Origin of the sequence: Priestia sp. YIM B13491 (assembly GCF_042787605.1) — a bacterium.
Classification (GTDB): Bacteria; Bacillota; Bacilli; order Bacillales; family Bacillaceae_H; genus Priestia; species Priestia megaterium_E.
On sequence record NZ_JBHZOR010000005.1, the window covers coordinates 1 to 113590 of the forward strand.

General features: G+C 38.5%; 127 protein-coding genes, 1 other RNA gene and 2 riboswitches (1 of these 130 cut by a window edge). Of the genes, 44 read left to right on the forward strand and 84 right to left on the reverse strand.

What is annotated here, in order from left to right; all coding sequences use genetic code 11:
• Nucleotides 1-411 precede the first annotated feature (411 nt).
• The 3 genes from ACFX4E_RS18475 (at nucleotide 412) to ACFX4E_RS18485 (ending at nucleotide 3235) form a co-directional block, all read left to right on the forward strand.
• Nucleotides 412-606: a hypothetical protein gene (locus ACFX4E_RS18475; protein ID WP_028409574.1), complete on the forward strand. Its 195-nt coding sequence runs from the start codon at nucleotides 412-414 to the stop codon at nucleotides 604-606.
• Nucleotides 607-851: 245 nt separating this feature from the next.
• A complete protein-coding gene (locus tag ACFX4E_RS18480; RefSeq protein ID WP_028409575.1) occupies nucleotides 852-2438 on the forward strand; it encodes an AMP-binding protein in 1587 nt (528 codons plus the stop codon).
• Between the two features lie 119 nt (nucleotides 2439-2557).
• Nucleotides 2558-3235 carry an MgtC/SapB family protein gene (locus ACFX4E_RS18485; protein WP_013059577.1) on the forward strand — a complete coding sequence of 226 codons (678 nt, stop codon included), beginning with the start codon at nucleotides 2558-2560 and terminating at the stop codon, nucleotides 3233-3235.
• A gap of 26 nt (nucleotides 3236-3261) precedes the next feature.
• Here the strand turns inward: ACFX4E_RS18485 and ACFX4E_RS18490 are convergent, their stop codons facing one another.
• From ACFX4E_RS18490 to ACFX4E_RS18520, 7 genes are all read right to left on the reverse strand, one after another.
• Entirely contained in the window at nucleotides 3262-3870 is a 609-nt protein-coding gene (locus tag ACFX4E_RS18490) for an NAD(P)-binding protein (protein WP_028409576.1), read from the reverse strand.
• Nucleotides 3851-4618, reverse strand: coding sequence for a sirohydrochlorin chelatase (locus ACFX4E_RS18495; protein ID WP_377259170.1), 768 nt, complete (start codon nucleotides 4616-4618; stop codon nucleotides 3851-3853). Before ACFX4E_RS18495 ends, ACFX4E_RS18490 begins: the two co-directional genes overlap by 20 nt.
• Before the next feature lie 13 nt (nucleotides 4619-4631).
• Entirely contained in the window at nucleotides 4632-5411 is a 780-nt protein-coding gene (cobA, locus tag ACFX4E_RS18500; RefSeq protein ID WP_028409578.1) for a uroporphyrinogen-III C-methyltransferase, read from the reverse strand.
• Between the two features lie 91 nt (nucleotides 5412-5502).
• On the reverse strand, nucleotides 5503-6102 hold the full coding sequence (gene cysC, locus ACFX4E_RS18505; RefSeq protein ID WP_014457932.1) for an adenylyl-sulfate kinase: 600 nt from the start codon (nucleotides 6100-6102) through the stop codon (nucleotides 5503-5505).
• Between the two features lie 12 nt (nucleotides 6103-6114).
• Nucleotides 6115-7266, reverse strand: a complete 1152-nt coding sequence (gene sat, locus ACFX4E_RS18510) for a sulfate adenylyltransferase (RefSeq protein ID WP_025752727.1) — start codon at nucleotides 7264-7266, stop codon at nucleotides 6115-6117.
• Nucleotides 7267-7318: 52 nt separating this feature from the next.
• Complete coding sequence (locus tag ACFX4E_RS18515) at nucleotides 7319-8398, reverse strand: sulfate permease (protein WP_028409579.1); 1080 nt, start codon at nucleotides 8396-8398, stop codon at nucleotides 7319-7321.
• 19 nt (nucleotides 8399-8417) lie between these two features.
• Nucleotides 8418-9131 carry a phosphoadenylyl-sulfate reductase gene (locus ACFX4E_RS18520; protein WP_028409580.1) on the reverse strand — a complete coding sequence of 238 codons (714 nt, stop codon included), beginning with the start codon at nucleotides 9129-9131 and terminating at the stop codon, nucleotides 8418-8420.
• Nucleotides 9132-9385: 254 nt separating this feature from the next.
• Nucleotides 9386-9488: riboswitch (SAM riboswitch) on the reverse strand.
• Between the two features lie 312 nt (nucleotides 9489-9800).
• On the opposite strand from ACFX4E_RS18520, the gene cdaS reads away from it, so the two are divergent.
• From cdaS to ACFX4E_RS18535, 3 genes are all read left to right on the forward strand, one after another.
• Entirely contained in the window at nucleotides 9801-10427 is a 627-nt protein-coding gene (cdaS, locus tag ACFX4E_RS18525; RefSeq protein WP_034276407.1) for a sporulation-specific diadenylate cyclase CdaS, read from the forward strand.
• 97 nt (nucleotides 10428-10524) lie between these two features.
• Nucleotides 10525-10908 carry a VOC family protein gene (locus ACFX4E_RS18530; protein WP_013085297.1) on the forward strand — a complete coding sequence of 128 codons (384 nt, stop codon included), beginning with the start codon at nucleotides 10525-10527 and terminating at the stop codon, nucleotides 10906-10908.
• 67 nt (nucleotides 10909-10975) lie between these two features.
• Nucleotides 10976-11764, forward strand: a complete 789-nt coding sequence (locus ACFX4E_RS18535) for a potassium channel family protein (protein WP_028409582.1) — start codon at nucleotides 10976-10978, stop codon at nucleotides 11762-11764.
• A gap of 9 nt (nucleotides 11765-11773) precedes the next feature.
• Here the strand turns inward: ACFX4E_RS18535 and ACFX4E_RS18540 are convergent, their stop codons facing one another.
• Nucleotides 11774-12178, reverse strand: a complete 405-nt coding sequence (locus ACFX4E_RS18540) for a YugN-like family protein (protein ID WP_016765797.1) — start codon at nucleotides 12176-12178, stop codon at nucleotides 11774-11776.
• Nucleotides 12179-12532: 354 nt separating this feature from the next.
• Nucleotides 12533-13882 carry a glucose-6-phosphate isomerase gene (locus ACFX4E_RS18545; protein ID WP_098249463.1) on the reverse strand — a complete coding sequence of 450 codons (1350 nt, stop codon included), beginning with the start codon at nucleotides 13880-13882 and terminating at the stop codon, nucleotides 12533-12535.
• 708 nt (nucleotides 13883-14590) lie between these two features.
• Here ACFX4E_RS18545 and ACFX4E_RS18550 point away from each other — a divergent pair.
• Genes ACFX4E_RS18550 through mnhG form a run of 7 tightly spaced genes read left to right on the forward strand, consistent with a single transcriptional unit; the run spans nucleotide 14591 to nucleotide 20344 of the window.
• Complete coding sequence (locus tag ACFX4E_RS18550) at nucleotides 14591-16996, forward strand: Na+/H+ antiporter subunit A (protein ID WP_098967070.1); 2406 nt, start codon at nucleotides 14591-14593, stop codon at nucleotides 16994-16996.
• The gene (locus ACFX4E_RS18555; protein ID WP_013085301.1) at nucleotides 16993-17415 is read left to right on the forward strand and encodes a Na(+)/H(+) antiporter subunit B; all 423 of its coding nucleotides are present in this window, start codon (nucleotides 16993-16995) and stop codon (nucleotides 17413-17415) included. The genes ACFX4E_RS18550 and ACFX4E_RS18555 overlap by 4 nt, the downstream gene beginning before the upstream one ends.
• On the forward strand, nucleotides 17415-17756 hold the full coding sequence (locus tag ACFX4E_RS18560) for a Na(+)/H(+) antiporter subunit C (RefSeq protein ID WP_013059592.1): 342 nt from the start codon (nucleotides 17415-17417) through the stop codon (nucleotides 17754-17756). Before ACFX4E_RS18555 ends, ACFX4E_RS18560 begins: the two co-directional genes overlap by 1 nt.
• Nucleotides 17746-19230 carry a Na+/H+ antiporter subunit D gene (locus ACFX4E_RS18565; RefSeq protein ID WP_377238065.1) on the forward strand — a complete coding sequence of 495 codons (1485 nt, stop codon included), beginning with the start codon at nucleotides 17746-17748 and terminating at the stop codon, nucleotides 19228-19230. The genes ACFX4E_RS18560 and ACFX4E_RS18565 overlap by 11 nt, the downstream gene beginning before the upstream one ends.
• A 6-nt stretch (nucleotides 19231-19236) precedes the next feature.
• Nucleotides 19237-19713, forward strand: coding sequence for a Na+/H+ antiporter subunit E (locus tag ACFX4E_RS18570; RefSeq protein WP_013059594.1), 477 nt, complete (start codon nucleotides 19237-19239; stop codon nucleotides 19711-19713).
• Entirely contained in the window at nucleotides 19714-19998 is a 285-nt protein-coding gene (locus ACFX4E_RS18575; protein ID WP_013059595.1) for a Na(+)/H(+) antiporter subunit F1, read from the forward strand.
• Nucleotides 19982-20344, forward strand: coding sequence for a monovalent cation/H(+) antiporter subunit G (gene mnhG, locus ACFX4E_RS18580; protein ID WP_013085304.1), 363 nt, complete (start codon nucleotides 19982-19984; stop codon nucleotides 20342-20344). The genes ACFX4E_RS18575 and mnhG overlap by 17 nt, the downstream gene beginning before the upstream one ends.
• A 44-nt stretch (nucleotides 20345-20388) precedes the next feature.
• Here the strand turns inward: mnhG and ACFX4E_RS18585 are convergent, their stop codons facing one another.
• Entirely contained in the window at nucleotides 20389-21552 is a 1164-nt protein-coding gene (locus tag ACFX4E_RS18585) for an iron-containing alcohol dehydrogenase (protein WP_013085305.1), read from the reverse strand.
• Nucleotides 21553-21772: 220 nt separating this feature from the next.
• Here ACFX4E_RS18585 and ACFX4E_RS18590 point away from each other — a divergent pair, with 220 nt between their 5' ends.
• A complete protein-coding gene (locus tag ACFX4E_RS18590) occupies nucleotides 21773-22003 on the forward strand; it encodes a DUF378 domain-containing protein (RefSeq protein ID WP_013059598.1) in 231 nt (76 codons plus the stop codon).
• Between the two features lie 35 nt (nucleotides 22004-22038).
• Here ACFX4E_RS18590 and yugI read toward each other — a convergent pair whose 3' ends face one another.
• The 3 genes from yugI to ACFX4E_RS18605 all read right to left on the reverse strand — a co-directional run bounded on the left by yugI (nucleotide 22039) and on the right by ACFX4E_RS18605 (nucleotide 24308).
• Nucleotides 22039-22440, reverse strand: coding sequence for a S1 domain-containing post-transcriptional regulator GSP13 (yugI, locus tag ACFX4E_RS18595; protein WP_013059599.1), 402 nt, complete (start codon nucleotides 22438-22440; stop codon nucleotides 22039-22041).
• 207 nt (nucleotides 22441-22647) lie between these two features.
• Nucleotides 22648-23808 carry an aminotransferase gene (locus tag ACFX4E_RS18600; protein WP_013059600.1) on the reverse strand — a complete coding sequence of 387 codons (1161 nt, stop codon included), beginning with the start codon at nucleotides 23806-23808 and terminating at the stop codon, nucleotides 22648-22650.
• On the reverse strand, nucleotides 23808-24308 hold the full coding sequence (locus tag ACFX4E_RS18605) for an Lrp/AsnC family transcriptional regulator (protein ID WP_013059601.1): 501 nt from the start codon (nucleotides 24306-24308) through the stop codon (nucleotides 23808-23810). Before ACFX4E_RS18605 ends, ACFX4E_RS18600 begins: the two co-directional genes overlap by 1 nt.
• 158 nt (nucleotides 24309-24466) lie before the next feature.
• Here ACFX4E_RS18605 and ACFX4E_RS18610 point away from each other — a divergent pair, with 158 nt between their 5' ends.
• A complete protein-coding gene (locus tag ACFX4E_RS18610; RefSeq protein WP_013059602.1) occupies nucleotides 24467-25315 on the forward strand; it encodes an alpha/beta fold hydrolase in 849 nt (282 codons plus the stop codon).
• Between the two features lie 166 nt (nucleotides 25316-25481).
• Entirely contained in the window at nucleotides 25482-26654 is a 1173-nt protein-coding gene (locus tag ACFX4E_RS18615) for a MalY/PatB family protein (protein WP_028409586.1), read from the forward strand.
• A gap of 35 nt (nucleotides 26655-26689) precedes the next feature.
• Here the strand turns inward: ACFX4E_RS18615 and ACFX4E_RS18620 are convergent, their stop codons facing one another.
• Both ACFX4E_RS18620 and ACFX4E_RS18625 read right to left on the reverse strand, forming a co-directional pair.
• Nucleotides 26690-27214: a superoxide dismutase family protein gene (locus ACFX4E_RS18620; RefSeq protein ID WP_013059604.1), complete on the reverse strand. Its 525-nt coding sequence runs from the start codon at nucleotides 27212-27214 to the stop codon at nucleotides 26690-26692.
• Nucleotides 27215-27317: 103 nt separating this feature from the next.
• Entirely contained in the window at nucleotides 27318-27515 is a 198-nt protein-coding gene (locus tag ACFX4E_RS18625) for a hypothetical protein (RefSeq protein WP_028409587.1), read from the reverse strand.
• An 85-nt stretch (nucleotides 27516-27600) separates the two neighbouring features.
• Here ACFX4E_RS18625 and kapB point away from each other — a divergent pair, with 85 nt between their 5' ends.
• A complete protein-coding gene (gene kapB, locus ACFX4E_RS18630; protein WP_013059606.1) occupies nucleotides 27601-27981 on the forward strand; it encodes a kinase-associated lipoprotein KapB in 381 nt (126 codons plus the stop codon).
• Between the two features lie 36 nt (nucleotides 27982-28017).
• Here the strand turns inward: kapB and kapD are convergent, their stop codons facing one another.
• Entirely contained in the window at nucleotides 28018-28632 is a 615-nt protein-coding gene (gene kapD / locus ACFX4E_RS18635; protein WP_013059607.1) for a 3'-5' exonuclease KapD, read from the reverse strand.
• Nucleotides 28633-28976: 344 nt separating this feature from the next.
• Nucleotides 28977-29360, reverse strand: a complete 384-nt coding sequence (locus tag ACFX4E_RS18640; protein WP_028409588.1) for a hotdog fold thioesterase — start codon at nucleotides 29358-29360, stop codon at nucleotides 28977-28979.
• A gap of 106 nt (nucleotides 29361-29466) precedes the next feature.
• Between ACFX4E_RS18640 and ACFX4E_RS18645 the strand changes: the two genes are divergently transcribed.
• The 3 genes from ACFX4E_RS18645 to ACFX4E_RS18655 all read left to right on the forward strand — a co-directional run bounded on the left by ACFX4E_RS18645 (nucleotide 29467) and on the right by ACFX4E_RS18655 (nucleotide 30856).
• Nucleotides 29467-29835 carry a YuzC family spore coat inner layer protein gene (locus tag ACFX4E_RS18645; protein WP_060745804.1) on the forward strand — a complete coding sequence of 123 codons (369 nt, stop codon included), beginning with the start codon at nucleotides 29467-29469 and terminating at the stop codon, nucleotides 29833-29835.
• Between the two features lie 176 nt (nucleotides 29836-30011).
• Entirely contained in the window at nucleotides 30012-30548 is a 537-nt protein-coding gene (locus ACFX4E_RS18650; RefSeq protein WP_028409590.1) for an HD domain-containing protein, read from the forward strand.
• 116 nt (nucleotides 30549-30664) lie between these two features.
• Nucleotides 30665-30856: a hypothetical protein gene (locus ACFX4E_RS18655; protein ID WP_013059611.1), complete on the forward strand. Its 192-nt coding sequence runs from the start codon at nucleotides 30665-30667 to the stop codon at nucleotides 30854-30856.
• 51 nt (nucleotides 30857-30907) lie between these two features.
• Here ACFX4E_RS18655 and ACFX4E_RS18660 read toward each other — a convergent pair whose 3' ends face one another.
• Nucleotides 30908-32227 carry a Na+/H+ antiporter family protein gene (locus ACFX4E_RS18660; protein WP_028409591.1) on the reverse strand — a complete coding sequence of 440 codons (1320 nt, stop codon included), beginning with the start codon at nucleotides 32225-32227 and terminating at the stop codon, nucleotides 30908-30910.
• Nucleotides 32228-32493: 266 nt separating this feature from the next.
• Nucleotides 32494-33987: a leucyl aminopeptidase gene (locus ACFX4E_RS18665; RefSeq protein WP_098791938.1), complete on the reverse strand. Its 1494-nt coding sequence runs from the start codon at nucleotides 33985-33987 to the stop codon at nucleotides 32494-32496.
• 244 nt (nucleotides 33988-34231) lie between these two features.
• Between ACFX4E_RS18665 and ACFX4E_RS18670 the strand changes: the two genes are divergently transcribed.
• The gene (locus ACFX4E_RS18670; RefSeq protein WP_013085319.1) at nucleotides 34232-34708 is read left to right on the forward strand and encodes a divergent PAP2 family protein; all 477 of its coding nucleotides are present in this window, start codon (nucleotides 34232-34234) and stop codon (nucleotides 34706-34708) included.
• 42 nt (nucleotides 34709-34750) lie between these two features.
• Here ACFX4E_RS18670 and ACFX4E_RS18675 read toward each other — a convergent pair whose 3' ends face one another.
• The 3 genes from ACFX4E_RS18675 to ACFX4E_RS18685 form a co-directional block, all read right to left on the reverse strand.
• Nucleotides 34751-35398, reverse strand: a complete 648-nt coding sequence (locus tag ACFX4E_RS18675) for a 3D domain-containing protein (RefSeq protein WP_028409593.1) — start codon at nucleotides 35396-35398, stop codon at nucleotides 34751-34753.
• 81 nt (nucleotides 35399-35479) lie between these two features.
• Nucleotides 35480-35803 carry a YuiB family protein gene (locus ACFX4E_RS18680; RefSeq protein ID WP_028409594.1) on the reverse strand — a complete coding sequence of 108 codons (324 nt, stop codon included), beginning with the start codon at nucleotides 35801-35803 and terminating at the stop codon, nucleotides 35480-35482.
• Between the two features lie 123 nt (nucleotides 35804-35926).
• Nucleotides 35927-37141, reverse strand: coding sequence for an NAD(P)/FAD-dependent oxidoreductase (locus ACFX4E_RS18685; protein ID WP_025752690.1), 1215 nt, complete (start codon nucleotides 37139-37141; stop codon nucleotides 35927-35929).
• 492 nt (nucleotides 37142-37633) lie between these two features.
• Between ACFX4E_RS18685 and ACFX4E_RS18690 the strand changes: the two genes are divergently transcribed.
• Nucleotides 37634-38626 (forward strand): NAD(P)/FAD-dependent oxidoreductase, encoded by a 993-nt coding sequence (locus ACFX4E_RS18690; protein WP_377238066.1) that lies wholly within the window; start codon nucleotides 37634-37636, stop codon nucleotides 38624-38626.
• Between the two features lie 27 nt (nucleotides 38627-38653).
• On the opposite strand, the gene ACFX4E_RS18695 is transcribed toward ACFX4E_RS18690, so the two are convergent.
• From ACFX4E_RS18695 to ACFX4E_RS18710, 4 genes are all read right to left on the reverse strand, one after another.
• Nucleotides 38654-39172: a hypothetical protein gene (locus ACFX4E_RS18695; RefSeq protein WP_028412618.1), complete on the reverse strand. Its 519-nt coding sequence runs from the start codon at nucleotides 39170-39172 to the stop codon at nucleotides 38654-38656.
• Between the two features lie 149 nt (nucleotides 39173-39321).
• Nucleotides 39322-39687, reverse strand: coding sequence for a HesB/IscA family protein (locus ACFX4E_RS18700; protein ID WP_013059620.1), 366 nt, complete (start codon nucleotides 39685-39687; stop codon nucleotides 39322-39324).
• Between the two features lie 75 nt (nucleotides 39688-39762).
• Nucleotides 39763-40617, reverse strand: coding sequence for a diaminopimelate epimerase (gene dapF / locus ACFX4E_RS18705; protein WP_028409596.1), 855 nt, complete (start codon nucleotides 40615-40617; stop codon nucleotides 39763-39765).
• A gap of 301 nt (nucleotides 40618-40918) precedes the next feature.
• Complete coding sequence (locus ACFX4E_RS18710) at nucleotides 40919-41158, reverse strand: YuzB family protein (protein ID WP_013059622.1); 240 nt, start codon at nucleotides 41156-41158, stop codon at nucleotides 40919-40921.
• 382 nt (nucleotides 41159-41540) lie between these two features.
• Between ACFX4E_RS18710 and ACFX4E_RS18715 the strand changes: the two genes are divergently transcribed.
• Nucleotides 41541-42605, forward strand: a complete 1065-nt coding sequence (locus ACFX4E_RS18715) for an NAD(P)/FAD-dependent oxidoreductase (protein WP_028409598.1) — start codon at nucleotides 41541-41543, stop codon at nucleotides 42603-42605.
• 43 nt (nucleotides 42606-42648) lie between these two features.
• Here the strand turns inward: ACFX4E_RS18715 and ACFX4E_RS18720 are convergent, their stop codons facing one another.
• A complete protein-coding gene (locus tag ACFX4E_RS18720; RefSeq protein ID WP_013059624.1) occupies nucleotides 42649-42975 on the reverse strand; it encodes a YuzD family protein in 327 nt (108 codons plus the stop codon).
• 193 nt (nucleotides 42976-43168) lie between these two features.
• On the opposite strand from ACFX4E_RS18720, the gene ACFX4E_RS18725 reads away from it, so the two are divergent.
• On the forward strand, nucleotides 43169-43399 hold the full coding sequence (locus ACFX4E_RS18725) for a NifU family protein (protein ID WP_013059625.1): 231 nt from the start codon (nucleotides 43169-43171) through the stop codon (nucleotides 43397-43399).
• Between the two features lie 89 nt (nucleotides 43400-43488).
• Here ACFX4E_RS18725 and thrB read toward each other — a convergent pair whose 3' ends face one another.
• The 5 genes from thrB to yutH form a co-directional block, all read right to left on the reverse strand.
• The gene (gene thrB, locus ACFX4E_RS18730) at nucleotides 43489-44403 is read right to left on the reverse strand and encodes a homoserine kinase (RefSeq protein WP_114324543.1); all 915 of its coding nucleotides are present in this window, start codon (nucleotides 44401-44403) and stop codon (nucleotides 43489-43491) included.
• Complete coding sequence (gene thrC, locus ACFX4E_RS18735) at nucleotides 44397-45458, reverse strand: threonine synthase (RefSeq protein ID WP_028409600.1); 1062 nt, start codon at nucleotides 45456-45458, stop codon at nucleotides 44397-44399. Before thrC ends, thrB begins: the two co-directional genes overlap by 7 nt.
• On the reverse strand, nucleotides 45458-46759 hold the full coding sequence (locus ACFX4E_RS18740) for a homoserine dehydrogenase (protein WP_013059628.1): 1302 nt from the start codon (nucleotides 46757-46759) through the stop codon (nucleotides 45458-45460). The genes thrC and ACFX4E_RS18740 overlap by 1 nt, the downstream gene beginning before the upstream one ends.
• A 241-nt stretch (nucleotides 46760-47000) precedes the next feature.
• The gene (locus ACFX4E_RS18745) at nucleotides 47001-47990 is read right to left on the reverse strand and encodes a 2-hydroxyacid dehydrogenase (RefSeq protein ID WP_060745809.1); all 990 of its coding nucleotides are present in this window, start codon (nucleotides 47988-47990) and stop codon (nucleotides 47001-47003) included.
• A 117-nt stretch (nucleotides 47991-48107) separates the two neighbouring features.
• On the reverse strand, nucleotides 48108-49109 hold the full coding sequence (gene yutH, locus ACFX4E_RS18750) for a spore coat putative kinase YutH (RefSeq protein WP_013059630.1): 1002 nt from the start codon (nucleotides 49107-49109) through the stop codon (nucleotides 48108-48110).
• Nucleotides 49110-49285: 176 nt separating this feature from the next.
• On the opposite strand from yutH, the gene ACFX4E_RS18755 reads away from it, so the two are divergent.
• Entirely contained in the window at nucleotides 49286-49786 is a 501-nt protein-coding gene (locus tag ACFX4E_RS18755) for a phosphatidylglycerophosphatase A family protein (protein ID WP_013059631.1), read from the forward strand.
• A 36-nt stretch (nucleotides 49787-49822) separates the two neighbouring features.
• Here ACFX4E_RS18755 and ACFX4E_RS18760 read toward each other — a convergent pair whose 3' ends face one another.
• Entirely contained in the window at nucleotides 49823-50593 is a 771-nt protein-coding gene (locus ACFX4E_RS18760; protein ID WP_263033682.1) for a TIGR01457 family HAD-type hydrolase, read from the reverse strand.
• A gap of 74 nt (nucleotides 50594-50667) precedes the next feature.
• Entirely contained in the window at nucleotides 50668-51105 is a 438-nt protein-coding gene (locus ACFX4E_RS18765) for a DUF86 domain-containing protein (RefSeq protein ID WP_013085332.1), read from the reverse strand.
• Between the two features lie 162 nt (nucleotides 51106-51267).
• Between ACFX4E_RS18765 and ACFX4E_RS18770 the strand changes: the two genes are divergently transcribed.
• On the forward strand, nucleotides 51268-51534 hold the full coding sequence (locus ACFX4E_RS18770) for a DUF3055 domain-containing protein (protein ID WP_013059634.1): 267 nt from the start codon (nucleotides 51268-51270) through the stop codon (nucleotides 51532-51534).
• A gap of 48 nt (nucleotides 51535-51582) precedes the next feature.
• Here ACFX4E_RS18770 and ACFX4E_RS18775 read toward each other — a convergent pair whose 3' ends face one another.
• Nucleotides 51583-51858, reverse strand: coding sequence for a YutD family protein (locus ACFX4E_RS18775; RefSeq protein ID WP_028409603.1), 276 nt, complete (start codon nucleotides 51856-51858; stop codon nucleotides 51583-51585).
• Nucleotides 51859-52054: 196 nt separating this feature from the next.
• Between ACFX4E_RS18775 and ACFX4E_RS18780 the strand changes: the two genes are divergently transcribed.
• Nucleotides 52055-52696, forward strand: a complete 642-nt coding sequence (locus ACFX4E_RS18780) for a YhcN/YlaJ family sporulation lipoprotein (protein WP_377238068.1) — start codon at nucleotides 52055-52057, stop codon at nucleotides 52694-52696.
• Nucleotides 52697-52734: 38 nt separating this feature from the next.
• Here the strand turns inward: ACFX4E_RS18780 and lipA are convergent, their stop codons facing one another.
• Entirely contained in the window at nucleotides 52735-53634 is a 900-nt protein-coding gene (gene lipA, locus ACFX4E_RS18785) for a lipoyl synthase (RefSeq protein WP_028409605.1), read from the reverse strand.
• A gap of 316 nt (nucleotides 53635-53950) precedes the next feature.
• On the opposite strand from lipA, the gene ACFX4E_RS18790 reads away from it, so the two are divergent.
• A complete protein-coding gene (locus ACFX4E_RS18790) occupies nucleotides 53951-54952 on the forward strand; it encodes a M23 family metallopeptidase (RefSeq protein WP_050688958.1) in 1002 nt (333 codons plus the stop codon).
• Nucleotides 54953-54982: 30 nt separating this feature from the next.
• Here the strand turns inward: ACFX4E_RS18790 and ACFX4E_RS18795 are convergent, their stop codons facing one another.
• The 22 genes from ACFX4E_RS18795 to ACFX4E_RS18900 all read right to left on the reverse strand — a co-directional run bounded on the left by ACFX4E_RS18795 (nucleotide 54983) and on the right by ACFX4E_RS18900 (nucleotide 75522).
• Nucleotides 54983-55099, reverse strand: coding sequence for a methionine/alanine import family NSS transporter small subunit (locus ACFX4E_RS18795; protein ID WP_107918137.1), 117 nt, complete (start codon nucleotides 55097-55099; stop codon nucleotides 54983-54985).
• Nucleotides 55099-56613, reverse strand: a complete 1515-nt coding sequence (locus ACFX4E_RS18800; RefSeq protein ID WP_060745812.1) for a sodium-dependent transporter — start codon at nucleotides 56611-56613, stop codon at nucleotides 55099-55101. Before ACFX4E_RS18800 ends, ACFX4E_RS18795 begins: the two co-directional genes overlap by 1 nt.
• A gap of 248 nt (nucleotides 56614-56861) precedes the next feature.
• Nucleotides 56862-57614 carry a sporulation protein YunB gene (yunB, locus tag ACFX4E_RS18805; RefSeq protein WP_013059640.1) on the reverse strand — a complete coding sequence of 251 codons (753 nt, stop codon included), beginning with the start codon at nucleotides 57612-57614 and terminating at the stop codon, nucleotides 56862-56864.
• Between the two features lie 89 nt (nucleotides 57615-57703).
• A complete protein-coding gene (locus ACFX4E_RS18810) occupies nucleotides 57704-58006 on the reverse strand; it encodes a YunC family protein (protein ID WP_028409608.1) in 303 nt (100 codons plus the stop codon).
• A gap of 132 nt (nucleotides 58007-58138) precedes the next feature.
• Entirely contained in the window at nucleotides 58139-58993 is an 855-nt protein-coding gene (locus ACFX4E_RS18815; protein WP_377238069.1) for a DUF72 domain-containing protein, read from the reverse strand.
• A 101-nt stretch (nucleotides 58994-59094) separates the two neighbouring features.
• Nucleotides 59095-60492: a Fe-S cluster assembly protein SufB gene (gene sufB, locus ACFX4E_RS18820; RefSeq protein ID WP_016765826.1), complete on the reverse strand. Its 1398-nt coding sequence runs from the start codon at nucleotides 60490-60492 to the stop codon at nucleotides 59095-59097.
• 45 nt (nucleotides 60493-60537) lie between these two features.
• Nucleotides 60538-60972, reverse strand: a complete 435-nt coding sequence (sufU, locus tag ACFX4E_RS18825) for a Fe-S cluster assembly sulfur transfer protein SufU (protein ID WP_013085338.1) — start codon at nucleotides 60970-60972, stop codon at nucleotides 60538-60540.
• Complete coding sequence (locus ACFX4E_RS18830; RefSeq protein ID WP_013059645.1) at nucleotides 60962-62182, reverse strand: cysteine desulfurase; 1221 nt, start codon at nucleotides 62180-62182, stop codon at nucleotides 60962-60964. The genes sufU and ACFX4E_RS18830 overlap by 11 nt, the downstream gene beginning before the upstream one ends.
• Nucleotides 62182-63489 carry a Fe-S cluster assembly protein SufD gene (gene sufD, locus ACFX4E_RS18835; RefSeq protein ID WP_014457887.1) on the reverse strand — a complete coding sequence of 436 codons (1308 nt, stop codon included), beginning with the start codon at nucleotides 63487-63489 and terminating at the stop codon, nucleotides 62182-62184. The genes ACFX4E_RS18830 and sufD overlap by 1 nt, the downstream gene beginning before the upstream one ends.
• Before the next feature lie 17 nt (nucleotides 63490-63506).
• Nucleotides 63507-64292, reverse strand: coding sequence for a Fe-S cluster assembly ATPase SufC (gene sufC / locus ACFX4E_RS18840; RefSeq protein WP_013059647.1), 786 nt, complete (start codon nucleotides 64290-64292; stop codon nucleotides 63507-63509).
• A 239-nt stretch (nucleotides 64293-64531) separates the two neighbouring features.
• Nucleotides 64532-64897, reverse strand: coding sequence for a carboxymuconolactone decarboxylase family protein (locus tag ACFX4E_RS18845; RefSeq protein WP_013059648.1), 366 nt, complete (start codon nucleotides 64895-64897; stop codon nucleotides 64532-64534).
• A 121-nt stretch (nucleotides 64898-65018) separates the two neighbouring features.
• On the reverse strand, nucleotides 65019-65855 hold the full coding sequence (locus ACFX4E_RS18850; RefSeq protein WP_014457885.1) for a MetQ/NlpA family ABC transporter substrate-binding protein: 837 nt from the start codon (nucleotides 65853-65855) through the stop codon (nucleotides 65019-65021).
• A gap of 17 nt (nucleotides 65856-65872) precedes the next feature.
• The gene (locus ACFX4E_RS18855) at nucleotides 65873-66541 is read right to left on the reverse strand and encodes a methionine ABC transporter permease (RefSeq protein ID WP_013085342.1); all 669 of its coding nucleotides are present in this window, start codon (nucleotides 66539-66541) and stop codon (nucleotides 65873-65875) included.
• Nucleotides 66534-67559, reverse strand: coding sequence for a methionine ABC transporter ATP-binding protein (locus ACFX4E_RS18860; RefSeq protein ID WP_377238070.1), 1026 nt, complete (start codon nucleotides 67557-67559; stop codon nucleotides 66534-66536). The genes ACFX4E_RS18855 and ACFX4E_RS18860 overlap by 8 nt, the downstream gene beginning before the upstream one ends.
• A 131-nt stretch (nucleotides 67560-67690) precedes the next feature.
• A riboswitch (SAM riboswitch) is annotated at nucleotides 67691-67798 on the reverse strand.
• 180 nt (nucleotides 67799-67978) lie between these two features.
• A complete protein-coding gene (locus ACFX4E_RS18865; protein ID WP_013059652.1) occupies nucleotides 67979-68278 on the reverse strand; it encodes a thioredoxin family protein in 300 nt (99 codons plus the stop codon).
• 14 nt (nucleotides 68279-68292) lie between these two features.
• Nucleotides 68293-68643, reverse strand: a complete 351-nt coding sequence (locus tag ACFX4E_RS18870) for a toprim domain-containing protein (RefSeq protein ID WP_013059653.1) — start codon at nucleotides 68641-68643, stop codon at nucleotides 68293-68295.
• Between the two features lie 181 nt (nucleotides 68644-68824).
• The gene (locus ACFX4E_RS18875) at nucleotides 68825-69070 is read right to left on the reverse strand and encodes a YusG family protein (protein WP_013059654.1); all 246 of its coding nucleotides are present in this window, start codon (nucleotides 69068-69070) and stop codon (nucleotides 68825-68827) included.
• A gap of 79 nt (nucleotides 69071-69149) precedes the next feature.
• The gene (gene gcvH, locus ACFX4E_RS18880) at nucleotides 69150-69533 is read right to left on the reverse strand and encodes a glycine cleavage system protein GcvH (RefSeq protein WP_013059655.1); all 384 of its coding nucleotides are present in this window, start codon (nucleotides 69531-69533) and stop codon (nucleotides 69150-69152) included.
• A gap of 135 nt (nucleotides 69534-69668) precedes the next feature.
• A complete protein-coding gene (locus ACFX4E_RS18885; RefSeq protein ID WP_028409609.1) occupies nucleotides 69669-70025 on the reverse strand; it encodes an arsenate reductase family protein in 357 nt (118 codons plus the stop codon).
• Nucleotides 70026-70141: 116 nt separating this feature from the next.
• Nucleotides 70142-71926: an acyl-CoA dehydrogenase family protein gene (locus ACFX4E_RS18890; protein WP_377238071.1), complete on the reverse strand. Its 1785-nt coding sequence runs from the start codon at nucleotides 71924-71926 to the stop codon at nucleotides 70142-70144.
• A gap of 23 nt (nucleotides 71927-71949) precedes the next feature.
• Entirely contained in the window at nucleotides 71950-73128 is a 1179-nt protein-coding gene (locus ACFX4E_RS18895; RefSeq protein WP_028409611.1) for an acetyl-CoA C-acetyltransferase, read from the reverse strand.
• 12 nt (nucleotides 73129-73140) lie between these two features.
• Entirely contained in the window at nucleotides 73141-75522 is a 2382-nt protein-coding gene (locus tag ACFX4E_RS18900) for a 3-hydroxyacyl-CoA dehydrogenase/enoyl-CoA hydratase family protein (protein ID WP_176524082.1), read from the reverse strand.
• A 184-nt stretch (nucleotides 75523-75706) separates the two neighbouring features.
• Here ACFX4E_RS18900 and ACFX4E_RS18905 point away from each other — a divergent pair, with 184 nt between their 5' ends.
• A complete protein-coding gene (locus ACFX4E_RS18905; protein WP_013059660.1) occupies nucleotides 75707-75856 on the forward strand; it encodes a YuzL family protein in 150 nt (49 codons plus the stop codon).
• Nucleotides 75857-75935: 79 nt separating this feature from the next.
• Here the strand turns inward: ACFX4E_RS18905 and ACFX4E_RS18910 are convergent, their stop codons facing one another.
• From ACFX4E_RS18910 to ACFX4E_RS18935, 6 genes are all read right to left on the reverse strand, one after another.
• A complete protein-coding gene (locus ACFX4E_RS18910) occupies nucleotides 75936-76853 on the reverse strand; it encodes a proline dehydrogenase family protein (protein ID WP_028409613.1) in 918 nt (305 codons plus the stop codon).
• A 173-nt stretch (nucleotides 76854-77026) separates the two neighbouring features.
• Entirely contained in the window at nucleotides 77027-77284 is a 258-nt protein-coding gene (locus ACFX4E_RS18915; protein WP_028409614.1) for a YusU family protein, read from the reverse strand.
• A complete protein-coding gene (locus ACFX4E_RS18920) occupies nucleotides 77277-78047 on the reverse strand; it encodes an IucA/IucC family C-terminal-domain containing protein (protein WP_028409615.1) in 771 nt (256 codons plus the stop codon). The genes ACFX4E_RS18915 and ACFX4E_RS18920 overlap by 8 nt, the downstream gene beginning before the upstream one ends.
• The gene (locus ACFX4E_RS18925; RefSeq protein ID WP_013059664.1) at nucleotides 78037-78864 is read right to left on the reverse strand and encodes an ABC transporter ATP-binding protein; all 828 of its coding nucleotides are present in this window, start codon (nucleotides 78862-78864) and stop codon (nucleotides 78037-78039) included. The genes ACFX4E_RS18920 and ACFX4E_RS18925 overlap by 11 nt, the downstream gene beginning before the upstream one ends.
• 26 nt (nucleotides 78865-78890) lie before the next feature.
• The gene (locus tag ACFX4E_RS18930) at nucleotides 78891-79940 is read right to left on the reverse strand and encodes a FecCD family ABC transporter permease (RefSeq protein ID WP_050688951.1); all 1050 of its coding nucleotides are present in this window, start codon (nucleotides 79938-79940) and stop codon (nucleotides 78891-78893) included.
• Nucleotides 79937-80941 carry a FecCD family ABC transporter permease gene (locus ACFX4E_RS18935; protein WP_028409617.1) on the reverse strand — a complete coding sequence of 335 codons (1005 nt, stop codon included), beginning with the start codon at nucleotides 80939-80941 and terminating at the stop codon, nucleotides 79937-79939. The genes ACFX4E_RS18930 and ACFX4E_RS18935 overlap by 4 nt, the downstream gene beginning before the upstream one ends.
• Before the next feature lie 179 nt (nucleotides 80942-81120).
• On the opposite strand from ACFX4E_RS18935, the gene ACFX4E_RS18940 reads away from it, so the two are divergent.
• Both ACFX4E_RS18940 and ACFX4E_RS18945 read left to right on the forward strand, forming a co-directional pair.
• On the forward strand, nucleotides 81121-82107 hold the full coding sequence (locus ACFX4E_RS18940; RefSeq protein ID WP_028409618.1) for an ABC transporter substrate-binding protein: 987 nt from the start codon (nucleotides 81121-81123) through the stop codon (nucleotides 82105-82107).
• 111 nt (nucleotides 82108-82218) lie between these two features.
• Nucleotides 82219-82392, forward strand: coding sequence for a YozQ family protein (locus ACFX4E_RS18945; RefSeq protein ID WP_081085242.1), 174 nt, complete (start codon nucleotides 82219-82221; stop codon nucleotides 82390-82392).
• A 33-nt stretch (nucleotides 82393-82425) separates the two neighbouring features.
• Here the strand turns inward: ACFX4E_RS18945 and ACFX4E_RS18950 are convergent, their stop codons facing one another.
• Nucleotides 82426-82563 carry a hypothetical protein gene (locus tag ACFX4E_RS18950; protein WP_014457868.1) on the reverse strand — a complete coding sequence of 46 codons (138 nt, stop codon included), beginning with the start codon at nucleotides 82561-82563 and terminating at the stop codon, nucleotides 82426-82428.
• Between the two features lie 36 nt (nucleotides 82564-82599).
• Nucleotides 82600-85710, reverse strand: a complete 3111-nt coding sequence (locus ACFX4E_RS18955) for an efflux RND transporter permease subunit (protein ID WP_377259167.1) — start codon at nucleotides 85708-85710, stop codon at nucleotides 82600-82602.
• 268 nt (nucleotides 85711-85978) lie between these two features.
• Between ACFX4E_RS18955 and ACFX4E_RS18960 the strand changes: the two genes are divergently transcribed.
• Complete coding sequence (locus tag ACFX4E_RS18960) at nucleotides 85979-86851, forward strand: TetR/AcrR family transcriptional regulator (protein WP_028409620.1); 873 nt, start codon at nucleotides 85979-85981, stop codon at nucleotides 86849-86851.
• A 24-nt stretch (nucleotides 86852-86875) separates the two neighbouring features.
• On the opposite strand, the gene ACFX4E_RS18965 is transcribed toward ACFX4E_RS18960, so the two are convergent.
• Nucleotides 86876-87460 (reverse strand): DUF502 domain-containing protein, encoded by a 585-nt coding sequence (locus tag ACFX4E_RS18965; protein WP_377238074.1) that lies wholly within the window; start codon nucleotides 87458-87460, stop codon nucleotides 86876-86878.
• 170 nt (nucleotides 87461-87630) lie between these two features.
• Between ACFX4E_RS18965 and ACFX4E_RS18970 the strand changes: the two genes are divergently transcribed.
• Nucleotides 87631-88425 carry an SDR family oxidoreductase gene (locus ACFX4E_RS18970; protein ID WP_028409622.1) on the forward strand — a complete coding sequence of 265 codons (795 nt, stop codon included), beginning with the start codon at nucleotides 87631-87633 and terminating at the stop codon, nucleotides 88423-88425.
• A 129-nt stretch (nucleotides 88426-88554) separates the two neighbouring features.
• On the forward strand, nucleotides 88555-89757 hold the full coding sequence (locus ACFX4E_RS18975; RefSeq protein WP_060745821.1) for an MFS transporter: 1203 nt from the start codon (nucleotides 88555-88557) through the stop codon (nucleotides 89755-89757).
• A 37-nt stretch (nucleotides 89758-89794) separates the two neighbouring features.
• On the opposite strand, the gene ACFX4E_RS18980 is transcribed toward ACFX4E_RS18975, so the two are convergent.
• The 3 genes from ACFX4E_RS18980 to ACFX4E_RS18990 all read right to left on the reverse strand — a co-directional run bounded on the left by ACFX4E_RS18980 (nucleotide 89795) and on the right by ACFX4E_RS18990 (nucleotide 92227).
• A complete protein-coding gene (locus tag ACFX4E_RS18980) occupies nucleotides 89795-90226 on the reverse strand; it encodes a carboxymuconolactone decarboxylase family protein (protein ID WP_028409624.1) in 432 nt (143 codons plus the stop codon).
• A 136-nt stretch (nucleotides 90227-90362) separates the two neighbouring features.
• The gene (locus ACFX4E_RS18985) at nucleotides 90363-91256 is read right to left on the reverse strand and encodes a LysR family transcriptional regulator (RefSeq protein ID WP_028409625.1); all 894 of its coding nucleotides are present in this window, start codon (nucleotides 91254-91256) and stop codon (nucleotides 90363-90365) included.
• Between the two features lie 335 nt (nucleotides 91257-91591).
• On the reverse strand, nucleotides 91592-92227 hold the full coding sequence (locus ACFX4E_RS18990) for an FMN-dependent NADH-azoreductase (RefSeq protein ID WP_377579837.1): 636 nt from the start codon (nucleotides 92225-92227) through the stop codon (nucleotides 91592-91594).
• Between the two features lie 216 nt (nucleotides 92228-92443).
• Here ACFX4E_RS18990 and ACFX4E_RS18995 point away from each other — a divergent pair, with 216 nt between their 5' ends.
• Nucleotides 92444-93157, forward strand: a complete 714-nt coding sequence (locus tag ACFX4E_RS18995) for an FTR1 family iron permease (protein WP_028409627.1) — start codon at nucleotides 92444-92446, stop codon at nucleotides 93155-93157.
• A gap of 30 nt (nucleotides 93158-93187) precedes the next feature.
• On the opposite strand, the gene ACFX4E_RS19000 is transcribed toward ACFX4E_RS18995, so the two are convergent.
• The 3 genes from ACFX4E_RS19000 to ACFX4E_RS19010 all read right to left on the reverse strand — a co-directional run bounded on the left by ACFX4E_RS19000 (nucleotide 93188) and on the right by ACFX4E_RS19010 (nucleotide 96532).
• Nucleotides 93188-94543, reverse strand: a complete 1356-nt coding sequence (locus ACFX4E_RS19000) for a sensor histidine kinase (RefSeq protein WP_028409628.1) — start codon at nucleotides 94541-94543, stop codon at nucleotides 93188-93190.
• Nucleotides 94521-95246 (reverse strand): response regulator transcription factor, encoded by a 726-nt coding sequence (locus ACFX4E_RS19005; protein WP_025752630.1) that lies wholly within the window; start codon nucleotides 95244-95246, stop codon nucleotides 94521-94523. Before ACFX4E_RS19005 ends, ACFX4E_RS19000 begins: the two co-directional genes overlap by 23 nt.
• Before the next feature lie 158 nt (nucleotides 95247-95404).
• Complete coding sequence (locus ACFX4E_RS19010) at nucleotides 95405-96532, reverse strand: MGDG synthase family glycosyltransferase (protein ID WP_028409629.1); 1128 nt, start codon at nucleotides 96530-96532, stop codon at nucleotides 95405-95407.
• Between the two features lie 162 nt (nucleotides 96533-96694).
• On the opposite strand from ACFX4E_RS19010, the gene ACFX4E_RS19015 reads away from it, so the two are divergent.
• The 4 genes from ACFX4E_RS19015 (at nucleotide 96695) to ACFX4E_RS19030 (ending at nucleotide 98898) form a co-directional block, all read left to right on the forward strand.
• Nucleotides 96695-97321: an undecaprenyl-diphosphatase gene (locus ACFX4E_RS19015; protein ID WP_028409630.1), complete on the forward strand. Its 627-nt coding sequence runs from the start codon at nucleotides 96695-96697 to the stop codon at nucleotides 97319-97321.
• 129 nt (nucleotides 97322-97450) lie between these two features.
• The gene (locus ACFX4E_RS19020; protein ID WP_176524076.1) at nucleotides 97451-97594 is read left to right on the forward strand and encodes a hypothetical protein; all 144 of its coding nucleotides are present in this window, start codon (nucleotides 97451-97453) and stop codon (nucleotides 97592-97594) included.
• Between the two features lie 197 nt (nucleotides 97595-97791).
• Entirely contained in the window at nucleotides 97792-98229 is a 438-nt protein-coding gene (locus ACFX4E_RS19025; RefSeq protein WP_013085370.1) for a MarR family winged helix-turn-helix transcriptional regulator, read from the forward strand.
• Between the two features lie 27 nt (nucleotides 98230-98256).
• On the forward strand, nucleotides 98257-98898 hold the full coding sequence (locus ACFX4E_RS19030; RefSeq protein ID WP_013059680.1) for a nitroreductase family protein: 642 nt from the start codon (nucleotides 98257-98259) through the stop codon (nucleotides 98896-98898).
• A 33-nt stretch (nucleotides 98899-98931) separates the two neighbouring features.
• Here the strand turns inward: ACFX4E_RS19030 and moaD are convergent, their stop codons facing one another.
• The 5 genes from moaD to ACFX4E_RS19055 are packed head-to-tail and all read right to left on the reverse strand — an operon-like array spanning nucleotide 98932 to nucleotide 102443.
• Nucleotides 98932-99165 (reverse strand): molybdopterin converting factor subunit 1, encoded by a 234-nt coding sequence (moaD, locus tag ACFX4E_RS19035; RefSeq protein WP_028409631.1) that lies wholly within the window; start codon nucleotides 99163-99165, stop codon nucleotides 98932-98934.
• 2 nt (nucleotides 99166-99167) lie between these two features.
• Entirely contained in the window at nucleotides 99168-99632 is a 465-nt protein-coding gene (locus ACFX4E_RS19040) for a molybdenum cofactor biosynthesis protein MoaE (protein ID WP_377238075.1), read from the reverse strand.
• Nucleotides 99629-100156 carry a molybdopterin-guanine dinucleotide biosynthesis protein B gene (gene mobB / locus ACFX4E_RS19045; protein WP_028409632.1) on the reverse strand — a complete coding sequence of 176 codons (528 nt, stop codon included), beginning with the start codon at nucleotides 100154-100156 and terminating at the stop codon, nucleotides 99629-99631. Before mobB ends, ACFX4E_RS19040 begins: the two co-directional genes overlap by 4 nt.
• Nucleotides 100144-101409, reverse strand: coding sequence for a molybdopterin molybdotransferase MoeA (locus ACFX4E_RS19050; protein ID WP_098249450.1), 1266 nt, complete (start codon nucleotides 101407-101409; stop codon nucleotides 100144-100146). Before ACFX4E_RS19050 ends, mobB begins: the two co-directional genes overlap by 13 nt.
• A 17-nt stretch (nucleotides 101410-101426) precedes the next feature.
• Nucleotides 101427-102443: a molybdopterin-synthase adenylyltransferase MoeB gene (locus tag ACFX4E_RS19055; protein ID WP_098249449.1), complete on the reverse strand. Its 1017-nt coding sequence runs from the start codon at nucleotides 102441-102443 to the stop codon at nucleotides 101427-101429.
• 161 nt (nucleotides 102444-102604) lie between these two features.
• Here ACFX4E_RS19055 and mobA point away from each other — a divergent pair, with 161 nt between their 5' ends.
• Nucleotides 102605-103174 carry a molybdenum cofactor guanylyltransferase gene (mobA, locus tag ACFX4E_RS19060; RefSeq protein ID WP_098526058.1) on the forward strand — a complete coding sequence of 190 codons (570 nt, stop codon included), beginning with the start codon at nucleotides 102605-102607 and terminating at the stop codon, nucleotides 103172-103174.
• A 12-nt stretch (nucleotides 103175-103186) separates the two neighbouring features.
• Here the strand turns inward: mobA and moaA are convergent, their stop codons facing one another.
• From moaA to ACFX4E_RS19075, 3 genes are all read right to left on the reverse strand, one after another.
• Complete coding sequence (moaA, locus tag ACFX4E_RS19065; RefSeq protein WP_377238076.1) at nucleotides 103187-104203, reverse strand: GTP 3',8-cyclase MoaA; 1017 nt, start codon at nucleotides 104201-104203, stop codon at nucleotides 103187-103189.
• A 46-nt stretch (nucleotides 104204-104249) separates the two neighbouring features.
• A complete protein-coding gene (gene fdhD / locus ACFX4E_RS19070; RefSeq protein ID WP_371400140.1) occupies nucleotides 104250-104996 on the reverse strand; it encodes a formate dehydrogenase accessory sulfurtransferase FdhD in 747 nt (248 codons plus the stop codon).
• 66 nt (nucleotides 104997-105062) lie between these two features.
• Nucleotides 105063-105407 (reverse strand): Na-translocating system protein MpsC family protein, encoded by a 345-nt coding sequence (locus ACFX4E_RS19075; protein ID WP_013059689.1) that lies wholly within the window; start codon nucleotides 105405-105407, stop codon nucleotides 105063-105065.
• A gap of 366 nt (nucleotides 105408-105773) precedes the next feature.
• Between ACFX4E_RS19075 and fdhF the strand changes: the two genes are divergently transcribed.
• The 4 genes from fdhF to modB all read left to right on the forward strand — a co-directional run bounded on the left by fdhF (nucleotide 105774) and on the right by modB (nucleotide 110790).
• Complete coding sequence (gene fdhF / locus ACFX4E_RS19080) at nucleotides 105774-108713, forward strand: formate dehydrogenase subunit alpha (protein ID WP_377238077.1); 2940 nt, start codon at nucleotides 105774-105776, stop codon at nucleotides 108711-108713.
• Nucleotides 108714-108724: 11 nt separating this feature from the next.
• Complete coding sequence (locus ACFX4E_RS19085) at nucleotides 108725-109204, forward strand: helical membrane plugin domain-containing protein (protein WP_013085382.1); 480 nt, start codon at nucleotides 108725-108727, stop codon at nucleotides 109202-109204.
• 124 nt (nucleotides 109205-109328) lie between these two features.
• Nucleotides 109329-110126 (forward strand): molybdate ABC transporter substrate-binding protein, encoded by a 798-nt coding sequence (gene modA / locus ACFX4E_RS19090; RefSeq protein WP_028409639.1) that lies wholly within the window; start codon nucleotides 109329-109331, stop codon nucleotides 110124-110126.
• Between the two features lie 7 nt (nucleotides 110127-110133).
• Complete coding sequence (gene modB / locus ACFX4E_RS19095; RefSeq protein ID WP_028409640.1) at nucleotides 110134-110790, forward strand: molybdate ABC transporter permease subunit; 657 nt, start codon at nucleotides 110134-110136, stop codon at nucleotides 110788-110790.
• Between the two features lie 130 nt (nucleotides 110791-110920).
• On the opposite strand, the gene ssrA is transcribed toward modB, so the two are convergent.
• From ssrA to rnr, 3 genes are all read right to left on the reverse strand, one after another.
• Nucleotides 110921-111282: a transfer-messenger RNA gene (gene ssrA / locus ACFX4E_RS19100) on the reverse strand.
• Between the two features lie 137 nt (nucleotides 111283-111419).
• Nucleotides 111420-111887: an SsrA-binding protein SmpB gene (smpB, locus tag ACFX4E_RS19105; RefSeq protein ID WP_013059694.1), complete on the reverse strand. Its 468-nt coding sequence runs from the start codon at nucleotides 111885-111887 to the stop codon at nucleotides 111420-111422.
• 151 nt (nucleotides 111888-112038) lie between these two features.
• Nucleotides 112039-113590 carry the 3' portion of a ribonuclease R gene (gene rnr, locus ACFX4E_RS19110; RefSeq protein WP_098578858.1) on the reverse strand. It continues 791 nt past the right edge of the window, so the window shows 1552 of its 2343 coding nt (coding positions 792-2343); its start codon lies off the right edge, out of view; the stop codon is at nucleotides 112039-112041.

Sequence of the window (113590 nt, forward strand, 5' to 3'; positions counted from 1 at the left end):
CATGTATTAGGCACGCCGCCAGCGTTCATCCTGAGCCAGGATCAAACTCTCCGAAGAAATGTTTGACTTGCTCAATTTAAAAAATAAAAATTAACGTTGACGTTTGTCGCTTTGTTCAGTTTTCAAAGTTCAACCGCCGCTCTTAAGCGACTTTACCATCATAACAAGTTGCAAGCTAGTTGTCAACAAGTTTTTTTATTTGTTTATCACTTCGATGTTTGCTTTAGCAGTTCATCTTAGCGACATTTAATAATATACCACGCCTTCTTTTATTGCGCAATAGTTTTTCGATATATTTTTAAAAACTATTTTCTTGTAAGTGAAACGCTAGCCAATTAATAGATACTAGCATATCTAGAGCCACACTAGCATAATGTCTATTAAATCATTATCCGCCAAGGAGGCGTTCACTTGGATACCTTAATTGCAGCTGCACTCTATTTGTCCTTTTGTATGTCTATTCTCTTAATTTCACTTGCTTATTGGGAATCAATTCAAATCTCTAATAAAGAAGGAAAAGTCAACGGCCTTTCATTTATTTCACTTTCAACATTCAGCATGATTTTTTGTTTGTTTACTTCATATTTTTATACCATTCTTTATTAATATGATGTTACGTTGTCTTCTTAATAAAAAGGAGACATTTCTTTATTTTATTACAATATTCGCATTCGGTATACTCACTTATTGAAATCAATACGATAAATTCAGTTACTCCCCTTCTTCATACGTACAGTGGACAATGAAGGAATTTGTCGAATGATTTTTTGGAACACTTTCTTTAAATTTGATAAACTACTTTTAGAAAACGCTTTCATATACACTTTAACATTATTCAAGGAGGAAACCAAATGAAACCATTGCTTGAATTAACGGTTGGAGAACTTTTAAAAGAAAGTACAAAAAAGTTTGGGCATCAAGAAGCGGTTATTTACTCTGAACAAAATATTCGCTATACGTACGCGGAATTTTATCAAGAAACCTCTCGAGTTGCAAAGGCCCTTCTAGCCACCGGTCTCAAAAAAGGCGACCATATCGCTATCTGGGCTACCAATGTGCCGGAATGGTTACTTCTTCAATTCGCAGCAGCTAGAATAGGCGCTGTTTTGGTTACCCTTAATACAAGTTATCAATCCTCTGAATTAGAGTATGTATTGAGGCATTCTGATACAACAGCGCTATTTTTCATTGATGAATTTAAAAGCACTTCTTATACATCTATTATCACCGGTATTGAACATAATCTTCCCAAACTAAAACATCTTATAAACTTAAGTGGATCAAGCGAACATACGTCTTGGAACGAGTTTTTAATGAGTAGCTTAATGGTATCGGATGAGGTTCTCGATAAGCATGAACAATCCCTACATATCCATGATGTTATCAATATGCAATATACTTCCGGAACAACAGGTTTTCCAAAAGGAGTTATGCTAAGTCACCATAATATAGTAAACAACGGCTTTTTAGTTGCTCAGTCTATGAAACTGACCAACGAAGACCGCTTATGCATCCCAGTTCCTTTCTTTCATTGCTTTGGATGTGTGCTGGGTGTTCTAGCATGCGTATCTGTAGGTGCTACTATGCTACCGATTATTGAATTTCAACCTGCCTCTGTTTTACGCACCGTAGAGAAAGAAAAATGTACAGCTCTTCACGGTGTACCCACTATGTTTATTGCGGAATTAAATGCACTTGAGTTTGATCAATATGATTTATCTACTCTTCGCACAGGAATCATGGCTGGTTCTAATTGTCCAGCAGAAGTAATGAAGCGAGTCATACATGACATGGGCATCAATGAAATTACCATCGCCTATGGTCAAACCGAAACGTCTCCTGTAATCACCCAAACAACCCCAACTGATTCTATCGAGCGGCGAGTACAAACGGTTGGCAAAGTTCATAATCATGTACAGATTCAAATTATTAATCCAGTTACAGGTAAACCAGCTTCTTTCGGAGAACAAGGAGAACTTTGTGCAAAAGGATATTTAACAATGAAAGGATATTACAAAATGCCGGAAGAAACAGAAAAAACAATTGTAGAAGGTTGGCTACATACAGGAGATTTAGCTACCATCGATAAGGATGGCTATGTAAAAATTACAGGACGTCTAAAAGATATGATTATTAGAGGCGGAGAAAATATTTATCCAAGAGAAATTGAAGAGTTTTTATATAAAATACCCGAGGTAGAAGATGTTCAAATTGTCGGTATTCCTGATCCAAAGTATGGAGAACGAGTTGCTGCATGCATTAAACTCAAGCAACATTCTTTGCTTACCGCTCAAGAAATCCAAGACTTTTGCAAAGGTAAGCTTGCTCATTTCAAAATTCCGGAACATATTTATTTTATAGACGACTTTCCCATGACGGCATCCGGCAAGATTCAAAAATATAAATTAAAAGAAAAGATCGTAGCGCTTTATAAATAATCAGATTTTTTCGAATTTTACCTGTCATTATGAAGAAAAGTTTACTATACTGATACATATCTGTTTTTCTTCTTTCATACAGATATAAACAACAATGTTTATTGAAATAGGTGAAAATAATGGAAAATGAAATGTTGCTCAAATTAGGTATTTCCGCTGTACTTGGTCTTATTATTGGAATTGAAAGGGAACTAAAACGAAAGCCTGTTGGTTTAAAAACATCTCTCGTAATTTCCATTATTAGCTGTTTACTCACGATTGTTTCGATTGAGTCTTCTCAAATTTTTAATAAAGGTGATCATATCACAATGGACCCGCTTCGTCTGGCAGCTCAAATTGTTTCTGGAATTGGTTTTTTAGGGGCGGGCGTCATTTTACGAAAAGAAAATGACAGCATCTCAGGGCTTACAACAGCGGCTATTATCTGGGGAGCAGCAGGTATAGGCATTGCTGTAGGTGCAGGGTTTTATCCTGAAGCTATTACCGGAGTTGTACTGCTCATTATCAGCGTTGAACTTCTTCCCTTCCTTATTACTATTTTGGGGCCTAGGCAACTGCGTGAGAAAGAGCTTATTCTTCAACTCAAGCTGGCGGATAAGCACAATATCTTTGATACAACTAATAGCATTAGAGAAAAGAATATTACAATTAAAAATATTCGAATCAAAGATTTAGACACCAATGAATTGTATATAAGAATGAAAGTGTCAGTTAATAACCAGCGCCCTACTACAGAAGTGTATTACGAAATTCAAAAAATCAGCGGTATTCGAAGCATTGAAGTTGAAAATGTATAAATAAAAAACGGCCAACTGGCCGTTTTTTATTTGTATTTTTTAATCTGTTGTAAAAATTCCCGCTGTTTTACTAGAGACAGCCGGTATTGATCATCGATAATTTCTGTTAATAACTCATGTTTACGGCTCTTTGACACATTTAATCTGTGGATAAGAACTCTGCATTCATACAAAAACTGTGTATACTGTGTGTAACTCTCATCATAACTTGAGGATAAGTCTTCTTTGATTCGTTTTGTCAACAAAGGACTAGCACCATCTGTGGATATTGCTAGCGATAATCTCCCTCTAGAAAACTGTGCAGGAATTTGAATATTTCCATCAGAAAAACTGCTGGCCATATTAACCAACTGATCATTTTTAATATGCTGCTTAACGAACTTATTCACAGCTTGATCATTTGTAGCCACAACAATTAAAAAGACATTAAGTAAGTCTTCTTCTCCTACTTTTTTTCTTTTTACACGCAGCTGATCTTTAGCTTCCCATTCATTTATTTCAGCTGAAACAGTTGGAGCAACCACTGTAATGGCTGCTCCTTCTTGTAAAAAACCTTTAATTCTACGAGTTGCGATTGTTCCGCCCCCAACTACTAAGACCGAACGACCCTTTAAATCAAGCATAACGGTATACATCGTATTGATTTCCTTTGCTCGATAATAACGTTTTTACTTGGTGATTTAAAATGTGTGCAAGTCCATCGTGATAACCTAGATAGTTGGCTAAAATAAACTGCTGGGCATCTGTTGATAGCTGCTCCAATTCTCCCTTAATTTCGTTCATTAAAATACCGGTAAACAAAAGGTACGGAAGAACGAATACTTGCTTATACGAAGTTCGTTTAGCAAGGTGCAGGCCTTCTTTTAAATTAGGAGAAGCTGCAGCTAAATAGCACGTGCTCACTTCTTTAAAAGCACCTTTGCCTTTTAGCAGTTGAGCTATTTCGTTAAAATCTTTTTTTACAGCAGGATCACTGCTTCCTCTGCCGACCAACAATACCATCGAATCTTCATGCTTATCCACATTGGTTTCATTGATTCTCTCTACCAAGATATCAACAATTCGTTCGTCCACGCCGAACGGTTCTCCGTACAGCACTTCTACCTGGGGATAACGTTCATATACTTTGTGTATTTCTTCAGGTATATCTTGCTTTGCATGCGCAGCTTTTAATAACAGAAGGGGCACAATTGCAATACGGGTAGCACCTTGTTCAATACACGCTTCAAATCCTTGTTCAATAGTGGGGGAAGCTAGTTCTAGGAAACAAACTTCTTGAATCGGTACATCTAGATTTTCTTTACATCTTTCAATAAAAGCAACTGCCTGATCAGCGCCTTCTTTTACGCGGCTGCCATGGCAAACATATAAAACTGCATCCATATAATCAACCTCTTTAGTAAGCTTCTTGTGCAAACGAATAGTAATGCTGTCCAGTCTTCTCAAACCAATTTAATCGGTCATGAAAATTCACAACTTCACCAACGATAATCATACTTGGATTTTCAATTTGTTCTTCTTTAACAATATCAACAATTGTACCAAGAGTTCCAGTTACAGTGCGCTGGTCGGCACATGTTCCCCAGTGAATCAATGCAATTGGCGTAGCTGAAGTTTTTCCGTGTTTCATTAACTGTTGGCAAATGTACGGTAAGTTCCGCACCCCCATGTAAATTGCAAGAGTATCTACACCTTTGGCTAGGCTATCCCATTTGATTGCATCATGCTCGCTATCTTTACGATGGCCTGCTACAAAAGCAAAGCTTGCGCTGTATTCCCGGTGAGTGACAGGGATTCCTGCATAAGCAGCAGCTGCGATGCCTGATGTAATTCCTGGAACAATTTCAAATGAAATGCTCTGCTGCACGAGAGCTTCTGCTTCTTCCCCTCCGCGTCCGAAAACAAATGGATCTCCGCCTTTTAAGCGCGTTACAATTTTTCCTTTTTTAGCGAATTTCACTAAAAAGTTGTTAATTGTTTCTTGCTTGAGGGTATGATAGTTCGGAAGCTTTCCGCAGTAAATGATATCTGCATCACTTTTAGCATACTCCAGCAGGTCCTTATTCACTAAACGATCATATAAGATAACATCTGCTTGCTGAATTGCTTTCAGCCCTTTTAATGTAATTAAATCTGGATCCCCCGGTCCTGCACCGACTAGATATACTTTCCCCATGAATGCCTTTCACCCTTCCATCATTTCCACGTCTCCGCAGCGCTCCCACATTTTAATTTGAATTAGAACAGCGGACAAAGTCCGCTGTCATTTAGATAAATTTTCGGTTAGCTAAATATTCAATAACAGTTTGTACACATTCTTCTACAGACTGTGTGCTTGTATTAATTGTTAATTCAGGGTTAGCCGGCGACTCATACGGAGAATCAATTCCTGTAAAATCACGGATTTCTCCGCTTCTTGCTTTTTTGTAAAGCCCTTTTGGATCTCTTTTTTCACACTCTTCTAACGGACACTCCACGTATACTTCCAAAAATTCATTTCCCTCTAAGATCTCACGCACTTGAGCGCGGTCCTCTTGGAATGGAGAGATAAATGCTGTTAGTACCACTTGACCGCTGTCTACAAATAGCTTAGAAACCTCACCGATACGGCGAATATTTTCTGTACGATCTTCAGCAGAAAACCCTAGATTCTTATTTAAGCCGAAACGAACATTGTCACCATCTAATACATAGTTGCGAATATTTTTATCAAAAAGCGCCTTTGCCACTGCGTTTGCTACGGTAGATTTACCTGAACCCGAAAGACCTGTAAACCATAATACAAAACTGTGATGATTATTTTGCTCGCGTCTTTCCTCTTTTGTAATTCCAGCATCATGCCACGTAATGTTTGTTGATTTGCTCACTTCAACCGCTCCTTATTTTGAAGATACTTTTTGTTTTGCTAATCCTTTAATTAACACTTCAATTACTTCTTTACGGCTGAATGTGCTTGGTGGCACTTCTCCGTTACGAAGCATTTCACGTACCTTTGTTCCAGATAGAATCATATGATCTTCCTTGCTGTGAGGGCATGTTTTCGTTGATGCCATCGATTCACACTTCTTGCAGTAGAAGCTGTGTTCAAAGAATAAAGGTGTAATTCCTAATTCATCTGCTGTAAAGTTACTGAAGATTTTCTGTGCATCATATGTTCCGTAGTAGTCACCAACACCAGCGTGATCACGGCCTACAATGAAATGCGTGCATCCAAAGTTTTTTCGAACCATTGCATGAAAAATCGCTTCTCTAGGTCCAGCATAACGCATCGCAGCAGGGAAAACTGCTAAAGCTACACGATCGCTAGGATAATAGTTCTCTAAAAGTACTTCATAACTTTCCATACGGATATCTGCTGGGATATCATCTGACTTTGTTTCTCCTACAAGAGGATTTAAGAACAGGCCGTCTACAATTTCTAATGCCGTTTTTTGAATATATTCGTGCGCACGGTGAACAGGGTTACGAGTTTGGAATCCAACAACCGTTTTCCAACCGCGTTCTTCAAATGCTGCTCTTGTTTCAGTTGGATCTAGGTAATACTTTTCAAAACGCGTTTTAGGTGTACGTTCTACAAGTACGATTGGACCTGCTACGTATACATTTGGGCGTTCCATCATTTTTTTCACGCCAGGATGAGCAAGTTCTGCTGTGCGGTACACATTTTCCGCTTCTTTTTCTTTATTAGGCGTATATACTTCAGAGACTTCTAAAACACCATACGTTACGCCGTTTTGAACAAGCTTTACTTTGTCGCCAATGTTTAATTCTTTAGCTTGCTCTTCTGTTACAGGAAGAGTGATAGGAATACTCCATACTGTTCCATCTGCTAAACGCATATTTTCAACAACTGATTGATAATCTTTTTCTCCTAAAAATCCTGTAATTGGGCTGTAAGCACCAATTCCAATTAGTTCTAAATCACTTAGAGCCATGTTATCTACTTCGATTTCTTTTGTTAGTGAAGTGTAGTCATATGTTGGTTGATATAAATTAATTAATTCTCCACCGTGTGCTTGAATTGTTGTCATTTTGTAAAATCCTCCTTAAATAATTAACACAATATAATAAAAAGCACTTGAATCACGCAGTCATTTTTTCTTTTTCCGACTGCAAGTTTGCTCTTTTTCTTCTAGTCGCTCTAGCTAAGCTTAGAACACCTGCTGTGGCAATGCAGCCGCTAGCTAGCACCACAAATGAATATAAGTCGCTTTCAAGTACTAATTTCACAAGAACATATGAGATTACGAGTGAAAATACGGGGGATACCACCCAAACCTTTAACATTTGAATGACCACTTCACGCTGTTCTTTCGTGAATCCCGTTTTCGCTGCTCCTATTCCAATAATAGAAGACGTAGTGACCTGTGTAAGCGGTACTGGCAAACCAAAAAGTGAAGCTGCTGTAACAAGAGAAGCACCAGTACCCGAGATAATGCACCCTTCTCCTACAGAATAGCGAGTAATTTTTTTCCCGTTTGTTTCAATAACTCGGCCGCCTAGTAAAAGAGCTCCGAGCGCCACAGCCAGTCCTCCTGCTATGACACCCGTTGTGGCATCCATTAATCCAGCTCCTACTAGAGGACCGACAGCATTTGCCACGTTATTCATTCCAGCTGAGAAGGCTTCAAAAAATCCCGTGGCTATAACTAAAATCGTTAAAACTCTTTTCCACTTTCCCTCTGCTTCTTTTTTATGCGCTCTGCGTTTTATCACTTTTCCAATCAGAAAAGCAATGACAAATGAAACCAGCGGAACAATAATCCAAAAAGACATGACAACTAAAAGTTTTTCCACATACAGAGATTGATAAGCTACTCCTACTCCAACAACTGAACCAACCGTTACTTCACTTGTTGATAGAGGGATACCAATTAAATTTGCGAAAAAGAGTGACAGCGTTGCAGCAGCCAGAATGATAATAACTAATTCTACTGACAGCAATTTTTCAGGTATGATACCTGAACTGATGGTTTTTACCACCTCGCCGCCTCCGATAATGGCTCCGAGCACAATACCTACAGCACAGATGAACAAGGCTACTCTTCGCTTTTTAATCGCACCGGAGCCGTATGAAACGCCCATAGCTGCTGCTGCACCGCTTGCCCCGATATTCATTGCAAAAAAAAGCGCAATGATAAAGGCAACATATAAAAGCATCATTTATTCAGCTCTTTCGTATTTAAGATTCGTGTAATCCGCATTCAACTTTTTGTGTACCTGCCCATCTTCCTGAACGTAAATCGTCTACATTGTAGGCAGGTGCGGTACAAGGCTCACAGCCGATGCTTGGGTAGCCTTGATCATGAAGTTTGTTATATGGTAAATCATGCTTATACACATAGCGCCAAACTTCTTTCCAAGACCAATGAATCAACGGGCAGACTTTAACTTTCTTGAATTTCTCATCTTTATTAAAATAATTCGTGTTGGCACGAGATTCAGACTGCTCGCGTCTCAAACCAGAAATCCACGCATCATAAGGAGCAAGAGATTCCCTTAACGGGATGATTTTTCGAATTTGACAGCATAGGTTAGGCTGACTCTTCCAAAGCTCATCTCCATGTTTCTCAGCTTGTTCTGCAAGAGTTAAATCTGGTTTTTTTATATGAATACGCAAATCAGGAAAGCGTTCTTTAATTGCATCAATCACTTCATATGTTTCTTTAAAATGAACGCCCGTATCTAAAAAGACAATTTCAGCATCTTTTTTCACTTTTGAAATTAAATCAATTAACACGATCCCTTCAATACCAAAGCTTGATGCGTAAATAATTGAATCTCCGTAGGTATCATACGCCCACTGCAATGCTGAAAGGGCTCCTTTTGTTTCATCTTCACTGTCGAACTCTGGAAATGTATCACTCCAGTTTTCGTACGTATATAAGTCTGCCATTTTCTTCACTCCAATTCTTAGTTATCCGCGTTATCCAATAAAAAAAGACGGTTTTACCCACTAGAATTGGATAAAACCGCCTCTAGTGTGTCTAGTCAGCGAAACTATTTAATTCTTACTTTTCTTCGACGTGCTCAAAGATTCGTTTTAAGTCGGGGGTTACAGTCATTGATGTCCCTCCTTAAATTATCGCTTGCGCTATATCAAAATAAAAAGTCTTCCATATTGAAAGACTGGGTAGGCAATAAATTTTTACCTTATCTTTCAAAATGATACACACTTTGCTGGAATTAGCACCTTGCTAAGCAGGTTGCCGGGGTTCAGCGGGCCAGATCCCTCCACCACTCTTGATAAGCATTTTTTAAAAATTTTAGCATATTTAGAATATTTGTCAACATTAAAAATCATATATCCGATAAGAAAACTATACTTTAAATTCACAGAAATATCTATACTTTTATTTAAAACAACATATGTAAATTTAAACCAAATGTGAACATATCAGTTTGTAAAACGCTTTCTTTTTCCTCAACTTTTTATATTCTCTTCCTAAATAAAACACAACACCTCTCTATAAAATTAATAAGGGATTTATAAGCTTTACGGATAATTCACCCACATTAGCACACATTACAGATAACACTGACTGACAGATAGGAGCTATATAAGATGGAGAGACATTCCTTTCAATTAGACGATACAATTAAAAATAATGTGCGAACATATTTACAGCAAATTTCAACTGAAGCCTCTAATTTAATTAAACATTTAGATACGAGTGATCATTGTATCCTATGTGATTTTGAGGAGATGAGAAGGTTATTTCAAGATGTTCAAGCTACGGCCGCCTCTTATTACTTGCGTCATTATCTATCGCCTTATACATTTGAATATGCTGCTCTGTCCTTAGCTATTCATAACCTTTCTGAGAAACGTCACGGCGCTTTAATTGTCATTGAACGGGAACAAAATGTAGACCCTCTTATTCAAAAGGGAATGCCTATTCAAGCTCCTGTCAGCGCTACGCTAGTTGAGACACTGTTCTACCCAGGGACACCCTTACATGACGGAGCCGTCCTAATTAGAAATAATCAGCTTATCTCAGCTGCTAATGTTTTACCTCTCTCGTCTATTATTTCAACGACCAAAAAATTGGGAACACGTCACCGTGCAGCCATTGGAATGTCGGAAAAATCGGATGCATTAATTTTAGTTGTATCTGAAGAAACAGGCAAAATTTCGTTTGCTCTTGATGGAAGCCTCTACCCTATTCACTCCAGCAAAAATATGATTTAAGAGCCCTTCCCTGATAAGCAGCCCCATCTTGACTTCTATATCCTTTCTCTTTAATATATTTCATAGTTTTTACATACTATAGATACGGGTGATGCATATGACAATTTTAAAATTTGAACATGTAGGCGTTCAAGTAAAGGATATAGAAGAATCTATTGAGTTCTATACGCAAAAAGTGGGATTAGAGCTCATCGAAACACTACCACATACCGATCCGTCTTTGAAGCTAGCTTTTCTAGGTTTAGAAGGCAATGTAATCGTAGAGTTAATTCAAGGGTATAACTCAAGCTTACCTAACGAAGGTAAAGTTCATCATTTTGCGCTGGCGGTAGACGGAATTGAAGAGGAGTTTGAGCGTTTAAAATCAGCAGGTGTTTCATTTGTGGAAGAAAACATTGTAACTTTGCCAAATGGAGCAAGATACTTATTTTTCTACGGTCCAGACAAAGAATGGATTGAATATTACGAAGTAAAAAGATAAAGATATCTTATACCTTCAGTGAAAAATGGTCATACTGTGGCTATGACTAATCACTGGAGGTTTTTTTATGATGGAATGGCTATTATTTCGACTTTTCCGTCGTTCTATTTTAGTGCGGCTTCTTTTTATTATCGGCTGCCTTGTTCTACTTTTTGGCATGCTTATACATTTCCTAGAGCCGCAAACGTTTGGGAATGTATTTGAAGGAATTTGGTGGGTTATTATTACAATCTCTACTATAGGGTACGGTGATTTTGCTCCGACCACTACGATTGGAAGGTTAGCTGCAATTATTTTAGTCCTGATCGGAACGGGATTTATTACCACTTATTTTGTTACGCTTTCTAAAATTGCTGTTTCCGCTGAGAGCGCTTATTTGGAAGGAAATTTAAAATTTTATGGAAAAGATCACTTCATCGTTGTTGGGTGGAATGAGCGCGCCAAACTCGTGTTAGAGTCTTATCGCGACGCATTTCATAAAGAAGACATTGTTCTTATCGACGACTCTCTGACTAAAAATCCCATGATTTGTGATCGCGTTCATTTTATTAAAGGAAGTCCTTCTCATTATGAAGTATTAGAACTTGCCAACGCTCGGTACGCAAAAAAAGTGCTGATTACTGCCGATCAGCATAAGACAGAAGAATATGCAGACATGAATACTATTGTTACGTTAGTCGCTCTGCAAGGATTGAACCCTTCTATTTACAGCATCGTTGAACTGTTAACAAAAAAGCATATTCAAAATGCACAAAATTTGGGAGTGAATGAAATGATTAAAACAAATGAGTTGATTAGTCAAGTCATGTACGAACATATTTTTGTGAAAAAATTAGAGAGTTTAAAAAAAGAATAGTTCCTTCAATTACTGAAGCAGCGCATCTTCTGCCTCTCTAATTAGCTCTTCTCCTAAGCTGATATACTTTTCTGGAAATGAAGCGTCTGCGTCTTGGGGTTCTGCAAACTGATTAAATGAAGCACTCACATTTCCATTGTGAACATCGTCATCTAGACCAATTTGATATTTATGTGAAAGTAAAAATGGCGTCCCAATCTGTACTGTTGTTCCTTTAGAATCCAGTTCTCCGTTCGTAGCTGTAAACGGGATACGTAAAAACTGATAGCCGACTTCATCATTCATCTTATAGTCGAATGAACCATGGTCGTAATCCCAATTCCCTCCAATGTTATACCCAAGCGGCTTAAGCGTTTTTTCTAATTCGTAAAGCTTAAATAATGTTCCCTCTAATCTTGAAGATAATTCAATCATGTTATCCCTCCTCTGTTTTAACATGTCCTTTTTCCAGCGTTTTATCCTTTATCTCAAAAGCAAAAAAGAGGTTGAGACATAACTAAATGAATCCAACCTAAAGACGAACAAACTGGATAAAGCAGCTCGTATAAATCGCTTGTGACACCGCAGTTGATGTCCGTACAAGGCTTCGCTTTCCGCGGGCGGGCGCTGAGCCTCCTCGTCACTTGCGCTCCAATCAACTGTTAGAAGGACCTAAACAGATGAAACTATATTCACCATAACAAAAAAAACGAACCACTAATCAAACATGTTGATCAATGGTTCGTTTTTCACTTGGACTAAAATACTTTTGTACCGCCCTCTTTTTACTTATTTCAAACGCTTTTCTAATTCAGCTTTTTTCTCTTCAAAACCAGGTTTTCCAAGAAGAGCAAACATATTTACTTTGTATGCTTCTACTCCCGGCTGATCGAATGGGTTTACGCCTAATAAATAGCCGCTGATTGCACATGCTTTTTCGAAGAAATATACAACATATCCGAACGTATACTCATCTAGCGCAGGAATGTTCACAACTAAGTTTGGAACGCCTCCATCTGTGTGAGCAAGCATTGTACCTTGGAACGCTTTTTTATTTACAAAGTCAACTGTTTCACCAGCTAAGTAATTTAATCCATCTAAGTCCGCTGCATCTTCTTCAATTGTTAGCTCATGACGAGAATCTTGAACTTGTACAATTGTTTCAAAAATATCACGACGACCTTCTTGTACATATTGACCTAAAGAATGAAGATCCGTTGAGAAGTTAGCAGATGAAGGGTAAATACCTTTTTGGTCTTTTCCTTCACTTTCGCCAAATAACTGTTTCCACCACTCAGCAAAGTATTGAAGAGCTGGCTCATAGTTAATCAGCATTTCAATTGTTTTTCCTTTATTATAAAGCACATTACGAGCTACAGCATATTGATAAGCTGGGTTCTCTTCTAGCTCTGATGATGAGAATGCTTCTTGAGCATCAGCTGCCCCTTTCATCATTTGTTCGATATCAAGACCCGCAGCGGCAATTGGTAATAAGCCAACCGCTGTTAATACTGAATAACGGCCGCCTACATCATCTGGAATAACAAATGTTTCATAGCCTTCTTCGTCCGCTAATGTTTTTAATGCGCCGCGCGCTTTATCTGTTGTTGCATAAATACGCTTGCGTGCTTCTTCTTTGCCATATTTCTCTTCTAATAATTTACGGAAGATACGGAAAGCAATCGCTGGTTCTGTTGTTGTACCAGATTTTGAAATAACATTAATAGAGAAATCTTTATCTTGTAAAACATCCATTAAGTCTTTCATGTATGTTGAGCTGATGTTGTTACCAGCAAAAATAACTTGCGGAGTTTTACGCTGTTCTTTTGATAATGTGTTATAGAATGAATGCTGAAGCATTTCAATAGCAGCACGAGCACCTAAGTAAGATCCTCCAATACCGATAACAATTAATACATCTGAATCAGATTTAATTTTTTCTGCACTTTTTTGAATGCGTGCAAATTCTTCTTTGTCATACTCCGTAGGAAGGTTGACCCATCCTAAAAAGTCATTTCCAGCACCTGTTTTCTCATGAATTGAATGGTGAGCTACTTTCACGGCATCACGTAAGTATGTAAGTTCATGTTCACCAAAAAATGATAACGCGTTTGAATAATCAAAACGAACATGTGTCATAGTTTGTTCCTCCATTAAAATATCTTTATTTTTCACTTTATCGAAACTGTTAGCTGAATTCAAGTGAATCCACTTACAATTTGACACAATCATTATAGTTTGTTGAAACTGCAATCATTGTATGTACCCTTTTATTTAACGATAAATTCAGTTGTGAAGTCAACTAATGTTCTTTGATTACAGGACGTAATTCATGCACGATTACGCAAATAATAAGCAAATGAAAAACGACTAAAGAGTGGTCTTCAATCGTTTTTTATTTGCTTATCGGGTGGTGTAATATAGTTCATTTCACCTATTTTCACATATTGTCTCGGTTTATAAGAGGCTTTTAAAAGGGAAGAGTCTATTGATATGGAATTTTCAGCTTGGTTTTTAGAAGTGAGTAGCATCCTGTTTTCTTCTTTCATTTCCAAGTGATTATTCAGCACAAATCCGCTCATACATAATGCGGTAAAAATGAGAAAACTGATGGCTATTTGTTTCCTATACATTTCCATCACCTCACTCTTAGAGTGACAATTTCGAGTGATTTTTATACGTTCAAAAAATTTTTTTGTGTTTTTTTTTATGGATTTTGTGACGAGTTTCTATTTATTTAATAAGGTTTGAAAAATCCGCTGATACTAAGAAATAGCATGGATGCATGCATAATTAAATTATTATATAATCGGTTACAGAATTGAATATCACAAGGAGGTTTGTCTTTTGTCGTGGTTGCACTTGGTGATTTTATCGCCTTTTTTATTAGCCTTTTTTGTCCCCCTTCTGTATAGGAAATTCCAGCGTATTCATACAGGATGGTTTGTTTTACCTCTTCCACTTGTGTTGTTCATTTATTTCACACAATATATCAGTGGTGTTTCTAAGGGGGAAACATATCTACATTCAATGAAATGGATACCTAGTCTGGGCATTAACTTTGATGCCTATGTGGATGGACTTGGTCTTCTGTTTTCTCTATTAATCACCGGAATTGGGACACTTGTTATTCTTTACTCCATTTATTATCTTTCTAAAACAAAAGAAGCACTGCATTCGTTTTATGTCTATTTGCTTCTTTTTATGGGGTCGATGCTAGGAGTTGTATTATCAGACAACCTAATGAGCCTTTACAGCTTTTGGGAATTAACAAGCCTTTCATCTTTTTTATTGATTGGTTATTGGTATAAACGAGAGAAATCTCAATACGGAGCCTTAAAATCTATGCTCATTACCGTATTCGGAGGACTTTCCCTATTAGCAGGAATTGTGCTTTTATACGTCATGACAGGTACTTTCAGCATACGCGAAATTATCTCAAACGTAGATGTAGTCACATCAAGTCATCTATTCATTCCAGCTCTAGTCCTCATTTTATTAGGGGCCTTTACAAAATCTGCTCAGTTTCCTTTTCATATTTGGCTGCCAGATGCAATGGAAGCTCCAACCCCAGTGAGTGCATACCTTCATTCAGCCACAATGGTAAAAGCGGGCATTTATCTTTTAGCAAGACTTAGCCCTGTTTTTGCTATAAGCGCCACTTGGTTTTTTGCTATTTCAATTATAGGACTAATTACACTGTTTTGGGGCTCATTTTCAGCAGTAAAGCAACAAGACCTGAAAGGGATTTTAGCTTTTTCAACCATTAGTCAGCTCGGGATGATTATGTCACTTATAGGAGTAGGTAGCGCAGCTATTCACTATGATTTTTTAGACGATAATATCTACTTAGTAGCTCTTACTGCGGCGGTCTTCCATTTGATTAACCACGCTACCTTCAAAGGCAGCTTGTTTATGGTAGTAGGGATTGTCGATCATGAAACAGGCACGCGTGACATTAGAAAGTTAGGCGGGTTAATGAGCTTCATGCCTGTGACATTTACCATTGCTATCATCGGGGGATTTTCAATGGCGGGTCTTCCTCCCTTTAATGGATTCTTAAGTAAAGAGATGTTTTTTACAGGCATGGTAAACGTGACAAAAATGGATATGTATAGCATGCAGACGTGGGGAATTTTGTTGCCTATCATCGCTTGGTTAGGAAGTATTTTCACTTTCGTCTATAGTATGATTCTTGTCTTTAAAACCTTTACAGGCAAATACCAGCCCGAAAAACTAGAGAAGAAGCCGCATGAAGCACCAGTAGGTATGCTTATTTCACCTGTTATTTTAGCATCACTGGTTGTTATTTTCGGCTTTGCTCCTAATTTATTAGAATCAACCCTTATTGAGCCAACAATGGCCTCTATCGCACCTAGCCTGCTAGCTGAAGGTAAAGAATATCAAGTGCATATTAAATTTTGGCATGGCTTTACGCCAGAATTATTTATGACGCTAGGGGTCATCATATTTGGTATTTTGTTATTTATGACGATTCAAAAGTGGTCAAAAATTTATACACGATTCCCTTCTTCTTTAACGCTTAATAACGGCTATAATTATGGAATTAAAGGGATGGAAAAAGGGTCAACACGTATCATGAAAACATTAATGACAGGATTTATTAGAGACTATCTTTTAATCATTTTTACTTTCATAGGCATTTTACTTCTCGTGACGCTCTTTTCTCAGAATGCCTTTGCAATTGATTTAAAAGATACTGCTTCTATAGGCGTTTATGAAGCCATATTAGCAGTCGTAATGGTTGCGGCTACTATTACAACTTTATTGGCAAAATCACGCCTCACAGCTATTATTTCGCTCGGAGTTGTCGGGTATACGCTCTCTTTATTTTTCGTACTATTCCGAGCTCCTGACTTAGCTTTGACTCAATTAGTTATTGAAACTGTATCGGTATCCCTGTTTTTACTATGTTTCTACTACTTGCCCGAGTTTCGGAAGCGAAAAGTAAGGGTGAAGTTTCAGCTGCCAAACTTACTGGTTGCTCTTCTTGTAGGAACGACGGTTACACTGCTTGGCATATCAGCAAACAGTACGAAACTATTTGAATCGATTTCACATTACTTTATTGAAAACAGCTATGAAAAAGCAGGCGGCGAAAACATGGTGAACGTAATCCTTGTGGACTTCCGCGGATTTGATACACTATTTGAAATTACCGTACTTTGTATAGCAGCTCTTGCTATCTATGGCATGATTCGTCTTCGGTTAACAAAGGAGGAAGAAGAGTGAAAAAAAACGATTTGATACTACAAACCACAACGAAAGTAGTCACGTTTATTATTATCATTTTTGCCATTCATCTTTTCTTTGCAGGTCATTATACACCGGGGGGAGGGTTTGTTGGGGGACTTACTACCTCAGCAGCCCTTGTATTACTACTGCTGGCTTTCGATATAAAAACCGTATCGAAAGTCATCCCATTTGATTATAAGAAGGTCGCGGCTTCCGGACTGCTGCTAGCTATTTTAACTGGGCTTGGGTCATTTATTTTCAAAGTCCCATTTCTAACTCACACATATAGCTACTTTAACCTTCCCCTTCTCGGGAAAACATCTTTAGCTACCGTTGTACTATTTGATTTAGGTGTATATCTAGTAGTTGTTGGTGTGACGATGACCATTATTCAAACGATTGGAGAGAGTGAATAGTGGAAATATTAATGTCCATAGTGGCAGGGATTCTATTCACTGCCGCTGTATATCTCATGTTATCACGCAGTTTACTGCGAATTATTATTGGAACAGGCTTATTAAGCCACGGTGTTCACCTGTTAATTTTAACGATGGGCGGATTAAAAGGGGGGAGTGTTCCCCTTCTGGGAGAAAAGGCTTCTTCTTATACAGATCCTTTACCTCAAGCCCTAATTTTAACTGCCATTGTCATAAGCTTTGGCGTCACTTCTTTTTTCCTTGTACTAGCGTACAGGGCTTATCAAGAACTCGGAACAGACGATATGGACAAGTTAAGGGGAAATGAACATGACGAGTAATTTTGTAATCATCCCACTGCTTATCCCGTTTGTTGTAGGTGTTGTGCTCATTTTTTTCAAAGACAATATTAAACTTCAAAGGATAATCAGTGTTTTATCATTAATCACCACCACTGCTTTTGCTGCCTATTTAGTACAACTGGTTCAGTCAAAAGGTATTTTAACTCACGAGCTTGGGAACTGGAAGCCTCCTTTTGGAATTATTCTAGTAGCGGACATGTTCGCCTCCCTTCTCGTACTTACTGCTAGTGTGGTAACACTATGCTGCGTTCTTTTTGCCTTTCAAACGATTGGGGAAAAGCGTGAACGCTTTTACTTTTATTCATTTGTACAATTTTTATTAGTAGGCGTATTCGGTGCCTTTTTAACAGGTGATATCTTTAACTTATTTGTCTTTTTTGAAGTCATGCTTATGTCTTCGTACGCTCTTATTGTAATTGGCGGTACAAAAGCACAGCTTCGAGAGTCACTTAAGTATATTTTAGTCAATGTCATTTCATCCGCTTTGTTTGTCATTGCCGTTGCTTATTTATATGCCGTAACAGGAACTCTCAACATGGCGGACCTTTCACAGCGAATTGCTGAGGCGAACCAGCCAGGAATTTTAACAACCATTGGCATGCTTTTATTTATCGTCTTTGCCTTAAAAGCAGCTTTATTTCCAATGTATTTCTGGCTTCCAGATTCATATAGTGCGCCTCCGCCGGTTATTATCGGGTTGTTTGGTGCTTTGCTCACAAAAGTAGGCGTTTATTCGATTTTCAGGACTTTCACTTTACTGTTTTACCATCATCCTGAATTTACTCATCAAATTATCGGCTACGTTGCGCTTTTGACTATCGTTGTTGGTGCAGTAGGCGCCATTGCTTATTCGGATGTAAATAAAATCTTAATTTATAACATTATTATTGCTGTCGGAGTCATTGTCTACGGGGTGACCTTGACAACAAACGCAGGTTTTGAAGGAGCTATTTATTATTTAATTCACGACATGATTATTAAAGCAGCTCTATTCCTTCTTGCTGGAAGCATCATTCGAATAACTGGAACAACAAAATTAAAGAAAATGGGTGGGTTAATTAAAGACTATCCGCTGCTTGGCTGGATGTTTTTTATCGCTACTATTTCGTTGGCAGGAATTCCTCCCCTAAGCGGCTTTATTGGAAAATTCCTTTTAGTTCAGGGCGGCTTAGAATCAGAGAGCTACACGTTTGTAGGAGTTTTACTGGTTTCAAGCCTGCTTGTTTTATATTCTGCCATTAAGATTTTCATGAGCTGCTTCTGGGGTGAACCTAAGCTTTCTTCTGAGCATGAAAAAGTATCCCTTAGAGGCATTCTATACCCATCTGCTATCTTACTTGCTGTTTCTGTCTTTTTGGGACTAGGTGCAGAAGCTGTTATTCCTTATGTGTCAACAGCCGCTCAAACGCTTATGGATCCTTCAATTTATATCCAATCGGTGTTAAAGGAGTAGATCTGCATGTCATTTCAACTATTATTAAACGTAATCATTGCATTCACATGGATGTTTTTGAGGGGAATTTGGACACTCCCTTCCTTTATTATAGGTTTTTTCTGGGGAGCAGTACTGCTGTTTGTTTTCCGCCGTTTTTTTCACAGACGTTTTTACTTGCATAAAGTGTATGCGATCATTAAACTGCTGTTTATTTTCATACGAGAATTATTCAAAGCCAATATTGCAGTGACTAAGGACGTATTGCGCCCTAAATTAAATATTCAGCCAGCCATCTTTGCAATGCCAACCCGTCTGGAGAGTGAATGGGAAATTACCATTCTTTCTCTTTTAATTACGCTAACGCCAGGCACACTGGTGATGGATGTGTCCGATGATAATTCTACTATCTATATTCATGCAATCAATACAGACGATATTGATGACATTATTACAGATATTCAGCAAACATTCGAAAAAGCCATTATGGAGGTGAGTCGTTAAATGCTCGATATTTTTTTAAACGTTTCGCTCATTCTCATTTCTGCTTCAACTATTGGGTTTGTTTATCGAGTGGTAAAAGGTCCGTCCACTGCTGATCGAGCAATGGCCCTTGATGCTATTGGAATTAACATCATTGCCATCACGGCCATCATCTCGATTATTTTTCGAACTCAGGCTTTTTTCGAAGTCATTTTACTGCTAGGCATCATAGCCTTTGTAGGTACCGTTGCTTTTTCTAAGTTTTTAGAGAAAGGAGAAGTGATTGAATATGAACGTGATCAGTGAAATCATTGTAGGAGCTTTGGTACTAATAGGGTCTCTTCTGACAGTTGTGACCATGATTGGGCTCATTCGCTTGCCTGATACGTACACAAGAAGTCACGCTGCATCTAAAAGTGCTACCTTGGGCGTTCTGTTTATATTAGTGGGCTGCTTACTCTACTTTTGGATCGACACCGGCCATATTAGTGCACGGTTAATTTTAGCGATTGTCTTTGTGTTTATCACCTCTCCTATTGCTGGGCATTTACTAGGGAGAGCGGCTTATTACAGCGGAGTTCCTCTTTCTGATAAAACCGTTCGGGATGATTTGAAAACCAAACAGCAGAAAAAGCTTACCCATCATGAATAGAAAAAAACGCCGTGCGGTTTGCACGGCGTTTTTTATCGAGAATCTTATAAAGAAGCGCGTAGGATTGCTAGTACATCTTCTTTGTTTAATTTTTTAAATTTACCAAATTCACCTTTAGCCATTGCACGATCAGCCATAAGATCTAATTTGTCTTCACCAATATCATAATCAGCTAAGCGAGTTGGTGCACCTAGGCTTGACCAGAATTCACGAAGCTTATCAACACCTTCAAGTGCTACTTCTTTATCCGTCTTGCCTTCTGTATCTACGTTAAATACGCGTACAGCTACTTGCTTGAAGCGATCTACGTTCTCATCCATTACGTGTTTCATCCAGTTCGGGAATAAAATTGCCAATCCACCTGCATGTGGAATGTCATATACAGCTGAGACCGCATGCTCAATATTGTGAGTAGCCCAATCGCCTTGGTGTCCCATTTGTAACATACCGTTTAATGCGATTGTCCCATTGTATAAAATCGTTTCACGTAACTCGTAGTTCTCTAAGTCGTTTAATAATTTTGGTCCCGTTTCAATAACCGTTTGCAGTACTCCTTCACACATGCGATCTTGAAGCGGAGTATTTGTTGCAGCATGGAAATATTGTTCAAATACGTGGCTCATCATGTCGACCATGCCATAAACTGTTTGATTTTTTGGTACAGTAAATGTATTAACAGGATCTAAAATAGAGAATTGAGGGAATGTTGCCGGACTGCCCCAGCCGTATTTTTCTTGTGTTTCCCAATTTGTAATAACAGAACCAGCATTCATTTCTGAACCTGTTGCTGCTAATGTCAGCACTGTTCCAAATGGAAGAGCTTCAGCTGCGAATACGTCGCGGTTAATGATGTCCCATACGTCTCCATCATATTTTGCGCCTGCTGCGATTGCTTTTGTACAATCGATTACGCTTCCTCCACCAACTGCAAGTAAAAATTCAATACCGTTTTCTTTACAAATATCGATTCCTTTGCGAACAGTTGTCAGACGAGGATTCGGTTCTACTCCCGCTAACTCATGTACTTCTGCATTCATGTCATTCAGTACATCCATTACTTGATCATATAAACCGCTGCGTTTTACGCTTCCTCCGCCGTATACTAATAATATCTTTTTACCAAAGCGACTTGCTTCTGTTTTTAATTGCTCTAATTGACCTTTACCAAAAATTAATTTTGTAGGGTTATAAAATGTAAAATTGTTCACTATAAACTCCTCCTTACGAGCTTGATTACATGCATCATTATGAAGAACAACTTTTTGATTGTAAAGAAAATTGACTTCCTAAAGATTATTCCCTGTTGGCTAGATGCTCACCCCATCCAAATGAACGTTTATTTGTCTGTATCTTCCAAAAGCAAATATGCATATTTCCCTCTAAAAAAAGCAGGCTAATAAGTGAACTACAAAACAAGGAGGGTTCATCATGAGTGGTATTCAACGTATTGCGCTCGTATTAACGATTATTGGAGCAATTAACTGGGGACTTATTGGCTTTTTTCAATTTGATTTAGTAGCAGCAATCTTCGGCGGTCAAACATCTGCTTTCTCCCGCATTATCTATGGATTGGTTGGAATCGCAGGACTGATTAACCTAGGTCTATTATTTAAACCTTCTGCTGAAGTAGAGCGTACAGAACCTAGAACGGAACATTAAAAAAGAAGGATAGCTAAGCTATCCTTCTTTTTTTCTTATTTCTTAATTAGATCTTCGCGGTTTGATTGCTCAATCCACTCTTCTAATTTTTCTTTTAATGTGTTGAATCCTTGAGTAGATTCAGTATGAACTGTTGCTTGACCTTGACGCTTTTTAGCAGGTTTTTTAGGTGCAGAAGCTTCAGTTTTTTCTGGAGCTGGCTCAGTTGCACGAATAGATAAACCAATTTTACCAGTTGACTCATCAACAGATAAAACTTTAACGTTTACTTCGTCTCCTACTGATAAATGTTCGTTAATATCTTTAACGAAGCCATGTTTTACTTCTGAGATATGAACTAATCCTTGAGTTTCTTCATTTAATGCAACGAATGCACCGTATGGTTGAATTCCTGTTACTTTACCTTTTGTAACAGTACCGATTTCAAATTTTGACATATAAACACTCCTAGATACCTTATTATTTTCACCATTATAGCCAATTTAAAATTATAGCACAGTTCATAGATTGAATCAAAAAGTAGTTATACTATATTTATTATTTACCAATTTCGTCACAAATATAAACTAACACTACATTTCATCATAGCAAAAAAGATATTATATCAAACCGTCTATAGGATATGACATAATATCTTATTTTTATTATAACTTATTTTCAACAAAACGGCTAATCCGTTTTATGGATTCTTCTAATGATTCCATTGAAGAGGCGTATGAACAGCGAATATGTCCCTCTCCGCCTTTTCCAAATACATTGCCTGGCACCACGGCTACTCGCTCTTCAAGCAAAAGCTGCTCAGCGAATTCTTCCGATGACAATCCAGTTTTTTTGATAGACGGGAACACATAAAACGCTCCTCCGGGAGAATGGCATTCCAGACCAATTTGATTTAATGACTTCACCATATAGTTCCGTCTTCTGCGATAGCTTTTTCTCATCTCTTCTACGTCATGCTGCCCATTTTGTAGCGCTTCAATTGCTCCATATTGTGCCATGGTAGGCGCACACATCATTGTATACTGATGAATTTTCAGCATTGCTTTAGCAATCTCAGTTGGTGCACATATGTATCCAAGACGCCATCCAGTCATGGCAAACCCTTTAGAAAAGCCAGAAATAATAATAGTTCGTTCTTTCATCCCTTCTAAAGAAGCAATAGATGTAAATTCTTCATCATATGTTAATTCTGCATAGATTTCATCCGTGATAACAAGCAAGTCATGCTTTATGACAATATCCGCAATAGCCTGCAGCTCTTCTTTAGATAGTGAGCTTCCTGTTGGATTATTAGGAGAGCATAAAAGAAGGGCTTTCGTGTTGCTTGTAATGACTTCTTCAATCTGTCTAGGCTGCAGTTTAAACTCTGTTTCTGCCGTTGTTTCAATTGCCACAGGAACTCCTCCTGCTAGCGAAATTAACGGACTGTAAGACACAAAATTTGGCTCCACGACAATAATTTCATCTTCAGGGTTAATCAAAGCTCGCATTGTAATATCTAGAGCCTGACTTCCTCCAACGGTCACAATAATATCATCTTTATAATCATACGAGACGTTAAAATTTCTTTTCATATACTTCATAATTTCAAAGCGGAGCTCTAAAAGTCCCGCATTTGCTGTATAAGAGGTATATCCTCTTTCCAACGATAAAATACTCGCTTCTCGAACAGCCCAAGATGTGACAAAATCAGGTTCACCTACTCCAAGAGAGATGACGTTATCCATACTTGCTGCTAAATCAAAAAAGCGGCGAATACCTGAAGGTTTCAGCTGTTGTACAGTTGTTGACAAGCGCTCTTTCATTACGGAGACACCACGATTCTGCGATCTTCATCGCCTTGATCATAGATGGTACCATCGTGCTTATATTTTTTCATGATAAAGTGAGTCGTTGTAGATAAAACAGAGTCTAGCGTAGAAAGCTTTTCAGAAACAAAAAACGCTACTTCAGACATTGATTTTTCTTCAATAATAACAGACAAATCATATGCTCCTGACATTAGGTACACGGATTTCACTTCTTGAAAACGATAGATGCGCTCCGCAATCTCGTCAAAGCCTACTCCTCGCTTTGGTGCAACTTTTACATCTATCATAGCCGTGACGCCCTCATGTCCATCTACTCGTCTCCAGTTAATATCAGCTGAATATTGCACAATTACTTTTTCTCTCTCTAGCTTTTTAACAATATTAGAGGTTTCTTCAAACGTTAAATCCACCATTTTTGAAATACTATCTATCGAAATACGGCTATTTTTTTCTAGAATTTCTAAAATTTCTAACTCTTTTTCTTCTAAGAACACCGCGTTCCCCTCCTACAACGATTAAATTTTTTCACTTTTTCCATTATATCAAATTTAAACACATCTTTAATGTGAAATCTATACCGGTAAGTGAGTTTCATTTTATAGATTGCTGGAAATTAGGACAGACTAGAAAGAAAAAGATGGAGTGAAACAAATTGACTGAATCTAAAATTACTTGCCACCAGCGTACTTTTAATGGAGTCAATGTTTACTACGAATGCCATAACTATCACCCTGATAAACCAGCCATTGTATTTATTCACGGCTTTTTATCATCGAGTTTTAGCTTTCGACGTTTAATTCCTTTATTTGAAGATACGTTTTCTATCATTACGCTGGACCTTCCGCCATTTGGGCGAAGTGAAAAATCGTTAACCTTTCAATACTCGTATAAAAATTTAGCCAGAATTGTCATCGAGTTGATTGAATATTTAAAATTGAAAGATGTTGTACTATCGGGACACTCAATGGGAGGACAAGTTTGTTTAAACGTAGCAAAGTTAAAGCCTTCTTGCGTATCGAAACTAGTTCTTCTTTGCAGCTCAGCTTATTTAGGCCCCTCACATTATGGATTGGTCATGTCTTCTTATGTTCCCTTCTTTTATCTGTGGGTAAAAACGTGGCTGTCTCGCAAAGGTGTATTAGGCAACTTGCAAAATGTCGTATTTGACCATAAGTTAATCGACGAAGAAATGATTGATGGCTATACTGAACCATTTTTGGATGACCGTACGTTTATGGCTTTAACGAGAATGATTCGTGATCGAGAAGGAGACCTATCCTCAAAGGATTTGCAGCACATAAAAAAACCAAGTTTACTCATTTGGGGAGAAGAAGACCGGGTTGTTCCTTTGCATCTCGGACGTAAGTTAAAAGATGATTTAACAGACTCTACCTTTATCTCTTTAAAGGAAATTGGACACCTTTTACCGGAAGAGTGTCCCGACATTGTGCAATCTCATATGGTCGATTTCTTGTACGGTGAAAAAGCCCTGTCTCAATAATGACGGGGCGGGTTCGTATATTTCACACGAGGCGCTAACTTTAATCAAAATTTATTAGTCGTGCTTCAGCAATTTTTTCACTTTCTTTATTGACTTCACAAGTTAACTTCGTTGACAAACGTATTAAAGATAAGCAAACTATTGTATTAAAAAGGGGGTACTTTTATTGTCTACTTATTCTTTTGATCAATTAATTAACCGTACAGGTACGCAGTCGGTAAAGTGGGACAAAACTGATCTTGTTTTTGGAGCAAAAGATGTTCTGCCTTTTTGGGTAGCTGATATGGATTTCCAAGCGCCGCCTAATGTTCTTCAAACCATTAATGAGCGTGTCAAACATGGTATTTTCGGCTACACTTCCCCTACTGAATCTACGGCGAATGCTTTATCATCCTGGATAGAAAAAAAGCATCAGTGGACCATTGATCATGAATGGATTACATACAGTCCAGGAGTTGTGTTTGCCCTGAGTATGGCTATTCAAGCATTTACGGAACCCGGAGATTCAATTTTAATTCAGCCTCCAGTCTATACTCCATTTTTTAACATGATAAAGGTAAATGATCGAGAAGTTGTTGAAAATCCGTTAAAACTTGCAGGCGATAAATACGAAATTGATTTTTCAGACTTAGAGAAAAAATTTGCAGAAGGCGTAAAATTAATGATTCTTTGCAGCCCTCATAATCCAGTAGGACGCGTGTGGACAAAAGAAGAACTGAAGAAGCTTGCCGACCTTTGTGAAAAATACAATGTATTAATTGTTTCAGATGAAATCCATTCTGATCTAGTTTATCAGCCTTATAAACACATTCCCATCAGCATGGTGAGTGAAGATGCAGCCAATCGAACCATTACGTGTATGGCCCCTAGCAAAACATTTAATATACCGGGACTTCAGGCTTCAGCTGTTATTATTCCAAATGAGAAACTGCGCACACAGTATGTTCAGCAGCAGCAAAAACAAGGGTTTTCTAATTTAAACACATTCGGAATAATTGGATTAGAGGCGGCTTACAGTGAAGGTGAAGAGTGGCTAGAAGCACTGCTTGTGTATCTGAAGAAAAATGTAGATCTCGTGACGCGTTTTATAAGTGAGAACTTGCCTGAACTGCGAGTGGTTCAGCCAGAAGGAACTTATTTACTATGGATTGACTGCAACAAGCTGCATTTATCAGAAGAAGAATTACATGAACGCTTATTAAAAAAAGGGAAAATCGCCGTAGAAAAAGGCGAAAAATACAGCTCCACATATGGAAAAGGTTTTATCCGCTTGAACATTGGCTGTTCACATGAACAACTTCAAGAAGGATTAAATCGCTTAAAAGTAGCTTTAACGTAAAAAACAGCGTTCTTTCTCACGAAAGAACGCTGTTTTTAATGTTTTTTTGAAATAACCCCGCAGGCGATTCGCTTTCCAGAATTACCTGATGGCTCTGTCATTCCGTCATCCCCTTGTTCGGTAATAACAAGGGACGAACCATCCATACGCTTAACAAGAGATGTCTTTCCTTCTTTTAACGTGACTTGAGGAACCATATCTGTTCCTGTATACGTCTGATCGTCTTCTACCACAATATTTTTCATATCGCCTAAATGCGGTCCTTTTGGATTTAACAATCCGTGTTTCTTTTTATCAGGATCAAGGTGATTGCCCGCACTTTTAAAGTTAGGAGCTTTGCAAATCCCCATTTCATGAATATGTACGCCGTGTTCCCCAGGTGGAAGTCCGCTTAAGTTGTACGTAAACTCAATTCCATCGGCCTGCTCTTTCAACTTGACTGTACCGATGCTATCTCCATCTGCGTTGTAGACTTTAACTTCTTTATTGGATATTTCTTTTTCCATACACCCCGTTAACAAGAAAAAAGGCACGGTTCCAATGAGTAGTAGTTTTTTCATGTTGCCCTCCAATCGCGTATGCACTAGCGAAAGTTTTAGATGTCTTTCCATAGATTGTCCAGCAACATATTATTTTAAACGCTTACATTTTATTTGCATTTCATTACAGTGATTTCTTATTTTGCTGTTCTTTCAGCTTTGCTTCTAATTCCTTCGTTTTTTCTTCTTCTTTTTTCGAAATCTTAATGATTAAACGCCATACTGCAACTGCTGCTAGTACAAAAAGCGCCATAGTAGCAAAAGCAGGAATATATTCTCTTTTATCTTCCGGAAAATAAAGCAAAAACATTAAATACATCATGTACAACATCCTTTCATAGAAACGGTAGGGGGTTTTGATTTATACTGGTGATAACAAACACTTTACTTAAAGGAGATCTGGCAATATGACATTTACAATTGGTCAAACAGTTACGGCACTTTATAAAACTGGGAAATATATCGGTGAAATTACACAAGTTCGAGATCTGCATTATGTTGTGCGGATTCAAGCTGTGTTAAAGCATCCAGAACAAGGTGACTTACATAATCCTGGGCAAGTGGACGTACCATTTTTTCACGAGCGAAAAGCACTTGCATTTCGAGAGCAGGCCAATATTCCTCAAAAAATGGTTCATCTCTATGAAGACAGCGTTCCCGATTATAAAAATTCACTAAAAAAAGCACTTGAATTAAAGATAGCTGAGCAACAAGCCAAAGACAGCCCTTTTGCTCAAGCAAGTATTGCCTGTTTAGAAGAGTTAAAAAAAGAGTACGGTATTCATTAAGTAAAAAGCCAAATTCACGTAGAAGTGATTTGGCTTTTATAATGCAAATTTATTTAATACTTTTGAAAAATCGATTCGATCTCCTATGGTCGTTGGCTCTGGTTTTTGAAGATACCGCTTATCTTTTTCTACAAGCTTAAAGATGTTGAGTGTCGTCATCGCATCATCAAGCGCACAGTGGTGCTTTCCAGTTCCTTCTTTACCATACTCCTGCACAGCTTTCCAAAGGCCAGTTTGATTTTGATCTCCAAAAAAGCGCTTATACTCCATTGAAAGATCAATTTCTTTACCTGCAAAAGGAAATGGCACCTTATTTTTTTGACAGCACTGCCTTAATACTTTCATATCCATGTTCCCCCATGTAATGATCGTGCTGTGTTTATACATGCCCAGTCGCTGTACAAGCTGCTCTAGCGTAATGCCTTCATTTACTTGATTTTGTTCGATATGGAGAAATGATTTACAGCGCTCAGTTAATTTTGTAAAGTGTGTAGGCTGTACGTAAGAGGAGAAACGATCAATGATTTCTTGATTTTTAACAAACACCAAACCAACTTCAATGATTTCCGGAAAAAAGCCTTTTGGAAAACCCTTATACTCTGGCATTGTAAATTCAAAATCAATGAATAAATACTGAGAGTTCTTATCCAATATTATCACCCCTTTGTAAAATAAACCGCCCTACTATATTAATGCTATTATAGCACGATTGAACAATCGGAAGGTCTATTTTCTGTTCTTATTTTTAATATTATGAATATTCTAGTTGCTGAATAAAAAGAATACTTTACTACTACTATATTCTAGAGCATGTCTCTATGCGCAGGGTAACTGTCACGAATAGACATAATTTCGCTTATTTTTTTACCTATTTTTTCACTTTTTTATGTATTCGCTCTTCCACATTCTCTTTAAACTCTAACACGAGTGTGTGAGGTGGCTCCTTCTGACTCCAAAAGCATACCTCACACCTTCTAGACTAAGCATTCTTATGTTTAGGCTTTAGGCAGAATAGCAAGGGTACATCTGGATATACAGATTAAATTCTCTTTTTCATCTTGAATTTTCACTTCCCAAACCGCTGTTTTTTTTCCTTTATGTAAAGGAACGCCTATAGCTGTAACGATTCCATCTTTTTTCCCTTTGATATGATTGGCATTAATTTCTAAACCTACGCAAATTTCTTTTTCGAGATCGACACTTTTAATGGCACCTAGACTAGCCACAGTTTCAGCTAACGCCACCGATGCTCCTCCGTGTAAAAGCCCGAATGGCTGACGCGTTCGCTCATCAACAGGCATCGTCGCTTCCACTCTTTCTTCACTCGCACTAATAATCTCAATTCCTAATGCTTCTAACAGCGTATCTTTTGTTTTCATATCCATACCTCCCTTTGCATCTAGTATACAATAACGGTTTTGCTACAACATATACGAACCCTCTACATATACATAATAAAAATCCGTTTTCTAGGAGGATTCTTATATGAAATCATTTGCTCCCTTGTCTTACTATTGGCCATCGTACTACATGCCTCACCCTTATACATACAGGGTACCTAACTTACCTGAGGCGAACATCGCGACATTTCAGCAATCTCTTAAAGTTATTCCCTCTACCATGCAAAGCGCTACTATCTTTATTCAAAGAGCTAATACTTCGCCAAATTTAATAAAAAAAATAAAAGCTGCTGCTCAAGAATCCAAAATGAGTGAAGTAAAAAGACTCATTCTTTCCACTGGTGTTAAGACAAAAATCGATGTTTTTTATACTCCAGACTATATTAAAATTACGTTTATTCATCCCGATACCCAATTTGACTGCTGTCACGTATCGTTAAATATTAGATGGTAAAATACAAGGAAAAAAGTCTTATTTTCTTCAAAAAAAGATGTACATGTTGTTTCGTTACGAATATTATAATATATGCCATTTTTGTATGTAAAAACAAATTACACGATAATTGTATTTAGGATACAAATATGATATTGTATTTGGAAATATATTTTTTCTTTAGGAGGGATGACATGATGAGACATGTTACGCTAGTAGAAATTTTCACGCATCCTATCGCTCAAAAATATTTAACTCGATCTGGCGTTGCGCATGCTGTATCCGTCGCCTATCATGCGTTTCGTCTATCCGTACAGCATAATGTAAACCCGGATTTAGCTACAAAAGCAGCGCTGCTTCATGATATTGGCCACTACGAATGGTACACAAATGGTCAGTGGGATTATGAGAAGTATCGTCAAAATGATATTCACGCTATTAAAGGGGCTGAACGTGCACATAAATTACTCATTCGTTTAGGTGAGGAACCTCAGGCGGCAAAAGAAATTGCTTTAGCTATTTTACTACACACAGACTCATATTTGCCTGAAGGAACAATTCAACAACGCCCTCTTCAAAAAGTAGTCAAACTAGCTGATGAAGCTGATGAAGAGCCAGGCGGCAAACACCATTACCGTGAATTGGAATATAATCTGGCTGTAAAGAAAATTAAGGAGCTTGATAAGAAAGTGCTTGAACTTCTACATTCCAACCAATTTAAACAGTTAGGCTGACAGGATTAACTCCTTTCATAAGAGTTAATCCTTTTTATTATTTCTCCTCATAATTCCCTGCAAATTACTCATACTACTTATTGATTCTCATTTTTGGTTAGTTAGGAGGAAGAAGAATGTCTAAAAACGCTAGAGGTTACGTGCAAGATTCTTGCACATCATTAAATCAGGCAAAAGCAAGCCTTGAACAAGCTCTTCAAACGGTAGAGAAAGATTCAAATCGTGAACGTATTGAACAATCTCTTCAGGCTGTAGAGCAAGCATTAGGAGCTTGTGACAGCACTGCTTCTACTCTTTCTCAAGCATGAAAAAAGCAGCCGGTTTTGATCGGCTGCTTTTTGTCATTATAGGGCCTCTATTTACAGGATAACTGAGGCTATCCACCCAAAAATAATAAGTGGAATGTTATAGTGAAGAAAAGTTGGTACACACGTATCCCAAATATGATCATGCTGACGATCGACTGCTAATCCAGATGTGGGTCCAAGCGTACTGTCTGAAGCTGGTGAACCAGCGTCTCCAAGCGCTCCCGCTGTACCAACAATACAAATCGTTGCCATTGGACTCATACCAAGTTCTAAGCAAAGAGGAACAAAAATCGTCGCGATAATTGGAATGGTAGAGAAAGAAGAACCAATGCCCATTGTCACTAAAAGCCCGATGACAAGCATAAGAAATGCACCTAGCATTTGGTTGCCGCCAATAAGAGCAACAGAGCCTTTTACAAGCGCTTCTACATCTCCAGTTTCTTGAAGAACTTTTGCAAAACCAGAGGCAGACAGCATAACAAATCCGATAAAAGCCATCATTCTCATTCCGTTCGTTAATACTGGATCTGCTTCATTCCACTTCAAAGCCCCGCTGAAGTAAACGACAACAATCCCTGCAAGCGCTCCGAAAATCATAGAATCTACTAAGAGCTGCACAGTTAAAGCCGCTACAATCGCAAGTAGAGCTACTATAATTCCTCTTGTTGTGTAACCTGTACGCTCCTCTGTGCCTTGATCGATGTCAATGTCTTCATAACTGCGCGGCTTGCGGTACGAAATAAACACAGCAAACAATAAGCCCGCTACCATTCCTAAAGCTGGAAGAGCCATCGCCGTAGTAATATCTCCTTTATCAATTGTTAATCCACTTTCTTTGATGTTAGTAAATAAAATGTCGTGATAAATCTTACCGAATCCTGCCGGCAAATACATATAAGGTGTAACCAATCCAAATGTAATCACTGTTGCGACTAATCGGCGATCGATTTTCAACTGATTAAATACTTTTAATAGAGGTGGAATTAAAAGCGGAATAAATGCAATGTGAACCGGAATAACGTTTTGAGAAAAACATGAAATAATAAGGATGATCAATAAAATCAGTACTTTTGACAGTGACTTCTTTTTCGTTTCTCCTTCTTTCCCTACTATTTTTAACGCTAGCTGAACAACGGCATCAGGCAGCCCTGTCCGCGAAACAGCCATCGCAAATCCTCCAAGCAAAGCATAGCTTAATGCAACAGAAGCACTGTTTCCAAGACCATCTGTGTATATACTTACTGTATCTGTTAGGCTGATACCGCCAACAAGTCCTCCAATTAACGCTCCGACTGCTAAAGAAAAGACAACGTTGATACGCAATAAGCTCAAAATCAGCATCACGAGCACAGCTATTAATACTGCATTCATTTTGAAACCTCCATTTTTCTTTTTACTTTATCTCATTAAAACATTAGAGAGATAAACAACATGTTCATTATATTAGGTATAGAAAAAAAGTCAATCATCTTATTAAATAAACGTTTGTTTAACTTCTCTACACCCTTAACAATATAAGGGTTTTTCTAAATAATCTTTTCTTACTAAAAAGAAAAAACATTATGTAAACATATTAAAAAAAGAAGCATCATCGATGCTCCTTTTTACTTTTTTTCTATAAATGCTATATTTTTTCATTAATTGACTTCAAATGAACAAACCATTGCAGCTAGTGTTCGCACCATCACGCCTGTTGCACCTGAAGGTCCCAACTCATGAGAAGCAGCGGATGTTGCAGTTCCAGCAATATCCAAGTGAACCCATGGTGTTTGCTCTGCAAACTCACCAATAAAGGTTCCTGCCATAATTGCGTGCCCCTCCCGTCCAGGAGAGTTATTTAAATCTGCTACCTTACTTCCCCGAACACGCTTTTTGTCTCGTTCTGTAATAGGCAGTTCCCAAATCGGTTCGCCTGTCTCAATGCTCGCTTTCGCTATTTGCTGCAACAAAGCGGAATCATTCGTCATTGCCCCAGTTGTATGTGTACCAAGAGCTACAATTACACCACCCGTTAATGTCGCCACGTCTACTAAATAATTTGCTCCGTGGTGTTTGGCATAGGAGATACCATCAGCTAACGCTAAACGCCCTTCAGCATCTGTATTCAGTACTTCTATTGTCTTTCCATTCATTGCTGTAATTACGTCATCTGGCTTAAAAGCACGCGCGCTAATAACGTTGTCAGTTGATGGAATGACAGCTACTACGTTTTGATGAGGTTTTAATTCTCCAATCGCTTCCATTGCACCAAGAACAGATGCAGCTCCGCCCATATCTGTTTTCATACCTACAATCCCGTCTTTAGATTTAATAGAGTAACCACCTGTGTCAAAAGTAATCCCTTTTCCTACCAACCCAATAACGTCTTCCCATTTTTCTTTTCCTTGATATTTTAGGACAATCATTTTAGGAGGCTCTGCGGAACCTTGATTGACTGCTAACAGTGCGCCCATTCCCAATGTTTCCATCTCTTCTTTTTCTAAAATTTCATATTCAAAACCATATGTATGTGCCATTTCTACTGCATAATTAGCTAAATCTGTAGCCGTTAGCATATTGCTTGGTAAGTTAACAAGGGTGCGCGCTGAGTTTGTTGCTTTTCCATACGTATATCCAACCAAAGCAGATTGTACAACGTCTTTATAAAAAGAAAGCAGTTCAATTTTCTCAAGCTGTTTGTCAGGTTCGTTTGATTTCTTTTTGTAGTTTTCAAACTCGTACATTGCAAGCTGTTGAGCTTCTCCTAACAAAGCTGCAGTTTCTTGCTCTGACCACGCTCCTGTATCAAATGTAGAAAGGGCTACCGATGCGTTTGAAATCTTCGCTTCTTTTAACTTTTTAAATAACAGCCCAAAGCTCTCTTTGAGCCCATTTTTAGTTAGCGCTTGCTTTCGTCCGAGTCCTACAAAATAAAGACGTTTTGCTCCTAATTTTCCTAGTGTATGAATCGTTGAAATACGTTTTTCTTGTACACGTATATCCCCTTCTTTAATCAAATGAATGAGCTGTCCACCTAAAGCTTCATCAATTTCTTTTAGAAGGCCTTCAAACTGTTGGTTTTGATTAAATAACCCGATTACCAGCGCTTCTGTTTGATGATCAACACCAAATGTTTCTACATGCGAAAACATAAAATTCCTCCTTTTACGTATAGAGATTTTATTTTTATTTATCATCTGCTTTGTTTAATCTATTCAGCAAGTGGAATATATATCATATTCACCACTGTTTTCATCTATATACATATGATAGCAGAAATACAATTTTTAATCACAGTTCAAAACCCTTAGTTTCACACATATACTTTCATCTACCGCTTTTTTCACCATACGGGTTTAGCTTTTCAGACATTTTAAGTTGAGGGAGGACGTCTCAATGGAGTTATTCTCAAATTTTCCACTTTGGAGTTCATTAATCGCTATTTTCTTTGCTCAATTTATTAAGATTCCCCTTTCTTTTGTAGCTACTAAGAAAATAGACGGCAGCTTATTTTTTAGTACGGGAGGCATGCCAAGCTCTCACTCCGCAGCAGTAACTTCCTTAGCAACTGCCATTGGGCTAGCAGAAGGTCTTAAATCTCCTATTTTTGCTCTCTCCGCTATTTTTGCCATTATTGTCATGTTCGATGCTAAAGGGGTAAGAAGACACGCAGGAGAGCAAGCAACGGTTTTAAATCGTTTGGTTGAAGACTTTCAGCGCGCGGTAAAAGAGGCAAAGCTGTGGACGACCAATGAAGAAGACGAAAAACAAGTGAAGCTAAAAGAGCTGCTTGGACATAAGCCTATTGAAGTTTTCTTTGGAGCCTTAACAGGGATAGCAGTTGCTTTTGTAACATATTATGTATGGCCATAAAACATAAGAAAACACATGAAGAGTTCTTCATGTGTTTCTCGTTTATTTTACCTGCTGGCGAAAAACTTGCATCGACTTCTTTTCATTCAGCATTGTTAACTCTTCTTCAGTTAAGCGGCCGTCCCCTGATTTCACTACATAGACGTTTAATTCTTTTTTACCCCATATGTTGTACACATCGGAAACAGTCTCAAAATATAAATCAAGATGATTGCCTTTAATAGCCCCACCTTTATCTGCTACCACTCCATAGCCATAGCCCGGAATAAACAAGATCGTGCCGATTGGGAATATGGTTAAATCAGCAGCGATGGTCGAATACAAGTCACGTTTTACTTTAACGCCCGAATATGTAATACCATACCCTGGATGATTGGGATTTTTCCCAGTTGATTCGTAACCAGCTGTGTAACCCGTAGCTAATACATTCTTAGTTGGATAACGCGACCAATCAAATGCTTCTTCAATCGTCAGACGCTCTTTGTCATTGCTAGCCGCTTCAGCTCTTAGTGGTTTTAGAAGTGATGGCAAGAGCCTTTCATTCATTAGAGGATGCCCTGTACTGTTTATAAAAGGCATATATTTGATGACTGTGGTTATTGGGACGCCAGTAATTGCTTCATATGTTGTAAACAGCGCTCCGACCAGTAGTAGGCACATAATGAATCGCTTTGCTATTTTTCCAATCATTGTGATTTCCACAACTCCTCTCACGAATCTATTTGTTTCCAACATAAAAACAAATTATTCGTTTGCGAGAAGAATTTACATTTAAAACATTTGGTACCCTCTTGTTCGTAAAGATTTAATGGTAATGCCTGAAGCTAGTGCACCTATAAAACCAGCCATTAAAATTGTAATGTCAGCTGTGGCTAAAGATAGCACTTTTGTCCCTAGCTGCTGAAAGGAGTAAGCGGGATGTTGAATGTAATCAACCGCTCTTACATCATCAATAATAAAAATAAAAATCACGGGATAAATAATGGCCATAATCCAAGACATACGAAGCAGCATATTTAATAAGAAACCGATTCCAAAAAACAAAACAAAAAACAACAAGATGGAGATAATTAGTACAGGCACACTCATTTCCATTGCTTTTCGCCTCCGTTACTCTTTATACTCTCAGTTTACTTAAGAGTAATGAAGGCGTCAATCACAGAAAAGTAAGTTAATACCAAAAAAAGCAAAAGGCTTAAAGACCTTTTGCTTTTTGTTTTAAAAGAAATTAAATTTTCCTTTTTTCAATACAAGACCTGCTCCGCCTTGAAGGAAAAGCGAGCGATTATCAACAACTTTTTTCATAAAAGATGCGCTTGAACCAAATAGTTTTCGACCATATACAACACCAATTGCGTCATCATGCCCTAACGAACATACCGTTCCTTTAATATCTGGTTTAAACTCACTTAATTCTTTTTGCCCTTTCATCAAACGGCTAATATTTTCAGCGCAGGTACCGCCTTGCTGCATAGCGATTTGAGCTGTTGGTGGATAAGGACGTTCTGTTTCAGGGTTAATCATTAGTGAACAATCTCCAATAACAAACACATCTTCGTGCCCTGGTGCCAGCAAGCTATTACTTACTTTTACACGTCCGCGCATGTTCTCAAATCCAGCTTTTTCAATCACATGACTGCCTCGAACACCTGCAGCCCATACAACTGTTGCTGATTTGATTTCTTCTACTTGGTCATCTTTTGATACAATAATTCCTTCTTCTGTACACTCTTTAATCGCTGTTCCGATCTTGAACTCGATTCCTTTTCGTTCTAGTTGTGTTACCGCATATTCTACAAGTTCTGGATCAAAACCTGGCAAAGCCGTAGGCGCTGCTTCTACACAAATAACGCGTACTTTTTCACGCGGAATATCAAACTCTTTGCAAAGCTGAGGGACTCGATTTGCTAATTCTCCCACAAATTCAATCCCGGTAAAGCCAGCACCCCCAACAATAATGGTCAGAAGTTCGTCTCTTTTTTCCACTTCATTGTTGTACGTCGCAAACACATAATCAATGTGCTCACGAATTTGACGTGCTGCATTAATGCTCGTAATGGTAAATGCATGTTCTTTTAAACCTTTAATTCCGAAAGTTTCTGCTTCATACCCTAAAGCAACAACTAAATAATCGTACGTTAGCTCACTGTTTTCAAGAAGAACACGCTTTTCATCTAACTTAATATCTACGACCGTGTCTTTGATAAATGTAACCTTATTTGTGTTAATTAAATTTTTAACAGGAACACGAGAGCGATCTTGATGAATTGTACCTGCTGATACTTCATGAAGCCATGTCGTTTCGTAATGGTAATCGTTTTTATTTACCAAAACAATTTCCGCATCACTAGCACCCAGTTTCTTTTGTAAATTAACAATTGTCATAATGCCGCCATATCCGGCACCTAAAATGACGATTTTAGGCTTTTTCATAGGAATGTCATCCACCTTTTTTAGTTATAGTCACAAGTATGTCTTACAAATATAATGATAAGAGCAATTTTATTTGGTTTGCTTTTTTATGTTAGTTTGAGCAAGAACGATCATCGCTATCCATTTATTATTCATATAAGAAAAACAATGTGAATCACTTCACGTTCTTTTTTAAAAAAATACATTTTTTCTTTTCAAAAAAATGTAAGCATAAGGCCTAGCTTGATTTACACAAACATCTTATGCTTTTTTAATCGATTTTTCAACCCTTCACTTTGTATTTACAAGCTTTTAAATTTTCAATTACTTTCCTGTATACCCAGTTTTATATTTGACCAAAACGTGTGGTTATGTTAATGATTACAAATACTGATTTTTAAGTTGAGAAAGTTTCTCAAACATTCCAGCGTGTTTTAATGATATTTTATAATTTACTATGCTATCATAAAGTAGAATATGCATTGGCACAGAACAATCTAGAGGTGATTATAAATGAAAGAAGATAAACAAGTATATGATATTACCATCATCGGAGGCGGCCCTACAGGCTTATTTACAGCATTTTATGGCGGTATGCGTCAAGCGAGCGTAAAAATTATTGAAAGCTTACCACAGCTTGGTGGACAGCTTTCTGCTTTATATCCTGAAAAATATATTTATGACGTAGCTGGTTTTCCAAAAGTACGCGCTCAAGAATTAGTCAATAATCTAAAAGAGCAAATGGATCAATTTAAACCTGCAGTTGCGCTAGAGCAAGCTGTAGAAAAGGTAGAGAAACAAGCGGACGGTGTATTTCGATTAACTACTAATTCTGAAGTCCACTATTCAAAAACAATTATTATTACGGCTGGAAACGGTGCATTTAAGCCCCGTAAAATCGAGCTAGAAAACGCAGAACATTTCGAGCAAACGAACCTTCATTATTTTGTGGATGATATGAATAAATTCAAAGGCCGCAAAGTATTAGTATGCGGGGGCGGGGATTCTGCTGTAGACTGGTCTCTTATGTTAGAGCCGATCGCAGAAAAAGTAACGTTAACGCATCGCCGAGACAAGTTCCGCGCTCATGAACACAGCGTAGAAAACTTGCATAATTCATCAGTTGATATTAAAACACCGTATGTACCGGTTGAATTTGTTGGAGATGACCGTATTACACAAGTTGTGTTAGAAAACACAAAAGGTGAAGAAAAGACAGTAGTAGACGTAGATGATGTTATTGTAAACTTTGGATTTGTTTCTTCTCTAGGTCCAATTAAAGAATGGGACTTAGATTTAGAGAAAAATGCAATTGTTGTTAACTCAAAGCAAGAAACAAACATTCCTGGCATCTATGCAGCAGGTGATGTCTGCACATATGATGGAAAAGTAAAACTCATCGTGGCAGGATTTGGCGAAGGTCCGACTGCCGTTAATAACGCTAAGGCATACATTGATCCAAAGGCTCGCTTACAGCCTATGCACAGTACGTCAATGTTCTCATAAAAAAAGCAGGCTCTCGCCTGCTTTTTTTTATTGCTGGATTGGTGTAACCATTCGATGAATGATTTCACTCATCATTTCCGCATCACTGCTTATTAAACAGATTTCATAAAAGGAATGGTTTCCTTCTTGACTAGTTACGGTCATTCTGTAGGCCTTCAAACCTTCGAGCTTACTTAAATATTTTACTACCTCTGATTGACCGGCAATACGTTCAATCAGCAGAATATGCTCTCCTTCAACTGCTCCGTAGCTTTCAGCCAGAGAGGCAGTAGCATTTTCATAATAGCGAATGTAAGGTTCAGAATGGTTAAGAGGCGCAGAGGACGAGTTTTGATGACAGGCTTCACCTGAGGAAAAAGGCAAATGCTGAACGAATAAATGCGATTCACTGAAGTGAATACTTTTTGCATTCTTAGACTCCATTTTGCTACTTTCAAGTTTTAACCAGTTTATAAACCCCTTCCATAGAATAGGCAGGGTGTTTTTTTTGCGAAAACTTCCGTAACCTCCTACTTGTTCCGCGTCGTAACGAGTCGCATCTATCAAATCCGTTCATCTCCTCTTTTTTATTGAGTATAAAAAAGACTGATTATTCAGTCAACAGTTTTGACAGATGATGTAACATACAAAAATTCCTCACTAAAAAAGCTTTCTTCACCGGATGAGGTGAAGAAAGCTTCTTGATAAAAATATATTTAGCACTCTTCAGGAGCACCTGCGTTGCTTGCTGTACGGAAAGAAGAGCCGCAGCCGCATGCTGCAATGGCGTTTGGGTTATCAATTGTAAACCCTCCGCCTAGCATAGATTGCTTGTAATCAATTTTTACATCTTTTAAAATTGGAGCACTTTCGCTATCTACAAGAATTTTAATGCCATGTTGTTCAAACAGCGTATCGTTTTCATTTACTTCGTGAGCAAAACCCATGCCGTAAGAAAGACCTGAACAGCCTCCTCCATTTACATTAACACGTAAATAGGCATTTTCTTCTTCATGTTCTTTCATCATATCTTTTATTTGAAAGCTTGCAGCTTCTGTAATTGTTAGGATATCTTGACTCATTTTTAAACAGACCTCCTTTTTTGTTTAGTATACGACGAAATGGCTGTGACGACAAATCGTCTGCTTCTTCATTTTTTAATAATAATACGTGCCGTCACAAATCACATTGGCTGGACCTGTCATTAATACATTGCCTTTATTTTGCCAAACAATCGTTAAATCTCCTCCAGCGAGGTGTACGACGGTAGGGACATCTTTTTTCGTCTTCTCATTTAACACAGATGAAACAACGGCAGCGCATGCTCCTGTTCCACATGCTTGAGTGATACCGGAGCCTCTTTCCCACACACGAAAATTCAGCTCTCTTTCGTTCACTACCTCGACAAATTCAACGTTCACTCCTTCTGGAAAACGCGAATCTTTTTCAACCACGGGCCCTAATGTAGTAAGTGGCGCTTGTTCAATATCATTTACGTAAAAGACAACGTGAGGATTTCCCATTGATACAGCCGTCCCTTTTAACCGTTCTTTTCCAAATTCCATCTCTTCATTAACGACCTGGTCTTGGCTTGCTCCCGTCATTGGAATTTGTTCTCTAGCTAAAATAGGCGCTCCCATATCGATTGTCACTTCTGGAACTTCATTTCCCTGCGGATGCACCGTTGCTTCTACAACTCCAGAAAGCGTTTCGATAAAAAATCTTTCGCTTGTTACTAAATTATGTTCATATGCATATTTAGCTACACATCTTAAACCGTTTCCGCAGTTTTTTGCTTCCGAGCCGTCATTATTAAATACGCGCATTTTCACATCTGCACGTTCAGATGGACAAATAAGAATCATTCCATCCGATCCAATTCCCGTATAAACATTTGAGACTTTTACAGCAAGCGGTGCTAACTCTTGCTCTTCTATATGTTCTTCAAACATATTTACGTAGATATAGTTGTTGCCAAGTGCATGCATTTTTGTAAACTGAAATTTTTTCATATTATCACCCATTATTTTTTTATGTAGCTCTAGTATAAAGTGATTCTCTTTTGTACACAATAATATCATCCCCCGTTTTTTTAGCTCCTTAATCATAAAGATTAAGGGGTTTTTTATTTTGTCCTCCTTTGGAGTATTAAAAAACAAAAGAAGCATTATGATTGCAAAGAGAATGGTTGAAGCACAGATATTTGCGCAAAACGCATAAAAAAGCACGGCAAGACTAGCCGTGCTTACATCATCTATTCTATTAGCCTCATGTCCCTCTCCTGATAAAAAGAGATACGACAGCGGGGATAGTTTAAAACATTGGATTTTCTTCTAAATGAATGTAAATATTATCTACTAACTGTTCAGGTGTTTCCGCTGTAACAATCTCTCCGTTTACCAAGGCAAATAAAGATTGTGAACATTTCCCGCAATAACCTAAACATCCGTATTCAATAATATCTAGATTTGGATCTTTTTCAAGCTTTTCTAAAGCTGTTTGAGAACCACTGGCTAAATTGCTAACGCAAAATTCAATAATTGGCTGTATCACGTTTCTCACCTCTCTACTATTAGTTTATCCTATCTTCTTTCATTTTCAACGTCAACTTTGGAAATTTACGTCCATTTTGCGCACGCTTTTTAGCTTCACAGACTTTTTCAAAAAAACGTATAAATAAAGCTTTATTACAGGGATAGCTTGAAATTATGTTGAAACATATTGTGGTTTTTTATTAATTTAGTTATACTTTTATGTATAGAAAACCAAACGAGGTTATATTAAATTATTATTTAAGTAAAATATGTTATCTTATATAGCCTTTCATATCTTTTTGGCAACCATCCTTATTAACGGTAATTTGTACTCTCCTATTCTTAAAAGTAAGAATAATAGAGAGAAAACAAAAATGCATGAAGCTAAAGGGGAAATTCACATGAAGAACCTTGTCATACTGGGCGGCGGATACGGTGGTATGCGCGTTTTGCAGCGCCTTTTTCCGAATCAATTGCCTAACGATGTAGAAGTAACGCTTATTGACAAAGCACCTTATCACTCACTAAAAACTGAATTCTATGCACTTGCAGCTGGAACAATCTCTGATCAGCATGTTCGTGTTGCTTTTCCTGAACACCCTCGCTTAAAAATTCGCTACGGCTGTGTAAAACGCATAGACCTAAAAGAGAAATGCGTCTATGTAGATGATCAAATGATCGCTTACGATGACCTGATTGTAGGACTCGGATGCGAAGATAAATATCATGGAGTTCCCGGAGCTCTTGAGCATACATACAGCATTCAATCCATTGATGCTTCACGAGCAACTTATCAGACATTAAACAACTTGCCAGCTCACGCTACTGTTTCAATTGTAGGAGCTGGATTAAGCGGAGTAGAACTAGCAAGCGAGCTAAGAGAAAGCCGCCCGGATTTAAAAATCATCTTATTTGACCGCGGTAAATTAATTTTATCTGCTTTCCCAGAACGTTTAAGTAATTACGTTCAAACTTGGTTTACTTCAAACGGTGTTGAAATCGTAAATAGTGCTAATATTACAAAAGTAGAACCGAACATTCTTTATAATCATGATGAGCCCATTCAAAGCGATGCAATCGTGTGGACAGCAGGTATCCAGCCAAATAAAGTGGTACGCGATCTAGACGTAGACAAAGATCCTCAAGGACGCGTCGTATTAACGAAATACCATAACTTGCCTGACGATGAAAATGTCTACATTTTAGGTGATTGTGCAAGCCTACCGCATGCACCAAGCGCTCAGCTTGCAGAAGGTCAGGCTGAACAAATTGTCCAAGTACTTCTTCACCGCTGGAAAGGCGAAGCGCTTCCAGATGAATTGCCAACTATTAAATTAAAAGGCATACTTGGTTCATTAGGCAAAAAGCATGGATTTGGCTTAGTTGCCGAACGTCCAATTACGGGACGCGTAGCTCGATTATTAAAATCAGGTATTCTTTGGATGTATAAACACCATAGTGGATAAAATAAAAGCCGTTAGATGACTGACAATCTAACGGCTTTTTTCATTATGAAGCGCAGAAACCATACTTCTCCATTTCCTCAAATACGCGCTTTAATTTCGGATTGCCTTCCCCAACAATTTCTCCATTAATAACCACTACAGGATAGAATAAATCTTCTTCAATCACACGCTTGGCAAAGGCTGCTTTTTCCGGATCCGTATGCGGCTCGTTTATATCTACATATGTGATAGCAAACGGTTGGTTCGGATATTTGCGAGAAATCGCTGCCTCTAGCCAATCGTAGGTGTCTTTTGAAGACGGCAGATTAACACAGCTTGCACAAACAATTTCAGCTCCATAAATACACACTTCTACCTCAGTTGATTGCATAGCACATCCCCCTTGAATCTTTACATACAAACTGTACGATTATTCACACTTTTACTTCATTATGAATACTATTTTACACAAAACTGATTCATTGCACATCTTTTTCGTTTAAGGTAACATTACGGTGTATACTCCGATAGATTTTTCATGAAAGACCGTTTATAATAAGAGTAGAAGAAAGGAGTCGATAGTTATGTCAGAAATGCACGAGCAAGTTCAAGAAGTATTAGAAAAACTTCGTCCGTTTTTACTTCGCGACGGTGGAGACTGTGAGCTAGTAGACGTAGAGGATGGTATTGTAAAGTTACGTCTTTTAGGCGCTTGCGGAAGCTGCCCAAGTTCAACAATCACGCTAAAAGCTGGTATCGAACGTGCCCTTTTAGAAGAAGTACCTGGTGTAGTTGAAGTAGAACAAGTATTCTAATCTCTTTGATTTTATTATAAAAGCAACCTCCGATTTTATTGGGGCTTGCGAATAAAAAATCCTCATTCAAATGAATGAGGATTTTTTTATTAACTCGTTGTGACTTCAGCTTCTACAAATACACCTTTGCGATCAATTTGTAAAACATCTATTTCGCAGTTCGGCAGTAAAGCATACATATGTTCAGCAATCGTTTTTCCTTTTCCTTTTGGTGCTAAACATAATACACTCGGACCGGCTCCGCTTAGTGACACACCGTATGCGCCGAGAGCTTTTGCTTCTTTTCGCACAAGAGAAAGCTCTGGCACGAGTCTCATACGATAAGGTTCGTGATATAAATCTTTCTCCATAAATTCGCCTACTAGAGGTAAATCTTTATTTAACAGGGCCGCTACTAGCATGTTCCCGATTGCCCCAGCTTCTACTGCGTGGCGATAATTAATATCCGAAGGCAGCACATCACGAGCATCGGTTGTTTTTAATTCATATTCTGGAATAGCCATCACGATATCGACATCAAATTCAGGTATTTGAGCAATATATGTTTCATTTTCATGATGGTAACCAACAACGATGCCGCCGTAAATAGACGGGCTGACGTTATCAGGATGTCCTTCCATTAAGCTGCTGATGCGAAGCTTTTCTCTTTTTGATAAACGTAAGTCACACAGTACATTAGCCAGCTCGATTCCAGCTACGATAGCCGATGCGCTGCTTCCAAGTCCCCTTGCTAATGGAATGTTGCTCCAAACAGAGACCTTCGCACTTGGAAGAGCAATGTTAAATTGACGAGCCACGTCTTGTGCCACTTCATACATTAAGTTATCTGTACCTGTAGGAATACTTTGTACTTCTTTCGTTTCAGGGATAAAAATCCATTCGTTCTGACGCTCTACTGTTAATCTTAAGTAGCGAGATAAAGCCACTCCAATGGAATCAAATCCTGGCCCTAAATTAGCAGAGCTAGCTGGGACCGTAATGACAAAACGCTCATTTTCTAGCATGAAGCAACGACACCTTGGATATACTCAAATACCTTTTCTTCATCATTTGGTAAAACCACTGGCTTTACATTATGAGCATCGATTGCTACGTTTGGATCTTTTAATCCGTTACCTGTTAGTACAGCTACAACCGTTGAACCTTTTGCAATTTTACCAGAAGCTACATCTTTAAACACACCAGCTATTGAAGCGCAAGAACCTGGCTCTGCAAATACACCTTCTTTGCGTGCAATTGTACGATATGCTTCTAAGATTTGTTCATCTGTTACTTCATCAATTTTTCCGTTCGATTCTTTTGCTGCGTTTACAGCATAATCCCAGCTTGCTGGATTTCCGATTCGAATAGCCGTTGCAATTGTTTCTGGATTTTCGATAACTTGATTACGCACGATCGCCGCTGCACCTTCTGCTTCAAACCCGTGCATGTGAGGAAGAGACGTTTGGTGACGCTCACTGTATTCTTTGAAGCCTTTCCAGTAAGCTGTAATATTTCCTGCATTCCCCACTGGGATAGCTAAAACGTCAGGCGCTTTTCCAAGCTGTTCACAAATCTCGAAAGAAGCTGTTTTTTGCCCTTCAATACGGTATGGATTTACGGAGTTCACAAGTGCAACCGGTGATGTTTCACTTAGCTTACGAACCATAGAAAGTGCTTGGTCAAAGTTTCCTTCAATTGCTACAATTTCTGCACCGTACATAACTGCTTGAGCTAATTTCCCCATCGCAATTTTTCCATTTGGAATAACAACGATACAGCGCATGCCAGCGCGTGATGCATAAGCTGCTGCAGCTGCGGATGTGTTACCTGTAGATGCACAAATAACCGTATTGCTTCCTTCTTCTTTCGCTTTTGCTACAGCCATTACCATTCCGCGGTCTTTAAATGACCCCGTTGGATTTAACCCTTCTACTTTCACATGTAAATCAATGCCTAGCTCTTTTGATAAATGAGCAAGATGAATTAAAGGCGTATTTCCTTCATGTAGTGTAAGCATAGGTGTGTTCTCTGTTACAGGTAAAAACTCTTTATATTCTGCTAATAGACCTTTCCACATCATACTGTGCCAACTCCCTCTACGCGGTAACTGCTTTTTACATTTTCTACAATTGGTAAATCCCGAAGCTGCTGAAGGATTTCCTCATAATCTTTTTGAGATGTTTTGTGTGTAACAACAACAATCTCAGCTAATTCGCTTCCTTTCACAGGAAGTTGAATAATTTTTTCGAAGCTCACGCCACGCTCTGAAAATAGCGTTGTTAATTTTGCAAATGCTCCAACTTGATCTTTAACATGAATACGTAAGAAATGCTTCGAGAACATTTCATCTTCTGCTTTTAACTGTTTTGGATACTGAGGCGTTACCGCACTTTTACCATTCACACCTAAACGCATGTTTTTCATAACACCTACTAAATCTGATACGACAGCAGTGGCAGTTGGCAGGCTTCCTGCCCCCGGTCCATAAAACATCGTTTCTCCAACAGCTTCTCCGTATACATATACAGCATTGTACTCATCGCTTACTGAAGCAAGAGGATGTGTGTCTGCTAAAAGAGTTGGCTGAACACTAACTTCTACATTGTCGCCGTCACGATGTGCATATCCAATCAGTTTCATCGTATAGCCTAATTGTTTACTATATTGCAAGTCTTCTTCCGTTACTTCTGTAATACCTTGAACACGAACATCGTCCAAGTCAATTTTCATTGAAAATCCTAGTGTAGCCAAGATTGCCATTTTGCGAGCAGCATCTAAACCACCTACGTCAGAAGTTGGATCCGCTTCAGCGTATCCTAAATCCTGCGCTTCTTTTAACACTTCATCATAAGCGCTTCCTTCTTTTGTCATTTTCGTTAAAATGAAGTTTGTTGTACCATTTACAATTCCCATCATTTTGGTAATACGATCAGACGCTAATCCATCTGCTAATCCACGAAGAATTGGTATACCGCCTGCTACACTTGCTTCATAAAATAAATCACAGTTATTTTCAGAAGCTACTGTTAACAATTCTGAGCCGTAAACAGCCATTAAATCTTTGTTTGCCGTTACAACATGCTTTTTATTACGAAGGGCTGTTAAGATATAATCTCTTGTTTCTTCAACGCCACCCATTACTTCAATGACAACGTCAATCTCCGCGTTATGTAAAACGTCTTCAACATTCGTTGTTAATTTATCTTCACTGATTTCTACGTCACGTTTCTTATCAATATCTTTGACTACTACTTTTTTAACTTCTACAGGACATCCGACTTGATGACTTAATTTATCCTGATGATTTTCAATAATTTTGACTACTCCGCTTCCTACCGTTCCTAACCCTAATAATCCTACTGAAATACTTTTTGTCATATTCCTCACCTCTGTGTTCTTTCTACGTATACATTTGTTCTCTTATAGAGGACATTATAGACCTTATTTTTCTTTTTTACAAGGTTTACTTGCCATCTTTTCTCGTAAACTCGTTAAAAAAATCGGTATATAAAGATAAATGTAAATTTTTAAAATATTTCATTTTATTATCATAACATGGCTCCCACTGTTTTTTAATAAAAAAAAGACAATTTCACCGAAATGAAATTGCCTTTTTCTGTTATGATTTTTTCGCAAACGCTTCTTTATTTACAATTGTAATAGGAGACTCGTTTGTAAGTACTGCTTTAATGTTTTTAACACATAAAGAAATCATTTCCGTGCGCGTTTCGATACTCGCACTGCCGATATGAGGAAGCCCGATAACATTAGGCAACTGAAGAAGAGGATGAGAAGCAGAAATAGGCTCTTGATCGAATACATCCAAGCCAGCTCCAGCAATTTCACCAGATTGAATCGCATGTAATAATGCTTGCTCATCAACCACCGCTCCTCTTGAAGCATTAATAAAAATCGCAGTTTTTTTCATCTGTTCAAATGCTGAAAGATTAAATAAATGTTTGGTTTCGTCCGTTAACGGTGTCAAACAAACAACAAAATCAGATCGTTCAAGCAGCTCATTTAACTCACAGTAAACTGCATCGAGCTTTTTTTCCGCTTGAAGGTTGCGGCTTCGATTGTGGTACAAGATTTCCATATCAAAACCTGTAGCACGTTTCGCAAGCGTCTCTCCAATTTTCCCCATTCCAACAATACCTAATGTTTTATGATGAACATCTCTGCCTGCTAACAAAAATGGACTCCAGCTTTTCCACTGATTTTCTTTCACATATTCAGCAGCTTCTACTAAACGTCTAGCTACACTCATTAATAAACCAAACGTTAAATCTGCTGTTGTATCAGATAAAACATCGGGCGTATTAGAAACGATAACTCCTCGTTCAGTTGCCGCTTCTACGTCAATATTATCGAATCCGACCGCCAAGTTAGCTACAAGCTTTAAATGAGGAGCTTGCGTAAGCAATTCACTGTCAATACGATCTGAAAGCATTGTTAATAGAGCATGTGCGCGCTTAGCTTTTTCACAAAGCAGCTCGTGAGGGACTGCCTCATCTTCTTTATCCCACATTTCCACATTCGCTACTGACTTTAAAGGTTCAATTAATTCATTCGGTATTTTTCTCGTAATAAATACAAACGGCTTGTCCATATGTACGCCACCTCTTTATCCTTTTTAAACTGCATGCACAAAAACAAAATAGAAAAACGGGTTTGGATTATCCAACACCTATTTTTCTATTTTATCATATTCTATAGTAATCGCTTTTTAATGAATCCATGTTAATTCAGGAATGTGATAACGAGACGTTGAAATACCCACCGACTGGTAAAAGCGCTTCAGAAAAGCTTCGTAGTGAGAAGAATGAGCCAATACTCCTTCAAGCTTCTCATAATACTTTTGTTTTTGCCGTTCATCTTGTACACTGTAGTATCCTTCAATGACCTCAAAATAATGAACGGGAAAAAGAAGTCTAGCATATAACAGTCTCCATGAAAAAGAAGAAAGTGGATTTACCTTTTCGTATTCACTTAAAAACTGATGCATGTGCCTTTCATCGACAGCGTATGTTAATAAATATTGTTCCCTTATATATTCAGCTATATCTCTGCTAGGATGGTCGAAGACCCAGTCTGCTGGGAGCTTGTAAACGTAGTCTTCCCCCCATGTTTTTTGCCCGAATCGATGGTGACAAATCGTCGCAGCGTCAACTGAACGAGGCAAATCGTCAATTTCCGTGTCTACTAGGTATTGAATAGCATTTTCCGTTAATCCTAGGTAATAAGGAAAAGTTTCTAAAAAACGTTTTTCCATCTCTTGATTAGGCAAAGCACGTAATCTTCCATACCAAAATTGCTCCATCTGGTCGAGACGCTTCTCCCACATGGACTTCCATTGCCCTAGCCGGTTTGCTTTTTCCACTTCATAAGGAAACAGCCTCCCTTTTTGATGAAAAACAGCTAGCTCGTGCCCAGGTGAAAAATTGGGGTTTTTCTCTTCCGCAAGACAGCGGCAAATGATAAATTTTTCAGTTTCAGTTTCTGTAATCATTTCACCATTCAAATTAGGCATAAATGTTGCCACATGGCGATCACCTTGGCCCATCAGAAATTGACTCATTTGATATAATTCATTTAACTCGTCTTGCTCCATTTGCTTTACATTAATGATTGTATATAAAATATCTCGATACTGAAAACCTTCAAATTTACCAACGGGCATAAATTCATTTGGACGTAATCCGTAATGCTCATAAATGGTTTGTATCATTTTAATCCCTCTCTTCATTCATTCAAGAAATTATATGATGGAAAACAACATTACTTGTCATAATATTTACGGAGGAATGAATAGATTAGAAATACACCATTTATAGTTATTTACTCCGGGTTAGTAGTATGAAACAACTTTAGACTTAAAAATATATAGAAAACAGGTGATGATACTTGGAGAAAAAACATACACAAAGTGAGTTAGAAAAAAAAGCAAGAGAATGGTTAATAGAACGCGGCGTGGCTCTTACAGACATTGCTGAACTGGTCTATTACTTGCAAAAAAAGTATCACCCAAACTTAACAATCGAAGACTGTTTATATAACGTTGAACGCGTCATTTCTAAACGAGAAGTTCAAAATGCTATTTTAACGGGTATTCAACTAGATGTCCTCACGGAAAAAAAAGTGATTGAGCCGCCTCTGTTAGATATTCTTGAGAAAGACGAAGGTTTATACGGTATCGACGAGATTTTAGCATTATCGATTGTAAATGTGTACGGATCAATCGGCTTTACCAATTACGGATATATTGATAAACAAAAACCGGGTATTCTAGAACGATTAAACGATAAATCGACTGGAGAGTGCCACACTTTCTTAGATGATTTAGTAGGCGCAATTGCCGCGGCTGCTTCTAGCCGCTTAGCGCACCGGGCTGCCAGTCAAGAATAGGTTAAAAAACAAAAAAAGCTGTCAATTGACAGCTTTTTAAATTCGCTCCATCCACTCTTTTAGTGAATCTACCGTATAAGTTGGCTTTTTCTCATATCCTTCTAGTAACTCTCTTGTTGTTACTCCTGTATGGACTAATAATGTATCTAAGCCTGCATTCATCCCTGCTAAAATATCTGTATCATAGTAATCACCAATCATGATTGTTTCTTCTTTTGGCGTACCGATGACTTCAAGGGCTTGCTCCATAATAATACTTTCTGGTTTGCCAATAAATACTGGATTTGTTTGAGTAGAAACCGTAATAACGGACGTGATAGATCCATTACCAGGCAGTAAGCCTCTTTCAGTAGGAATCGCAATATCTCCGTTCGTTGAAACAAAAAAGGCGCCGTTCCGAACGTTTAAACATGCTTTTGCTAATTTTTCATATGTAATTTCCTGATCCAAACCAACAACTACGAAATCCGTATCTTCCTCTTCAATGGTAAATCCTTTTTCAAGCAGCGCATGTCGGATTCCTTCTCCACCAATTACATAAGCTGAAGCGTTTGCTTTGCGTTCATGCAAATAATTAGCTGTTGCCTGGCTCGTTGTAAAAACTTGCTCTTCTGTTGCAGGAATGCCAAATCCCTCTAGCTTTTCAGCTACTTTATCGGGCGTTTTTGTTGAGTTGTTTGTTACAAATAAATAAGGAATTCCTTTTTCCTTTAATTTAATAACAAAATCACGCGCCTCGGCAATTAGCTCTGTTCCTTTGTACATTGTTCCGTCTAAATCAATCAAATATCCTTTATATTCCTTCATGTTGTGTGATCTCCTTTCAAGTCTCATACTTGAAATCATAGCTTATTTTTTATACAACTACAACTTGCTTGCCTTTAGTTACGAAAAGCAGACACAGGTCCTAACTCTGTCTCTAGATATGTCCTTACGCGCTCTGAAAATGCTGCCAGTACGTCTTTATGCTGCATCACTTTTTGATAAATATCCTGATGATTAACATCCACATATTCTTGAACAAGGCTTTTACGCAATTGAACAATCTCTTTTAATGGCGTTTCTTCCTCTTTTTTAACCACTTTCTCATCAACTAAAATGTCAATGATATCGTCGTAACTGCCTGGATCTCTCATAATAAACCCATCAATCATTGCATTTCCTACATCTAAAACGTTTTCAATTAAAAGATGTACAATTCTCTCTAATGCCTTTTTCTCTATTTCTGTGTTCCAGCTCGAATGCTCAGCAAACAAACGAACATGTTCATCAAAAAAAACAAGCGTGGCTTCTATTTTTTCACGATCTACAAAGTACATATTATTTCCTCCCTAGTTGTCAGCTCTCTATAAATCTTTTTTTATAAACAAACGGGGTTCCTGTTCTATTTTATCATGACCCATTATCCATTTGATAAATTCATTTTTGTTTTTGACCTTATTTGATATGATAAAAATACAACCTATGAAAGGAGTATACCTATGAGCGAACGCTTTTATCTATATGACGATGTTGTATCTACAAAGACCCGGTTTGTCAGCTTTATGGGCGAAAATCAACGATTTGATTTAGCTATTATCCAAACCGACCGTTATTATGGCAAACAAGTTGTTCTTGATATTCAAGGAGGACGCTTTGCCATCATTGGACAAGATGACCTTGAAGAACCAAACTATCTTGAAGAAGTATTTAAATTAAACAGTGAAGACGGTCAGGAACTTCGCGAATTTTTATATGAAATCATCTAAAAAAAAAGGCAGCGTGAAGGACAATTAGTGTCTTCGGCTTGCCTTTTTTTACTTATGGACTTTTTTTAAAACAAAATACGCACAGCCAAAATTACAATATTCATGTAAATAGTCTTGAAGCGTACTAATCTTCGTATCATACGTTGCCTTTTGATTTCGGTCATCAAAAAAGCCTCGCAGTCGAAGCTGATTGTATCCCCAATCTCCCACAATATAGTCATAGCGGCTCAGCACGTCAATAAAGCGACCTCTAAACGCCTCTTCATTAAATGCCTCGCGCTCATCTCTTAATACTTCATAACAAATATTATTGATACAGACCATTGCTCACACCTCTTCTCTTAAAATTTACCATACCATAATTATGATGATGAAACCATCAATTAACATGAAATTTTTCACGTATAAGCAGCACTCTAATGCTGTAGGAGTTTTATCGGTATACCTACTGATTTTTTATGCTCCACATGAAGGTTCGCCGGTTTACCTGGCGCACGATATTTAACTACAGGAGGTGGAAATGGTGAAGAAATCTATTCTTGGAATCGCTTTGATAACAAGTATTTTAACCATTGGCTGTCAAAATAAAAACACAGCTGAAAATGAAAATTTATCACCAAACAACCCAGATGCCATTAATGTAAACGAGCCTAATCATTATTATAATCCAAATAATAATAGCGGCACAAATTATGGATATGTCCGATACACTAAAAACACAAATGAGCAAAATTCCAATATGAACCAAGTAGGAACATTTAATCGAGAAGAAGCAGCCAACAATATTAGTAAACTGAGCACCGCTATACCAAATATTAAGCAAGCCGCTACGCTAGTAACCGATAAAGATGTGCTTGTTGCTTATAAAACAGATGCTAAAAACCGGAATAACGCAGCCGATCAGGTAAAACGTACAGCTATGTCTGTAGTTCCTCGTTATTATCATGTATACGTCTCAGATAATCCGAAACAGATGGACCAAATCGAAAATATCAGTGAAATGAATACGCAAACGAATGATGCTAAAAAACGAATCGATGCCGTTATTCAACAAATGCTGAAATCTCCCCAAGGGCGTAAAATGAACAACGGAGAAGATGCAAATGGAAGAGAGAAAAACGAATTGAATGAACCGATGACGGACAAAGATATGGTGGAATAAACAAAAAAGGTGATGAGCATATCATCACCTTTTTTACCTTATTTGCTTTCTTGTGCTTTGTTTTTTGCAGCAGCGTTAACTTGCTCATCTGCATGGTAAGAAGAACGTACAAGAGGACCTGCTTCAACATGGCTGAATCCTTTTGATAATGCAATTTCTTTTAGCTCTTCAAATTCATTTGGATGGTAATATTTTTGAACTTTTATGTGCTTTTTAGTTGGCTGTAGATATTGGCCTAGCGTCATAATATCTACATTATTTGCACGCAAATCATCCATCGTTTCAATAATTTCTTCTTTTGTTTCTCCTAGACCAAGCATGATACTTGATTTCGTAGGAATATCCGGCTGCATTTCTTTTGCACGGCGAAGGAACTCAAGAGAACGATCATATTTAGCACGAGCACGAACACGAGGAGTAAGGCTGCGTACTGTTTCAATATTATGATTTAAAATATCAGGACGTGCGTCCATTACAATACGTAAGTTCTCTTCCACACCGCCCATATCAGAAGGCAATACTTCAATTGTTGTCAATGGATTTTTACGACGAATCGCACGAATTGTTTCAGCTAATACGCTTGCTCCTCCGTCTTTTAAATCATCGCGAGCTACTACTGTAATAACCGCATGTTTTAAGTTCATTAGCTGAACAGAATCCGCTACGCGTTCTGGCTCTTCTAAATCTAATTCTGTTGGTAAACCTGTCTTAACCGCGCAAAAACGACAGGCACGTGTACATACTTCTCCCAAAATCATAAAAGTTGCCGTACGACGAACAGCCCAACACTCATGAATATTCGGACATCTTGCTTCTTCACAAACTGTATGAAGGTTTTTCTCACGCATCATTTTCTTTAAGCCTGTGTAATTTTCGTTTGTGTTTAGCTTAATCTTCAGCCACTCGGGTTTGCGGACATGCTCTTCTTTTGTTGCCATATTATCAACTCCACCAATCTAGAAAATGTCTATAACCTATATGCTTAATTTTAACTACATATTAAAAACATAACTATATGTCACTTTATCATAAAAAAGTGAGATTCGACAAGTTGTCTGCTCTTTATTTTCCTCAGTTTTCTTCTATTTTCCATTCAAATGTGTGCGTTTTCATCCTCCGTATAATTTCCATTTATCTTCTGAATAAAATTCTTTAAAAAAGTTTTGAAGCGATTTCCATTAATTAATATTTATGAAATCTTTTTTCTCGCTGCAAACTAGTGTTACACACTATTTTTAGAAAGGGGGAAACACGATGCGCAAAACGATTATCTTACTTTTTATGTTCATGTCTATATTCACAGGATGGCACCACGTAACAGCTGAATCAGCAGCAGATCAAGAAAAAATACTTATTCAAAAGAGATTAGAGCTGTATAAACAAATGGAAGCCGCTACTACGATTCCTTGGTATTACTTTGCTGGGATTGACCAGTATGAACGAAATATTCGACGCTCTCATAAAGATATTCCAAGAGAAAAAGGCGCGATCGCCATTTATTATCCTCCAGAAAAATGGTCAGGTTCTTTAAATCCGAATTTGGAAGATACAAACCCACTTACGATTTCTCTACTGGGGGGAATGGGTAAAGATGGGAACGGAGACAAAAAAGCAGACCAATTTAATGATGAAGATATGCTTTTTACAATGGCAGATTATATTCGGACGTTCGGGGTGTCCGAAGACTATATTAAAATTGCGCTTTGGAACTATTATCACCGGGCTAAAGCAGTTGATATTATTTTAGGGAATGCCAAAATTTTTCGCCATTACGGTCGCATTGATTTAAAAGGTTCTTCATTTCCAGTGCCTCTCCGTGCGAACTACAGTTATCGCAGTACATGGGGAGATGCGCGCGGCTGGGGTGGCAAACGAATTCATGAAGGAACAGACATTTTTGCAGATTACGGAGTTCCAGTAAAATCCCCTTGCTATGGCATTATTGAGCTTAAAGGATGGAATAAATATGGAGGCTGGCGAATTGGTATTCGTGACCTTCACAATAACTATCACTATTTAGCTCATTTAAGCGGATTTGCAAAAAATTTAAAAGTAGGACAAATTGTAGAACCAGGAACACTCATTGGCGGAGTAGGAAGTTCTGGTTATGGACCTCCTGGAACTTCTGGGAAATTCCCTCCTCACTTGCACTATGGAATGTATAAAGATAACGGCAAAAATGAGTGGTCGTTTGATCCATATCCTCAGTTAAGAACGTGGGAACGAAATGATCGTTTAGAACTAAAGAAAAAATAAAAAAACAGGAAGCTGATGCTTCCTGTTTTTTTATCCTGATGCTTTACTTTCTTTTGCTTTTTTCACAGCATGAGCAATACTTGCGGCCAAGCCGCCCCATATGATGACCATCCCTACAACCATCATTGTCATCGAACTTCCATCCATTATTTAGAAACCCCCTTCTCTTTAACTGACAAACGCAGTGTCCCATCTTTCCATCGTGCAAAAGAAAAAGCAATTCCCAAAATAACAGCCAGAGCTGCCACACCCCAACCAAAAGGACCTACAAAAGTCGTTGCATACTGTTCGTAGTTTTCCGAAATATTTTTCCGGAAGTTATCAAACATCATGTATCCAAGCACAAGTGGCGTAACTACTCCTAAACATATTTTCCACCATGAACCGATTCGGATATCAGAAACTTCGTTTGCATGCTGCTGAAGGCTGCTCAACTTCTTAAATACCCAAGCAACTAATACAACTTCTACTAAGCCTGCTAGAGCAACTCCGAAGTTATTAATGAAATAGTCGACCACATCTAAGAAATAAAGTCCTCCTTGTGTTGCAAATAATAGCGAGCAAATTGAAGCGATTCCTCCACCTATTAATACAGATTTTGTACGTGAGATAGTAAATTTATCTTGAATGCCTGCTACAAAGGTTTCAATAATTGAAATAAGTGACGTTAATCCTGCTAATGTTAAGGAAGCAAAGAATAACATTCCAAACAGCTGTTTAAACGCTGGAAATTCATTAATAATTTGCGGGAAGACCACAAAGGCTAGTCCTACCCCTCCCTGAACTACTTTATCAATTGGAATACCTTGCTGAGTAGCCATAAAACCTAGTGCACTAAACACACCGATTCCTGCTAGTAATTCAAAAGCTGAATTACCAAATCCAGTAATGAACGCATTATTAGTTAAATCAGATTTCTTTGGAAGGTAACTGGAATAAGTGATCATAATAGCAAAACCAACAGATAAACTAAAGAAGATTTGACCATATGCTGCGATCCAAACCTTTCCATCTCCAATTGCGCTCCAGTTTGGTTTAAAGAAAGCATGCAGACCTTCCATTGCTCCGTCTAACGTGACTGCTCGAATGACAATGATTAAAAATAGAATAATTAGTGTTGGTAGAAAGATTTTGTTTGCGGCTTCAATTCCTTTTTTGATTCCTTTTAATAAGACACCTAATGTCACAATCCATACAAGTACAAGCGGAATTAAAACGTGTAATACGAGGCTTCCTGTTTGTCCTGGTGCTTCAGCTAACTTTAAGTAATCTCCATATAAAAACGCTTCCGTATCGTTTCCCCAGCTTAACTTAAATGAAAAGATAAAATACGACATCGCCCACGCGATAATGACGGAATAGTAAACCGAAATAAAAAAGGAAATAGCTACTTGCCACCAGCCTAGCCATTCAGCCTTAGGACTTAGTCTTGCTAATGATAAAGGAGAGGAACCTTTATATTTATGTCCAATAGCAAATTCCATGATTAAGATAGGAATTCCTGCCGTCAACAAAGCAAATAAATAGGGGAGAAAAAATGCCCCTCCTCCATTTTCATATGCAGTGGCTGGAAATCTCCATATATTTCCTAGTCCAATTGCTGAACCTGCTGCTGCTAAAATAAACCCTGCTCTTGATCCCCACTGCGGCCTATTTTCCACTGTAATTCCCCCTTTTATTCTCTCCCTACTCTCTTTTTATCGTAGATCAACAAGAATTTTTATAATTTTTAGATTATTCATTCTATAACTTCCTATCTCAAATTATAGAAGGGAGAAGATAGTATGTCAAAATATTTTTTATAGAAAATTCAGATAAATATTCCAATGAATAAAAGCAGATATGAAAGTATTTTTGAACTTCCGCACCTGCTTTTTAAATAACACTTTATCACGTTAATATAATATTGTTAATTTTTCTTCGGAAGTTCAATTGCCGGAGAAGACGAATTTCCACCGTTAAAATAATCAGGAACATTTCCTGGGATAACAGTCCCTCCTACAGGAATTGTAGCCGTAACGGTTGTTTTTCTCGTTGCAAACGGGATGATGATTTGCATGTTTACTTTTACTTTGATGGATACTTCAAGAAACGCATTATTTATTCCATATTCCTCGATTTTTCGCACTACGTCTGTTTGAACGTCACCAATAGCATGAAATTTAACCGGAATCAGCGGACCTAGATTTCCAAGCAGCGCATTATTAGTTGCTTGCCCAAGAGGAACTTGGTATACAATTCCTTGATTCCGAAGCTTTTCATTTTTTTCAATACGAATATCTGTTGGAAGTTCAAGTGCATCTAAATTCCCTTTTTCTGCCTCTTTTAAATTAGCTTGAACAAATGACGTAGTCTGAGCTCTAACCCGATTTACAAGCGCTGTGTCAATTTTAGCTACTTGACCGTTAGGTGTAGATTCAACTTTAATAACATCTACGTCCAGTTGATCAAGTACCTGTTTATTCACCGCTTTATTAATAACTAAAGTTGCAATCTCTTTTGTTTGTGCTTCAGCATATTTCATTAACGTCGGTTCAATCCCTCTATTAATTAGCCATAATCCTACCCCTGTGGAAAGCATAAAAAAAAGAAAGGTGAGCAACAGAACGTAGCGAAAAGGAAGCGGGCCTTTTCTTGTTAATTTCCGACGAAGTTTAACCAAAAAAAATCCCTCCTTACAAGCTATATGTATGCATGTATAAGGAGGTTCACGCTTCTTTTAAAAAGTTTTATCTTAAATTTTTCACTATATTAAAGCATTTTCAATAAAGCATCTTTGCCAATTGTTCCTTTAAAAATCCCTCTTTTTTCAGCTTCAAGCGTTACAGATTCAAGAGGCGCTTCAAGAAGCTGCTCAATTGTACGTACACCTACAGCTCTTCCAGCTATTATTTGACGATCAGCTAATTTATCATTTAATAGACCTACGTCTAGTGCTCCGCACATAATGTACCCTTTATCTGATGAAATTGTTAACAGAGTTGTTTTTGGAAGCAATACGGTAACTGCATTAAACGTATGACCTTCAATTACGATAGGCACTAAGGTGATCATAATAACTCACTCCTTTCTTAATCAATTTATGATGTTGAAAGAAAAAAAGTGAGGTTTTACATATACTTTTCTACCTATTTGACGTTTATATTCCTTCTTCCTTACTTATATAAACTTTTATAGGACTCAGTGCTAAAATTCATTAAAAAAATCTAATTGTTTAGGAGCTAAATTTTCATATTCAATATTTAATAAACTCATGAGCTGTTTGGCATTATGTACAGCATCTCCGCCGGAGTTATTATTAAATAACAGGTAAATGTCCTTCGTTTGTTTTTGCAGCTTTTCAAGACGTTCTTTCCACTCTAGGAGCTCTTTTTCATTGTAACGATACAAAAACCTTACTGCTCGCCAATTGCCTTCTGCGGGCTTGTTCCAACCGTGTACGTTTCGTCCGTGAAAACGGATAAGTGTTTTTTGTTTATCTGTAGCATGAATCACAATTGGAATAGATCCTTCTCCTGCCTGCGGTTCATCACAAATACCATGAATCCACTTCTCTTGTTCCATAAACGTTAACGTTTTATCATAGAAAAATGGCTTAAACCAAGATTGATTTCGAAACTCAAGCGCTACTGGCAAATCGCCAAACTTCTCGCGGCTATATCTCAAATAGGCTACATTTTCTTTTGTACAGTCAAACCAAGGTGGCATTTGAAATAAAATCATACCAAGCTTATTCGATGTTAAGTAAGGCTTCACTGATTCTAAAAACGCATGAAACATTTCTTCTTTGCTATCAAACGGATTTCCTTCTCTCATATGGCCTGTCATACCTTGATAGGCTTTTACCACAAAACGAAAAGATTCCGGTGTATCGTTCACCCATTTTTCTACATTTGATGTTGGTTGAATTGCATAAAAAGATGAATCGACTTCAACAATTGGAAAATGGCCTGCATATACGGCAAGCTTGTCTCTTGAAGAAACACCCGCTTCATATAATGAATCATGATCTCCCCAGCCTGTGACTCCAATATAAATCATGCCATTCCTCCTCTATTTTCTTAGCTTCGCTTTTCTTTATTTTAATACAAACGATACAAAAAAACTCGTTTGCATAAACAGCAAACGAGTTTTTTCTATTATTAACCGATTGAACCTTCCATTTCAAATTTGATTAGACGGTTCATTTCTACTGCATATTCCATTGGAAGCTCTTTTGTAAATGGCTCAATAAAGCCCATTACAATCATTTCTGTTGCTTCTTCTTCAGAAATACCGCGGCTCATTAGATAGAATAATTGTTCTTCAGATACTTTCGATACCTTCGCTTCATGCTCAAGTGAGATGTTATCGTTTAAAATCTCATTGTACGGAATTGTATCAGAAGTTGATTGATTATCCATAATTAGCGTATCACACTCAATGTTCGCACGTGCACCTTCTGCTTTACGGCCGAAGTGTACGATACCGCGGTATGTTACTTTACCGCCTTGTTTTGAAATTGATTTTGATACGATCGTTGAAGATGTGTTCGGTGCTAAGTGAATCATTTTTGCACCAGCATCTTGGTGCTGTCCTTTACCAGCAAGGGCAATAGATAATGTCATACCACGTGCGCCTTCACCTTTTAAGATAACAGCTGGATATTTCATTGTTAACTTAGAACCAATGTTTCCATCAATCCATTCCATTGTTGCGTTTGCTTCACAAACCGCGCGTTTTGTTACAAGGTTGTATACGTTGTTCGCCCAGTTTTGAATTGTTGTATAGCGGCAATACGCATCTTTTTTGATGATGATTTCTACAACGGCACTGTGAAGAGAGTTTGTTGTATAAACAGGTGCTGTACAGCCCTCTACATAGTGGACGTGTGAGCCTTCATCAGCAATAATTAACGTACGCTCAAACTGTCCCATATTTTCAGAGTTAATACGGAAATAAGCTTGTAATGGTGTATCTACTTTTATGCCTTTTGGTACGTAAATGAATGATCCACCAGACCAAACCGCCGAGTTAAGTGCAGAGAATTTGTTATCCGTTGGCGGGATAACTTTTCCAAAATGCTCACGGAAAATATCTTCGTTTTCTTTTAGCGCCGTATCCGTATCTTTAAATACGATACCTTGTGCTTCAAGATCTTCTTTCATATTGTGATAAACAACTTCAGATTCGTACTGAGCTGATACACCCGCAAGATACTTTTGCTCTGCTTCAGGAATACCAAGTTTATCAAACGTTTGTTTAATTTCTTCAGGAACTTCATCCCAAGAGCGTTCAGACTTCTCAGATGGTTTTACGTAGTACGTAATTTCATCAAAGTCTAAGCTTGCCATGTCTCCGCCCCACTGTGGCATTGGCATGTTGTAGAAGTGCTCTAGAGATTTCAAACGGAAGTCAAGCATCCATTGTGGTTCCTCTTTCATACGAGAAATTTCTTCTACGATTTCTTTTGTTAAACCGCGTTTAGAGCGGAAAATTGATACGTCTTTATCGGAAAATCCATATTTATAATCGCCGATTTCTGGCATTTTTTTAGCCATCTTTTATTACCCCCTACTTGATAGGATTGGGAATGAATGAAGGTCTTATTTTTGTTCGTTAAGACCTTTTTCCATCGCTTTCCACGCTAATGTTGCACATTTAATACGCGCAGGAAATTTTGCTACACCTTGAAGTGCTTCAATATCTCCTAAATCTATACTATCATCATACTCTTTACCTTGCATCATGTCAGAGAAGATATGGGCCATTTTAAACGCTTTGTCTACTTCTTGACCTTTAATTGCTTGTGTCATCATTGAAGCTGATGACATTGAAATTGAACATCCTTCACCTTCGAACTTTGCATCCACCACTTTGCCGTCCTCTACTTTTAAAGAAAGTTCAATGCGGTCTCCACACGTCGGGTTATTCATATGAATGTTCACAGTATCTTCATTCAACGTTCCACGATTACGCGGATTTTTATAATGGTCCATAATTACTTGACGATAGAGAGTATCTAAATTATTAAAAGCCATTTGTAAAATACTCCTTCGTTTTTATTAATGATGACACCAATTTATCTACTTCTTCTTCCGTGTTATACAAATAGAAGCTTGCACGTGCAGTAGAAGATACGTTTAAATATTTCATCAGCGGCTGCGCACAGTGATGACCTGCACGAATCGCAATTCCATCAGCGTCTACTACTGTTGCAACGTCGTGCGGATGCACATCTTCAATATTAAACGTCACAACACCCGCTCGCTCTTTCGGTCCGTAAATCGTAATTCCATCTACTTGCGATAAGCGATCCAGTGCATACTGCGCTAACTTGTGCTCATGTGCTTGAATGTTATCTAAACCAACTTCTTCTAAGAAATCAATCGCTGCACCTAAACCAATTGCACCTGCAATGATTGGCGTACCTCCTTCAAATTTCCAAGGAAGCTCTTTCCACGTTGATTCGTATAGGTTTACGAAGTCAATCATTTCGCCGCCAAACTCGATTGGTTCCATTTTTTCAAGAAGCTCTTTCTTTCCATAAAGAGCGCCGATTCCAGTCGGTCCGCCCATTTTATGTCCAGAGAAAGCAAAGAAATCACAGTCTAAATCTTGTACATCCACCTTCATATGAGGCGTACTTTGCGCACCATCCACAACCATTACTGCACCGTTAGCATGTGCAATTTCTGCAATCTCTTTTACTGGGTTAATCGTGCCCAATACGTTAGATACTTGCATAATCGATACAATTTTGGTGTTGGATGTAATCGTGCTTTTTACCTCTTCTAGTGAAAGTGCATGATCTTCTGTTAATGAAATATATTTTAACGTTGCACCTGTTTCCTTGGCAACTTGCTGCCAAGGAATGATGTTGCTGTGATGCTCCATATAAGTAATCACAATTTCATCACCAGGTTTGAGATTAGCACGGCCATAGCTTGCAGCTACTGTATTAAGAGCTGTCGTTGTACCGCGCGTAAAGATAATCTCTTCCGTTGATTTTGCATTAATAAACTTACGAACCTTTTCACGAGCGCCTTCGTATCCGTCTGTTGCTCTTGTACCAAGCGTGTGAACACCTCGGTGTACGTTTGAGTTATATTCTTTATAATACTTCTCAATTGCTTCAATTACAGCAAGCGGCTTTTGTGAAGTTGCTGCACTGTCTAAATAAACGAGTGGGCTGCCATTTACCTCTTGGTCTAAAATAGGAAATTGTTTACGAATATCAGAGATATTCATTATCGAACTTTCCTTTCAATTAAATCTGTTAATTGCTTTTTAACCGTTTCGATTGGCAACTCGTTTACAACTGGTGCTAAGAATCCGTGGATAACTAGACGTTCTGCTTCTGTTTGCGGAATACCGCGGCTCATTAAGTAGTAAAGCTGAATTGGATCTACGCGTCCAACAGATGCAGCGTGTCCTGCTGTTACATCGTCTTCATCAATTAGAAGAATTGGGTTTGCGTCTCCACGTGCTTTTTCACTTAACATTAACACACGAGATTCTTGCTCAGCGTTTGATTTAGACGCACCGTGTTCAATTTTACCGATACCGTTAAAGATTGAAGACGCGCTTTCTTTCATAACGCCGTGTTTTAAAATGTAGCCTTCAGAATGTTTTCCAAAATGTACGATACTTGTTGTTAAGTTTTGAGACTGCTCTCCACGTCCAACTGTTACCGTTTTTGTATCTCCATATGAACCATCGCCCATTAGATACGTTGTATTTTCTGAAACTGTATTTCCTTCACTCATTAAGCCTAAAGCCCACTCAATGCGACCGTCTTTGCCCGCTACGCCGCGGCGGTTCACATAAGTAGTTGTACCTTTAGCTAAGTAGTCAACAGCCCCAAATGTTACTTTTGCATTGCTGTTAGCAAATACTTCCGTCACGATATTGACAACACCGTTTGACTCTTCAGCAGTAGCAATGTAGTTTTCTACATATGTTACTGAGCTGTTGTCTTCAGCTACAACAATCACATGGTTGAATAAAGCAGCTTCTTCATCTTCACGGACAAATACAGCTTGAAGCGGCTCTTGTACTTCTACATTTTTAGGAACGTACACGAATACACCGCCGTTTAATAACGCTGCGTTTAATGCAGTTAAACGGTGCTCATCTACTTTAACTCCGTCTTTCATGAAGTACTTCTCAACAAGGTCGCTATGCTCTTTAGCAGCTGTTTGAATATCTGTGAAGATAACGCCTTGAGACTTTAGCTCTTCTGTTAATGTTGAATATGCAGCTGTTTGGTCACGCTGAACATATAGATTTTTAACAGCTTCTGTATCAATCAATGCTTTAACCACTTCTGGAAGCTCGTCTACAGATGAGATTGTGCTTGCCTGTGAAGTGTGCTTGTCAAATGCAGTAAAGTTCCATTTCGAAATGTTTGTTTTATCTGGCTTTGGAAGTGCAAGATCTTCTGCTTTCGCAAGAGCTTGTAAGCGAAGATCTAGCAGCCAACTTGGTTCATTAGCTTCTTTTGAAAAGCTGCTGATGTACTCTTGATCAAATGGTAATTTCGTATCAATAGTCATAGAGATCCTCCTAACTCTTAAGCTTCTTGCTCTACAGTTTCGTCTTCAATACCTAATTCTTGTTTGATCCAGTCATAACCTTCTGCCTCTAGACGCTGTGCTAATTCTGGTCCGCCTGATTTTACAACGCGACCTTGCATCATAACGTGAACTTTATCTGGTGTAATGTAGTTTAGTAAACGTTGGTAGTGAGTAATCATTAAGCAACCAAACTCGCTGCCGCGCAGTTCATTAATACCTTTTGATACAACTTTTAACGCATCGATATCTAAACCAGAGTCGATTTCATCTAAAATTGCAATTCCTGGTTGAAGCATCATTAATTGAAGAATTTCATTACGTTTCTTCTCACCGCCAGAGAAACCTTCGTTTAGGTAACGCTGAGCCATATCTTGATCCATTTCTAAGAAATCCATGTTTTTGTCTAATTGACGGATGAATTTCATTAGTGAAATTTCTTCTCCTTCTTCACGACGAGCATTAATTGCTGAACGTAAGAAGTCTGCATTTGTTACCCCGCTGATTTCACTTGGATATTGCATAGCTAGGAATAGACCTGCACGAGCGCGCTCATCTACTTCCATCTCAAGTACATCTTCGCCGTCTAGCGTGATGCTTCCTTGTGTAACCTCGTATTTAGGATGTCCCATGATTGCTGAAGATAATGTTGATTTACCAGTACCGTTTGGTCCCATGATTGCATGGATTTCGCCGCCCTTAACTTCTAAATTAACACCTTTTAAAATTTCTTTACCTTCAATTGCAACATGAAGATCTTTAATTGTTAAAGTTGACCCTGCCATATTAAAACCTCCAGTTATAGACGTATATAGTAAAAAACGATATACCTATATCTTTTTAATTATTCTCATTTTATTCTCATTACAATCTTATAACAAATGAAAACTTATAGCAACCTTTTGACCCAAAAGGTTTTAAACCATTATGTACGTTTTTCAAGACTAAATCCACTCATAAAAAAGTTGCCTTAAAAGACTCCATAGAGCCTTCTAAGACAAGCTTTTTTACTCACTTTATTTACTTAGTGCGTGTGACTAGTCAGTTCTGAAATACACTCTTGGACAAGCGTAACGGACTGACTCATCGCTGCGCCTCCGCCAAATGCTGCTGACACTCCGCATGCTTCTAAAATTTCTTGCTCAGTTGCGCCTTGATCGATGCAGCCTTTTGTATGATAAATCATACAGTACTCGTCTTGAGCTACTACGCTGATTCCTAGCGCGATTAACTGCTTTTCTTTTTTAGAAAGAGAACCTTCTCCAAAACATGCTTCAGTAAACGCATTAAACGTTTTTGTTACTTCCGGCAATTTTTCGCTAAATTTCCCAACACCCATTTTATAATCATGAAGTGCTTGCTCAGTTGAATGACGTGCTTCTTGCTGCATAACGTCAGCTCCCATCATCAGTAAAGTTTTCACGGTTAGTATGCGTGAGAAAAATAAGAGTTATTCGTTTTCCCGCATACAAAAAAGCACTTGCCCAGAGTGGGCAAGCGCTTTTCTTCTATTATTTATTTACCGGCAGTACTCCGCCTTTGTATTTTTCTTTAATGTAGTCTTGAATTTCTTTAGAGTGAAGAACTTTCACTAAAGCTTTCACTGTATCTTTATTTTCGTCGCCTTTGTGAACCGTAATGATGTTTGCATAAGGGTTATTTTCTTTGCTTTCCACTGCGATTGGATCTTTTACTGGATCTAAGCCAGCATCGATAGCATAGTTAGCATTGATAACAACAGCGTCACCTTCATTGTTTTTGTACATCTGAGGTAGCAATCCGCCTTCAACATCGGCTTTAAATTTTAAATTCTTCGGGTTTTCTACGATATCTTTAATTTGTGCATCTGTTTTCTTTACGCCTGGTTTTAATTTGATTACGCCAGCTTTTTCAAAAATTGATAAAATACGTCCTTGCTCTGCTACTGCATCACGCATAATAACTGTGCCGTTTTTCGGAAGATCTTTTAAGCTTTTATATTTTTTAGAGTAGATACCGATTGGTTCAATGTGAATGGCACCGGCACTTACAAAATCATACCCTTTTTCACCCTTGTGATCTTTTAGCACTGAATTCATATAAGGAACGTGCTGGAAGTAGTTTGCATCAATTTCATTGTTTGCAAGAGCTGTGTTCGGTAAGATGTAATCTTGGAATTTTTTAATTTCCAAGTCGATTCCTTGTTTTTCTAAAATCGGTTTTGCTTGTTCTAAAATTTCAGCATGGGGCGTATTAGATGCACCCACAACAATTTTCTTTTCATCTTTTGATCCATTGTTAGATCCACATGCAGCTAATCCTACTACTAGCGCAGATGTTAATGCTAAAGCCGAAAGCCATTTTTTCATAATAAATAATCCTCCCTTTATCTTTTATCAATTTTTGCAGTAATCGCATCTCCAATAAGTTGGATAATAAATACAATAATCAAAATTAAGATCGTAGCAGCTAGCGTTACATCATTATGACTGCGCTGGAATCCTTCTAAATATGCAAGATTCCCGAGACCTCCAGCTCCAATCACACCCGCCATTGCCGTATAACCGACTAACGCAATCGTCGTTACCGTCAAACCAGAAATTAAAGCTGGCAGCGATTCAGGTAACAGCACTTTAAAGATAATAGTGCTTGTTGTTGCTCCCATTGATTTAGCAGCTTCAATAACACCTTTATCAATTTCGCGCAGACCAATTTCTACAAGACGCGCATAAAATGGTGCTGCTCCAACAATTAAAGCAGGTAACGCTGCATTAGCGCCTAAAATACTTCCTACCAATGCTTTGGTAAATGGAATCAGTAAAACAATTAAAATAATGAATGGAATGGAACGAAAGATATTTACAACTGCTGACACAATGGCATATAAAGGTTTGTTTTGCCAAAGCTGTCCTTTGGACGTTAAAAATAAAAGCAAGCCCAATAAAATACCTAGAACAAACGTGGCTATAACTGAAATAGCCGTCATATATAGTGTTTCATTTGTCGCTTGAATAAAATCATCTAAAATAACGTTTGGAAATAGTTTCTCAAGCATTTGTCATTACCTCCACTTCTACCTGCTGCTCATGAATGTATGCAATGACTTTTTCAACTTCTGTTAATTCTCCGTCTAAATGAACGAACAACGTTCCGTATGAACCTGTTTGTGTATGAGAAATCTTTCCTTGCAAAATATTAATCGTTACATCAAACTGTTTTAAAATCGTTGTAATGAGCGGTTGCTCTGCTTTTCCGCCAACAAACGTCAGCTGAATAATTTGCCCGCTTGGATATAACTCCTGTACTTGTTCAATTGTTTCAAACGTTTCTTCTGGTTCAGAAATCTGTTGAACAAATCGCTTTGTAATCGCCTGCTTAGGTTTTCTGAATACTTCTAGCACTTGCCCTTCTTCTACCACTGCCCCATTTTCCATAACAGCTACTCGATGACAAATTTTACGAATAACGTGCATTTCATGAGTAATGAGTACAATGGTTAACCCTAGCTTCTCATTAATATCTACTAACAGATCTAAAATAGAATCTGTCGTTTGAGGATCAAGCGCTGATGTTGCTTCATCACACAGCAATACTTTTGGGTTATTGGCTAGCGCTCTAGCAATACCAACACGCTGCTTTTGACCACCGCTAAGCTGTGATGGATAAGCATTTTCACGCCCTTCAAGCCCGACTAGCTTGATAAGCTCGTCTACTCGTTTCATTCTTTTTTCTTTTGAGATCCCTGCTATTTCTAACGGAAAGGCAATATTTTCTCGCACCGTACGCGACCACAAGATATTAAAGTGCTGAAACACCATACTAATTTCTTGTCTAGCTTTTCTGAGTTTTCCGCCTTTAATTTTTCCAATATCATTACCTGCTACTTCGACCGTTCCTGTCGTTGGTGTTTCTAACCCGTTTAGCAAGCGAATTAAAGAACTTTTACCCGCTCCGCTATAACCAATAATTCCGTAAATTTCACCTTGGTTAACGGTTAAATTCACATTATCAACAGCTGTTACTTGACCGCTTTTAGCCTGATAAATTTTTGTAACGTCTGTTAATGTAATCATATTTCTTCACCTTCTTTAGTAAAAACTTAATTATGTTAGGTTGCCCTATAGGATGAAAAAGCCGTAAAACAATTTTCCCCATTAAAAAAGCCTCTCTGCGCATGACAGAAAGGCTCGATATTTAATCCTTTCTCTCATCTTTCAAAGCGCATAGCTTTGCAGGAATTGGCACCATTTCAGTTAGTCTGACGGTTGCCGGGTTTCACAGGGCTCAGTCCCTCCACCTCTCTTGATAAGAGTTCGCAACAATTATTTTGTTTTTGGGAAATATTCATTCATTTATGAACATTCATGAGTGTGATTTTAGCATGTGTCAGATAGGCTGTCAACAGATTTTGTTCTTGGGATAATATCCCAAGATTTCAACAGCCCCAACGGTTTGCTCTCGTTCCATTTCTTCATTTTAAACAAACGTTTGATTATCGAAGCTCTTCAAGTACGTGCTCGATGGAATGAAACGCATAGAGTTTTTTTACCATTTCGCCATTTTTCACTTCAATCAAACAAGGTACACTTTCAATTGAAAATACTTCTGCTTTTGAAGGCATATAATTTAAATTGCTCATTCCGATGGTCACACCAGGCAGCATTGCTTCTGCTACGGTTAACATTTTTTTTGCCAGCTGACATGTCCCGCAAAAAGGTGTATGGAAAAAGATAAACGCTCTTTGTCCTTCTTTTAACTGATCGTCAAGCTGTTTTTCGCTCCATTCTTGCATGTTGCTCATTCCTTTTATGTTAAAAATTCTGCATTAACATCGATATTGGCACTCAGTAATACTGTTGCTATGTGATGTCTAGGGGCGGCAGCAACCTCTCGGTACATTTTATCAATATATAGATGCTCTGCTTCCGGAAGCTCTCGTTTAAATTGTTTTCTTAGCTTATTCCCTGAATCATCAGAGTCAACGAGTATGTATACCTCTTTGTTAAACGTAAAGTCAATAATTTCATCCAGCTTTGATAAACTAATCGTACCGTTTGTACAGATAATTTCAATTGGTTCTCGAATGATATCTTGGATACGTTTTTTATCTGATTTTCCTTCGACAATAATTACTTTTTCAATTTCAATTAGCCCCATTCTCATCACCCATAATCGTCAGTTGTATAGTAACATCATTTCTTTATGCTATACAATATTCGTTAATGTATCACAGTTCACCTGTTTTTTAAAAGAAATTTGCAAGAAAGAACTGTTTTAAAAGGCAGCTTAAGCCATATTGTTTCCATAAAACAAGAAAAACAGCGGCAGTTGCCACTGTTTAGCACCATCCTGCTTCTTCGTCGCAGTCTGTATATTTTTGCGTTTCACCTTGCTTTTGTACATCTGTATATTGGTAGAATTTATTATTTTCTTGCGAATACCCTTCTTCAAAGCGGTATTCATTGCCGCTTGTTCCGTAACTAACTTCACCAATTGGCTGCTTATCAACATATAATTTCATGCCGCCGTCATGAAATTTAGCTGTAACGCGATCTGTAACGTCCATTTTTTGTTTTTCAAACATAAAAAGACACTCCTTTAGCTTGTTTACTAATAGAGTGTCCAGTCAAAAACTTTTCATAAAGACAATTTATGGAGGAGTATTATCCTTCGTTTGTCATTTCTTCGTATTGCTCTGCTGTCATTAGCTTGTCTACTTGAGAAGCATCAGACGGTTTGATTGTAATCATCCATGCTTCTTCGTATGGAGATTCATTAACAAGTTCAGGGCTATCGCTTAAGTTATCGTTTACTGCTACAACTTCACCGCTAATTGGTGCGTAAAGCTCAGAAACTGTTTTTACTGATTCAACGCTGCCAAACGGCTCGTCAGCTTCTACTGTTGCTCCTACTTCTGGCAGTTCAACGAATACGATGTCGCCAAGCTCAGCTTGAGCGAAATGCGTAATACCTACGCGGACAACGTCTCCTTCTGTTTTTACCCATTCATGCTCTTCAGAATAACGCAAATCTTTTGGTGTACTCATCTTAATCCCTCCAAAATATGTATCGTAATTTGTTTATATAAAAAGCGCCTTCAACGTGGAGAACACTTTCTACAACCTAAAATAACTTCCTATTAACAGTGTAACGTAAAAGGTAAAAATTTTCTATTTGAAAACTTACTTCCACACGTCCTCAAACTGCTCTTCTTTGAAGCCAAGCGTTACTTTTTGTCCATCTGTTAGCAGCGGACGCTTAATTAACATGCCATCTGACGCAAGAATAGACAGCAGTTCGTCTTCACTCGCACTGCTTACTTTATCTTTAAGCCCTAATTCGCGATATTTTTTACCGCTTGTATTAAAGAATTTTTTTAATTCTAAGCCGCTGTTCTGATAATAAGATTGCAGCTGCTCTTTTGTTGGCGGGCTTTCTACAATATGAATTTCTTCATACGCTACTCCGTTATCATCCAGCCACTTCTTGGCTTTTCGGCACGTGCCACACTTTGGATATGAATAAAAAAATAATGACATTTCGTCAACCACCCTTTATTTTAAGCTTTTTTCGTATTTTAACACATCCTTTATCATTTACCTAGATAGAGGCTTCTTAAACAAAAAGGAGCTCGTAAAACGAGCTCCTTTTTCCCTTAAACTGTGAACTTCTCTACTTCTAGAAGCGTTTTTGCAATCTCGCGCTTTAAGCTAATCACATTGATTGGTGTATAGCGCGTTAACTTGCGAAGAGACGAAAGCATGACTCTAAGCGTATCACCTTGTTCAACGCCAATTAACGTTTCTTTTGCATCTGCTTCAATTCGATTAAATGCTTCTTGGCAAAATACTTGCGTATATTTTACCTTCAAGCTGTTTTGATCTGCACCTGTTTTGGAAATCGCTTTTTCAGTACGTAAAACAGTGGATTCCATTGCATATACGTTACTAATCATATCGGAAATATTAACGAGAATTTCTTGTTCTTTCTCTAATTCTTTACCGTATTTCTGTGCAGCTAGACCTAAAAGCAAGAGCGCAATTTTCTTCCCATTTTGCACAAGCATTTTTTCTTGATCTAACGGCTCATTGCCTACTTCCTGCGGCATAAGCATCATCAATTCTTCTTGAAGCGTTTGTGCTTTTTGAAGCAGCGGAAGCTCTCCTTTTAGCGCTTTGCGTAAATACGTGCCTGGTACTAAGAGACGATTAATTTCATTTGTTCCTTCAAAAATACGGTTAATGCGGGAATCACGATACAGGCGCTCAATTTCATACTCACTCATAAAACCATAGCCTCCGTGAAGCTGCACCCCTTCATCTACGATGTAGTCAAGAGATTCCGTGGCAAACACTTTGTTTAATGAGCATTCAATGGCATATTCAGCAATGGAAGCGGCAATTTGTTTTCCGTCTTTTTGCTGTTCTTCTGAAAGCTGGCCCATATGGTCTTCAAAAAGTCCTACCGTACGATAGACGGAGCTTTCAGTTGCGTACAATTTAGAAGCCATTGTTGCTATTTTTTCTTGGGTTAATGAAAATTTAGCAATGGGCGTTTTAAACTGCTGACGCTGGTTAACATATTGAGACGTGATTTCTAACGCACGTTTCCCTGCTCCAACTGCTCCAACTCCAAGCTTGTAGCGCCCAATATTTAAAATGTTAAACGCAATCACATGCCCTTTGCCAACTTCACCTAACACGTTTTCTTTTGGAACAAGCGCATCTTCAAGAATCAACGTTCTGGTTGAGGAGCTTTTGATTCCCATTTTCTTCTCTTCCGGTCCAACCGAAACACCTGGAAATTCGCGTTCAACGATAAAAGCAGAAAATTTATCGCCGTCGATTTTCGCATACACCACGAACACATCAGCAAATCCGGCATTCGTAATCCACTGCTTTTCTCCATTTAACACATAGTGTGTGCCTTCTGCGTTAAGGCGAGCTGTTGTTCGAGCACCGAGGGCATCGGAACCAGAACCAGGTTCTGTTAACGCATATGCTGCTATTTTTTCCCCAACTGCTAAAGCAGGTAAATATGCTTGCTTTTGCTCTTCTGTTCCAAATAAGACGATTGGCAATGACCCAATTCCTACGTGAGCACCATGAGTGATGGAAAACCCGCCTGCTCGAGACATTTTTTCAGCAATTAAAGCCGAGGTAATTTTATCTAAACCGAGTCCACCGTATTCTTCCGGTACATCTGCACCAAGCAAGCCTAATTCACCAGCTTGTTTTAATAACTTTACAGAACGGTCAAACTCATGCTTTTCTAAATATTCCACTTGTGGAAGGACTTCATTTTCTACAAATTCATCTGTCGTCTTGGCAATCATCTTTTGTTCAGATGTATAATCCTCCGGCGTGTAGACGCGGCTTGCATCACCTTCTTCAATTAAAAAGCTTCCACCTTTAATCATTTGTTTTGTTTTATTTGACATGTTCATATCCCCCTTTGAAATGATTATGCTAACAATTCAAATACACCAGCAGCTCCCATTCCTCCGCCAATACACATCGTGACAATTCCAAACTGCTCATTTCGACGCTGCATTTCGTGCATTAAGCTAAGAGTCAGCTTAGCTCCGGTACAGCCTAATGGATGACCTAAGGCAATAGCGCCTCCGTTTACATTTACTTTATCTTCATTAATATTTAATTCACGAATAACGCCAAGTGCTTGAGAAGCAAATGCTTCATTTAATTCAAACAATCCAATATCAGAAAGCTCCAGCCCTGCTAGTTTAAGAGCTTTAGGAATGGCAGCTATCGGGCCAATCCCCATTACTTCAGGCGGAACTCCTCCAACTGCAAATGAGCGAAACTTAAGCAAAGGCTTTAACCCTTCTGCTTCAGCTTGTTCTTTATCCATTAGAAAAACGGATGCAGCTCCGTCACTTGTCTGCGAAGAGTTTCCAGCTGTTACGGATCCTTTAACCGAAAAAGCTGGACGAAGTTTTCCTAATACGTCTGCAGTTGTGCCGGGACGAACTCCTTCATCTTGAGAGAACATCAGCTTTTGTTCACGGAGCTTATTGTTTTCATCCACTTTTCGAAGCGTCACTTCCACCGGAACAATTTCGTCGTTAAACTTCCCTTCTTGAAGTGCTTTTGCTGCTTTTTGATGGCTGCGTACAGCAAACGCATCCTGGTCTTCACGTGAAATGCCGTATTTCATCGCCACTTGTTCTGCTGTATGTCCCATGCCCATATAATATTCCGGCGCATTTTCAACCAGCTGAACATTCGGACGCGCTACGTTTCCAAACATCGGAACAAAACTCATTGATTCTGCTCCTCCAGCTAACACTGCTTTGGCTTGCCCTAGCATAATTCGTTCTGCACCGTAGGCAATACTTTGCAAACCTGACGAACAATAACGATTAATCGTTATTGCTGGCACCGTATAAGGCAAACCCGCAAGAGCGCCAATATTTCGAGCCATATTCAAACCTTGTTCTGCTTCAGGCATCGCACAACCAATAATTAAATCATCAATTGGTCCTTCGTATCCGCCTGCTCGGCGAAGAGTTTCTTTAACCGCGATGGCTCCCAAATCATCAGGTCTAACACTTGCCAGTGAACCTTTTTTTGCTTTTCCGACCGGTGTCCTAGCACCTGCTACAATAACTGCTTCTCTCATTTTTTCTCCCCCTTAATTACGCAGTGGTTTTCCTTTAACTAACATGTGCTGCATACGTTCTTGAGACTTCGCTTCACCAACAAGACTTAAAAATGCTTCTCTCTCTAAGTCCAGCAAATACTCTTCATCAACTTCCGAACCGAACGCTACACGTCCTCCGGCTAACACAAATGCTAACTTGCTAGCAATTTTATAATCATGTTCTGATATATATCCTGAATATTTCATGGATTGAGCTCCTAGCAGCAACGTTGCATATCCTGTTTCTCCAACCACAGGAATTTTAGTTCTTACAGGTGGTTTATAGCCCGTGTCATGTAAAGCAAGGACTGAGTTCTTCGCATCATTCAGCAAATGATCTCCGTTTACGCTGATGCCATCATGGCGATTTAAAAAGTTTAGCTGTCTAGCTTCTGCAGCAGAAGCAGATACTTTTGCAGTAGCAATTGTTTCAAATGTTTTATTGGCAATTTGCTGAAGATCGAGCGTTACACCGTTCGGTAAACCATTTAACTGTTTGATATAAAGCTCCTTATTACCTCCTCCACCAGGAATAAGTCCGACTCCTACTTCTACAAGGCCCATGTAAGTTTCAGCAGAAGCTTGGATTTTAGCTGACGGTAAGCAAATTTCTGCTCCGCCTCCAAGCGTCATCGCAAATGGAGCTGCAACAACCGGCTTTTCGTTGTATTTCACCTTCATCATTGCCTGTTGAAATTGTTTAATGACAAATTCAATTTCAAAATAATTGTCATCTTGTGCTTCCATTAAAATCATAGCTAAGTTAGCCCCAACGCAGAAATTTTTCCCTTGATTTCCTATGACCAGTCCTTTATAGTTCTTATTCACTTCTTCAAGAGACTGATTTAATAAGCTAATAATATCTAGCCCGATTGCATTGTTAGGAGAGGTGAACTGCAGGCACGCCACATCATCTCCTAAATCAATTAAACTCGCTCCGCTGTTTTCTAAAATGACATTATTTTGAGAACGTAAAGATGACAGGTGAATCACCTTTTTATTTTCTTTTACCGCTTTATACTCTTCATCTTCGTAGTAAAGCGTTTGACCTTCCATTTCTTTATAGAAGCTTGTAAATCCATTTTCCTGCATTTGTTTTACCCACTGCGGAACTGCTAAACCAGACTGCTCCATCTTCTCAATTGACTTTTCTAAACCAATTGCATCCCACGTCTCAAAAGGACCCATTTTCCAGCCAAATCCCCACTTCATAGCTTGATCAATGGCCACGATATCGTCGGCGATTTCATTTTTTAACTGTGCTGCATATACAAGAACGGGACTGATCACATTCCAAAGAAGCTGTCCGGCACGATCATCAGAATATATAAGCGCTTTCATTTTATTTTGCAGCCCTTTTGCCTGCTTGCTTAATTCGGTAGAAGCTGTTTTTAACTTCTTTCTCTCAACGTATTGAAGTGTACTAGGATCAAGTTCTAAAATTTCCTTGCCTTTCTTTAAAAAGAAGCCTTGCCCCGACTTGCTTCCCAGCCAGCCATTTTCCTGCATTTGTTTCATAAATAAAGGGACATCGAACACTTCTTTTTCTTTGCCTTCTACTTTGTCAAATACATTGTTAGCCACATGAATAAATGTGTCTAGTCCCACTACGTCTAGTGTTCGAAACGTTGCGCTTTTTGGTCTTCCAATTAAGGGGCCCGTCACAGAGTCAACTTCTCCCACGCTGTAATTACCTTTTAACATTTCTTGAACGGTCACAAGTAAACCGTACGTACCGATACGGTTGGCGATAAAGTTAGGCGTATCTTTTGCAATAACTACTCCTTTACCTAATACATCTTCACCAAACGTTTTCATATATTCAACAATTTCTGATTTTGTGTCATGAGTTGGAATGATTTCTAATAACTTTAAATAACGCGGTGGATTAAAAAAGTGCGTTCCTAAAAAATGCGCTTTAAAATCTTCTGAGCGTCCTTTAGCCATTTCGTGGATCGATATTCCTGAAGTGTTTGAACTTACAATACTTCCTTTTTTTCGTACACTGTCAATTTTTTCAAACAACTGCTGTTTAATATCAAGACGTTCCACTACTACTTCAATAATCCAATCACAGTCGCTTAACTGCTGTAAATGATCTTCAAGGTTTCCTGGCGTAATCAACGATAGTGATGACTTAGACGTTAAAGGCGCCGGTTTTTGCTTCGTTAATTTAGCTACAGCAGTTGTACTCAACCGATTTCTCACTTGCCTATCTTCAAGCGTTAGCTGTTTTTTTTCCTCGTCTGCTGTTAATGAAGTTGGAACCACGTCTAGCAAAAGCGTTGGAATTCCTACATTCGCTAAATGAGCTGCAATTCCAGAGCCCATAACTCCTGAACCTAAAACGGCGGCTTTTTTTATGTTCATAATTATCCCCACATCCCCTTTAATATATTGAATGAATGGTCATTCATTTTATGCGTAAAAAAAGAGAGTCACTGTTAATCTCTGTTTTTACTATAAAACATTTTTTAAATTTTCGCAATATATTCACAATATTATCTCTAACTATTTTTAATGTGTTTGGTTATCTTAATACACAGGAGGTGATTTTGTGAGCAAATTAAAGAAGGATCCATCGTCAGCAGGCGTAAGCGCAGCAAGCGTTAAAGGAAATGCTGGACCGGTTAATGAACCGCACGGCCGCGGCAAAAAGACATCTCAAAACCAACAGTACACAAAGCATAACACTCAAGGACATTAACCTCAAAATCGAACATGAGTAATCGAATCATGTTCGATTTTTGATTATTTCTTACTTTGTCATCACGACCATTTCATTATTATTTTTTTACGATTCCTTTTAAGACAAATGCGACATTTGCAGGTCTTTCTGCAAGGCGCCTCATAAAGTACCCATACCAGTCCGTTCCATAAGGAACGTACACTCTCATTTTATATTGTTCTGCTACGAGCTGAACTTGCCTTTCTGATCGAATCCCGTATAGCATCTGAAACTCAAACTGATTCATTGAAATTCCATGTTTTTTAACAAACTCTTTTGTATACTGAATGATTCGTTCATCGTGAGTAGCAACTGCTGTGTAGTGACCGTTTAATAAGTGAAGTCCAATGATGTTTTGAAAGTTTTCGTCCACGTCTTCTTTATCAGGAAACGCCACGTCTGCTGCTTCTTTGTATGCCCCTTTCACTAACCTTAATTTAGGAGCATACGCATCTAATTCACGGATGTCACTTTCTGTTCGATATAAGTATGCTTGAAGCACCGTCCCTACGTGTTCATACTCATTTTTTAATTGTTTAAATAGCTTAATCGTCTTGCTGCATCGCTTATAGTCCTCCATATCAATCGTCACAAATACGCTATGTTTTTCCGCTTCTTCAAGAATACGCCGCATATGATGAAGGGCCAAATCTTCTGAAATATCCAGTCCCATAGACGTTAATTTTAAAGAAATTTCTGAATCTAATCTTTCTTTGTGTATAAGGTGAATAGCCTTTATGCATTGAGCTGCAGCATGATCCACTTCAACTTCACTTTCCACAAACTCGCCAAGATAATCAACCGTTACTTTTAATCCCTGTTCATTTAGCTTTTTTATCACACTAACAGCTTCATCGATGGTTTCCCCTGCAACAAACCTTGCTGCTCCAAAACGTAAGCCATAGCGCTTAGCCAGCTTTGTTAACTTTTTGCTTTTTGATAACAATAAAAAAAAGTTTCTTATCGTTTGTTCCAAAGCAACCCCCCGCCTTCACTTGTCATACGCCTCACAAAATTTATTTAATTATCATTAATTTTACCATTTTTTAAACTAGATAGGCACCCTTTATTAACGTATGCACACAAAACCAAAAAGCGACCGGGAGCTTTTGGATAAAAAAACATCCATCAGCTTCGTGATGAATGTTTTTATTCTGGTTTTCGCTGTGACGCTCGATGCGCTTCATTCAGCTCTTTGATTTCCTTTACAATCTCGACCATTTCCGCTTTTGCTTCTGGATATAATTGATTCCAATGCTTGGTTAAAGGCGGCATGGATTTTGAGATATGGTTGTAAAGTGCCCACATTTTTACTTTTTCTTGTAGCTGCTCGTCACTTTCACCGACCATTAGTTCTGTATACTTTTCAATCAAACCGTCGAATTGCTCTTGAAAGGTTTTATTCATGCACAATCACTCCTTTCTTTGGTTTACAAATAACCGGACACGTTTGACAATAAGTCTCTTTAGCTCCTGTTTGGTAAGATAAACAGCACGTTTGCCGAACCCTTATCTCCTGCTTTTGCTTCTTTACATATGGAGGAGGTGAACTGTACCGAGAAAGCGGATTATGATGGTATGAACCAAAGTGATGACCCTCAGCTTCTTCCAACACGTATCGTAAATTCTTTTGCACTTGCACATTTTCTATTTCTTCATTTGCTAAAAGCAAATCATAAAGCCAGTGGATATAAACAGCTACGTTTTCCCACAGCGTCAGCTTCGAGATTTTTGTCACTTTATGCAGCGATGACCATATCGGCTCAATGTGATGAGCAAACAATTCATCAAGAAGTTCATCAAGAAGAATCTTCTGATTGTCCTCTGTTACTTCTTTCGTCTCAGTTTCTGAGATGAACACTTTTGGGAGCCACATTGTTTCAGCGTCTTCTGTATGCAACGAAACATTTTTAGTCGATGCATTTATCTTTTTTTGAAACACAATAAATGAATACAAAGCCGCCACCACAACAAAGCTATACCGCTTAGCTAACATGGAGGCAGCTGCTCTCAAGTTATCAGCCTCCATCGTCTGTTGAATCCATAGCAGCTGCATCCGCAGCGTGCTTTCATCCATGCAGCTGGAGGGAGACAACCTGTACAGCGAGTTATCTTTAAACGTACAGCGGAATTTTTCTGCTAACTCGCTTTGCTCTTTCTTATTGAGCATGCTGCGTTTCAACGCGCAGCTTATTCACAATACATCGTCCGCGCCCATGAGGAATACAAAGAGGCGTTCCAAATAACGGATCCACCGTCACTTCACAGTTCATATTAAAGACTCGCTGTACTAAATCGCAGTTAATGACTTCTTCTGGTCTTCCCTGTGCATAGATTTTTTTATCTTGAAGCGCCACAATATGATGAGCATAGCGGCAGGCTAAGTTTAAATCGTGCAGCACCATTACGATGGTACGATTTTCTTTTTCATTCAATTCAAATAACAAGTCCAAGATCTCAATTTGATGTGTCATATCTAAATACGTTGTCGGTTCATCAAGTAAAATAATATCCGTATCTTGTGCTAATGTCATGGCAATCCATGCGCGCTGACGCTGTCCTCCAGAAAGCGAATCAACTTGACGATCAGCCAAGTCTGCTAAACCTGTTGCCTCGAGTGCATTTTGTACTTTTTCTTCATCTTCTTGAGACCACTGACGGAACCAATTTTGATACGGATAGCGCCCTTGTTTAACAAGCTGCAGCACGGTCAACCCTTCAGGTGCAACAGGACCTTGTGGAAGAATTGCTAGCTGCTTTGCAATTTCCTTTGTCGGAAGAGAGGAAATTTTAGAGCCTTCTAGTAAAATAGAGCCGGCATGTGGCTTCAATAACCTTGCTAGTGAACGCAGCAGTGTAGATTTTCCGCATCCATTACTGCCGATAAAGACCGTAATCTCACCCTTTGGGATGGTAACGTCAAGCTCATCTATAATCATCGCTTCTCCATATGATAATGTTAGCGATTTTGTTTCTAACGAATGCATGCGAATCGCTCCTTCTACAAAGAATGCTATACGTTTCTTTGTTTGTATAGTAAATAAATGAAGTACGGTGCGCCAATTGCAGCTGTAAATACACCTGCTGGCACTTCGATTGGCAAGAAAAATGTTCGGCCAATTAAATCTGCTGCTGTGATTAAAATCGCTCCGATTAATGCCGATAGCGGTATTAAAGCGCCGAATGAAGAACCTACCAGCTTTCGGGCAATATGTGGAGCAAGCAATCCTACAAAGCTAATTCCGCCGGCAAATGCAACGGCGCTTCCTGTTAAAGCTGTACTCATCAGCAATAGTGCCAATCGATTTTTTTGAACGCGACTTCCAACGTTAGTCGCAATTTCTTCACCTAATTCTTGAACATTTAAATTTCGAATCATTAAAATCGTGATTATAACTAGCCCTATTGTAACAGGAACTAGTACGGAAACACTGGCCCAATTTGAACCATACACCGTTCCTGTGATCCAAATATTTGCCTGACTGGCGCGATAGATAGGACCCATAATCATAAACAGCGTGGTCATGGCTTTCGTTAACGCTGTTAATCCAATTCCTATTAATACTAGTGTAATAGGAGAGACGCCATTTTTCCAGGCAAACACATAAAGTAAAAGCGCCACTGCCACTGCACCTAAAAATGCGCTAACAGGCATCCAATTAATACTTACGGTTAACGAGTTGCTTTTATCACTAAATAGTGTCAAAAATAACACTACACCGACTGACGCTCCTCCTGTTAATCCAATTAAGTCTGGTGAAGCAAGCGGATTTCTCACAAGCCCCTGCAAGATAGCGCCTGCAATAGCTAGACAAATACCGGCACAAATGGCAACAATAATGCGTGGAAGTCTAAAAGATGTAACAACTAATCGTTCAAACTCCAATCCATGACCCGCTAAAATGTTAATCACACGAAGTGGATTAATAAATAAGTCACCCGTACCTGCACTCAATAAAAAGAGAGCAACAAGTGCAGCTGAAAATCCAATAATGATCAGAGCTGCTTTTATGTTAACCAAAAATGAAATTCTCTTTAAGCGAAGAGATAAGTATGTTTTCATGACGCCTTTGCCCCTTTCCTTGCCATATAGATAAAGAAAGGCGTACCAATAACAGCAGTCATGACTCCAACAGGGATTTCTTGAGGCATAATGACATACCTGGCTGCAACATCGGCTAATAAAATTAAGATGCCTCCGGCAACCGCACTATAGGGAAATACCCAACGATAATCTTGTCCTACAATTGCTCTTACAACATGAGGAACAATAATTCCGACAAAGCTAATCGGACCGGCTACTGCAACGGCTCCACCAGCTAAAATGGCAATAATGATGCCGCTTATAATTTTGACAAGAATCGTTCTTTGACCTAATCCTTTAGCTACATCTTCACCAATCGTTAAAATATTAATTTTTGAAGCGATAAAAAACGTGACAATGATTGCTGGTACTATATAAGGCAGTATGCCATACAGCATTTCCACCTTGCGTCCTTGCACAGATCCAGCCAGCCAAAAAAGAACTTGATCAAGCGAAGATTCATCCACAGCCAGCAGTCCTTGTGTTAAAGAAGAGAAAAAGGCTGCAATAGCCGCTCCTGCGAGCGTCAATTTAATAGGCGTTAATCCTTCTTTTCCGAGGGATCCAAGAAAATAGACAACCACTACGGTTAATGCCGCTCCTACAAATGCAATCCACGTAAAAGCTTGAAGTGAATTGACCGAAAAAATCATCACTGCAACAACAATAAAAAAGCTGGCCCCAGCGTTCACACCAATAATATCCGGTGAAGCAAGTGGGTTTTTCGTTAACGCCTGCATCATTGCTCCTGCAATTCCTAAACAAATACCTACCACAGCACCGATTATAGCGCGCGGCAATCGAATATTTTGAATAACTATGTGCTCATTCGAACCGTTAAACGCTTGAAAAGCTTCAAATGCTGTCTTGATACTTGTATCTGTGTATCCGAGTACGATACTTAATCCAATACAGATTAAAAGCAGCATGATTCCAATGATGAGCCCCATTACTTTCATTTGAACACTGCGTAGCATCATTTTCATTGCTCTCCTCTAAGATGATTCCTATATATATCTAACCTTTAGTTTAGGAAACATTGAAAAAAGTGTCAATGATTTTGAGAATCATTTTCAATTTTTAATTGACACCGCTTAAAAGTTAGAATATTATCTTAATTGTTAATGAAAATCATTATCACTTAAGAGGGGGAAGAGATGTGAATACATATTCTAAAGGCAAGTTGTCATATTTGTTATCCATTCTTACCATTATGACACTGCTTGTGCTGGCAGCCTGCGGTAATTCAAACAGCGCTGACGATGATAAAAAAGAAAAAACTGAGGGTTCTGGCGAAACTTATACAGTAAAACACGCAATGGATAAAACAGAGATTAAAGGAACACCTAAACGAGTTGTCGTTTTAACAAACGAAGGTACTGAGGCTCTTCTTGCAATGGGTGTAAAGCCTGTTGGTGCTGTTCAATCATGGTTAGGAAATCCGTGGTACGACCATATCAAAGGTCAGATGAAAGGCGTTAAAAGTGTGGGTACAGAAAGTGAGCCAAGCTTAGAAGCAATCGCTGCTTTAAAGCCTGACTTGATTATCGGAAATAAAATGCGCCAAGAAAAAGTATACGACCAGCTTAGTCAAATTGCTCCGACTGTATTTTCTGAAGAGCTGCGCGGAGACTGGAAATCAAACTTTAAGCTATATGCAAAAGCTGTAAATAAAGAAGAAAAAGGTAAAGAAGTATTAGCTGACTATGACAATCGCGTAGCAGATTTAAAAAAACGCCTTGGAGATCAGTTAAAACAAAAAATCTCAGTTGTACGCTTTACAGCTGGAGACGTTCGTATTTATCATAAAGATTCGTTCTCAGGCGTTATTTTAGATCAGCTTGGCTTCGCTCGCCCTGAATCTCAAGACAAAAATGATTTTGCTGAAATGAATGCAACAAAAGAACGCATTCCGGCAATGGACGGCGATCAGCTATTCTACTTCTCTTATGAAACGGGAGACGGTGAAGCAACAAAGCTTGAAAAAGAATGGATAAACGATCCGCTTTTCAAAAAGTTAAAAGTAGCTCAAGAAAATCATGTTCACAAAGTAGATGATGCTACTTGGAATACAGCAGGCGGTGTATTAGCAGCTAATATCGTACTTGATGATATTGAAAAAATCTTCTTAAATAAAAAACAATAATAATATGAAAAAAGAGCTTCGACGAATCGAAGCTCTTTTTTCATGTATAATGTATTTCCTTTCATCGCACACTAACCGTGGTCTCACTTTACTTAGATAGGAGTGGTGAAAATGAATTCAAAAAAACAGCCTAAAAAGCAGCCTAATACGAATGAAATGGCTGACCGTCAGTTCGAAACAGAAGATTATAACCGACAAGATGCACTCTCACAAGGTCTAGCAGAAACACATGAGCAAGTAAGCGACGCCTATCAAGAAGGATCATTTGAAGATACAGATCGTTAATAAAAAAAGAGCTGACTCTAAGTCAGCTCTTTTTTATTTTGAATGCTGCCATGCTGTTTTAGGCAACGACATGGACATCCACTGCTGGCGCTTTGATTTATCAATCGTTACTTTCTTTGCTTTAATTCCTTGTTGAATCAGCTGTTTCATTAGTTTATCAATTGACTTCATCGCTATTCACCTCAAAAGCGGAAATTTGTTTTGCTTCTACTTTTTTACTTTTTTGCGCTTAAACTTCATAAAAAACTCATAGACAATTGGAACGATAATGAGCGTAAGCAGCGTAGAACTTGTTAGTCCTCCAATTACCGTAACCCCTAGCCCTTTTGAAATAAGGCCTCCACCTTCAAATCCAAAAGCTAATGGAAGCAGTGCACCAATCGTTGCAATAGCTGTCATTAAGATCGGGCGAAGACGTGTCATTCCAGCTTCTAGTAACGCTTCACGCGTCGACAGACCCTCTTGCTCTTTATGAATCACGCGGTCAATCAGAACAATTGCATTTGTTACCACAATTCCAATCAGCATAAGAGCTCCAATCATCGAAGAAATACTGATCGTTTCTCCAGAGATTAAAAGCGCCACTAGCGCACCAATAAGTGTAAACGGAAGTGAGAATAAGATAGCAAATGGTGCTAGCCCTCCACCAAATGTCAGTACTAGTACGAAGTACACGATACCGATGGCTGCGAGCATAGCAATTCCTAATTGACTAAATGAGTCATTGATTTGCTCTGATGCTCCGCCAAAGTTAATATCCATATCACTTGGTAAGTCAATTTTCTTCACTTCTTTTTGGACGTTAGAAGAAACACCGCCTACATCGTCACTCTTAATATCGGCACTTACCTCTGCATAAATTTTATTATCACGGCGAGTTACCGTATTCGATGTTTTACCTTTTTTAATGTCGACAACTTCATTTAATGTAACTTCCTGTCCAGTTTGAGAGGTCACTTTTGTACTTGAAAGTTCAGCAAAAGTAGAGAAATCCTCTTTTTCTTTTGGAAGGTACACGTTAATTTCGTTTCCGTCTTTTTGGATAGTTGTTAATACTTCACGCTGTCCAAGGTTCGAAATTTGCATACCAATTTGACTGGCTGACAAGCCGAGTTCAGCAGCTTTCTTTTGATTCGGTACTAGCGTATATTCATCAAACGTATCTGAAAGCGTAGAATCGACATTTTTCAGTTCTTTATGCTTTTCTAAAACATGCTGAACTTTATCAGCATAAGGTTTGATTTCTTCTAAGCTATCTCCGTAAATAAGGACGTTTAATGAATTATTGCTGCCGCTAGACGCCGTATTCATTGAGCCCCATTCACCTTGATTCGCTTGTTTATTAAGAGCTTTTAATACTTTATCCTGCTCTTTATCAAAGTTTTGTGTATGCTCGTCATATTGCACAAATGTTAAAACGTTATTTTTGCTTCCCGGATTAAAAGAGTTACCTTCACCGAACGAATACTGAACCGTTTTGACACCATCTCGCTTCATCAAGTACGCTTCTGCGCGATTTGCTGCTTTTTCTACGTCGCTTTGAGACTGTCCGGCTTTCGGTGTATACGTCAGCGTCAGCGTTTTTTCTTGATCAGATGATAAGAAGCTCACGCCAATAGAAGGAACTAAGAATAAACTTCCTACTAACAGTAGTACGGCTAACCCAAAGGAAATAAGCTTATGGTTTAGCGTCCAGTTCAAAATTCGCTTATATCCGTGCGCTAGTTTGCTTGGTTTTTCTTCTTTTACTTTTACATTTGTTTTAAATAACGAATGAGCAAGCATTGGCACGAGTGTTACCGCTACTAGCAGTGATGCTAACAGTGCAAAAACAACGGTTAATGCAAACGGTAAGAATAGCTCTCCTACCGGTCCTTCTACTAGACCTAACGGTAAGAATACGGCCACGGTTACGATTGTAGAAGAGAAAATTGGAACAAACATTTCTTTCGTCGCCGCGACAATTAAATCTTTTCCTTTAAGCTTTTCTTCCTGATAAGCCATGCGGCGGTAAATATTTTCAATAACGACAATGGAATCATCTACAACCCTTCCGATGGCTACAGTCATCGCTCCAAGCGTCATAATATTTAAAGAGATATCCATTGATTTGAGCGCTAAAATGGCGATCAATAACGAAAGCGGAATCGAAATAACGGCAATAATCGTTGAACGAATATCACGTAAAAATAAAAGAATAATAATAACCGCAAAGACCGCACCGATAATAGCTTTATTTAGCATCGTATGAACAGAATCTTCAATCGGTTTACCTTGATCAAAAATATTGTCAACGTGAAGGTCTTTGTTTTTCTTTTCTAGGCTATTCATTTTCTCTTTAATATCATTTACAACATTTACTGTGTTCGCATCCTTCGCTTTGACAACTTGTACAGCAATGGAAGGTTTTCCGTTCGTGCGAGAAATAGATTCTGCTTTCCCCGTCACTTTAATATCCGCAATTTCTTTTAATTTCACAGTTGGAATAGAAGCTGCGGATGGCGCCTGCTGTACGGTGCCTTGTGTCTGCTGCTGGCTCATTCCTTGTTGCTGACCTTGAGCAGCTCCTTGACTAGGCACAGCTGGAATCTCTAAGTTTTCTAAATCTTTTTCTGTTGTCATCTTTCCGTCTACCACAACAGATTTTTGAGATCCATCCATCGTATACGTGCCAGCCGGCACTTTTGCATCGGATGCTTGGATAAGCTTTTTCACCGTATCTTCATCAAGTCCCAGCTGCTTGAGCTTGTCTTGTTCGAATACAAGTTCTGCTTCTTCAACTTGTTCTCCTGACACACTGACCGAAGAAATCCCCTGCACTTTTTCAACTTGTGGAACAACGGTATTTTTTACATACTTCGTTAAGTCTTCTAATGATTTTTTATCATCTGAAACACTTAATGAAATAATCGGAAAATCACTAATGCTTTGTCTTGAAACATTTGGTTCCTCTACATCATCTGGCAGATCTACGTTTGAAAGAGCTCGCCTAACTTCGTCTTCTGCCTTTTCCATATCTTTACTAAAACTATATTCAACTTGAATGGTAGCCATGTTTTCATAAGAAGATGAGCTAACTGTGTCAACGCCGCTCAGTCCCTGGAGCTTTTGTTCAATCGGCTTACTCACCTTATCTGCCACTTGTTCCGGAGTGGCTCCCGGATAAGTTGCACTGACTGTTACAACAGGCGTTGAAATATCAGGAATGGTCTCTAGCTTCATATTAAACCCTGAATACAGCCCTGCAATAATGACAAAGAGCGTTAACAGCCATACTGCAAATTTATTTTTCAATGAAAATTTAATAAACTTCCCCAATGCATATCCTCCTTCAAATATATGTATACTAATAAAATTGACTGATCGGTCACAACAACTTAAAATATAAATGACTAACTAGTCAGTGTCAACCCTAAGCAGGTTCTCTCCTGACTTGTTCATAATAAAGACATATTTATAATAATCGTTTTTTAAAGGAACTGACTCTCGTTCTCAACTTTGATATATACCTTTATCTTTTTTAGTGTATGATACTATTATCTAACGAAATGAATGGCCAAATTGTTCAATAAAGGAGGTAGAAGACATGAAGGAAAAAGAAAAAAGAATAATTGAAGCTTCGATTAAGCTTTTTGCAAAAAAAGGATTTAATGCTACCTCTGTGCAAGAAATTGTAGATGAATGCAACATTTCAAAAGGTGCGTTTTACCTGCACTTCAAATCTAAGGATGCACTTTTATTATCAATTCTAAACTTTTACTATGAAAAGCTCTTTAGCTCTGTTTATGCTCTCGACGAGGAAGTGAACGATGCCCGCAGCCGCTATATGAATCAGCTTATCTATTTCTATGAATTTATTACGGAGCACAGAGATTTTATTATCATGCAAATCCGTGAAAAATCTATTCCCTTTAACAAAGAAGTGGAGACCTTTGTTCATAAAATGCAGCGAGAAACATTTTACTTCCATCGCAAAAGCCTCGTTAGCGTATACGGAGAAGACGTAACTCCTTATATCTCGGATTTAACGAAAATGATTGAAGGTATTCATCATTCCTTTTTAGAAATTATTATCTTCAATCAATTCGAGCTTACATTTAAAGAAGTAGCGCAGTACATAATGGACCGAGTTGATGTAATAGTAGAAGATTTATTAGCTAGAAAACCTCGTCCCCTTATTCCTGCTTCTTTTGGTGAAGATATATACGGAAAGGAACGAACGACTTTTCTCAGTAAAAATGAGCAGGTAAAACAAGCTCTTGAGGAAATTAAACATCTGCTAGACAACAGCGATCATATCTCTGATGAGCACGCAGACAGCTTTCACATTTTACAAACGGAGCTAAAAAAAGATAAGCCTACCGCTGCTATTGTAAAAGGCATGGTTGGAAATTTAACGGAACTTAAACCGTTGGAAGAACCGCTTAATCTTTTAACAGCCTTACTTCAACAAAAATAACAGAAGGCTTCAACAAGCCTTCTGTTATTTTTCTGCTTTTGAACTAGATACTCCCCCAGATAACACGAACTTCATGGCTTCCTCAGGCTTAATATCTAACCATTCAATTTCTTCTTTTGGAATCAAAAAAGTAAAACCGGCTACTTGAAAAGTCTGCGGAACATAAACGGCTACGTGGTCTTTTAATGAATGAATCACCTCTTCTACTTCTTCAGAGGTCACAAACCCTATGACTTTCATTGACGTGCCGGGCATCGTCACTAAAGCGACTTTTGAAAATGACTTTTTCTCTCCAAGAAAAGATTGAAACGTATCTTTAATAACGGTATATAGCGTTTTAACAAACGGTATTCTTTCTAACAATCCATCAATTAAGTTAATAATTTTCCCTGTAAAAAAACGAGTGGATAACCATCCTAAGAACGTAATTAAAAGAAGAGTCGCTAAGATGCCAATCCCCGGTATATAATCCTGCTTCATATAGGGCTTCAATACGTTTCCTAAAATGCTATCTAAAAAATTAAACACTCTTACTAAAATATAAATAACAAGGATAATAGGGACAATCGTTAAGAGTCCATTAATAAAACTTTTTATAATTGCTTTCATGCAAACACCTCATTTTTTCTGACATACTGCTGTTCATTATACAATGGATTTGTTTTGCTGCGTCTCTTTATTTCTATTCGCACACGTATAAACTAACGACGTTTTATCAAAATAATAGATGGGTACATGAACATACATACTTATATATCTATTTTTGCGGAGGGATACAATTGGGACGTTTAGAATCAAAAATTGCAGTGATTACAGGATCAAGCTCTGGCATTGGAAAAGCAACTGCTGAACGCTTTGCGAAAGAAGGAGCGGTTGTTATTTGTGCTGATATTAATTTAGACGGTGTGAAAAAAGCAGCACAAGAAATTAAAGAAGCTGGCGGTGAAGCCTACGCCTACTATATCGATGTAGCTGAAGAAGAAAAAGTAAAAGAATTCACAGCAGAAATTGAAAAGAAATTTGGTAAAGTGGACATTCTTTTTAATAATGCAGGGACAGACACAGAAGGCGGCAAGCTTCACGAATATCCAGTAGAACTTTGGGATCGCTTAATGTCGGTAGATTTACGCGGAACGTTTCTTGTAAGCAAATACGTTATTCCGCTGATGTTAGAAAATGGCGGATCGATTATTAATAATTCATCCGTGTCCGGGCTGGCAGCAGACTTAGACCGTTCTGGCTATAATGCAGCGAAAGGTGCTATTACCAACTTAACAAGAACCATGGCAATTGACTACGCTCGTGAAGGTATTCGCGTTAACTCAATTGCTCCTGGAACAATCGAAACACCTCTTCTTGATGATTTATCAGGCGCTGAAGAAGGAAAAAAATTCAGAAAAGCATATGAATGGGTCGATCCGATGGGCCGTCTAGGCAAACCGGAAGAAGTAGCCGGTGCTGTATTATTTTTAGCATCTGATGACAGCTCATATGTAACAGGTGATTGCATTACTGTAGACGGCGGTCATATGGCGTACACATGGCCTGGAAAAATGCTTTACGATAAAATGTGAGAATAAAATTAGCTCTATACCATTAGGTATAGAGCTTTTCCGTTTGCATTTTTTCTTTAAAATAGACGTGACATTATGTCAAGACAGGTGTAAACTTAAAGCAAAATTCTTTGCTTCTAGGAGGAAGACATGAAAACAAAACAATTATCAGAACGTCAGCTTCTTGGCATCGCGGGGCTCGGATGGCTCTTCGATGCAATGGATGTTGGCATTTTGTCTTTTATCATTGCAGCTCTTCACGCTGAATGGGAACTTTCCCCTACTGAAATGAGCTGGATAGGCAGCGTTAACTCGATCGGAATGGCCGTTGGAGCTTTAGTGTTTGGGTTATTGGCTGATCGAATTGGACGAAAAACCGTTTTTATTGTAACTCTTGTTCTTTTTTCAGTAGCAAGCGGCCTTTCGGCTCTTACTACTACCCTGGCTGCTTTTTTAGTATTTCGATTTTTAATTGGAATGGGTTTAGGAGGAGAGCTGCCTGTTGCTTCTACACTTGTTTCTGAGACGGTGGCGCCGGAAAAACGCGGTAAAGTGGTCGTCTTATTAGAAAGTTTTTGGGCGTTCGGCTGGCTACTGGCAGCGCTTATTTCTTACTTTGTAATCCCAGCCTACGGGTGGCAGCTAGCGCTTATCCTGACGGCTATCCCAGCGTTTTATGCCATTTATTTGCGCATCAAACTGCCAGATTCTCCTCAGTTTGTGGAAGCGACAAAAGAAAAGAAACCGTCGATTGCGGACAATGTAAGAAGCGTGTGGTCTAAGCCTTATCGTCAATCTACGATTATGCTGTGGGTTCTGTGGTTTTGCGTTGTATTTTCATATTACGGCATGTTTTTGTGGCTACCTAGCGTCATGGTCATTAAAGGATTTAGCTTAATCAAAAGCTTTGAATACGTATTGATTATGACGTTAGCTCAGTTGCCCGGCTATTATACGGCTGCTTGGTTTATTGAACGCATGGGCCGAAAATTCGTATTGGTCACCTATTTGTTAGGTACGGCTGCTAGCGCATATATCTTTGGAAATGCCGAGTCACTTTGGCTCCTGCTAACAGCAGGTATGCTGTTGTCTTTCTTCAACTTAGGCGCTTGGGGAGCTTTATACGCGTATACACCTGAGCAATATCCGACGTCTATTCGAGGCACAGGAGCTGGAATGGCTGCTTCTTTTGGAAGAGTTGGAGGAATTTTAGGACCGCTGTTAGTTGGTTATATGTCAACGCAAGGTGCGTCTTTAACCGTTACGTTCTCAATCTTTTGTGTAGCTATTTTAATCGGTGTTGGTTCGGTTGTTTTTCTAGGAAAAGAAACCAAACAAAAGCAGCTCGCATAAAAAAAGACGCTCTTTTAGAGCGTCTTTTTTGTGCTTATTATTTATTTTCTACTAGCTCTTTTTCACCTGTTTCTACTTCCACGTCACGCTGAGCGAACACTTTCTTAGCTACATTTAAAGCATTTAACACGCGTGGGAAACCTGTGTATGGGATTAATTGAATGATGCTCTCCACAATTTCCTTTGGCTCTAGTCCAGCAGTTAGACCTGTATTCAAATGCAGCTCCAGCTGTGGCTCTGTACCCTGAGTAACCAGTGATGAAATGGTCACTAACGCTCGCTGCTTATTTGTTAGGCCAGGTCGTGAATAAATGTCTCCATAGGCAAATTCAATAATGTATTTTCCAACGTCAGGAGCTAGGTCTTTTAAGTCTTCTGTAATTTTTAAATGAGTTGAAATATCATCGTTACTCGTTAATGTATATTCCATTAATTTATCTAAACCTTTTTGATAACTATCTTGTGCCATGTAAAATCAACCTCCGTATTTTTTACTGACACCGCGCGGAATCACTGTTTGTTTTCTTGTATGTTTTCTACACTATCTACTTTAACGCACATTTTCTCTTTCGTAAAATACATATATTCAATACAACATATGCATTTTATCTATATAAAGCAGAATGCTGTTTATTCATATAGTGTAGAAATTGTTTAGAGGCATATGAAATATATTTATCCTTTTTTAAAATCAATGCTAGATCCCACGAAATCGAAGGATTAATAATAGGAACGGCTTTTACGATAGCCGAATCTACTTTTGCTGCAATGGACTGTGGAAAGATAGATACACCTAAGTTTTCCGCAATCATTTCACCAATGAAATCCCATTGAGAGCTTTCGTAGGCTACGTTAGGTTCAAACCCTGCTTGTTGACATGCCTGAATAAGCCGGTCGTGAAGTGTAAAATCTTCATTAAACAAAATAAATTTCTCTTGGGCTAACTCATTAATTTCTACATGCGTTTTAGAGGCTAAAGGGTGGGAATGGTGAACATATAAAAGCATTTTTTCAGAGGTAAAAGGATTAATATCAAAAAGGTGTTCATTTACTGGAAGGACCGCCACGCCTAAGTCTAATTCTCCTTTTTCTACTGCTTTTTGAACACGGTTGGCTCCGTATTCAATAAGTTTAATTGTGATATCTGGATAGAGCTGCTGAAACCCTTTAATAATCTTTGGAAAGAACAGCACTCCAATCAATGGAGGAATCCCAATTTTAATCACTCCTTTTTTCAGATTCATCACATCATATAAATAAGTCGATAGCTCATCAATGGATGCCATGACTTTTTGTCCTTGCATATACACGACTTCCCCTGCATCCGTTAAATCAATCTGTCTTGCGGACCGATCAATTAACTCTACTTCCAATTCTTCTTCTAAGTTTTTTACCATTTTGCTTAAAGTCGGCTGTGAAATATGAAGACTTTGAGATGCTTTAGTAAAGCTTCTTAGTTTGGCAACTTCTAAAAAATAATTAAGCTGACGAATATCCATCTCTGCTCCTCCTATAGATAAAGTGAATATCTTTTATATTATTTATTCATTTTACCTATTGTTTTTTAAGATATACAGTAAAAATATAAAGAAAAGATGGACACATAATAAATCAATTTTATCTAAAAAAGAACAAATGGGATAAAGGCGCTAGTATGGACCGTTTGTGACACAGCTGTTGATTTATGAGCGAGTCTTCGCCTTGCCCTCCCATCAACACCTAGAAGCTAATGAAGCCTCCGCTTACCATAACATCAAAAAAATCCGAACGATTCATCGTTCGGATTTACCTTCACCTAAAATGCTTTTGCACCGTCTTCTTTTACTAGGATTATTTAAAATGTTTTGGCTGCTTGTGCTGCTTGTTCTAGACCGCTTTCAATAATTTCTTGAGCACGATCTGGAAACTGATTGTGACCTTCAATAATAACAGAGTTCACGTCCGCAATTCCAAAGAATTGAAGTACGCTGCTGACATATTTAACGGCCATTTCGACGTCAGCTGCTGGACCTTCTGAATACACTCCGCCTCGTGCATTTAATAACATCACTTTTTTATCGCCTAGTAATCCCACCGGACCTTCTGGCGTATACTTAAACGTTTTGCCTGCTTGATTTAAATAATCAAAGTACGTATGAAGCACGGCCGGCACGGTAAAATTCCAAAGCGGAAAGGCAATAACAATTTTATCTGCTTCCACAAATTGTTCTAAGTAGTAATTAGCAGTTTCTGCTGCTTTGTTTTCCGCTGCCGTCACTTCTAGCCCTCTTGCTAATTTAAACTGACCGTTTATCATGTCGGCACCTAAATAAGGAAGTTCTTCTTGAAACAAATTTAGTTCTATTAGTTCTATTATTTCTTCATCTTGGTGCGATTGTTGATAGCTTTCTAAAAATGCATCATATAATTTCACGCTAACCGCTTCACTTGCCGATCTGTCATTTGCTTTTATAAAAAGAGTATAACTCATACTAAAACCTCCACTGATTGTTGATACTCTTATTTTATTCGCTTTTTTCGTTCGTTTCGAACGACTTTATAATGAAATGCCTTCATACTTTAGTCTGAAAAATCCTATATTAGATTTTATTAAAGAACAAAAAAACAAATTGACAACGATAATCATTATCATTAAAATTAGAGAGAATTTAATTATTACTATCATTTAAAGTAAGGGGAGCTTTTTATGTGGTCGAGTTTGGCTTTGTCGCTTCGTGAAGGTTTAGAAGCGTCACTTATTATTGGAATTATTTTAGCTCATGTTACAAAAATTGGCCGAAAAGACTTAAAGTATTCCGTCTTCATTGGCGCTGCTGCTGGCCTTATTTCCAGCTTAGTATTTGGCTTTATTGGCTTTAATGAGGCGAAAGAGTTAGAAGAAGAGTCAGAAGAAATTTTTGAAGGAGTCATGATGCTTTTAGCTGCAGGTCTTATCGCTTATTTTATTCTGTGGTTGCACCGAAGCAAAGAAATGACATCTTCGGTTACATCAAAAATTTCCAGAAGCTCTTCCAAATGGGGAATAATCGTTTTAGCCTTTTTATCTGTCTTTCGTGAAGGAACAGAACTAATTATTTTTAATCTGACACAAGTGAATCAACACGCCTCTTCTATTGTATTCGGCAGTATAAGTGGCATTTTGCTGGCCATCGTTATTACATACATTCTGTTCAAAACAGCTATTAAGCTGAACCTGTGGATTATTTTTAAAGCGCTTGGTATTTTCCTTATTTTTATTGGAGGAGAGTTATGCGGTGAAGGTTTGGTTAAGCTATTCGAAGCTGGTGGAGAGCCCCTTGAGATAATTGGATTTAGTGTATTTACAGTTGCATCACTGTATCTATTCTTCCAAACGGAGTTAAAAAATTTAAAAGTAAGAAAACAAAAATCAGCATCATAATCACACAAAAGCCGCCTAATGGCGGCTTTCTTAGTTTGTAGATGAAACGGGAAGGTGAATCACAACTTCCGTTCCTTGTTCTTCTTCACTTTTAATAAAAATCTCGCCTTTATGCTGACGGACAATAGTTTGTGCAATTGATAGTCCAAGCCCCGTTCCTCCCGTAGCTCTGCTTCTAGCTTTATCGACTCGATAGAAACGTTCAAAAATATGGGCAAGATCTTCTTTTGGAATGCCAATTCCATAGTCTTTTACTTTGATAATGACATCTTCCTGCTTTTTTTCAACGGTCACTTCAATTTTATCCGTACTGTATTTAATTGCATTATCAAGCAAAATAATCAACACTTGCTTCATTTTTAGTTCATCCACTTCAATCATAATGGGCGTTTGATCATAATGAAGAACTAATTCTCTTTTGTATACCTGCTGCAGCTGCTTAACGATTTGTTCAAAAATAAGAACAAGATCTGTTTGCTTCATATCAAGCGTTTGTTCTTTTTCCACACTTGCCAGATCAAGCAGCGTTTCAATCATTTTTTGCATTTTGGTTGCTTCCGCATAGATGGTGTCGATCGCATCCAGCGTAATTTCTTCATTTTTAATCCCTCTTCTTCTTAATAAATTAGAATAACTGCGAATAACGGTTAGAGGGGTTTTTAATTCATGAGAAGCATCGGAAACAAACTGATTTTGCTTTTCAATATTTTCTCGCAAGCGGTCAATCATATGATTAAAGGTAACGGTCATCCCCTGCAGTTCATCTCTCGTTTCCGTTTGAATGAGGACCTTTTTAGGAACACCGCTCTCTTCGATCTCTTTCATCGTTGTGACCATATTTTTAATAGGATGCATAATGACTCGTGATAACCATCTTCCTCCTAAAAGAGACAGTAAAATGGACACAAGCGAACAAAAAATCAAAATTGATAGCAAAATATCTTTACGGGTTTCAAAACCAGTCAGAAGCTCACCAATCTCAAGTGTTTCAACGACTTGATTATTGACTTTGACAGGCATGCGAATAACCAATACTTGCTTTTCTCTGATTTTGCGAAGTTTCACCTTTTTTTTCTTTGAAAATTCGGGCTTAATTTTCACCAGATGAGGATCGTTTGATACCTGGTTAATGACCGTAGAATTTTCTGAGACTGTTCGGATAAATGAATGATTGGTCAAATAAAATTTTAGTAACTCCGGCGAGAGCTCCACGGAATGATCTTGCTGACCTTTTTGAATAATCTCGCGTGCTTTTTCGAATAAAATGTCCTGTTCCATATTTACGGTAGATTTAGTAAAGGAGAAAAAAACAACGATGTTCATGATTAATAAAATAACCACTAGCCATGCTGTTGTCAGTAAATTAATCTTCGTCGTGATCTTCATGTTTCTCCTCTTTCATCATATATCCTACGCCCCGCACCGTATGAATGAGAGAAGTAGAAAAACCTTCATCTACTTTTTTTCTTAAGTGGCGAATATACACATCAATTACGTTCGTTTCTCCTTCATATTCATAGCCCCAAACGTTTGTGAGAATTCCTTCTCTCGTGACAATTTTATTTTTATTCGTAAGCAAATACACGACTAAATCATACTCTTTCGGTGTCAGCGTAATGGATTCATTGTTTCTTAGGACTTCCCTTGTTTCAAGATTAATGGTCAAATCACTTATCGTTAAGAGCTCCGCTTCAGCTTCTTTCGTTCCTGATGCTTCTACGAGCGAACGATAGCGAATACAAGAGCGAACCCGCGCTAACAGCTCTTCAATTTCAAACGGTTTTGTAACATAATCATTAGCCCCTTGATCTAAGCCCATTACCTTATCTAGCGTCGTATTTCTGGCAGTTAATAAAATAACTGGCGTAAATACTTCCGCTTTCCGAAGTCTCCTTAACACCTCAATACCGCTCAGGCTTGGAAGCATCACGTCTAGCAAAATGAGGTCATATTGAGCGGATATTGCCGTCTCTAACCCCGCTTTCCCGTCGTACTCAACATCTACTTCATAATCTTCAAATTCCAATTCAATCTTTAACACTTTCGCAATTTGCGCTTCATCTTCCACAATTAAAATTTTCTCTTTCATGTTATACACCTCTCACCACATGTCTTAAGTGAAAGAATAGCTTCTTTAGATAAAAAAACAACACCTTTTTCAAAAGATGTTTGTTTTTTTATCTAAACCCTACTTTTTCAACATACTTGTTCTTTAGCTTATCCTTATTGTTTGTAAACATGAATGTTTTACGCATGAAGACCGATCGTTTGCTTTTCACCTAAAATCCAATTGACTACTGCTAAAAGTTCTTCAGGCGTTTGTGCTTCGATTTCTTTATGATAAGCAGCAATAGCGTTATATAATGTGTTCATTTTATCAGCATCCTGCAGCACTTCCTGCAGCTGACTTTCTAACGATTGATCCGTCTTTAGTTCTTGAACTAAGTTTCGTTCTGTTAAATAGCGTAAATTTACTTCTTCTTGACCCGGTAAAGCAGAATGAACAAAAATCGGTAAATTTTTGCGAAGAGCTTCACTGACCGTGATACCACCTGGCTTTGTTACGATAGCATCCACTTGTTCATACAGTTCATTCATTTCTGTGCGTGATGAAATGTACGGAATTGGTGTAACGTGCTGTAATTCCCATCCCTTGATTTCTTCGTATAACTTTTGATTTTTGCCGCATAAGACAAAGTAATGAAAATGGCGCGCGTCTTTTAAATCATTATAAAAATCCATAATATTCCCTAGACCGCTGCTGCCTCCGGCAATTAAAATATTTTGGTTACCATGATGCTTAACAGTTCTTGTTTTTGTTATTTCTTCATGTACCGGTATCCCTGTGACCATCATATTTTGAAGTGGAATTTCACTTTGAGCACGAAGCCCTCTTTTTACTTCTTCACTAGGAAGAAAGTGAAAGTCAATCTCTTCTTTTCCCCATAAATTATTAATAAAGAAATCCGTGTAGACATTTATAATAGGAACATCACACTTGCCTTTTGCTTTTAATTGACTGAGCAAATAAGAAGGAAATCCATGTGTACATATAATTAAATCCGGATTTTCTTCTTTAACTAAGTGCTCCATTTTTTTTGCGAATACGTGATGATACCATTTGAATGAATGAACAGGCGGTTCATAAAAGAGATGTTTGTATGCCATATTGTACGTTTCTGGAGCATAACGAATCCATTTCAAATATGTGCCTGTGACCACTTTTTCTAATAGTTCGTTTGTATAGCTTAATAAATCTATTTTTTTATAACAAATATTTGTTGTTCTTCTTTCCAATATATCCATTAACGCCTCTGCCACTTGATGATGGCCAGAAGGCATTTTTAGAAGAGGTAAAAATAAAACCTTTTTCAACTGTTTCATCTCCTATTCTAAAAGCAGTTTCTTCCTCTCCTTTTTATATCATTAAATGCCCTTAAATTTCGGATTTTAATTGATTTTTAATGTGAAATTCATCGTTTTTTTAGAGTGTCAATCTAAACTAAGAGTGAAAAGTACTGCATAAGGAGAAAACAAATGAACCTCAATTACGAAGTATTTCAATGGATTAACTCGTTTGCTGGTAAATCCAGCGCAATGGATTCTGTAATGATTATCATCACGAATAGCGTTCCTTATTTTATAATGGCTTGTTTGCTTTTGCTTTGGTTTAGCGGAAAAACAGAAAGAACAATTTATCACCGTTATACGGCTTTATACATGTTGTTTACAATTGTACTTTCTCTATGTATCAATGAAGTCATTCACCTGGTGTATTACCACCCGCGTCCGTTTGTGACTCATCACGTTCATAAACTGATTCCGCACCCGGCTAATTCATCTTTTGTTAGTGATCATTCAATTTTAGTCTTTTCTGCTGCTTGGATCATGTGGTTACGGAAAAACAAATCGAGAAGCATCATTTTTATATGGGCTGTCATTTCGGGCCTTTCGCGTATTTACGTAGGCGTTCACTATCCAGCAGATGTACTTGGAGGCATGGTGATCGCGGGAGCTATGGGATGCTTTATTATATACGTTTCAGCTAAAACAGCTCCTCTTATTCAGCGATTATTCTGGATTCACGATTTGATTATCAAGCGTATTCCGTTTCTATCTCCCTATACACATGAACAAATTAGCAAAAAAAATCATTCAGCTTAAAGAGGCTGAGACAAAAATAGTTTAGCTGAAGTGAAAAACGAACCACTAATCAAACAGTTTGATTAGTGGTTCGTTTTTTTTGTTATGGTGAACGTAGATTTTATCTGTTTCGTTCCTTCCAGCAGTTGATTGGAGGGCAAGACGAAGACTCCTGCTGGAACAGTGGAACAGGTGAGACCCCCGCAGGAGCGTAAGCGACGAGGAGGCTCAGCGGCCGCCCGCGGAAAGCGAAGCCTTGCACGGAAATCAACTGCGGTCGAGCAAGCAGTCTAGATTATATATCCAGATTGTTCGCCTTTGGATGGGATTCATTTCGTTACTTCCCAGTCTCTTTCTTTATTATTTTTAAAAAACAACGTTCACTTTCTTGACTTTCACTTTTATTTATTTTATATTAGTTGATGTATCAAACATTGATGTATCAAATATTAATCCATCAATAAATATCATAGAAAAAGGGAGCGACTTTCTTGTCACATTCATGTTCTGAAAAAGCAAATGTTCTGTATGCTCTGCAAGAAGTTAATAAACAAATTAATCAAAAGTTTGAGCATTGTACCGGTGTTAGCCAATCACGTCTTGATATTTTACATCAGCTTTATGAAACAGGTGAAATGAGTCAAAAGGCGCTTCAACAGCAAGTAAACATTGACAATGCTGCAATTACAAGACATTTAAAGCAGCTCGAAGAAAGAGATGTTGTATCACGCCGTAAAAACCCTGATGACAACCGCGTAACATTTGTAAAGCTTACGAAAAGCGGACATGAAAAAATCGGTGCATTTCGAAACGAAAAAGCTCGCTTTATTGATGAAGCATTTAAAGATTTCAGCGAAGAAGAACAGCTGCTGCTTTCCAAAATGCTCGAGCGTTTAAAAGTAAACATTTCGGCCATTGAACGGTCATAACATTTTTAACATAAAGGAGAGTTCATCATGACACAAACAAAAACACTAAACAATGATTTCCAAGATATTATTACAGGGCGCAGATCTATTCGTTATTACGATCCATCTGTCAAAATCAGCCGTGAAGAAATGAAAGAAATTTTAACAGAAGCGACGCTAGCTCCATCTTCTGTTAATGCACAGCCTTGGCGCTTTCTAGTAATTGATAGCCCTGAAGGAAAAGCAACATTAGCTCCGCTTGCTAAATTTAATCAGTCACAAGTAGAAACATCAGCAGCTGTTATTGCGATATTCGGCGATTTAAAAAGTGAAGAAAATTTAGATGAAATTTACGATAAAGCTGTTGAACTAGGCTATATGCCACAAGAAATTAGAGACATGCAAATCCCTAAAATCAAAGCGCACTACGCAGCTGCTTCTGAAGAATTAAATAAAGAAACAGTATTAATTGACGGCGGTTTAGTATCCATGCAGTTAATGCTTGCTGCACGTGCTCATGGTTATGATACAAACGCTATTGGCGGTTATGAAAAAGATCAAATTGCCGAAGCATTCGGTTTAGACAAAGAGCGCTATGCACCGGTTATGTTACTTTCAATCGGCAAAGCAGCAAATAGCGGTTACCCGTCTGTACGTTTACCAATCGAAAAAGTAGCTCAATTTAGATAATAAAAAAAGGTGCTGTGTATTCAGCACCTTTTTTTATCCTCCACTAACGGGTGGAATAAATGCGACGGTATCTCCCGTTCTAATGGCTTCTTCATCTGTTACAAACTCTTCGTTGACTGCTGTCATCGTTTGCTCCAAAGAGGAAAGCTTATACGTTTTTTGTACATATTCCTTTAATTCCTTCACTGTTATATCTTGCTTATCAACTGTTACTTGTTCCACTCCAGCCTCTTCACGTATAGCAGCAAAAAATAAGACGTTAATCATTTTCACATCTCCTTCAATGGCTTTCCTTCAGGATATTCTTTCGTTTCTAACTGATCTCCAATCCATTTTGTTCCGTCTTCCCAAAATTCTTTTTTCCAAATTGTCACAATTTGCTTAATGCGTTCAATAGCATACTCGTTTGCTTCATAAGCTGTTTTGCGATGCGGAGAAGAAACGGCAATAACTACTGCGACTTCTGTTATATCAAGTTTCCCGATTCGGTGAGTAATAGCTGTCAACGCATCGGGCCACTTTTCCTGAATTTCGTCACCAATTTGGCTAAGCATTTTCACTGCCATTGGCACATAGGCTTGATATTCAAGAGAGAGCGTCTTCTTGCCTTTTGTAAATTCTCTTACCGTTCCAATAAATGTCGTAATAGCTCCAGCGTCTCTTCTAGAAACTTTTTTAATTATTTCATCTACAGCAATTGGCTGATTTACTACTTCAAATAAGTGCTGGTTCATCTTCTTTCCCCCACTTCTTTCAATAAAAAATTAAGATAAAGTTCGTCTTCTTGTAAGTGAAACATTGGATATGCTCGCTGCACTTCTTTTTTTAGTGGAACGTGACTAATCACGCATATAATATTGGTTAGAGAGGAAAGCAGAACAAGATCTTCTTCACTTCGAATCAAGACTGCTTTTGGATAGGATTCTTTTTTATATCCTTCAACAAAAATGACATCTGGCGAGAAAAATTGATAAAAATCAATCAGCTTTTTTAGGCTCCAGTCTTTACTATCTGCCGTAAGCTGTAGGATTCCACCTCCCTCTACACCTGCCACATCGGCACCTGCTTGCTGGTGGCGATGACTGTCTTTTAGCTCACTGCTGCTATCTGGAGGTCCGCCGTGTCCATGGTGCTTAATAGAACCTACACATAGATTGAATTGTTTCGCTCTTTTAATGAGCTTTTCCACTAAAGTAGTTTTTCCGCTGTTTTGAAATCCAACTACTTGTAAAACATTGCAACTTGCTACCAAGGCCATTCACTTCCCCGCACGTCATCTAGCAATAAGACGTCAACCAGCATTCCTTCTTTGTATCCTCTCGTCCCTCCGGGAAATATAATTAACGTATCCGCATGAGCTAAAGAAGAAACAGCACTAGATTTTGTAAAGCTTAATGGAGAAGCAATCAGCTGTCCTTCCCTGTATGAAAGCCTGCCAGATACAAATCGCATAAAAGGATTTGGCTTTAAGAAGTCCTTTCCTAACAAAGCTTTTTCTTTCCGAAGATGAGGGGCGCTCTTACCCGCGTATGTACTGATGACCGGACGAGCCAGAAGTTCAAAACCGACATAGCACGCTGTAGGATTTCCCGAGAGGCCAAATAAAAGCTTTTCTTCCATACGAGCAACCGTTGTGACACTGCCTGGCCTCATCGCTATTTTATTAAAAAGAACTTCGGCCTGTAATTGCTTATAAACATCTGGTAGATAATCATAGTCTCCTACTGAAACGCCGCCCGTTGTAATCAGCATGTCCACTTCTGATAGTGCAGATTTTACCGCATTGTAGCACTCACTTAAATCATCGGGCATGATACCAAAATAGTTCACTTCGCCCCCAGCTTTTTCAATTTGGGCACGAAGCATATGAGCATTGCTATTACGAATTTTGCCCCGTTCAACAGGATCACTCACTTCCACTAGTTCACTTCCAGTTGCAAGTAATCCAACTACAGGCTTTTGGAAGACAGCTACGTTATCATAGCCAAATGTGGCTAAAAGAGCAGCTACTCCCGGAGTGATATACGTTCCTTTTGAAGCTAACACGGTGCCTTTTGTTGTTTCTTCTCCTTGAAAAGAAATGTTATCTCCGCCGTTAAACGAACGCTTGATTTGAACGATCGGCTGATTGTCCTTCGTATATTCTTTTGTTACTTCAAGCATCGCAACCGCATCGCAGCCTTTGGGAATAGGAGCTCCTGTCATAATACGCACAGCCTGCATCGCGCTGACTGTATGTTCAAAAACAGAACCCGCTCCTATTTCTCCTCGAACAGCCAGTTCTACTGGATGAAGTGATGATGCTTCTTTCGTATCTTGCGACCGAACGGCAAAACCATCATATGGTGAACGATCAAAAGCAGGAATATCATGATCTGCTATTAAATCTTCAGCTAAAAATCTGCCGTGAGCTTCTTCAAGCGCAATGATTTCTTGCTTTCTGTTTTTTGCATACTGCATCACTCGTCCAACGCATTCTCCGACAGGGATAGGAGTTCGCTTTTCTCTCATTCTTTTCACTCCTTTACTCATCCTAGTAAACGATAATATAAGCTTTTCGCAAATTGAATATCATTCGTTCCATGAATAAATACACGGCCATCTTGAAAAATTACAAAGCGCTGCTCTGGAAGCTGACATGACAGAAGGTATGGATTGCGGTCCACTTTCCCCTGTTTTTTTAACCGGTTTTCCAATTCATCGAAGTTGTACAAATGGCGCTGCGAAGGTCTGATTTGAACCGTCTCTCTGCCGCACAGAACTTCTGTTTTAAGCTGATTTTCATACGCTAGGTACGGATATGTTCGGGTCGATCCGCAAGAAAAACATTTATCACTTTTCATTTTGCCCGTCTTAAATTCAGCGTGCTGATTATTCCAGACGTCAAAGGTTAGAAATGTATGGCGCAAAGCTTCAACATCTTCGACTAAAATTTTTAATGCTTCGGTTATTTGATAGGCTGCTACGATTTGAACAGCTGGACTGATAATTCCTGCTGTCTCACACGTTGCTCCTCCCACAGGGATCTTTTTTAGTATACAGTGCAGGCAAGGCGTTACATTTGGGATAATCGTATAAGTGGTACCATAGCTGCCGACACATGAGCCATATATCCAAGGCACGTCATGCTTATGTGACAAATCATTTAAAATAAAACGGATGTCGAAATTGTCTGTTGCATCAATGATCACATCAGCTGTTTGGACGATACTTTCTAAATTAGCAGGCTGAGCATCCATCACCAGCGCTTCGATCTTCACTTCTGTGTTTATTTGACCCAAACGATTTTTTGCTGCTACAGCTTTAGGTAGTTTGTTTTGGGCATCTTGTTCTGTATAAAGCTGCTGACGCTGTAGATTACTCCATTCTACATAATCACGATCTACAAGAGTCAATTTTCCAATTCCAGCACGCACGAGAGCTTCTGCGCTGGCGCTGCCTAGAGCCCCTGCACCCACAACTAAAACATGCTTACTTCTAATTTGCTGCTGCCCTTTGTTTCCAACAGGCTGGAAAAGCTGCTGACGTGAATAACGTTCTGTCACTCTTTTCTCTTCCTTTCTCGTTCAATCTCTGACTTCACTATCTATTCCTTCATCAAAGATATTTCTTTAAAAACATGCTATTATACACATAAAGCTAAGCTGCTTTACGGACGCTTACGTGCATAAATATACAAATGTATTTTGATGGAGGTATTTAATAAATGTCCATTGCCGGCATTGTATTAGCAGGAGGAAAATCTTCTCGCTATGGTAAACCAAAAATGTTTGAAACCTATAACAAGAAATCATTTTACGAATATAGTATAGATGCATTAAAAGAAAATCACGTCACACCTATACTCGTGTCTACCAACCAAGATTTACTCCCTTATTTTCAAAGGAAGGATGTTGCATTTGCAGTTGAAAAATGCCCGTATCAAGGACCTTTGTATGCAATTCATCACGCTTTAACTGCCATCGATTGCTGCGCTGAATGGTTCTTTATTCTTTCTTGCGATATTCCTTTTATTAATGCTGAGTTTGTTCATCACATGATCACACTGACTCAAACGGACTCACCTGACATTGTTCTTCCTGTTCAGCCTGATCACATTCACCCGCTTCTAGCACTCTATCACCGTAGAACGCTTCCTCTTATTGAACAACTCGTTACACAAGGTGAAAGAAGGCTTACGCAATTATTGAATCAGACAAATGTCCTTCGCGTGCCTTTTTCAGCAGAAGATCCCACGTTTATAAATGTGAATCATCGCAGTGATTGGCATGTATAAAGCTTTTTTGAATTATCCACCAATATGGGACATTTCCACTTTTTCAGCGCCTTGGACTTGTCTTCCGTTAGCTCGTTCGTCTGAGTAACGATCTTTCCGATGATTCCAGATATCAGAAATAGTGTCACAAACAGTATGATCAGATGCTTCTGATCGTATCAGTTTGCGGAGGTCATATCCTTTTGACGCGAACAAACAGGTATAGAGCTTTCCTTCAGCCGATACTCTTGCGCGTGAACAAGTGGAACAGAATGAATCTGTGACAGATGAAATGATACCAATTTCCTCTTCTGTCCCGACGTACCGATACCTGGTGGCTACTTCCCCCGTATAATGAGGTGGAATTTCTTCAAGAGGCATTTCTTGTCCAACTACATCCAGAATTTGTTTCTTTGTTATAACCTCATCCATTTTCCATCCGTTTGAATTTCCAACATCCATATATTCAATAAAACGCAGCGTATGTTTTTTGTCTTTAAAATATTGGGCCATCGGAAGAATATCCTGCTCATTCTTGCCTTTTTGAACAACCATGTTTATTTTGACTGAAATCCCCGCAAGAGCTGCTGCCTCTATTCCTTCTAATACTCGTTTTACGCTTCCTCGGTTTCCATTCAGCTCTTGAAATCTCACTTCATCAAGTGAGTCTAAGCTGACGGTCACTCTTGATAATCCCGCTTTTGATAAGGCTTCTGCATGCTTCTTTAACAGTGAGCCATTTGTTGTTATAGCAATATCATCTATACCCTCAATTTGCTTCAGACGATTGATTAGATCTGGCAAGCCTTTTCTTAGCAGCGGCTCTCCTCCCGTTATACGCACTTTTTTTACTCCTAGCGATGCGAATAATCTAGTGAGTCTCTCTAATTCATCAAACGAAAGAATGTTTTCGGCAGGTAAAAATGGATAGTCTGCCCCAAAAATTTCTTCAGGCATACAATATCGACAGCGAAAGTTACAGCGATCTGTTACGGACAAACGCAAGTCTCGTAAAGGACGCTTTAAAGTATCAACTATAGCGTATGACATCTGCCTCATCTCTCCTCTCTCTAGCTGTCAGCTTCTCCACAGCAGATTAACTCTCTTTTAAAATTCTTTCCGGGCATGTATAAATATTCAACGAATCATTTCGAATAAACCCTACCGTTGTAATTCCCAATTCTTCTGCTAGATTTAAAGCAAGTTCAGTCGGAGCAGATTTTGAAAGAACCACTTCACACCCGATCTTCGCTACTTTCAACAAAATTTCTGACGAAATACGGCCGCTGAAAACGACTACTTTATCTCTAATTGAAATATGGTGTTTTAAGCAATACCCGTATAGTTTATCTAGAGCATTATGCCTGCCAATGTCCATTCTGCTAAGCATAAAGCCATTTTTATCACAAAGAGCAGCGTTATGAACGCCACCCGTTTCTTGAAACGTAGCAGCAGATTGCTGCAGCTTATTCATCAATTGAAAACAATCCTTAATGGAAAGTTCTACCGATATATCATTCATTTTTTTAGCAGTCAGCGCATCATTTATAAAGACAAACCCTTGTCTGCTCGCCCCGCAGCAAGACGTGATATATCGTTTATTTTGAAGGTTTTGAAAATACGGGTTTAATTTATCTATTGTAACATGAACATACCCTTCTTTTTCTTGAACCCATATGTTTTTAATGTCTTTATATGCTCGAATAACCCCTTCAGATGCTAAATAGCCAATGACCATATCTTCAATGTATTGAGGGCTACATACCATCGTGACAAACTCTTCTTCGTTAATTTTCACAGTCACAGGAAACTCCGTTACAATTTTATCTTCCACGCTTTCCATTTCACCATTTTTAAATTTAAGAACTGTACGCTTCTTAACGGTCGAATTCATGTGATGTCTCCTTTTTCAAATAATGTTTTTATCAAAAACGAATACGGAAACCGCTATATTTTCTTTTATTTTCATATCTGAAAATAAATTAACCAGCTTTGCTCCGACCAATTCTTCTAGCCCTTCGGGCGGATTCGATGCATATACATCTTGGATCATTTTTGTTCGAGCTAGATGAACCATGTCACATCCTTCAGAAGTGCTTGCAATAAATGTTTCTGTCGGAGTTAAATTTCCATACAGTGTTGAGACAGCCATATTTTCAACAAAAACCGTATGTATTCTTTCCGGTCCTTTTCCAAATAAATCTTTTCGAAGCTTCCGAATAATATCATTAAATTCATGAATAGTTTTTGACATAATCAACGCTCTCCCACCGATTAAAATTAAATTGTGCATTTTATTCCTACAGTTTTTTTATCATAAATCAACACTTCAAAAAATAAAAGCCTAAAATTTTTGCAGCAAAACTTTTGAAGAGAGTTCGGTATTTAAAAAAGTTGTGCATTTAAAAACGTAGCGATATAATTATAAATAACCGAGATGGAATAATAATAATAATGAATTGTTATTACTCTATCACTTTTTCTTAACGATATAAATGGGCCGGATTGGCGTATTAGTAAGACCTGCTAGTAAACTATTCCACCATGATTGCACTTCCCTTATTTAATTAGGCGTGTGTATTCATGGTGGTTTTTTGTTTTATATAAAGGAGGAAAACAAATGAGTCGTGAAACCATCACTGTTCATATAAATGGCAACGAATACAAGGCAGCTTCAGGTTCTACCATACTTGAAATTATTAACCAGCAAAGCATTGGGCACCCTCAGATTTGTTATGTTCCTGAAGTGGATCCTATTCAAACTTGTGACACATGTATCGTTGAAATGAATGGCGAGTTAGTTCGTTCTTGTTCTACAAAAGCTGAAAACGGCATGAAGATTGAATTACAATCAGCACCCGCAAAAGCGGCACAGACGGAAGCAATGGATCGTTTATTAGAGAATCATTTGCTATACTGCACCGTTTGCGACAATAACAATGGAAACTGTAAATTACATAACACAGCCGAAATGATGGAGATTGAACATCAAAAATACCCCTATACGCCAAAGGCCTCAGAGAATGAAGTCGATATGTCTCATCCGTTCTACCGTTATGACCCTAATCAATGCATTGCTTGTGGACAATGCGTAGAGGTTTGTCAAAATCTTCAAGTTAATGAAACACTCTCTATCGACTGGGAAGCGAAACGCCCCCGCGTTCTCTGGGATGACGGTGTAGCAATCAATGAATCTTCTTGTGTGAGCTGCGGTCAATGTGTAACAGTATGCCCTTGTAATGCATTAATGGAAAAATCCATGCTTGGAGAAGCTGGATTTATGACTGGACTTCCAAAAGACGTTTTAAATCCAATGATTGATTTAGTTAAAGAAGTAGAACCTGGATACAGCGGAATTTTTGCTGTTTCAGAAGTAGAAGCAGCTATGCGTGAAACACGCACGAAAAAAACAAAAACTGTCTGTACATTTTGTGGAGTGGGATGTTCATTTGAAGTTTGGACAAAAGGCCGTGAAATCCTTAAAGTTCAGCCTAGCTCTGATGCTCCTGCAAATGCTATTTCAACCTGTGTGAAAGGAAAATTCGGCTGGGATTTTGTAAACTCTGAAAAACGTATTACTAAGCCTTTAATCCGAAAAAATGGCGCATTTGTAGAGTCGTCATGGGAAGAAGCCTTGGACTTAGTAGCAAGCAGGTTAAGCTCTATCAATCAGCAGTATGGACATGGATCAGTTGGTTTTATCTCTTCTTCTAAGATTACAAACGAAGAAAACTATGTTATTCAAAAGCTGGCTCGCCAAATGTTTGAAACAAATGACGTAGACAACTGCTCTCGCTACTGTCAGTCTCCTGCAACTGATGGATTATTCCGAACAGTGGGAATGGGAGGCGATGCCGGCACGATAAAAGACATCGCAAAAGCTGGACTGGTTATCATCGTTGGAGCTAACCCTGCTGAAGGTCACCCTGTATTAGCAACTCGTATCAAACGCGCGCATAAGCTTCATGACCAAAAACTAATCGTCGCGGATTTGCGCAAAAACGAAATGGCTGAACGCTCTGACATTTTTATCAGTCCAAAACAAGGTACGGACCAAGTATGGCTAATGGCTGTAACAAAATACATGATTGACCAAGGATGGCACAATGAAAAATTCATCCAAGAAAACGTCAACTATTTTGAAGACTTTAACTCTTTGCTTGAAAAGTACACGCTTGAATATGCTGAACAAATCACGGGTATTCCAGCAGCAACGCTCATTCAAATAGCTGAAATGATTCGAGACGCCGATGGAACCTGTGTGCTGTGGGGCATGGGCGTAACGCAAAATACGGGAGGCTCTGATACATCAGCGGCTATCTCAAACCTGTTGCTTGCTACTGGAAACTATCGACGCCCTGGAGCAGGCGCTTATCCGCTCCGAGGCCACAATAACGTCCAAGGAGCATGTGATATGGGAACTCTTCCAGCTTGGCTTCCAGGCTATCAGCACGTCACAGACTCAGTCGCCCGAGCGAAATTTGAAAAAGCATACGGTGTAAAAATTAAAGACAAGCCAGGGCTTGATAATATTCAAATGCTGCATTCAATTGATGAAGGAAAAATGAAGGCCATGTACCTTGTCGGAGAAGATATGGCTCTTGTTGATTCAAATGCTAACCACGTACACGAAATATTATCAAATTTAGATTTTTTTGTCGTCCAAGACATTTTCCTTTCGAGAACGGCTCAATATGCTGATGTTGTACTCCCTGCTGTTCCTTCTCTTGAAAAAGACGGAACGTTTACCAATACGGAGCGACGTGTCCAAAGATTGTATCAAGCATTACCAACGCTCGGTGATTCAAAGCCGGATTGGTGGATTGTTCAAGAGATTGCCAACCGCTTAGGTGCGAACTGGACGTATACACATCCTGGTGATATCTTTGCAGAAATGGCTAGTCTATCACCCCTATTCAGCCAAGCCAGCTACGAAAACCTTGAAGGCTGGAATAGCTTCTTATGGGGGAGCTTAGAGGGAAAAAGCACGCCGTTACTTTACGTCGATGGGTTTAATTTCCCAGATAAAAAAGCGCGCTTTGCTTTATCACATTGGGTACTTCCTGCCGAATTCCCAGAAGAATATGATCTACACATTAATAATGGAAGAATGTTAGAACATTTTCACGAAGGGAATATGACTAATAAATCGAGCGGCATCCAATCAAAAGTACCAGAAGTATTTGTAGAAATTTCACCTCAGCTTGCCAAGGAGCGTGAAATTGAAGAAGGTTCGCTTGTCAGATTAATCTCACCGTTTGGAGCAGTAAAAGTACAGGCATTAATTACAGAGCGAGTAAAAGCAAATGAACTGTATCTTCCAATGCACTCTGTTCATAAAGATTCGGCTATTAACTTCTTGACGGGACCTGCAGTCGACCAACGAACAAATACGCCGGCTTACAAACAAACAAAAGTACGGATGGAAGTATTAAGTAAAGGTGGCGAAACGCCTTTACCGCCTACAAATCCGCGTAATAAAAAACGTCATCCTCAAAATGGGGTCGAGGTTCAGCGTAAATGGAACCGTCCTGGCTACGTCCATTTAACAAGTAAATAGGAGGAGAAAAGATGGCACAACCTATTACAGAAATTAAGAAACCTCTTCTAAGCGAGGAAGAAGAAAAACAACAAAAATTAGAAGATTTAACTTCTCTGCTGGCAGATAATGAAGAAGCGTTGAACCGTATTCTCGGTATTGTTGGCGAACTTAACGACATGGGTGTTCTTGAAGCTGCTGATTCAATGATTCAAGCAAAAGAAAAAATCTCAAAAATTGCGCTTCATCAAATTTCCAGAGAGCCGGTAACCAATTTAATTAATACTCTTATGGGTGCAAGCAGCGGTTTGATGAAGGCAGATCCAGAAGTAACCGCTAAACTTGTAAATAGCGCAACGGCTGGTATGAACGAAGCGAATGAATATGTAAAAACAGGAAAAAAAGTAAGTGCATTAGCTCTTATAAAAGCGCTAAACGATCCAGATGTCAATCGTGCAATTGGATTTGGGCTTCACTTTTTAAAAGGAATGGGCAAAGCGTTGGAAGAATAAATGAAGCAGCGACTTGAAAGTTTTCCCCTTTCAAGTCGCTGTTTTCTTTTTAGGAAGTCAAATTTTAAATGAACGTGATATAGTTATACTAAATTGCTTTACTACAACTAATTGAGGTGACACGATGCAACAATACTTTAAACCCTTATTCGCACTATTATTTTTAATTATGTTTACTGCTGCTTGTTCGAACGAAACAAATACAGATCAATCCGCAGCTCAGCACAAAAACATCAGCTTAACGATATCCGCTGCGGCCAGCTTAAAAGATGCGCTCACTGATCTTCAAAAGCAATATGAAAAAAAGCATCCAAATATAGACTTAAAATTTAATTTTGGAGCTTCAGGCTCGCTGCAGCAGCAAATTACAAACGGCGCACCTGTTGATTTATTTTTTTCAGCCGCGGAAGACAAGTTTGATGCACTAGTAAAAGCAGGAGCTATCTCCAAGGAAAATGGTACTGACTTGGTTGGCAACGACCTTGTGCTTATCGTCCCAAAGAATAATACGTCTGCTATTACAAACTTTGAAGATCTATCAAAGCCGACTGTTCAAAAAATTGCACTTGGAATACCAGAATCCGTTCCTGCCGGACAGTATGCGAAGGAGACTTTTGAACACATGAACCTCTGGAAAGACATTGAGCCAAAAACCGTCTATGCGAAAGACGTACGCCAGGTGCTTTCCTATGTGGAGACAGGAAACGTTGAAGCTGGGGTGGTTTATAAAACCGATGCCTTGATTTCAAAAAAGGTGAAGATTGTCGCTACTGCAGAGAATAGCACTCACAAACCAATTGTATATCCTGTAGGCGTTATTAAGGATTCGAAACATCCACAAGAAGCAAAAGCTTTTTATCAATTTTTACAAAGTAAGACGGCTCTTGACACTTTAAAGAAATACGGTTTCACTGCAAATTGAGGCCGCTATGATTCAAGAATTTTTATCTCCTCTTCAGCTATCCCTTAAAATTGCATTAGTAGCAGGATTTGTCGTTATTATTTTAGGCACTGTTATAGGAAAACTGTTATCCAGGAAACACTTTAAGGGAAAAGTGATGATTGAAACGGCGTTAATGCTCCCGTTGGTGCTCCCTCCGTCCGTTGTTGGATTTTTATTGATTGTCATATTCGGGAAACACAGCCTGCTCGGCCGGACAATTGAATGGGTCTTTCAACAACCTGTTATTTTCACATGGTGGGCGGCTGTTATTGCATCCGTTGTCGTTGCGTTTCCGCTTATGTATCAATCTGCCAAAACAGGCTTTCAAGGCGTAGATTACGAAATTGAAGACGCAGCTCGAGTAGATGGTGCAAGCGAATGGAAAGTCTTTTTCTTTATTTCCATCCCTTTAGCTTCTAAAGCCATCGTAACAGGAGGAGTGCTAAGTCTGGCAAGAGCACTCGGAGAGTTTGGAGCCACTTTGATGTTTGCTGGTAATATTCCAGGTGAAACACAAACTGTTCCTACCGCTATCTACGTAGCGATTGACTCTGGAAACATGAATCTCGCTTGGCTATGGGTTATTTCAATCGTCTTTCTTTCCTTTCTTATGCTGCTTTTTGTTCAGCTTAAACAAAAGTAAAAGGATGTCTCTTACACAAAGAGACATCCTTTTTACATACATCATAAATTAAAAAGGAGCTAATCAAATGAAGAACATACATTTGATTAACTCCTGTTATAAGTAAGGTAAGCCACCATACAATATGTATTGGTGGAGACGGTGGGAGTCGAACCCACGTCCAGAAATATCGCCACTTAAGCGTCTACGAGTGTAGTTGGCATATTGATCATTCGCGAGCTGTTCTGCCTACCAACAGGCGTCCCAGTCGCTAGTCTGATTATTCTCTTCCTTCGTCCTCAGACGGCGAACTCCGGCGTAGCCCACTTAAAGTGAGTCCCTTACCCTACCACATGGGCGATGGAGGGAGGAACCGCTAAGCTACTATTATGCAGCTAAAGCGAAGTTATTGTTAGATTTGCCAGTTATTATTGGCGTTGATGTTTTAACGAGGCCATCTCCTCGACTCGCAACCTAAGCTCGAACTACCCCTGTCGAATCCGTAACGTCCCCATATAAAAGGGAGTCGGAATGTGTAAGAAAAAATCTTACATCAGATAGCGACTTCAGTGTGCAAAATGAAATCTAACTGATAACAATACTTATTATATCACAAAATGAGCATTTTGCAATTGTAAGATTTTGTAATGTTACATCTTTTGACGATCACGAAATGCTCGTTCGATATCGCGCTTCGCTTCTTTTCGCTTCAAGTCTTCACGCTTGTCATATTTCTTTTTACCCTTACCAAGCCCTAGTAAAACCTTTGCGTATCCATTTTTTAAATACACTTTTAAAGGAACTAATGAATAACCCGTTTCTTTTGAATAGCCAATTAGCTTGCTGATTTCACGCTTATGCAGCAATAACTTTCGTGTACGCAACGGCTCATGATTGTATCGATTTCCTTGTTCGTAAGGACTAACGTGCATATTGTGTAGAAATACTTCTCCGTTTTGCACACGAGCAAAAGAGTCCTTTAAATTTACACGCCCATTACGAATTGATTTGATTTCCGTTCCTTGTAGAACAATACCCGTCTCATATGTTTCTTCAATAAAAAAGTCGTGGCGGGCTTTTTTGTTTTGTGCAATTAATTTCCCTTCACCTTTTGGCATAAAACGTTCCTTCCCTTCAGCCGTACTTACGTATATGTATGATATTATGTATCATTTTACTGTATGGAAATCTAAACAACAACTAAAACGTTTAATGGAGCTGTTTTGAAGCAGAAGGAATACCCTTCTGCTTCACTGCTGTCGATTTCGATTATTTGCGCTTTTTCTTTTTGCGCTTAACGTTTGGGGCACCCTCGAAGAATCTCTTTTTCTTTTTCTTCTTTGGCTTTTGAGTAGACCACTCTTCATTTTTGCTTCGGCTGCCCTCGCGACCTTTTCCTTTATCATCTTTGCGTGACTTTTGTTTTGCTTTAATCACTTTAGGACGGTCTTTAGATAAGCGTTTGCGACTTTCTTTCATTCCTACAATAATAAAATCAACTGAACGCTCGTCTTTATTCACATCGGCAACTTTCACTTCAATTTCGTCTCCAATTCGGAAGACATTGCCCGTTTTCTCTCCAATCATTGCATAGTGACGCTCGTCGTAACGATAATAGTCATCTGTTAAGTCACTGACATGAACTAAACCTTCAATCGTATTTTCTAGCTCCACGAACATTCCAAAGTTAGTAACAGAGCTAATAATACCATTAAATACTTCCCCAACTTTATCAGCCATAAACTCAGCTTTTTTCATATCGTCCGTTTCTCGCTCAGCGTCAACTGAACGACGTTCCATATTAGAAGAATGCTCAGCAACATCAGGCAGAAGTTCGCGCCATTTTTCTTGCGTTTGCTGATCTGTTTTTCCTTCAATTAAATACGTGCGAATGAGACGATGAACGATTAAATCCGGATAACGGCGGATTGGAGACGTAAAATGCGTATAGAACTCAGCTGATAAACCAAAGTGGCCTAAACTTTCTGCTTCATATTTCGCTTGTTTCATCGAACGAAGCATAACAGTTGAAATAACCATCTCTTCAGGCGTACCTTTTACTTCTTCTAAAATATCCTGTAGCGCACGCGGATGAATATCGTTTCCTGTTCCTTTCACCGTGTAACCAAAGTTTGTAATGAACTCTAAGAAACGAGTAAGCTTCTCTGCATCTGGATCTTCATGAATACGATAAATGAACGGTACGTTCATCCAATGAAAATGTTCTGCTACTGTTTCATTCGCCGCTAGCATAAATTCTTCGATTAGCTTTTCAGCAACCGAACGTTCACGCAAAATAACATCGTGGGGATGGCCATCATCGTCTACTAATACTTTTGCTTCTTTGAAATCAAAATCAATGGCACCGCGATCCATTCTCTTTTTACGAAGAATAGCTGCTAGCTTTTCCATACGCTCAAACATCGGAACGATTGGCTCGTAGCGTTCTAACACTTCTTCGTCTTTATCCACTAAGATTTTGTTAACGTCTGAATACGTCATTCGTTCTGTCGTTTTGATGACACTTTCAAAAATCTCATGTTTTACTACTTCACCCTGTGGATCGATTTCCATCTCACAAGAAAGCGTAAAACGGTTAACTTTTGGATTTAATGAGCAAATTCCATTAGATAAACGGTGAGGAATCATCGGAATAACTCGGTCTACTAAATAGACGCTTGTTCCGCGCTCCGCTGCTTCTACATCAATCGGAGAACCTTCTTTAACGTAGTGACTTACATCTGCAATATGGACGCCTAATTTGTAGTTTCCATTTTCAAGCTCTGTAACCGTTACGGCGTCATCCAAATCTTTTGCATCT

Bases quoted from the DNA above. Each gene is read 5' to 3' on its own strand.
- ACFX4E_RS18480 (WP_028409575.1), top strand. From the start codon at position 852: ATGAAACCATTGCTTGAATTAACGGTTGGAGAACTTTTAAAAGAAAGT.
- ACFX4E_RS18485 (WP_013059577.1), top strand. From the start codon at position 2,558: ATGGAAAATGAAATGTTGCTCAAATTAGGTATTTCCGCTGTACTTGGT.
- ACFX4E_RS18490 (WP_028409576.1), bottom strand. From the start codon at position 3,870: ATGTATACCGTTATGCTTGATTTAAAGGGTCGTTCGGTCTTAGTAGTT.
- ACFX4E_RS18495 (WP_377259170.1), bottom strand. From the start codon at position 4,618: ATGGATGCAGTTTTATATGTTTGCCATGGCAGCCGCGTAAAAGAAGGC.
- cobA (WP_028409578.1), bottom strand. From the start codon at position 5,411: ATGGGGAAAGTATATCTAGTCGGTGCAGGACCGGGGGATCCAGATTTA.
- sat (WP_025752727.1), bottom strand. From the start codon at position 7,266: ATGACAACAATTCAAGCACACGGTGGAGAATTAATTAATTTATATCAA.
- ACFX4E_RS18515 (WP_028409579.1), bottom strand. From the start codon at position 8,398: ATGATGCTTTTATATGTTGCCTTTATCATTGCGCTTTTTTTTGCAATG.
- ACFX4E_RS18520 (WP_028409580.1), bottom strand. From the start codon at position 9,131: ATGGCAGACTTATATACGTACGAAAACTGGAGTGATACATTTCCAGAG.
- cdaS (WP_034276407.1), top strand. From the start codon at position 9,801: ATGGAGAGACATTCCTTTCAATTAGACGATACAATTAAAAATAATGTG.
- ACFX4E_RS18530 (WP_013085297.1), top strand. From the start codon at position 10,525: ATGACAATTTTAAAATTTGAACATGTAGGCGTTCAAGTAAAGGATATA.
- ACFX4E_RS18535 (WP_028409582.1), top strand. From the start codon at position 10,976: ATGATGGAATGGCTATTATTTCGACTTTTCCGTCGTTCTATTTTAGTG.
- ACFX4E_RS18540 (WP_016765797.1), bottom strand. From the start codon at position 12,178: ATGATTGAATTATCTTCAAGATTAGAGGGAACATTATTTAAGCTTTAC.
- ACFX4E_RS18545 (WP_098249463.1), bottom strand. From the start codon at position 13,882: ATGACACATGTTCGTTTTGATTATTCAAACGCGTTATCATTTTTTGGT.
- ACFX4E_RS18565 (WP_377238065.1), top strand. From the start codon at position 17,746: ATGACGAGTAATTTTGTAATCATCCCACTGCTTATCCCGTTTGTTGTA.
- ACFX4E_RS18570 (WP_013059594.1), top strand. From the start codon at position 19,237: ATGTCATTTCAACTATTATTAAACGTAATCATTGCATTCACATGGATG.
- ACFX4E_RS18575 (WP_013059595.1), top strand. From the start codon at position 19,714: ATGCTCGATATTTTTTTAAACGTTTCGCTCATTCTCATTTCTGCTTCA.
- mnhG (WP_013085304.1), top strand. From the start codon at position 19,982: ATGAACGTGATCAGTGAAATCATTGTAGGAGCTTTGGTACTAATAGGG.
- ACFX4E_RS18590 (WP_013059598.1), top strand. From the start codon at position 21,773: ATGAGTGGTATTCAACGTATTGCGCTCGTATTAACGATTATTGGAGCA.
- yugI (WP_013059599.1), bottom strand. From the start codon at position 22,440: ATGTCAAAATTTGAAATCGGTACTGTTACAAAAGGTAAAGTAACAGGA.
- ACFX4E_RS18600 (WP_013059600.1), bottom strand. From the start codon at position 23,808: ATGAAAGAGCGCTTGTCAACAACTGTACAACAGCTGAAACCTTCAGGT.
- ACFX4E_RS18620 (WP_013059604.1), bottom strand. From the start codon at position 27,214: ATGAAAAAACTACTACTCATTGGAACCGTGCCTTTTTTCTTGTTAACG.
- ACFX4E_RS18625 (WP_028409587.1), bottom strand. From the start codon at position 27,515: ATGATGTATTTAATGTTTTTGCTTTATTTTCCGGAAGATAAAAGAGAA.
- kapB (WP_013059606.1), top strand. From the start codon at position 27,601: ATGACATTTACAATTGGTCAAACAGTTACGGCACTTTATAAAACTGGG.
- ACFX4E_RS18640 (WP_028409588.1), bottom strand. From the start codon at position 29,360: ATGAAAACAAAAGATACGCTGTTAGAAGCATTAGGAATTGAGATTATT.
- ACFX4E_RS18645 (WP_060745804.1), top strand. From the start codon at position 29,467: ATGAAATCATTTGCTCCCTTGTCTTACTATTGGCCATCGTACTACATG.
- ACFX4E_RS18650 (WP_028409590.1), top strand. From the start codon at position 30,012: ATGAGACATGTTACGCTAGTAGAAATTTTCACGCATCCTATCGCTCAA.
- ACFX4E_RS18655 (WP_013059611.1), top strand. From the start codon at position 30,665: ATGTCTAAAAACGCTAGAGGTTACGTGCAAGATTCTTGCACATCATTA.
- ACFX4E_RS18660 (WP_028409591.1), bottom strand. From the start codon at position 32,227: ATGAATGCAGTATTAATAGCTGTGCTCGTGATGCTGATTTTGAGCTTA.
- ACFX4E_RS18665 (WP_098791938.1), bottom strand. From the start codon at position 33,987: ATGTTTTCGCATGTAGAAACATTTGGTGTTGATCATCAAACAGAAGCG.
- ACFX4E_RS18670 (WP_013085319.1), top strand. From the start codon at position 34,232: ATGGAGTTATTCTCAAATTTTCCACTTTGGAGTTCATTAATCGCTATT.
- ACFX4E_RS18675 (WP_028409593.1), bottom strand. From the start codon at position 35,398: ATGATTGGAAAAATAGCAAAGCGATTCATTATGTGCCTACTACTGGTC.
- ACFX4E_RS18680 (WP_028409594.1), bottom strand. From the start codon at position 35,803: ATGGAAATGAGTGTGCCTGTACTAATTATCTCCATCTTGTTGTTTTTT.
- ACFX4E_RS18685 (WP_025752690.1), bottom strand. From the start codon at position 37,141: ATGAAAAAGCCTAAAATCGTCATTTTAGGTGCCGGATATGGCGGCATT.
- ACFX4E_RS18690 (WP_377238066.1), top strand. From the start codon at position 37,634: ATGAAAGAAGATAAACAAGTATATGATATTACCATCATCGGAGGCGGC.
- ACFX4E_RS18700 (WP_013059620.1), bottom strand. From the start codon at position 39,687: ATGAGTCAAGATATCCTAACAATTACAGAAGCTGCAAGCTTTCAAATA.
- dapF (WP_028409596.1), bottom strand. From the start codon at position 40,617: ATGAAAAAATTTCAGTTTACAAAAATGCATGCACTTGGCAACAACTAT.
- ACFX4E_RS18715 (WP_028409598.1), top strand. From the start codon at position 41,541: ATGAAGAACCTTGTCATACTGGGCGGCGGATACGGTGGTATGCGCGTT.
- ACFX4E_RS18720 (WP_013059624.1), bottom strand. From the start codon at position 42,975: ATGCAATCAACTGAGGTAGAAGTGTGTATTTATGGAGCTGAAATTGTT.
- ACFX4E_RS18725 (WP_013059625.1), top strand. From the start codon at position 43,169: ATGTCAGAAATGCACGAGCAAGTTCAAGAAGTATTAGAAAAACTTCGT.
- thrB (WP_114324543.1), bottom strand. From the start codon at position 44,403: ATGCTAGAAAATGAGCGTTTTGTCATTACGGTCCCAGCTAGCTCTGCT.
- thrC (WP_028409600.1), bottom strand. From the start codon at position 45,458: ATGTGGAAAGGTCTATTAGCAGAATATAAAGAGTTTTTACCTGTAACA.
- ACFX4E_RS18740 (WP_013059628.1), bottom strand. From the start codon at position 46,759: ATGACAAAAAGTATTTCAGTAGGATTATTAGGGTTAGGAACGGTAGGA.
- ACFX4E_RS18745 (WP_060745809.1), bottom strand. From the start codon at position 47,990: ATGGACAAGCCGTTTGTATTTATTACGAGAAAAATACCGAATGAATTA.
- yutH (WP_013059630.1), bottom strand. From the start codon at position 49,109: ATGATACAAACCATTTATGAGCATTACGGATTACGTCCAAATGAATTT.
- ACFX4E_RS18760 (WP_263033682.1), bottom strand. From the start codon at position 50,593: ATGAAGGAATATAAAGGATATTTGATTGATTTAGACGGAACAATGTAC.
- ACFX4E_RS18765 (WP_013085332.1), bottom strand. From the start codon at position 51,105: ATGTACTTTGTAGATCGTGAAAAAATAGAAGCCACGCTTGTTTTTTTT.
- ACFX4E_RS18770 (WP_013059634.1), top strand. From the start codon at position 51,268: ATGAGCGAACGCTTTTATCTATATGACGATGTTGTATCTACAAAGACC.
- ACFX4E_RS18775 (WP_028409603.1), bottom strand. From the start codon at position 51,858: ATGGTCTGTATCAATAATATTTGTTATGAAGTATTAAGAGATGAGCGC.
- ACFX4E_RS18780 (WP_377238068.1), top strand. From the start codon at position 52,055: ATGGTGAAGAAATCTATTCTTGGAATCGCTTTGATAACAAGTATTTTA.
- lipA (WP_028409605.1), bottom strand. From the start codon at position 53,634: ATGGCAACAAAAGAAGAGCATGTCCGCAAACCCGAGTGGCTGAAGATT.
- ACFX4E_RS18790 (WP_050688958.1), top strand. From the start codon at position 53,951: ATGCGCAAAACGATTATCTTACTTTTTATGTTCATGTCTATATTCACA.
- ACFX4E_RS18795 (WP_107918137.1), bottom strand. From the start codon at position 55,099: ATGGATGGAAGTTCGATGACAATGATGGTTGTAGGGATGGTCATCATA.
- ACFX4E_RS18810 (WP_028409608.1), bottom strand. From the start codon at position 58,006: ATGATCACCTTAGTGCCTATCGTAATTGAAGGTCATACGTTTAATGCA.
- ACFX4E_RS18815 (WP_377238069.1), bottom strand. From the start codon at position 58,993: ATGATTTATATTGGAGTCACAGGCTGGGGAGATCATGATTCATTATAT.
- sufB (WP_016765826.1), bottom strand. From the start codon at position 60,492: ATGGCTAAAAAAATGCCAGAAATCGGCGATTATAAATATGGATTTTCC.
- sufU (WP_013085338.1), bottom strand. From the start codon at position 60,972: ATGGCTTTTAATAATTTAGATACTCTCTATCGTCAAGTAATTATGGAC.
- ACFX4E_RS18830 (WP_013059645.1), bottom strand. From the start codon at position 62,182: ATGAATATCTCTGATATTCGTAAACAATTTCCTATTTTAGACCAAGAG.
- sufD (WP_014457887.1), bottom strand. From the start codon at position 63,489: ATGACTATTGATACGAAATTACCATTTGATCAAGAGTACATCAGCAGC.
- sufC (WP_013059647.1), bottom strand. From the start codon at position 64,292: ATGGCAGGGTCAACTTTAACAATTAAAGATCTTCATGTTGCAATTGAA.
- ACFX4E_RS18845 (WP_013059648.1), bottom strand. From the start codon at position 64,897: ATGCAGCAAGAAGCACGTCATTCAACTGAGCAAGCACTTCATGATTAT.
- ACFX4E_RS18850 (WP_014457885.1), bottom strand. From the start codon at position 65,855: ATGAAAAAATGGCTTTCGGCTTTAGCATTAACATCTGCGCTAGTAGTA.
- ACFX4E_RS18855 (WP_013085342.1), bottom strand. From the start codon at position 66,541: ATGCTTGAGAAACTATTTCCAAACGTTATTTTAGATGATTTTATTCAA.
- ACFX4E_RS18860 (WP_377238070.1), bottom strand. From the start codon at position 67,559: ATGATTACATTAACAGACGTTACAAAAATTTATCAGGCTAAAAGCGGT.
- ACFX4E_RS18865 (WP_013059652.1), bottom strand. From the start codon at position 68,278: ATGCAAGAATGGAGCGAAAAACAGCTTGACGATCAGTTAAAAGAAGGA.
- ACFX4E_RS18870 (WP_013059653.1), bottom strand. From the start codon at position 68,643: ATGGGGCTAATTGAAATTGAAAAAGTAATTATTGTCGAAGGAAAATCA.
- ACFX4E_RS18875 (WP_013059654.1), bottom strand. From the start codon at position 69,070: ATGTTTGAAAAACAAAAAATGGACGTTACAGATCGCGTTACAGCTAAA.
- gcvH (WP_013059655.1), bottom strand. From the start codon at position 69,533: ATGAGTACACCAAAAGATTTGCGTTATTCTGAAGAGCATGAATGGGTA.
- ACFX4E_RS18885 (WP_028409609.1), bottom strand. From the start codon at position 70,025: ATGTCATTATTTTTTTATTCATATCCAAAGTGTGGCACGTGCCGAAAA.
- ACFX4E_RS18890 (WP_377238071.1), bottom strand. From the start codon at position 71,926: ATGTCAAATAAAACAAAACAAATGATTAAAGGTGGAAGCTTTTTAATT.
- ACFX4E_RS18895 (WP_028409611.1), bottom strand. From the start codon at position 73,128: ATGAGAGAAGCAGTTATTGTAGCAGGTGCTAGGACACCGGTCGGAAAA.
- ACFX4E_RS18915 (WP_028409614.1), bottom strand. From the start codon at position 77,284: ATGAATAAAACCTTTCAAGAGCAATTCGACGGTTTGATTGAAAAGTAT.
- ACFX4E_RS18920 (WP_028409615.1), bottom strand. From the start codon at position 78,047: ATGCTCAATAAGAAAGAGCAAAGCGAGTTAGCAGAAAAATTCCGCTGT.
- ACFX4E_RS18925 (WP_013059664.1), bottom strand. From the start codon at position 78,864: ATGCATTCGTTAGAAACAAAATCGCTAACATTATCATATGGAGAAGCG.
- ACFX4E_RS18930 (WP_050688951.1), bottom strand. From the start codon at position 79,940: ATGAAAACATACTTATCTCTTCGCTTAAAGAGAATTTCATTTTTGGTT.
- ACFX4E_RS18935 (WP_028409617.1), bottom strand. From the start codon at position 80,941: ATGATGCTACGCAGTGTTCAAATGAAAGTAATGGGGCTCATCATTGGA.
- ACFX4E_RS18945 (WP_081085242.1), top strand. From the start codon at position 82,219: ATGAATTCAAAAAAACAGCCTAAAAAGCAGCCTAATACGAATGAAATG.
- ACFX4E_RS18950 (WP_014457868.1), bottom strand. From the start codon at position 82,563: ATGAAGTCAATTGATAAACTAATGAAACAGCTGATTCAACAAGGAATT.
- ACFX4E_RS18960 (WP_028409620.1), top strand. From the start codon at position 85,979: ATGAAGGAAAAAGAAAAAAGAATAATTGAAGCTTCGATTAAGCTTTTT.
- ACFX4E_RS18965 (WP_377238074.1), bottom strand. From the start codon at position 87,460: ATGAAAGCAATTATAAAAAGTTTTATTAATGGACTCTTAACGATTGTC.
- ACFX4E_RS18975 (WP_060745821.1), top strand. From the start codon at position 88,555: ATGAAAACAAAACAATTATCAGAACGTCAGCTTCTTGGCATCGCGGGG.
- ACFX4E_RS18980 (WP_028409624.1), bottom strand. From the start codon at position 90,226: ATGGCACAAGATAGTTATCAAAAAGGTTTAGATAAATTAATGGAATAT.
- ACFX4E_RS18985 (WP_028409625.1), bottom strand. From the start codon at position 91,256: ATGGATATTCGTCAGCTTAATTATTTTTTAGAAGTTGCCAAACTAAGA.
- ACFX4E_RS18990 (WP_377579837.1), bottom strand. From the start codon at position 92,227: ATGAGTTATACTCTTTTTATAAAAGCAAATGACAGATCGGCAAGTGAA.
- ACFX4E_RS18995 (WP_028409627.1), top strand. From the start codon at position 92,444: ATGTGGTCGAGTTTGGCTTTGTCGCTTCGTGAAGGTTTAGAAGCGTCA.
- ACFX4E_RS19000 (WP_028409628.1), bottom strand. From the start codon at position 94,543: ATGAAGATCACGACGAAGATTAATTTACTGACAACAGCATGGCTAGTG.
- ACFX4E_RS19005 (WP_025752630.1), bottom strand. From the start codon at position 95,246: ATGAAAGAGAAAATTTTAATTGTGGAAGATGAAGCGCAAATTGCGAAA.
- ACFX4E_RS19015 (WP_028409630.1), top strand. From the start codon at position 96,695: ATGAACCTCAATTACGAAGTATTTCAATGGATTAACTCGTTTGCTGGT.
- ACFX4E_RS19030 (WP_013059680.1), top strand. From the start codon at position 98,257: ATGACACAAACAAAAACACTAAACAATGATTTCCAAGATATTATTACA.
- moaD (WP_028409631.1), bottom strand. From the start codon at position 99,165: ATGATTAACGTCTTATTTTTTGCTGCTATACGTGAAGAGGCTGGAGTG.
- ACFX4E_RS19040 (WP_377238075.1), bottom strand. From the start codon at position 99,632: ATGAACCAGCACTTATTTGAAGTAGTAAATCAGCCAATTGCTGTAGAT.
- mobB (WP_028409632.1), bottom strand. From the start codon at position 100,156: ATGGCCTTGGTAGCAAGTTGCAATGTTTTACAAGTAGTTGGATTTCAA.
- ACFX4E_RS19050 (WP_098249450.1), bottom strand. From the start codon at position 101,409: ATGAGAGAAAAGCGAACTCCTATCCCTGTCGGAGAATGCGTTGGACGA.
- mobA (WP_098526058.1), top strand. From the start codon at position 102,605: ATGTCCATTGCCGGCATTGTATTAGCAGGAGGAAAATCTTCTCGCTAT.
- moaA (WP_377238076.1), bottom strand. From the start codon at position 104,203: ATGTCATACGCTATAGTTGATACTTTAAAGCGTCCTTTACGAGACTTG.
- fdhD (WP_371400140.1), bottom strand. From the start codon at position 104,996: ATGGAAAGCGTGGAAGATAAAATTGTAACGGAGTTTCCTGTGACTGTG.
- ACFX4E_RS19075 (WP_013059689.1), bottom strand. From the start codon at position 105,407: ATGTCAAAAACTATTCATGAATTTAATGATATTATTCGGAAGCTTCGA.
- fdhF (WP_377238077.1), top strand. From the start codon at position 105,774: ATGAGTCGTGAAACCATCACTGTTCATATAAATGGCAACGAATACAAG.
- ACFX4E_RS19085 (WP_013085382.1), top strand. From the start codon at position 108,725: ATGGCACAACCTATTACAGAAATTAAGAAACCTCTTCTAAGCGAGGAA.
- modA (WP_028409639.1), top strand. From the start codon at position 109,329: ATGCAACAATACTTTAAACCCTTATTCGCACTATTATTTTTAATTATG.
- modB (WP_028409640.1), top strand. From the start codon at position 110,134: ATGATTCAAGAATTTTTATCTCCTCTTCAGCTATCCCTTAAAATTGCA.
- smpB (WP_013059694.1), bottom strand. From the start codon at position 111,887: ATGCCAAAAGGTGAAGGGAAATTAATTGCACAAAACAAAAAAGCCCGC.